108 protein-coding genes and 7 pseudogenes (2 of these 115 running past the window's edge) are annotated in these 110,429 nt (G+C 64.9%); 40 read left to right on the forward strand and 75 right to left on the reverse strand.

Translation table 11 applies throughout. The features are described 5' to 3' along the window. The 6 genes from ACWV14_RS37670 to ACWV14_RS37695 form a co-directional block, all read right to left on the reverse strand. Window positions 1-55 carry the start of a 5' nucleotidase, NT5C type gene (locus ACWV14_RS37670; protein WP_454912914.1) on the reverse strand. 449 nt of this gene lie to the left of the window's left edge, so the window shows 55 of its 504 coding nt (coding positions 1-55); its start codon is at window positions 53-55; its stop codon lies off the left edge, out of view. 33 nt (window positions 56-88) lie between these two features. Continuing rightward, window positions 89-661, reverse strand: a complete 573-nt coding sequence (locus tag ACWV14_RS37675; RefSeq protein WP_454912915.1) for a hypothetical protein — start codon at window positions 659-661, stop codon at window positions 89-91. A 6-nt stretch (window positions 662-667) separates the two neighbouring features. Beyond that, entirely contained in the window at window positions 668-973 is a 306-nt protein-coding gene (locus tag ACWV14_RS37680; protein WP_454912916.1) for a helix-turn-helix domain-containing protein, read from the reverse strand. Between the two features lie 19 nt (window positions 974-992). After that, entirely contained in the window at window positions 993-1,580 is a 588-nt protein-coding gene (locus tag ACWV14_RS37685; protein WP_455342556.1) for a hypothetical protein, read from the reverse strand. A 41-nt stretch (window positions 1,581-1,621) separates the two neighbouring features. After that, window positions 1,622-2,005 (reverse strand): hypothetical protein, encoded by a 384-nt coding sequence (locus tag ACWV14_RS37690; protein WP_454912918.1) that lies wholly within the window; start codon window positions 2,003-2,005, stop codon window positions 1,622-1,624. A gap of 717 nt (window positions 2,006-2,722) precedes the next feature. Next, window positions 2,723-3,763, reverse strand: coding sequence for an ATP-grasp domain-containing protein (locus ACWV14_RS37695; RefSeq protein WP_455342751.1), 1,041 nt, complete (start codon window positions 3,761-3,763; stop codon window positions 2,723-2,725). 433 nt (window positions 3,764-4,196) lie between these two features. Here ACWV14_RS37695 and tmk point away from each other — a divergent pair, with 433 nt between their 5' ends. From tmk to ACWV14_RS37725, 6 genes and pseudogenes are all read left to right on the forward strand, one after another. Continuing rightward, window positions 4,197-4,913: a dTMP kinase gene (gene tmk, locus ACWV14_RS37700; RefSeq protein ID WP_454912951.1), complete on the forward strand. Its 717-nt coding sequence runs from the start codon at window positions 4,197-4,199 to the stop codon at window positions 4,911-4,913. Beyond that, the gene (locus ACWV14_RS37705; RefSeq protein WP_454912924.1) at window positions 4,910-5,332 is read left to right on the forward strand and encodes a hypothetical protein; all 423 of its coding nucleotides are present in this window, start codon (window positions 4,910-4,912) and stop codon (window positions 5,330-5,332) included. Before tmk ends, ACWV14_RS37705 begins: the two co-directional genes overlap by 4 nt. Window positions 5,333-5,335: 3 nt before the next feature. Then, window positions 5,336-5,893, forward strand: coding sequence for a hypothetical protein (locus ACWV14_RS37710; RefSeq protein ID WP_454912925.1), 558 nt, complete (start codon window positions 5,336-5,338; stop codon window positions 5,891-5,893). A gap of 665 nt (window positions 5,894-6,558) precedes the next feature. Further along, window positions 6,559-6,849: a DUF4158 domain-containing protein gene (locus ACWV14_RS37715; protein WP_232357567.1), complete on the forward strand. Its 291-nt coding sequence runs from the start codon at window positions 6,559-6,561 to the stop codon at window positions 6,847-6,849. After that, a pseudogene (locus ACWV14_RS37720) lies at window positions 6,843-7,400 on the forward strand (Tn3 family transposase); the annotation flags it as partial. The gene ACWV14_RS37715 and the pseudogene ACWV14_RS37720, both read left to right, overlap by 7 nt. A 143-nt stretch (window positions 7,401-7,543) precedes the next feature. Then, window positions 7,544-7,639: pseudogene (locus ACWV14_RS37725) on the forward strand (DUF4148 domain-containing protein); the annotation flags it as partial. A 329-nt stretch (window positions 7,640-7,968) separates the two neighbouring features. Here the strand turns inward: ACWV14_RS37725 and ACWV14_RS37730 are convergent. Next, a complete protein-coding gene (locus ACWV14_RS37730) occupies window positions 7,969-8,871 on the reverse strand; it encodes a LysR family transcriptional regulator (protein ID WP_004637169.1) in 903 nt (300 codons plus the stop codon). A gap of 99 nt (window positions 8,872-8,970) precedes the next feature. Between ACWV14_RS37730 and ACWV14_RS37735 the strand changes: the two genes are divergently transcribed. From ACWV14_RS37735 to ACWV14_RS37745, 3 genes are read left to right on the forward strand one after another with little or no spacing between them, the layout of a single operon-like run. Beyond that, complete coding sequence (locus ACWV14_RS37735; protein ID WP_004637167.1) at window positions 8,971-10,545, forward strand: NADH-quinone oxidoreductase subunit L; 1,575 nt, start codon at window positions 8,971-8,973, stop codon at window positions 10,543-10,545. A 24-nt stretch (window positions 10,546-10,569) separates the two neighbouring features. Further along, the gene (locus ACWV14_RS37740; RefSeq protein ID WP_004637165.1) at window positions 10,570-13,122 is read left to right on the forward strand and encodes a YbcC family protein; all 2,553 of its coding nucleotides are present in this window, start codon (window positions 10,570-10,572) and stop codon (window positions 13,120-13,122) included. Continuing rightward, window positions 13,122-13,976: a DUF6671 family protein gene (locus tag ACWV14_RS37745; RefSeq protein ID WP_004637164.1), complete on the forward strand. Its 855-nt coding sequence runs from the start codon at window positions 13,122-13,124 to the stop codon at window positions 13,974-13,976. Before ACWV14_RS37740 ends, ACWV14_RS37745 begins: the two co-directional genes overlap by 1 nt. A 127-nt stretch (window positions 13,977-14,103) precedes the next feature. Here ACWV14_RS37745 and ACWV14_RS37750 read toward each other — a convergent pair. After that, a pseudogene (locus ACWV14_RS37750) lies at window positions 14,104-14,688 on the reverse strand (SIS domain-containing protein); the annotation flags it as partial. 212 nt (window positions 14,689-14,900) lie between these two features. On the opposite strand from ACWV14_RS37750, the gene ACWV14_RS37755 reads away from it, so the two are divergent. The 9 genes and pseudogenes from ACWV14_RS37755 (at window position 14,901) to ACWV14_RS37795 (ending at window position 23,648) form a co-directional block, all read left to right on the forward strand. Continuing rightward, on the forward strand, window positions 14,901-15,191 hold the full coding sequence (locus ACWV14_RS37755) for a DUF4158 domain-containing protein (RefSeq protein ID WP_232357567.1): 291 nt from the start codon (window positions 14,901-14,903) through the stop codon (window positions 15,189-15,191). Then, a pseudogene (locus ACWV14_RS37760) lies at window positions 15,185-15,742 on the forward strand (Tn3 family transposase); the annotation flags it as partial. The gene ACWV14_RS37755 and the pseudogene ACWV14_RS37760, both read left to right, overlap by 7 nt. Before the next feature lie 607 nt (window positions 15,743-16,349). Then, complete coding sequence (locus ACWV14_RS37765; protein ID WP_454909721.1) at window positions 16,350-17,417, forward strand: DNA-binding protein; 1,068 nt, start codon at window positions 16,350-16,352, stop codon at window positions 17,415-17,417. Between the two features lie 9 nt (window positions 17,418-17,426). Continuing rightward, complete coding sequence (locus ACWV14_RS37770) at window positions 17,427-18,215, forward strand: hypothetical protein (RefSeq protein ID WP_454909722.1); 789 nt, start codon at window positions 17,427-17,429, stop codon at window positions 18,213-18,215. Between the two features lie 9 nt (window positions 18,216-18,224). Then, window positions 18,225-19,082, forward strand: a complete 858-nt coding sequence (locus tag ACWV14_RS37775) for a Fic family protein (protein WP_454909723.1) — start codon at window positions 18,225-18,227, stop codon at window positions 19,080-19,082. Next, window positions 19,079-19,507, forward strand: coding sequence for a hypothetical protein (locus ACWV14_RS37780; RefSeq protein ID WP_454909724.1), 429 nt, complete (start codon window positions 19,079-19,081; stop codon window positions 19,505-19,507). Before ACWV14_RS37775 ends, ACWV14_RS37780 begins: the two co-directional genes overlap by 4 nt. 265 nt (window positions 19,508-19,772) lie before the next feature. Then, entirely contained in the window at window positions 19,773-22,721 is a 2,949-nt protein-coding gene (locus ACWV14_RS37785) for a Tn3 family transposase (protein ID WP_454908371.1), read from the forward strand. A 301-nt stretch (window positions 22,722-23,022) separates the two neighbouring features. Continuing rightward, window positions 23,023-23,346 (forward strand): hypothetical protein, encoded by a 324-nt coding sequence (locus ACWV14_RS37790; RefSeq protein WP_454908370.1) that lies wholly within the window; start codon window positions 23,023-23,025, stop codon window positions 23,344-23,346. 20 nt (window positions 23,347-23,366) lie between these two features. After that, window positions 23,367-23,648, forward strand: coding sequence for a hypothetical protein (locus ACWV14_RS37795; protein WP_454908369.1), 282 nt, complete (start codon window positions 23,367-23,369; stop codon window positions 23,646-23,648). On the opposite strand, the gene ACWV14_RS37800 is transcribed toward ACWV14_RS37795, so the two are convergent. The 6 genes from ACWV14_RS37800 to ACWV14_RS37825 all read right to left on the reverse strand — a co-directional run bounded on the left by ACWV14_RS37800 (window position 23,643) and on the right by ACWV14_RS37825 (window position 31,582). Next, on the reverse strand, window positions 23,643-25,352 hold the full coding sequence (locus ACWV14_RS37800; protein WP_454908368.1) for a phage integrase family protein: 1,710 nt from the start codon (window positions 25,350-25,352) through the stop codon (window positions 23,643-23,645). The two genes, ACWV14_RS37795 and ACWV14_RS37800, sit on opposite strands and share 6 nt — an antisense overlap. A gap of 185 nt (window positions 25,353-25,537) precedes the next feature. Next, window positions 25,538-25,792: a DUF2933 domain-containing protein gene (locus ACWV14_RS37805; protein ID WP_455342659.1), complete on the reverse strand. Its 255-nt coding sequence runs from the start codon at window positions 25,790-25,792 to the stop codon at window positions 25,538-25,540. Between the two features lie 117 nt (window positions 25,793-25,909). Beyond that, window positions 25,910-26,266, reverse strand: a complete 357-nt coding sequence (locus ACWV14_RS37810; protein WP_454908367.1) for a cell envelope biogenesis protein TolA — start codon at window positions 26,264-26,266, stop codon at window positions 25,910-25,912. Window positions 26,267-27,024: 758 nt separating this feature from the next. Further along, entirely contained in the window at window positions 27,025-29,283 is a 2,259-nt protein-coding gene (locus ACWV14_RS37815; protein ID WP_454908366.1) for a copper-transporting P-type ATPase, read from the reverse strand. Window positions 29,284-29,507: 224 nt separating this feature from the next. Further along, the gene (locus tag ACWV14_RS37820) at window positions 29,508-30,911 is read right to left on the reverse strand and encodes a heavy metal sensor histidine kinase (protein WP_454908365.1); all 1,404 of its coding nucleotides are present in this window, start codon (window positions 30,909-30,911) and stop codon (window positions 29,508-29,510) included. After that, entirely contained in the window at window positions 30,908-31,582 is a 675-nt protein-coding gene (locus ACWV14_RS37825) for a heavy metal response regulator transcription factor (RefSeq protein ID WP_454902683.1), read from the reverse strand. The genes ACWV14_RS37820 and ACWV14_RS37825 overlap by 4 nt, the downstream gene beginning before the upstream one ends. Window positions 31,583-31,777: 195 nt before the next feature. Between ACWV14_RS37825 and ACWV14_RS37830 the strand changes: the two genes are divergently transcribed. Further along, window positions 31,778-32,050 carry a hypothetical protein gene (locus ACWV14_RS37830; RefSeq protein WP_454902684.1) on the forward strand — a complete coding sequence of 91 codons (273 nt, stop codon included), beginning with the start codon at window positions 31,778-31,780 and terminating at the stop codon, window positions 32,048-32,050. 182 nt (window positions 32,051-32,232) lie between these two features. Here ACWV14_RS37830 and ACWV14_RS37835 read toward each other — a convergent pair whose 3' ends face one another. The 14 genes from ACWV14_RS37835 to merT form a co-directional block, all read right to left on the reverse strand. Next, on the reverse strand, window positions 32,233-32,601 hold the full coding sequence (locus tag ACWV14_RS37835; RefSeq protein WP_454902685.1) for a copper-binding protein: 369 nt from the start codon (window positions 32,599-32,601) through the stop codon (window positions 32,233-32,235). A 70-nt stretch (window positions 32,602-32,671) separates the two neighbouring features. Then, window positions 32,672-33,133, reverse strand: a complete 462-nt coding sequence (locus tag ACWV14_RS37840) for a copper-binding protein (protein ID WP_455240232.1) — start codon at window positions 33,131-33,133, stop codon at window positions 32,672-32,674. 26 nt (window positions 33,134-33,159) lie between these two features. Next, window positions 33,160-33,618 carry a DUF411 domain-containing protein gene (locus tag ACWV14_RS37845; protein ID WP_454902687.1) on the reverse strand — a complete coding sequence of 153 codons (459 nt, stop codon included), beginning with the start codon at window positions 33,616-33,618 and terminating at the stop codon, window positions 33,160-33,162. After that, entirely contained in the window at window positions 33,615-33,878 is a 264-nt protein-coding gene (locus ACWV14_RS37850; RefSeq protein WP_454902688.1) for a hypothetical protein, read from the reverse strand. Before ACWV14_RS37850 ends, ACWV14_RS37845 begins: the two co-directional genes overlap by 4 nt. Before the next feature lie 471 nt (window positions 33,879-34,349). Beyond that, window positions 34,350-37,520 carry an efflux RND transporter permease subunit gene (locus tag ACWV14_RS37855; RefSeq protein WP_454902689.1) on the reverse strand — a complete coding sequence of 1,057 codons (3,171 nt, stop codon included), beginning with the start codon at window positions 37,518-37,520 and terminating at the stop codon, window positions 34,350-34,352. After that, entirely contained in the window at window positions 37,517-39,115 is a 1,599-nt protein-coding gene (locus ACWV14_RS37860; RefSeq protein ID WP_454906003.1) for an efflux RND transporter periplasmic adaptor subunit, read from the reverse strand. Before ACWV14_RS37860 ends, ACWV14_RS37855 begins: the two co-directional genes overlap by 4 nt. A gap of 17 nt (window positions 39,116-39,132) precedes the next feature. Beyond that, window positions 39,133-40,446 (reverse strand): TolC family protein, encoded by a 1,314-nt coding sequence (locus ACWV14_RS37865; RefSeq protein ID WP_454902690.1) that lies wholly within the window; start codon window positions 40,444-40,446, stop codon window positions 39,133-39,135. 142 nt (window positions 40,447-40,588) lie between these two features. Beyond that, the gene (locus ACWV14_RS37870; RefSeq protein ID WP_454902691.1) at window positions 40,589-41,050 is read right to left on the reverse strand and encodes a hypothetical protein; all 462 of its coding nucleotides are present in this window, start codon (window positions 41,048-41,050) and stop codon (window positions 40,589-40,591) included. 233 nt (window positions 41,051-41,283) lie between these two features. After that, a complete protein-coding gene (locus tag ACWV14_RS37875) occupies window positions 41,284-41,733 on the reverse strand; it encodes a copper-binding protein (RefSeq protein ID WP_454902692.1) in 450 nt (149 codons plus the stop codon). A 173-nt stretch (window positions 41,734-41,906) separates the two neighbouring features. Continuing rightward, window positions 41,907-42,365: a hypothetical protein gene (locus ACWV14_RS37880; protein WP_454902693.1), complete on the reverse strand. Its 459-nt coding sequence runs from the start codon at window positions 42,363-42,365 to the stop codon at window positions 41,907-41,909. 250 nt (window positions 42,366-42,615) lie between these two features. Further along, the gene (gene merA, locus ACWV14_RS37885; protein ID WP_454902694.1) at window positions 42,616-44,298 is read right to left on the reverse strand and encodes a mercury(II) reductase; all 1,683 of its coding nucleotides are present in this window, start codon (window positions 44,296-44,298) and stop codon (window positions 42,616-42,618) included. A 36-nt stretch (window positions 44,299-44,334) separates the two neighbouring features. Then, the gene (gene merC / locus ACWV14_RS37890) at window positions 44,335-44,754 is read right to left on the reverse strand and encodes an organomercurial transporter MerC (RefSeq protein ID WP_454902695.1); all 420 of its coding nucleotides are present in this window, start codon (window positions 44,752-44,754) and stop codon (window positions 44,335-44,337) included. Window positions 44,755-44,763: 9 nt separating this feature from the next. Then, complete coding sequence (gene merP, locus ACWV14_RS37895; RefSeq protein ID WP_454902696.1) at window positions 44,764-45,042, reverse strand: mercury resistance system periplasmic binding protein MerP; 279 nt, start codon at window positions 45,040-45,042, stop codon at window positions 44,764-44,766. A gap of 12 nt (window positions 45,043-45,054) precedes the next feature. Then, entirely contained in the window at window positions 45,055-45,414 is a 360-nt protein-coding gene (gene merT, locus ACWV14_RS37900) for a mercuric ion transporter MerT (protein ID WP_454902697.1), read from the reverse strand. Between the two features lie 73 nt (window positions 45,415-45,487). On the opposite strand from merT, the gene merR reads away from it, so the two are divergent. The 3 genes from merR to ACWV14_RS37915 all read left to right on the forward strand — a co-directional run bounded on the left by merR (window position 45,488) and on the right by ACWV14_RS37915 (window position 47,854). Beyond that, window positions 45,488-45,901 (forward strand): Hg(II)-responsive transcriptional regulator, encoded by a 414-nt coding sequence (gene merR, locus ACWV14_RS37905; protein WP_454902698.1) that lies wholly within the window; start codon window positions 45,488-45,490, stop codon window positions 45,899-45,901. A 295-nt stretch (window positions 45,902-46,196) separates the two neighbouring features. Further along, the gene (locus ACWV14_RS37910; protein WP_454902699.1) at window positions 46,197-46,403 is read left to right on the forward strand and encodes an antitoxin VbhA family protein; all 207 of its coding nucleotides are present in this window, start codon (window positions 46,197-46,199) and stop codon (window positions 46,401-46,403) included. 1,049 nt (window positions 46,404-47,452) lie between these two features. Next, window positions 47,453-47,854, forward strand: a complete 402-nt coding sequence (locus tag ACWV14_RS37915) for a hypothetical protein (RefSeq protein ID WP_454909726.1) — start codon at window positions 47,453-47,455, stop codon at window positions 47,852-47,854. 128 nt (window positions 47,855-47,982) lie between these two features. On the opposite strand, the gene ACWV14_RS37920 is transcribed toward ACWV14_RS37915, so the two are convergent. The 3 genes from ACWV14_RS37920 to ACWV14_RS37930 are packed head-to-tail and all read right to left on the reverse strand — an operon-like array spanning window position 47,983 to window position 49,750. Then, window positions 47,983-48,621, reverse strand: a complete 639-nt coding sequence (locus ACWV14_RS37920) for a YkgJ family cysteine cluster protein (RefSeq protein ID WP_454909727.1) — start codon at window positions 48,619-48,621, stop codon at window positions 47,983-47,985. Continuing rightward, window positions 48,614-48,745: a hypothetical protein gene (locus ACWV14_RS37925; RefSeq protein WP_454909728.1), complete on the reverse strand. Its 132-nt coding sequence runs from the start codon at window positions 48,743-48,745 to the stop codon at window positions 48,614-48,616. The genes ACWV14_RS37920 and ACWV14_RS37925 overlap by 8 nt, the downstream gene beginning before the upstream one ends. A gap of 18 nt (window positions 48,746-48,763) precedes the next feature. Continuing rightward, a complete protein-coding gene (locus ACWV14_RS37930) occupies window positions 48,764-49,750 on the reverse strand; it encodes a GSU2403 family nucleotidyltransferase fold protein (protein WP_454909729.1) in 987 nt (328 codons plus the stop codon). Window positions 49,751-49,890: 140 nt separating this feature from the next. Here ACWV14_RS37930 and ACWV14_RS37935 point away from each other — a divergent pair, with 140 nt between their 5' ends. The 5 genes from ACWV14_RS37935 to ACWV14_RS37955 are packed head-to-tail and all read left to right on the forward strand — an operon-like array spanning window position 49,891 to window position 52,567. Then, the gene (locus ACWV14_RS37935) at window positions 49,891-50,883 is read left to right on the forward strand and encodes a nucleotidyl transferase AbiEii/AbiGii toxin family protein (protein WP_454909730.1); all 993 of its coding nucleotides are present in this window, start codon (window positions 49,891-49,893) and stop codon (window positions 50,881-50,883) included. Then, window positions 50,880-51,500 (forward strand): hypothetical protein, encoded by a 621-nt coding sequence (locus ACWV14_RS37940; RefSeq protein ID WP_454909731.1) that lies wholly within the window; start codon window positions 50,880-50,882, stop codon window positions 51,498-51,500. Before ACWV14_RS37935 ends, ACWV14_RS37940 begins: the two co-directional genes overlap by 4 nt. Before the next feature lie 51 nt (window positions 51,501-51,551). Continuing rightward, the gene (locus tag ACWV14_RS37945; RefSeq protein WP_454909732.1) at window positions 51,552-51,848 is read left to right on the forward strand and encodes a hypothetical protein; all 297 of its coding nucleotides are present in this window, start codon (window positions 51,552-51,554) and stop codon (window positions 51,846-51,848) included. A gap of 43 nt (window positions 51,849-51,891) precedes the next feature. Beyond that, on the forward strand, window positions 51,892-52,338 hold the full coding sequence (locus tag ACWV14_RS37950) for a helix-turn-helix domain-containing protein (protein ID WP_454909733.1): 447 nt from the start codon (window positions 51,892-51,894) through the stop codon (window positions 52,336-52,338). Between the two features lie 7 nt (window positions 52,339-52,345). After that, window positions 52,346-52,567 (forward strand): hypothetical protein, encoded by a 222-nt coding sequence (locus ACWV14_RS37955; protein ID WP_298705420.1) that lies wholly within the window; start codon window positions 52,346-52,348, stop codon window positions 52,565-52,567. A 420-nt stretch (window positions 52,568-52,987) separates the two neighbouring features. Here ACWV14_RS37955 and tnpC read toward each other — a convergent pair whose 3' ends face one another. The 5 genes and pseudogenes from tnpC to ACWV14_RS37980 all read right to left on the reverse strand — a co-directional run bounded on the left by tnpC (window position 52,988) and on the right by ACWV14_RS37980 (window position 58,639). Further along, a complete protein-coding gene (tnpC, locus tag ACWV14_RS37960; RefSeq protein ID WP_454902718.1) occupies window positions 52,988-53,338 on the reverse strand; it encodes a Tn3 family transposase post-transcriptional regulator TnpC in 351 nt (116 codons plus the stop codon). After that, a pseudogene (locus ACWV14_RS37965) lies at window positions 53,335-54,657 on the reverse strand (transposase); the annotation flags it as partial. The pseudogene ACWV14_RS37965 and the gene tnpC, both read right to left, overlap by 4 nt. Window positions 54,658-54,804: 147 nt before the next feature. After that, complete coding sequence (locus ACWV14_RS37970) at window positions 54,805-57,720, reverse strand: Tn3-like element IS1071 family transposase (RefSeq protein ID WP_003158660.1); 2,916 nt, start codon at window positions 57,718-57,720, stop codon at window positions 54,805-54,807. Window positions 57,721-57,838: 118 nt separating this feature from the next. Continuing rightward, entirely contained in the window at window positions 57,839-58,261 is a 423-nt protein-coding gene (locus ACWV14_RS37975; RefSeq protein ID WP_454909734.1) for a Tn7 transposase TnsA N-terminal domain-containing protein, read from the reverse strand. Between the two features lie 150 nt (window positions 58,262-58,411). Then, entirely contained in the window at window positions 58,412-58,639 is a 228-nt protein-coding gene (locus ACWV14_RS37980) for a hypothetical protein (protein WP_454909735.1), read from the reverse strand. Between the two features lie 80 nt (window positions 58,640-58,719). Here ACWV14_RS37980 and ACWV14_RS37985 point away from each other — a divergent pair, with 80 nt between their 5' ends. The 4 genes from ACWV14_RS37985 (at window position 58,720) to ACWV14_RS38000 (ending at window position 64,169) form a co-directional block, all read left to right on the forward strand. Next, entirely contained in the window at window positions 58,720-59,577 is an 858-nt protein-coding gene (locus ACWV14_RS37985) for a hypothetical protein (RefSeq protein WP_454909736.1), read from the forward strand. 516 nt (window positions 59,578-60,093) lie between these two features. After that, window positions 60,094-61,101, forward strand: coding sequence for an AAA family ATPase (locus tag ACWV14_RS37990; protein ID WP_454909737.1), 1,008 nt, complete (start codon window positions 60,094-60,096; stop codon window positions 61,099-61,101). Window positions 61,102-61,116: 15 nt separating this feature from the next. Next, complete coding sequence (locus ACWV14_RS37995) at window positions 61,117-63,627, forward strand: S8 family peptidase (protein ID WP_454909738.1); 2,511 nt, start codon at window positions 61,117-61,119, stop codon at window positions 63,625-63,627. A gap of 263 nt (window positions 63,628-63,890) precedes the next feature. Beyond that, a complete protein-coding gene (locus tag ACWV14_RS38000; RefSeq protein ID WP_454909739.1) occupies window positions 63,891-64,169 on the forward strand; it encodes a hypothetical protein in 279 nt (92 codons plus the stop codon). Between the two features lie 362 nt (window positions 64,170-64,531). On the opposite strand, the pseudogene ACWV14_RS38005 reads toward ACWV14_RS38000, so the two are convergent. Both ACWV14_RS38005 and ACWV14_RS38010 read right to left on the reverse strand, forming a co-directional pair. Beyond that, window positions 64,532-64,771 (reverse strand): annotated as a pseudogene (locus tag ACWV14_RS38005) (cytochrome c); the annotation flags it as partial. A gap of 76 nt (window positions 64,772-64,847) precedes the next feature. Further along, window positions 64,848-65,531, reverse strand: a complete 684-nt coding sequence (locus ACWV14_RS38010; RefSeq protein WP_454909740.1) for a c-type cytochrome — start codon at window positions 65,529-65,531, stop codon at window positions 64,848-64,850. Between the two features lie 512 nt (window positions 65,532-66,043). Between ACWV14_RS38010 and ACWV14_RS38015 the strand changes: the two genes are divergently transcribed. Then, window positions 66,044-66,679, forward strand: a complete 636-nt coding sequence (locus ACWV14_RS38015) for a hypothetical protein (protein WP_454909741.1) — start codon at window positions 66,044-66,046, stop codon at window positions 66,677-66,679. On the opposite strand, the gene ACWV14_RS38020 is transcribed toward ACWV14_RS38015, so the two are convergent. The 4 genes from ACWV14_RS38020 to moaA form a co-directional block, all read right to left on the reverse strand. Further along, entirely contained in the window at window positions 66,669-67,352 is a 684-nt protein-coding gene (locus ACWV14_RS38020) for a Crp/Fnr family transcriptional regulator (RefSeq protein WP_454909742.1), read from the reverse strand. The genes ACWV14_RS38015 and ACWV14_RS38020 overlap by 11 nt on opposite strands. 2 nt (window positions 67,353-67,354) lie before the next feature. Beyond that, window positions 67,355-68,578 (reverse strand): NnrS family protein, encoded by a 1,224-nt coding sequence (locus tag ACWV14_RS38025; RefSeq protein ID WP_454909743.1) that lies wholly within the window; start codon window positions 68,576-68,578, stop codon window positions 67,355-67,357. Then, window positions 68,575-69,777 carry an NAD(P)H-dependent flavin oxidoreductase gene (locus ACWV14_RS38030; RefSeq protein WP_454909744.1) on the reverse strand — a complete coding sequence of 401 codons (1,203 nt, stop codon included), beginning with the start codon at window positions 69,775-69,777 and terminating at the stop codon, window positions 68,575-68,577. The genes ACWV14_RS38025 and ACWV14_RS38030 overlap by 4 nt, the downstream gene beginning before the upstream one ends. A gap of 79 nt (window positions 69,778-69,856) precedes the next feature. Further along, the gene (gene moaA, locus ACWV14_RS38035; RefSeq protein WP_454909745.1) at window positions 69,857-70,912 is read right to left on the reverse strand and encodes a GTP 3',8-cyclase MoaA; all 1,056 of its coding nucleotides are present in this window, start codon (window positions 70,910-70,912) and stop codon (window positions 69,857-69,859) included. 144 nt (window positions 70,913-71,056) lie between these two features. Here moaA and ACWV14_RS38040 point away from each other — a divergent pair, with 144 nt between their 5' ends. Then, the gene (locus tag ACWV14_RS38040) at window positions 71,057-71,449 is read left to right on the forward strand and encodes a ribonucleotide reductase subunit alpha (protein ID WP_454909746.1); all 393 of its coding nucleotides are present in this window, start codon (window positions 71,057-71,059) and stop codon (window positions 71,447-71,449) included. Here ACWV14_RS38040 and ACWV14_RS38045 read toward each other — a convergent pair. The 30 genes from ACWV14_RS38045 to ACWV14_RS38190 all read right to left on the reverse strand — a co-directional run bounded on the left by ACWV14_RS38045 (window position 71,446) and on the right by ACWV14_RS38190 (window position 104,306). Further along, on the reverse strand, window positions 71,446-72,135 hold the full coding sequence (locus ACWV14_RS38045; protein WP_454909747.1) for an anaerobic ribonucleoside-triphosphate reductase activating protein: 690 nt from the start codon (window positions 72,133-72,135) through the stop codon (window positions 71,446-71,448). The two genes, ACWV14_RS38040 and ACWV14_RS38045, sit on opposite strands and share 4 nt — an antisense overlap. After that, complete coding sequence (nrdD, locus tag ACWV14_RS38050) at window positions 72,132-72,314, reverse strand: anaerobic ribonucleoside-triphosphate reductase (protein ID WP_454909748.1); 183 nt, start codon at window positions 72,312-72,314, stop codon at window positions 72,132-72,134. The genes ACWV14_RS38045 and nrdD overlap by 4 nt, the downstream gene beginning before the upstream one ends. A 9-nt stretch (window positions 72,315-72,323) precedes the next feature. Continuing rightward, the gene (locus ACWV14_RS38055; protein WP_454909749.1) at window positions 72,324-74,333 is read right to left on the reverse strand and encodes a ribonucleoside triphosphate reductase; all 2,010 of its coding nucleotides are present in this window, start codon (window positions 74,331-74,333) and stop codon (window positions 72,324-72,326) included. 91 nt (window positions 74,334-74,424) lie between these two features. Next, on the reverse strand, window positions 74,425-76,080 hold the full coding sequence (ipdC, locus tag ACWV14_RS38060; RefSeq protein WP_454909750.1) for an indolepyruvate/phenylpyruvate decarboxylase: 1,656 nt from the start codon (window positions 76,078-76,080) through the stop codon (window positions 74,425-74,427). 34 nt (window positions 76,081-76,114) lie between these two features. Next, a complete protein-coding gene (locus tag ACWV14_RS38065; RefSeq protein ID WP_454909751.1) occupies window positions 76,115-77,170 on the reverse strand; it encodes a DUF1513 domain-containing protein in 1,056 nt (351 codons plus the stop codon). After that, the gene (gene ubiT, locus ACWV14_RS38070) at window positions 77,170-77,598 is read right to left on the reverse strand and encodes a ubiquinone anaerobic biosynthesis accessory factor UbiT (protein ID WP_454909752.1); all 429 of its coding nucleotides are present in this window, start codon (window positions 77,596-77,598) and stop codon (window positions 77,170-77,172) included. Before ubiT ends, ACWV14_RS38065 begins: the two co-directional genes overlap by 1 nt. Beyond that, a complete protein-coding gene (locus ACWV14_RS38075) occupies window positions 77,595-78,491 on the reverse strand; it encodes a U32 family peptidase (RefSeq protein WP_454909753.1) in 897 nt (298 codons plus the stop codon). The genes ubiT and ACWV14_RS38075 overlap by 4 nt, the downstream gene beginning before the upstream one ends. Before the next feature lie 5 nt (window positions 78,492-78,496). Then, a complete protein-coding gene (ubiU, locus tag ACWV14_RS38080) occupies window positions 78,497-79,540 on the reverse strand; it encodes a ubiquinone anaerobic biosynthesis protein UbiU (protein WP_454909754.1) in 1,044 nt (347 codons plus the stop codon). Window positions 79,541-79,542: 2 nt separating this feature from the next. Beyond that, the gene (locus tag ACWV14_RS38085) at window positions 79,543-79,842 is read right to left on the reverse strand and encodes a DUF2249 domain-containing protein (protein WP_454909755.1); all 300 of its coding nucleotides are present in this window, start codon (window positions 79,840-79,842) and stop codon (window positions 79,543-79,545) included. 46 nt (window positions 79,843-79,888) lie between these two features. Continuing rightward, window positions 79,889-80,578, reverse strand: a complete 690-nt coding sequence (locus tag ACWV14_RS38090) for a carbonic anhydrase (protein WP_454909756.1) — start codon at window positions 80,576-80,578, stop codon at window positions 79,889-79,891. Window positions 80,579-80,846: 268 nt separating this feature from the next. Next, entirely contained in the window at window positions 80,847-81,599 is a 753-nt protein-coding gene (locus ACWV14_RS38095; RefSeq protein ID WP_454909757.1) for a peptidylprolyl isomerase, read from the reverse strand. A gap of 4 nt (window positions 81,600-81,603) precedes the next feature. After that, window positions 81,604-82,305 (reverse strand): respiratory nitrate reductase subunit gamma, encoded by a 702-nt coding sequence (narI, locus tag ACWV14_RS38100; RefSeq protein ID WP_454909758.1) that lies wholly within the window; start codon window positions 82,303-82,305, stop codon window positions 81,604-81,606. Continuing rightward, the gene (gene narJ / locus ACWV14_RS38105) at window positions 82,302-82,988 is read right to left on the reverse strand and encodes a nitrate reductase molybdenum cofactor assembly chaperone (protein WP_454909759.1); all 687 of its coding nucleotides are present in this window, start codon (window positions 82,986-82,988) and stop codon (window positions 82,302-82,304) included. Before narJ ends, narI begins: the two co-directional genes overlap by 4 nt. 11 nt (window positions 82,989-82,999) lie before the next feature. Next, window positions 83,000-84,523 carry a nitrate reductase subunit beta gene (gene narH / locus ACWV14_RS38110; protein WP_454909760.1) on the reverse strand — a complete coding sequence of 508 codons (1,524 nt, stop codon included), beginning with the start codon at window positions 84,521-84,523 and terminating at the stop codon, window positions 83,000-83,002. Window positions 84,524-84,540: 17 nt separating this feature from the next. After that, on the reverse strand, window positions 84,541-88,332 hold the full coding sequence (locus ACWV14_RS38115; RefSeq protein ID WP_454909761.1) for a nitrate reductase subunit alpha: 3,792 nt from the start codon (window positions 88,330-88,332) through the stop codon (window positions 84,541-84,543). Window positions 88,333-88,343: 11 nt separating this feature from the next. Next, complete coding sequence (locus tag ACWV14_RS38120) at window positions 88,344-89,681, reverse strand: MFS transporter (RefSeq protein WP_454909762.1); 1,338 nt, start codon at window positions 89,679-89,681, stop codon at window positions 88,344-88,346. A gap of 111 nt (window positions 89,682-89,792) precedes the next feature. After that, complete coding sequence (locus tag ACWV14_RS38125) at window positions 89,793-91,433, reverse strand: antiporter (protein ID WP_454909763.1); 1,641 nt, start codon at window positions 91,431-91,433, stop codon at window positions 89,793-89,795. Between the two features lie 18 nt (window positions 91,434-91,451). Continuing rightward, window positions 91,452-92,717 carry an MFS transporter gene (locus ACWV14_RS38130; RefSeq protein ID WP_454909764.1) on the reverse strand — a complete coding sequence of 422 codons (1,266 nt, stop codon included), beginning with the start codon at window positions 92,715-92,717 and terminating at the stop codon, window positions 91,452-91,454. Window positions 92,718-92,846: 129 nt separating this feature from the next. After that, window positions 92,847-93,515 (reverse strand): response regulator, encoded by a 669-nt coding sequence (locus ACWV14_RS38135; RefSeq protein ID WP_454909765.1) that lies wholly within the window; start codon window positions 93,513-93,515, stop codon window positions 92,847-92,849. Continuing rightward, the gene (locus tag ACWV14_RS38140) at window positions 93,512-95,377 is read right to left on the reverse strand and encodes a type IV pili methyl-accepting chemotaxis transducer N-terminal domain-containing protein (RefSeq protein ID WP_454909766.1); all 1,866 of its coding nucleotides are present in this window, start codon (window positions 95,375-95,377) and stop codon (window positions 93,512-93,514) included. The genes ACWV14_RS38135 and ACWV14_RS38140 overlap by 4 nt, the downstream gene beginning before the upstream one ends. A 318-nt stretch (window positions 95,378-95,695) precedes the next feature. After that, window positions 95,696-95,962, reverse strand: a complete 267-nt coding sequence (locus ACWV14_RS38145) for a DUF3079 domain-containing protein (RefSeq protein WP_454909767.1) — start codon at window positions 95,960-95,962, stop codon at window positions 95,696-95,698. 24 nt (window positions 95,963-95,986) lie between these two features. After that, window positions 95,987-96,634: a hypothetical protein gene (locus ACWV14_RS38150; RefSeq protein ID WP_454909768.1), complete on the reverse strand. Its 648-nt coding sequence runs from the start codon at window positions 96,632-96,634 to the stop codon at window positions 95,987-95,989. A gap of 13 nt (window positions 96,635-96,647) precedes the next feature. Beyond that, window positions 96,648-98,048 (reverse strand): oxygen-independent coproporphyrinogen III oxidase, encoded by a 1,401-nt coding sequence (gene hemN / locus ACWV14_RS38155; protein WP_454909863.1) that lies wholly within the window; start codon window positions 98,046-98,048, stop codon window positions 96,648-96,650. A gap of 31 nt (window positions 98,049-98,079) precedes the next feature. Continuing rightward, entirely contained in the window at window positions 98,080-98,478 is a 399-nt protein-coding gene (locus ACWV14_RS38160; RefSeq protein WP_454909769.1) for a SirB2 family protein, read from the reverse strand. Window positions 98,479-98,482: 4 nt separating this feature from the next. Next, the gene (locus tag ACWV14_RS38165; protein ID WP_454909770.1) at window positions 98,483-99,673 is read right to left on the reverse strand and encodes an NnrS family protein; all 1,191 of its coding nucleotides are present in this window, start codon (window positions 99,671-99,673) and stop codon (window positions 98,483-98,485) included. Continuing rightward, window positions 99,651-100,790 (reverse strand): hypothetical protein, encoded by a 1,140-nt coding sequence (locus ACWV14_RS38170; protein WP_454909771.1) that lies wholly within the window; start codon window positions 100,788-100,790, stop codon window positions 99,651-99,653. The genes ACWV14_RS38165 and ACWV14_RS38170 overlap by 23 nt, the downstream gene beginning before the upstream one ends. Window positions 100,791-100,802: 12 nt before the next feature. Further along, window positions 100,803-101,144, reverse strand: coding sequence for a metal-sulfur cluster assembly factor (locus tag ACWV14_RS38175; RefSeq protein WP_454909772.1), 342 nt, complete (start codon window positions 101,142-101,144; stop codon window positions 100,803-100,805). 8 nt (window positions 101,145-101,152) lie between these two features. Continuing rightward, complete coding sequence (locus tag ACWV14_RS38180) at window positions 101,153-101,614, reverse strand: RrF2 family transcriptional regulator (RefSeq protein ID WP_454909773.1); 462 nt, start codon at window positions 101,612-101,614, stop codon at window positions 101,153-101,155. 100 nt (window positions 101,615-101,714) lie between these two features. Continuing rightward, window positions 101,715-103,988 (reverse strand): nitric-oxide reductase large subunit, encoded by a 2,274-nt coding sequence (locus ACWV14_RS38185; RefSeq protein ID WP_454909774.1) that lies wholly within the window; start codon window positions 103,986-103,988, stop codon window positions 101,715-101,717. A 30-nt stretch (window positions 103,989-104,018) separates the two neighbouring features. Next, a complete protein-coding gene (locus ACWV14_RS38190) occupies window positions 104,019-104,306 on the reverse strand; it encodes a DUF2249 domain-containing protein (protein ID WP_454909775.1) in 288 nt (95 codons plus the stop codon). 301 nt (window positions 104,307-104,607) lie between these two features. On the opposite strand from ACWV14_RS38190, the gene ACWV14_RS38195 reads away from it, so the two are divergent. Together ACWV14_RS38195 and ACWV14_RS38200 are read left to right on the forward strand one after the other, a co-directional pair. Continuing rightward, a complete protein-coding gene (locus tag ACWV14_RS38195) occupies window positions 104,608-104,859 on the forward strand; it encodes a hypothetical protein (RefSeq protein WP_454909776.1) in 252 nt (83 codons plus the stop codon). 245 nt (window positions 104,860-105,104) lie between these two features. Next, window positions 105,105-105,515: a hypothetical protein gene (locus tag ACWV14_RS38200; protein WP_454909777.1), complete on the forward strand. Its 411-nt coding sequence runs from the start codon at window positions 105,105-105,107 to the stop codon at window positions 105,513-105,515. 26 nt (window positions 105,516-105,541) lie between these two features. Here ACWV14_RS38200 and ACWV14_RS38205 read toward each other — a convergent pair whose 3' ends face one another. After that, a complete protein-coding gene (locus ACWV14_RS38205; RefSeq protein ID WP_454909778.1) occupies window positions 105,542-105,829 on the reverse strand; it encodes a hypothetical protein in 288 nt (95 codons plus the stop codon). A gap of 42 nt (window positions 105,830-105,871) precedes the next feature. After that, window positions 105,872-106,609 carry an IS6 family transposase gene (locus ACWV14_RS38210; RefSeq protein WP_225782444.1) on the reverse strand — a complete coding sequence of 246 codons (738 nt, stop codon included), beginning with the start codon at window positions 106,607-106,609 and terminating at the stop codon, window positions 105,872-105,874. Window positions 106,610-106,654: 45 nt separating this feature from the next. On the opposite strand from ACWV14_RS38210, the pseudogene ACWV14_RS38215 reads away from it, so the two are divergent. Beyond that, a pseudogene (locus tag ACWV14_RS38215) lies at window positions 106,655-106,747 on the forward strand (IS5/IS1182 family transposase); the annotation flags it as partial. 70 nt (window positions 106,748-106,817) lie between these two features. Here the strand turns inward: ACWV14_RS38215 and ACWV14_RS38220 are convergent. Beyond that, complete coding sequence (locus tag ACWV14_RS38220) at window positions 106,818-107,732, reverse strand: LysR family transcriptional regulator (protein WP_279992364.1); 915 nt, start codon at window positions 107,730-107,732, stop codon at window positions 106,818-106,820. Between the two features lie 118 nt (window positions 107,733-107,850). On the opposite strand from ACWV14_RS38220, the gene ACWV14_RS38225 reads away from it, so the two are divergent. The 4 genes from ACWV14_RS38225 to ACWV14_RS38240 all read left to right on the forward strand — a co-directional run. Continuing rightward, the gene (locus tag ACWV14_RS38225) at window positions 107,851-108,723 is read left to right on the forward strand and encodes an intradiol ring-cleavage dioxygenase (protein WP_454909779.1); all 873 of its coding nucleotides are present in this window, start codon (window positions 107,851-107,853) and stop codon (window positions 108,721-108,723) included. A 2-nt stretch (window positions 108,724-108,725) separates the two neighbouring features. After that, window positions 108,726-109,781, forward strand: a complete 1,056-nt coding sequence (locus ACWV14_RS38230) for a maleylacetate reductase (protein WP_279992360.1) — start codon at window positions 108,726-108,728, stop codon at window positions 109,779-109,781. A gap of 133 nt (window positions 109,782-109,914) precedes the next feature. Next, complete coding sequence (locus ACWV14_RS38235; RefSeq protein ID WP_454909780.1) at window positions 109,915-110,253, forward strand: YciI family protein; 339 nt, start codon at window positions 109,915-109,917, stop codon at window positions 110,251-110,253. Between the two features lie 148 nt (window positions 110,254-110,401). After that, a protein-coding gene (locus ACWV14_RS38240) for a Dabb family protein (RefSeq protein WP_341767570.1) crosses the window boundary here: on the forward strand, window positions 110,402-110,429 show its 5' end (the start). The gene runs 278 nt beyond the window's last position; 28 of the gene's 306 nt are visible here — the first part of the coding sequence; it begins with the start codon at window positions 110,402-110,404; the stop codon falls past the right edge of the window.

A 110,429-nucleotide genomic window follows, 5' to 3' on the forward strand; every position in this document is an offset into this window, starting at 1 on the left:
TGCCGTCAAGGTCGATGTAAGCGCGGGGGCCGGTGGGGTAGTAGCGGATGCCCATAGGGTCCTTCTCCGGTTTGGATGGATCGTCCAGTCAGGACGGTTGAAATGGGGGCGGGCTTGCGTGCTGGGCGAAGCGGTTGAAGGCTTGGAGTCGGGCGCAGGCATGGTCGCGCTGGGGACCATTCGGAATCATGCGCACCAGAGCCTCGAGCGCCGCGCGCGCAAGTGGATCGCTTGCACGAAGGATGGAGATCGGCTCGTTCATCGGAACGGCCTCTCCCGTTTGGCGCGCGACGATAGCCAGTCCGTCCGTCGTGTAGTCCGGCGATTGGGCCAGCGGCAGGCCGGGCAGGAATGGGCCGAGCGGAATTTCTGTCGATCCTGGCGGTACGCCCAGACCGATGGTCAGGCGTTCGACGGAGGCGCCGCTGAACAGCGTGCCATCCTGCAAGTAGGTGTCGTAGAGCCATGCCATTGGGCGCGCCGATTGCGTCCGCGCATCCGCCAGGGAGACGGCCTCGGCGGCGAGGGCCTGCGCCAACAGACCGGCGCCTCGACTCAGATGCTGGCGAGCGAGCCCCGTGAGAGGGCCTGCCCTATCAGGAGCCAGTGCAAGCAGTGCGAGAAGATCCGCGAGGGCGGCGCGCAGTTCGGACTTGATCATGTCGATTCACCTTGTGCGTTCTGAACGGTGTGGTCGGATCTCTGGGATGCTCTCGGAGGCGGCCACCAGGACGGACAGGCGAACGCCAAGCGCCTCGCAGACCGCAGTGGCCTTGGGAAAGGAGAGCTTTCGGCCGTTCTCCAGGTCGGACAGCGAGGACACGGCGAACCGGGTGCGCCGCGACATCTCGTCCAGGGTGATGCGTTGCGCCATGCGCCGGCGCTTGACTGCCTCGCCAAAGGCCAGGCTGCTGAAGGCCTTGATCTGACGAGCCCGGTTGATCGGGGCTGGCGTGAGTGTGACTCTGGCCACTGTCGGCTTTCGTGGGCACTCAGATCTGCGCGCGCAGCGCGCGGGCCAGATCCTGCCAGGTCGCGCCAACGAGCTCGTGCACGTTCACCGCGTAGGCGCGCCATTGCCTTGTCAGGCGCGACTTGATCGCCACGCAGGGACCTTGGCCGTCCATGAGTGACATGCCGGCCCATTCCAGAACGATGCGCGGCACCAGCATGCTCTCGCCCAGGTAGCTGGCGCCGTGTGCGGCCATCTCGGGCATGCCGGGGCTGGCGTCACGATGCAGCTCGCATAGAACGCCCAACGCGGAGTACCTGCCGGCAGCGTCCTTGAGGCGACGCGCCCCGCGCTTGAAGCGGTCCGATTCCAGGGCGTCGGCCCACTTGAGGGCGATGGCCAGGTGCATCTGCGTGCCCTTGTCGGGCACGCCCGAATTGCGCACGCTCGCGCAGGTCAGCGAGCGCATGGCGGGCAAGAGCTCGGTGGCGGGATGGCGATGCAGACCCGGGCGCTCGTTGCGCGACTCCGGGGTGAGCGGGTCCGGCCCGTCCAGGCTTCGCACGGTGCGGCGCGAGGCGTCGTGGGAAGCACTCGCCGGTGAGCAGGCGGCTGGGGAAGCGGCCATACCAAGGAGGTGGCGCATGAGCAGGGTGGTGTCGCAGTCTTTCACAGGCGCTCTCTCATGGGTTGGCGGCGATCCAGGCCGAACATCCCGGCGCAGATGACCAGGATCGGTGTCCCGATCCACGTGCACGCGGCGACGAAGGACCAGGCCCTCTCGGGGGCGGTGAACAGGCTGAGCAGCAAGAAAGCCAGCCAGGGGCTGAAGGCGAGCAGGGAGATGAACCGGAGCGCGCCCCAGCGATCGGGCGTGAAGGCGATGGCCGAAGGGGAGCCAGGCGGGCCCTCGAAGGGCACGCTAGTCGACAGGAGGTCGGGCAGCTCGACGGCGGGGCCGGCGGCGGCGGATTGCCGCGCGTCGCGTGTTCCGGAACGACCTTTCGCGACACCTCCGGCGAGGTTTTTGAGAACTCCTGCGGGCGAAGACATGAGTTTGGATCCCTGGTTCATTGCGCAGCGTACATAGAAAAAACGGCGCATCGCTTCTGCGATTCTCAATGCACCGTGCAAATACTATTTCAGGAACGAATGAACGGGCAACCATCATTTGCTTCAAAATGTTTGCCAATCTGCGCCACTACGGTTAATCCAGAGCTAGCACCGGCACCCCCTCACCCTCCAGGCCAATGCCCTGCGTGGAGTTCCGTTCCACCGGTGCCATGTCCCTCGTGAACTTGTCCTGCCCGTCCTCCTTCCCCGTGCGAGGTCGTTCCCGACGCGCCCTGTACAACAGGAGCAGTGCCGGGCGTGATGAGACCAGAGAGGAAAGCGAGGTCCCCATTGGAGTGGGCGGTAAGAGGTTTCGACTGGAACAGGTGCCAGGGGAGCGCTCCACTTGAATAGGTTTGACTGGAACGGTGTCCCATCTTGAGATAGCGATGCGAGGTGGTAGGCGGGCAGGGCGCGATGGCGCGGGGGACGGGTCACATGGAGTGCGCAGTTCCGGAGGGGACCATGTCTTGCACGAACAGGTTTTTTTGGGGGGCGTTTCCGGTGAGACTGGGCCTCACGCGGGGCAGGGCCGGGATGAGGGGCGTGGGGCGGGATTTACCCTATGATTAACTGTAGTGACCCCTCTTTTCCCCAGGCTGGTGTGCAATGGTTGGGATTCGATCGCGAAAATTGCCGGCCACGGAGCATGGCCAGCTACGAGGATTCGGAGGGGGTGAGGGCGGTGCGGCGGTTGGAGCGCGAGCGAGCGCCGTGACGCCCTGCGGAGTTCGCGCGGCCGGGCTCGTCTTCCTCGTCCTCGGGCTCCACGGCAATGCGCTCACCCTTGCGCCGGCGCGACTGGCGCACCACCGCGTGCCAGCGCTCCAGCAGGAACTCGACATAGCCGCGCGCGCTCCAGGCCATGCCGCCAGGGGTCCGGGCGTGCCCGTTAAGGCCGATTGCCCAGCCGTCGTTCACCTCCACACAAGCCGTGCGCCCGTTCTCCAGCACGCCCATGTCCAGGGCAAACGGGTGCGGGTCGCCATGGGCCACCAGGTGCGCCACCAGGGCGTCGATCGCGCAGCGGACCACCTCGCCCGTGGGCAGGGGAGCGTCGTCGGCGCCGTCCGCGTCGTAGCGGGCCTGCGCCAGGATTCGGCCGCGGGCGTCCACGTAGTAGCGCCACTCGCACTGGAAGCGAACCGGCTCGGCCAGCCACAGGGGCGTGTCCGCAGGCAGCTTGCGCAGCGCAGCCATCTGCTCGGCCACGTGCTCGTCGACCACAGGATTGGCCTGCGCCGGCGCAGCGGCCACCACCGGGTCGTACACGAAGCCGGTGAAGAGTTTCGTGGCCACCGGTTTGATGAAAGCCGGTACCCGCAACTCGGCCAACGCCCCGACCGTGGTTCGGCGCACGTGGCGCTGCAGGTAGTCCTGCAGCCCCTCGTAACCCATCGGTTCGGGCTCGCGCACGCCCAGCGCGGACATGGCCGCACGCACGAACTCCACGCTGCCCACGGGAAGGATCAGGGCCTTCAACAAGCCTAGCGCGCCGCGTGCCTGGTGGTCCGTCTGGAGCGCGCGCAGCGTCATGCGGCGGGTCTCGCAGTCCATCACTGCAGCAGCTACGAGCGCGGCACGCACCTCGACGGACGATTCCGCCTGCAGGAGCAGCACCAGTGGCGCCACGCCGCCGCCCCCCGGCACGGGTGCCGGGCTGTCTGACGATTGAGTTTCAACCTTGCTCGAAGCCATGTTGCCGCCTTACTATTTGCGTCGCGCCATGCTATTGGCGCGAACGAATAGACAGAATGATAGAACGACAAATGACGCACATGCCGAAATGTTCCGGAAACCGCACGGAAACAGCCGCCGCCGCGCCACACCGCGCCTTGAACCGGCCTGTGCCGGCCGGGGCTCGCCGGTGAACCCCGGCCCCCGAGCAGTCCCTGCGCCGAGGCTTCATGAGGCTTCAAGTACTGCGTGCCCAGGCATGCTGGCGCGCTGGGAGTCTTACCGCGCCGAGATCCAGGAGATGGAACAGCGCATGAAGACGCTGGCCTTCAGCTTCCTGAAGCTGGGAGATTACGAAAGCGCCTCGCGCTGCACGATCAAGGCCGAAGGCATGCGCTTCGTGCAAGGCCGCATGCCCACGCCCGAAGCCAGCTTCGCGCCCGAGAAGCCCACCATGGCGGCGGCCCCAGCCGGCTCCGAACCTGGCCTCTTCATCACCTTCGAGGGCATCGACGGCGCCGGCAAGTCCAGCCACATCGAGGCTCTGGCCATGGCCTTCGAGGAGCGCGGCCGCCGCGTGGTTCGCACACGGGAGCCGGGCGGCACGGCCTTGGCCGAAACCCTGCGCACCATCGTCCTGAGCGAGCCCATGGACCCGCTCACCGAGGCCTTGCTGATGTTCGCGGCGCGGCGCGAACACCTGGCCTGCGTGATCGCGCCGGCGCTGGCCGCCGGCCAGGTCGTGATCTGCGACCGCTTCACCGACTCGACCTTCGCCTACCAGGGCGGCGGGCGCGGCTTCAGCCTGAAGACGCTGAGCGCACTCGAGCGCATCGTGCAGGACGCCGGCATGTGCGCCCTGGCGGGGCGCAGCTCGCTCCCGACGGGCGGCCTGCTGCAGCCGGACCTGACGCTCCTATTCACGCTCGATCCGGCGACAGCCGCCGCCCGATTGGCCGGTGCGCGCGTGCCCGATAAGTTCGAGCGCCAGCCGCTGGACTTCTTCCGGGCCGTAGCAGACGGCTACAGCGCTCGCTGCGCACAGGACCCGCAGCGCTTCGCCCCGATCGACGCGGACCGCCCGCGCGAGGCGGTCTGGTCCAGCGTGGACGAAGCCGTACGCCGGCGGGGGCTGCTGGGCCCAGACCCGGCGAGGAGCGGTTCCCCATGACCACCACCAAGGACCTTTCCATGATGACTGCCCCCTCTCCGGCCGCAGACGGCGCATCGCCCGTTTCGGCGGCCAGCTCGCCAATGCCTTCATCGGTCACCCAGACCGACACCAGCCGCTTCGGCATGCAGATCGTGACCTTCTCGGGCGGATCCACGTTCGCCGCGCTGTATGCGGCCGAGGCCTGGTGCGCGGCGCGCGGGATTTCGGTGGGGCGCAGCGACGGGCGCAATCCCAGCGGCCTCCTGTATGGCGAGTACGACATCCAGAAGTGGCACAACCTGAACGCCAGGGAGCGCGCTGTCCTGGATGGCACGCTCACCGGTGACGGGCGCAACGGCCCCGTGACGGTGTCGATCAAGCCTCGGCCTGCGGACCGCACCCCAGCCTCGGCAGCCTTCCTCGAGAGGGCGGTGTGACTGATGAATGCGAGGCTGACAGAAAAAGACCTGCAGGAGCTCGAAGCGCGCTACCGAGCCACGGATGTGCCCGCCTGCCGCGTATGCGGCGCGCCGTTGGTCTGCGTGGCCAGCGGCGGCGGCAGCCCCACGCGGTACGCCTGCTCGACGCAAGAGTCGGTCAAGCGTCCCGTCGACTGGGAGCACTACGAGCGCAGCCGGTGGGAGGATCGGCACCAGGGTGGCGACTCGCGCGTCATGGACCTGGTCGCGAGCTACCGCCGGCTGGCCGCGGACCTCGCTGAGGCCATCACAGTGCTCGCGGCCCTTCCCTCGCGGCCGAAAATCAAGCCTGCCGACCCCCGAGCCCCCGCACGTGCACCGAAAGCAACCCACAAGAGCGTGGCGATGAGCCTGTTGCCGGAGCGGACCGAGTGCGTACGGCAGCTCAATGCCGGCAACTGGGCTTGGTGCGTGCTATTGCCGAGCGGCCAGTGCATCGGCAAGGATGCCAGCCCGCAAATCGCCTGGCGCCAGGCCCGTGCATGGGCCGAGCAGCACCGACGCGAGAAGGCGCCCTGAACAGCATGCGCATGCCCAATCCGCCAGGTGGCTCTGAATTCGCAGCAAACTTCTTGCGCGAAGGAGTGCCAGACAATACGTTGCCACCGTCAGAATCAAGAAGAGGTTTCCATGCGTGAAATTCGTACAGGTAGTGCGCTCCTATCTCTCGCAGTGCTTTTGCCCTGGGCCGCCCCCGTCGAAGCCCAGATCTTTCCAGCAGACGGCTTCGTCGTTGTGGGTGACGGTGCCGGCCCCGACTTTGCGACGATAGACGAGAGGCTCCTGGTATGCCGTGGGCAAGTTGACGTCGACGCCGGGGTTCCCAAGTGCAGGCCTTCGACGAAGCTTCCGGCAGGCGCTTCGCACGACTTCATCCCGCCTGAAAAGTACCTGGTGGAAACTGTCGGAAAGAGAGCCGGCTCTGGCCGTACTGTCGAATACTTGGGCATGTCGGGCCAGGTGGTACCAACACGGGGTCCCCTCGTTTTCAGTGCAATAACTGGCGGTACGCAAACCCAGCACTGGCGCGGGGGTGGTGTTGGTAGATCGTTGATTCTGTTGGCTTTCCTGTTCACTTCTCAAACGGGTATCGTGGCCTCCCACTAATGGGGTTCACGATGCAGGACTGGCAAACGACGTTTTTGGGGATGCGTGAGCTGCCCCGCGATATCAGTGACTTCGAGATGAAGGCGTTTTTCACCTTCGATGGTGCAGAGCGCGAGGCAATCAATGCGCGCCGGGGTGACGCCCACAAGCTCGGTCTGGCGCTGCATATCGGGTTTTTGCGCATGAGTGGCCGCCTGCTGTATGCCTTTCGGGTGGTTCCCGTCGCCCTGTGGCGCCACTTGAGCGAGGAACTTGGCATTGCCACCCCTGATGTGGCTTCGCTGCGCACGCTGTACGGGCGGGAGAAGACACTGTTCGATCACCAGCAAGTAGCGTGCACGGCCCTTGGTTTTCGGTGGATGCCCTGATCGAAAAGCATTGGGACAGCCCGGTGCACCTGGCAGCCTCGGTCATGAGCGGACATGCCAGTGCGGTGGCAGCTCTTGCGCGGTTCGGTTCTGCCGCCCAGGGCGATCCAATCTATGAGGCTGGCGTGCAATTGGGGCGGTTGCTGCGTACGGCGTTTTTGGCTGACTACTTTGTCAAGGACGCTTTCAGGAACGAGTTGCGCCGGGTGCTCAATCGGGGCGAGGCTGTTAACGCCCTCAAGCGCGCCATTTATACCGGCCGGATCAGCCCGGCGCAGGCCAAACGTGTCGATGAAATGCAGGCTGTGGCCGATGCGTTGAGCCTGATGGCCAACATCGTGATGGCGTGGAATACCTCACAGATGCAGGCGGTCCTGGATCGCTGGTCGAACCGCCGCCAGGTCATTCCACCGGAACTGATCGGAAAAATTGCTCCCACCAGGCTGGAAAGCATCAACCTGCGAGGCGTGTTCCGCTTTCCTGTTGACCGTTATGCCGACCAAATCCTGCCCTCGCGGCAGGGAGCACCGATAACTGGCACCAACGGATGAAACCGATCACGGTTTGACGCCACGAATCGCAGATTTGAAAGTGAACAGGAAAGTCAATGAAATCAACGATCTACCAACACCACCTCCGCGCCAGTGCTAGCTTTTCGTACCGTCACTTATTGCACTGAAAACGAGGGGACCCCCAATCCACCGCCGACCGCGCTGCCGTGCGTGCCCAGGCCGCAGAAGCTGTTCGCACAGGCCAGATCTCCCACGGCGAAATCGGCAACGCCATGTAATGCAAGCCGATGCGGGCGTTTCGGACGCCACCGCTTGGCGCATCCACTGCGGCTGAGCGAAGGCGTCATCGGTGCACCGCATCACATTGCATCGCCCATGAACGAGCCCCCATTGCGGGGCTTTTTTCATGGGGCAAACTTTTGACGAATCCCAGCTAGGGCAACGCCGAATAAGTCCCCGCAGTGGCGCACGCCCTGATTTGGGATGGGATGCAAGGCGCAAACCACAGCGATAGCCGTAGCTATCGCGAGGATTTGCAACGCGGCAGACCGCCCAAAGCAGGGGTGCGCGGTGCGCGAGGGACTTGTTCAGCGTTGCCCTAGGTCTGTCAGGACGGCCCCATGCGGCCCGACGAACGTTCCAGCAGGGTTTCCAGCACCTCGATACGGTGCCGATGCCGGGTGGTGATGGCGTAGAAATGCTCCTGCAGCCCGGCGGAGTAGCCCACCTTGACGAGGATGCCCGTGCGCAACTCGTCCTGAACCACCACCTCGGGCAGCACGGTCAGCCAGCCGCTGTCACGGGCGATCAGGCGCAGCATGGCCATGTCATCCACCTCGGCGCGCAATCGGGGCGTCACCCCGGCCGATGCACACAGGGCTTCAAACTGCGCACGCAGTGCATGGCGGGGGCCAGGCAGCGCCACCTCCATACCCTCCAGGTCTTCAGGTATGCGCAACGAGCGCGATTGCCACACGCTGGCAGGGCCGACCAGCGAGATGGACTGGCTGCCGAGAAATTGGCAGTGCAAGGGGCGCTCGGAGTCGGAAGGCACTGACTCATTGGCCAGCACCACGTCCAGCTGGTGCTGCACCAGGCGCGAAATCAGCCCCTCCAGCAGCCCTGACTCCAGCGTCAAAACCACGGACGGGTCGGCCAGCAAGGGGCGGATCCAGTTTTCCTGGTAGTTGCGGGACAACGTTGCCACACTGCCCACGCGCAGCCGGGTCACCCCCGACGCGCTGCCCTGCAGGCGCCCCAGCATTTCCTGACCCAGTCCGAAGATGTTCTCGGCATATGCCAGTACCAGTTGCCCGGTGTCGGTCAGCAGCAGGCGGCGGCCCTCTCGCAAAAACAGCTCTTCGCCCAGGCGCTCTTCCAGCTGCCGGATCTGGGTGGACACCGCAGACTGGGACGTGTGCAGCTCTTGCGCTGCCTGGGTAAGGTGCCCCAGCTTGGCCACACGCCAAAAGTAGAACAGGTGGTTGAAGTTGAGTTGATCGAGTCTCATTGTTCTATTTTTAGTATTTTTTTGTTCTTTTCAATGTATTTTACAGAACAATAACCCCGCAGCATCATCGCCCCCAGTCTTGTTTCTGGAGGTTGAGTGATGCCATTTGTTCACGTTTTGTCCCACGCCAGCGCATGGGCACCGGGCATGCTCATGCTGGCCGCCATGGCGCTGGCACTGTGCCACAAGGGCTCGGTTGCCACGTTGTGGCGCTGGATGCTGATCCTGTCTGGTGCCGCCTTGGCAGGTTCTGTATTGGCGGCGATTGCGGCCATGGCTGGCATCGGCCGGCTGGACCACGCTGGCTGGCTCAAGGCATCGCCGATGGGCTTGTGCATGGGGGTTCTGGTGCAACTGCTGGGCACCGTCATCGCAGCGTTTTCTGCGAGGTACCTGGAGGGAGAGCCCGGCCAGCCGCGCTACATGGCAGCACTGGCGGGTGTGCTGGCTGCTGTGCACGTGCTGCTGCTGGCAGACCACTGGATCGTCCTGGCCATCGCCTGGGCTCTGGTGGGCATTGCGCTGCAACACCTGCTGTGCTTCTACCCCGACCGGGCTTTTGCCAGCCTGGCCGCCCACAAAAAACAGATGGCCGACAGGGTGGCCGACGTATTGCTGGTCGGTGCGGCGGCACTGGCCTGGCTGGAAGTCGGCAGCGGTTCTTTGTCGGCGTTGTGGGCGTACATCGCACGCGACGGCATGTCCCCGTTGCTGCACGCCAGCGCGGTGTTGCTGACCCTGGCCGTGATTTTGCGGACGGCCTTGTTGCCCGTGCATGGCTGGCTGATCCAGGTCATGGAGGCGCCCACGCCGGTGTCTGCACTGCTGCACGCAGGCGTGGTCAACCTGGGCGGGTTCGTGCTGATACGGTTCGCCCCCTTGCTGGAAAACGCCGCCGCTGCCCGCGTCGTGCTGGTCGTTTTTGGCCTCGGTACAGCCGTGCTCGCTGGCATGGTCATGCTGACGCGCATCAGCATCAAGGTCAGGCTGGCCTGGTCCACGGTGGCGCAGATGGGGTTCATGCTGCTCGAATGCGGGTTGGGCCTGTACACGCTGGCTGCGCTGCACCTCGTGGGGCACTCGCTGTACAAGGCCCATGTGTTTCTGTCGGCATCCAACGCGGTTCGGCAAGCGCGGCTGCAGGCCATGCACAGCGCAACCCCGCCCACAGCCATCAGCCTGGCGCTGGCACCCGTCGCCGCCACGGCCACCGTGCTGCTGGTGCTGAACGTGGCGGCGGAGGTGCCCTGGCCCGCCTGGTGGTCCGCCGTGCTGGGACTGGCCTGGGCACCGCTGCTCTGGTCGCCTCAGGGCCAGGCCAGCGCCAAGACTGCGGCCTGGCACAGCCTGGCCGGGCTGGTGATGGTGGCGGGCCTCACCGCAGCGGCAGTTGCCATCCACCATGTGCCACTGGGCTTGCGCGATGCTCCGGCGCACGTGCTGGGGTGGCTGGCACTGATCGGACTTTTAGGCCTTTACCTCTTTCTGGCACTGCTGCAGAGGCAGCCCCACATGCTGCGGACCTGGCGCAGGTGGAGCTATGCAGGGTTCTACATCGACGAGGCGTACACCCGGCTGGCCCTGTACATCTGGCCCACCGCCTGGACACCCCCTGCCCCGCGTGACGCGGTCCCCCATGTAGCAGGCCCCACGTTGCACAGAGCCGCCCCCTGAACCGCACTGCACCCGGAGAACCCCATGATGGAATCACTGACCGACTGCCCCACCGAGGAGCTCGCGGCGCCAGCGCCCACGCACGCTGCGCAGCACCCGGCCTCGCACAACGACATCGACACCGCCTGCGCACAAGCGTGCCAAGCCATTGCACCGGCCTGGCCCCTGGACCGTGCCATTGCAGTCAACCCGCACTGGGCGCGCATCGGCATGCCGGTGCGCCGGGTGGCAGCGCGCATGGCAGCGCTGGGCGGCATTCAGGTCTTTCCCGGGCGCGACCGGCAACTGCAAGCGTGGACGGAAGGACGCATCAGCGCCCAGGACCTTGATCAGGCGATCCGCCAGATGCCTCAGGCGCAAGCCTGCGGGTTGACTGCCGAAGACTGCGTACAGGCCTTACACAACACCCAGCCCGTAGAGCAATTGCCCCTGCTGATCGATGTGCTGGACAACGACCCCCACCGCCAAACCCGCTTGTCCTGGCGCCAGGCAATCACCCACCAGGTGAGCCAGACCTGCGCCGCCTATTTCGACCAGACACAGGCGGACTGGCAGCCCCAGCGGTCCGAGGGCCTGTATGCGTTCTGGCGCGAGACTCTGCAGCACGACCACTCCATCGGCCTGCTGATGGGCTTGCCACACCTCGCCGAGGCCTTGGAGGCTCTGCCCGCCACCCGGGAAGACGCCGAACGCTGGGTACTGCACAGGCTGCGCCTTCCCAAGGCGGTGTGGCCAGACTATCTGGAGTCGGTGCTGCTGACGGTGAATGGCTGGGCTTCGTGGTGCGCCTATCTAGGCTGGCAGGCCCACCTGAACCAGACCTCCGACCCGCACCTGCGGGAGTTGCTGGCGATCCGGCTGGCATGGGGTGCGGTTCTACTGCATTGCAAGGACGATGCCGCAGGCACCCATGCCTTCCAGGCGCTGCAACAGGCCTGGGGCCAGGCCCCCGCCTTGTTGCAACGGGCAGAGCAGGCTCTGCTGGTCGACGAAGTGTGGCAAGTAGCTCTGGAAGTCGGCTACCAGCGCCAACTGGCTCAGCGGCTGCTCGGTGCCGGCAGTGCCCCGCCCAACCAGCACGAGATCGAGGTGCAAGCCGCTTTTTGTATTGATGTGCGCAGCGAGCCACTGCGGAGGTCCCTGGAGGCCATTTGGCCCGCCGTACAGACCATCGGGTTCGCGGGATTTTTTGGCCTGCCCCTCGCCTACACACCGCTGGGCACCAGCGCTCGCACGCCCCACCTGCCGGGCCTGTTGGCACCCGCAGTAGAAGCCACTGACTGCATCGTGCCATCCACTGCGGGCGCGTTGAAGACCGATGCGACGCTACAAGAAGCAGCGATCCACGCACGCTCCAGGCGCTTTGCGCTGGCCGACCAATGGCTGTCCGCCAGCCGCTGGCCGGGTGCGGCGTTCTCGTTCGTTGAAGCGGCGGGCGTGGGCTATGCGGGCAAGCTGGGCCAATGGCTGCGGCCCTCCCGGCAAGCCAGGGCCAACGATGCACTGGAAGGCCTGCCTGCGCGCTATCGCCCCCTGTGCCGGCCCCAGCTCACGGGGCTGGACATCGGCGCCAAGGTGTCGCTGGCAGCGCGGGTGCTGCGCTCCATGGGGCTGGACGGTTATCTGGCGCCCCTGGTACTGCTGGTAGGGCATGGCAGCCAGTCGGCCAACAACGCCCATGCGGCAGCGCTGGACTGCGGCGCATGCTGCGGCCAGACCGGCGAAGTCAGTGCCCGCAGCCTGGCACAACTGCTGAACGAACCTGCCGTGCGTACGGGCCTGGCGGAACAAGGCATCGCCATTCCGGAGTCCACAACCTTCGTGGCGGCCCTGCACAACACCACAACCGATGAGATCGAGGGCTTTGACCTGGACCTGCTGCCCCCAGCCGCTCGCCAACGGTGGGACAGCCTGCAGCCGGTGCTACACCATGCCAGTGACCAGGTCCGCAGAGAACGAGCACCGCACCTGCACATCGACCCACGGACACCGCACGACGATTTGCTGAAGCAATTGCGAAGGCGCGCCAACGATGGCGCCCAGACGCGCCCGGAATGGGGCCTGGCGGGCAACGCAGCCTTCGTCATCGCACCCCGGCACAGGACGCTGGGCGCTGCGCTACAAGGACGCAGCTTTCTGCACGACTATGACGCCCAAAGAGACCCCGACGGCAGCCTGCTGGAAGCGCTCATGACCGCGCCCATGCTGGTCACCCACTGGATCAACTGGCAGTACCACGCATCCACCTGCGCCCCCACACGCCTGGGGAGTGGCAACAAGGTGCTGCACAACGTGGTGGGCGGACACATCGGCGTCTTTGAAGGCAACGGCGGTGATCTGCGCATCGGCCTGTCGCAGCAGTCGGTGCACGACGGCAAGCGCTGGTTGCACGAACCACTGAGGCTGACCGTGGTGATTGATGCGCCCCGCCCATCCATCGACGCAGTGATCCATCAACATGCCGTCGTCAAGCAACTGGTGGACCACGGGTGGCTGCACCTCTGGCGGTGGGAAGGCACCGACCTGATGCGCTATGACCAGGGTCTCTGGGAGCCGCTGCACACGGAGAACTGGTGATGCACCCCAGTGCACGCCCCTATGCAGACCGCCGCATCGCCTTGCTGACCCAGCATGGCAAGGAGCGGGTCATCGCGCCCGCGCTGGAGCCGGGTCTGGGTTGCACGATTGAACATGTCAGCGGGTTCGATACCGACCTGCTGGGCACCTTCACCCGCGAAACGGCACGTGCGGGCTCGCAACTGGATGCAGCACGGCGCAAAGCCCGCAAGGGCATGGAGCTCTCCGGCCTCGATGCCGGCCTGGCCAGCGAGGGCAGCTTTGGTCCCGATCCGTTCACAGGAATGGTGCCCTGGAACGTGGAGCTGATCGCCTGGCTGGACGACCGCATGGGCATCGAAGTCGTCGGCATGGCACAAGGGCCTGCGCGCAGCGGGCACCTGCTGAGCGATAACTGGAGTGCCGTGGAGGCATTTGCGCAGCGCGAGGGCTTCCCGCAGCAACAGCTGGTGATGCGCCCGGAGAGCCAGGACGACACCCGCATGCACAAAGGCATCGCGGACTGGGACCGGCTGCGGCACTGCTTCGACGCCTGCCAAGCCCAGGCCCGCAACCGCCAGGTCTTTGTGGAGACGGACCTGAGGGCCTTTGCCAACCCCACCCGCATGCGCCTCATCGAGCAAGCTGCGCAGGACTTGCTGCAGCGACTGCAGTCGAACTGCCCAGCCTGCAACGCCCCGGGTTACTGGGTCACCGAACGCATACCGGGGCTTACCTGCTCTGCCTGCGGACGGCCTACCGCATCCTGCCGCGCTGAGGTGTGGTCGTGCCCACGCTGCGAATACCAGTCCAGAATGAGCAAAGCCACGCGGGCATTGGCAGATCCTCGCCACTGCGCGTATTGCAATCCCTGACTTGCAATCACAGCGGTCCCGCGTTCAGCACAGTGGTTTGAACACTGACCGGCGAGGCGTCACAAAGCAAACAACAACTGGCCAATCGATCAGTCAGTTGTTGGTAAAAAACGGGGTGTTCGACAGCTCACTCCACAGTAACGCTCTTGGCCAAGTTGCGGGGCTTGTCCACATCCGTCCCCCGCGCACAGGCCGTGTGGTACGCAAGCAGCTGCAGCGGCACGACATGCAGCAGTGGGCTCAATGCGCCGTAGTGCTCGGGCATGCGAATCACGTGGATGCCCTCACTGCTTTCGATGCGGGTGTCGCCATCGGCCAGCACGTACAGCACACCCGCACGGGCGCGGACTTCCTGCATGTTGCTCTTGAGCTTCTCCAGGAGGGCGTCGTTGGGCGCCACCGTCACCACCGGCATGGCGCTGGTCACCAGGGCCAGGGGGCCGTGCTTGAGTTCACCGGCCGGGTAGGCTTCAGCGTGGATGTAGCTGATTTCCTTGAGCTTGAGCGCGCCCTCCAGCGCGATGGGGTAATGCAGCCCTCGGCCCAGAAAGAGCGCGTTTTCCATGCGCGCAAAGTCTTCAGCCCAGCTGATGAGCTGGGGTTCGAGCGCCAGCACGGCCTGCAGGGCCACGGGCAGGTGGCGCATGGCCTTGAGGTGTGCAGCCTCCTGCTCTTCACTCAGGCGGCCCTTGCTTTGCGCCAGGGCCAGCGTCGGGGTCCCCTCGTTTTCAGTGCAATAACTGGCGGTACGCAAACCCAGCACTGGCGCGGGGGTGGTGTTGGTAGATCGTTGATTCTGTTGGCTTTCCTGTTCACTTCTCAAACGGGTATCGTGGCCTCCCACTAATGGGGTTCACGATGCAGGACTGGCAAACGACGTTTTTGGGGATGCGTGAGCTGCCCCGCGATATCAGTGACTTCGAGATGAAGGCGTTTTTCACCTTCGATGGTGCAGAGCGCGAGGCAATCAATGCGCGCCGGGGTGACGCCCACAAGCTCGGTCTGGCGCTGCATATCGGGTTTTTGCGCATGAGTGGCCGCCTGCTGTATGCCTTTCGGGTGGTTCCCGTCGCCCTGTGGCGCCACTTGAGCGAGGAACTTGGCATTGCCACCCCTGATGTGGCTTCGCTGCGCACGCTGTACGGGCGGGAGAAGACACTGTTCGATCACCAGCAAGTAGCGTGCACGGCCCTTGGTTTTCGGTGGATGCCCTGATCGAAAAGCATTGGGACAGCCCGGTGCATCTGGCGGCTTCGGTCATGAGTGGTCACGCCAGTGCGGTGGCAGCACTGGCGCGGTTTGGCTCTGCTGCCCAGGGTGACCCCATCTATGACGCTGGCGTGCAATTGGGACGTTTGCTGCGAACCGCGTTCCTTGCCGACTACTTTGTTAAGGACGCTTTCAGGAATGAATTGCGCCGGGTGCTCAACCGGGGGGAGGCGGTCAACGCCCTCAAGCGCGCCATTTACACCGGCCGGATCAGCCCGGCACAGGCCAAACGTGTGGACGAAATGCAGGCTGTGGCCGACGCGTTGAGTCTGCTGGCCAACATCGTCATGGCGTGGAACACGTCACAAATGCAGGCTGTTCTGGATCGCTGGTCGAACCGCCGCCAGGCCATTCCGCCGGAACTGATCGGAAAAATTGCTCCCACCAGGCTGGAAAGCATCAACCTGCGAGGCGTGTTCCGCTTTCCTGTTGACCGTTATGCCGACCAAATCCTGCCCTCGCGGCAGGGAGCACCGATAACTGGCACCAACGGATGAAACCGATCACGGTTTGACGCCACGAATCGCAGATTTGAAAGTGAACAGGAAAGTCAATGAAATCAACGATCTACCAACACCACCTCCGCGCCAGTGCTAGCTTTTCGTACCGTCACTTATTGCACTGAAAACGAGGGGACCCCCAGTAGCGCATCGCGGCCCGGTAGGACGCCAGCGTATTTTCAGACTGGCCCTGGCGCACCAACTCCCGGGCCGACTCCTCGGCCAGTTGGGACAGGTGCTGCGGATCTAGCAACTCCAGCGACGGCACGCGCACCGGCAACAACGGCGCCAGGGCATTCTCCAGTGGGGCGGGGGGTGGTAAGATAGGTTCCATTTGGATTAAATATTACGATACACGATATCGTGTCTTACAATACTAAATAGATAAGCGGTCATAAACTTGCTTATCGAACCTTATTTTTAACTGATTGGAAACACAGTGTCCAGAGAAGAATCGGCGCGTCCGAGCGTTCAAAGCGGCCCTAAAACCGATCCTCATGACGCGGCCGCAGCCGTTGAGGTGGCCAGCCCGCCGGCATTGCCAGATCCCGGCCGCGCGAGCCCGTTCCCGCGCGTGTCTCCGGCACGCCCGGGCCGCCCGGGTGTGCAACTGGAGTCCGTACTGCGTGCCTGCGACGAAATGATCCTCAAAGGCCTGCGGCCGACGATCGAACGAGTTCGCCAGGAGCTCGGTGGCGGCTCTCCCAACACAGTGGCGCCAATGCTGGAGGAATGGTTCAGGCGGCTGCCTATGCGCCTGGCGGGCACGTCTAGCCTGGAGGTGCGCGTCGCCCCCCCTGAAGGCGGTACGGCGGCTCCGGCGGCCTTGGAGTTCCCTTTCGAGGTCTCCCAGGCCGCCAAGCACTTGTGGGACGCGGCCATGAAGAACGCCGAACAGACCCAGGCACGCGAAACCCAGGCCGTGCGCCGGCAGCTGGAATTGCAGGCCCAGGCGCTGTCCACGGGCGAAGGCGAGCTGCAGCGGCGCGAAGTCGCCTTCGAGGAGGCACGCAAGAGCCTCGACGCCGCCCTCGCCTCTTCGCAGGCCGCGCGCGAGGCGCTGGAGCGCCAGCTGGCGGACCAGGCCGCCGATGCCGCGGCCTATCGCAAGAGCGCCGACCAGGAAATCGCCCGACTCGGGCGCCAGCTCATCGATGCTCACAGCGCCAAGGATGCGCTGCGCGCCGAGCACGCTGCGGCACTGGCCCGGCGCGACCTGGCCGCCCAGGAAGCCGAGGACCGACACGTCGCCGGCGAGCGCCGGCTGCTGCAGGAGGTCGACCGCGCCCGCGAGGAAGCCAAACAGGCGGCGCTCGCCAACGTCAAGGAGCGGACGGCGCGCACGCAGCTCGAGCATCAACTCGCCGAGGTGCGTGACAAGCTCAACGAGGAACTGCGTACTGTGCGCGCCGCGGCCGCACAGGTCAAAGTCGATGCGGACCTGCGCATCGCCGAAAAAGTCGGCATCCTTACGCAGTTGCGCGCGGAGCTCGAAGGGACGCGAAGTCGACTTCAGGAAGCGCAGGCCCTTCATGCGCGGGAAATGGTCGCGCACGAAGCCACCCGAGAGCTGCTGAAGCAGGCCATGGCCGCGCCTTCCGATCGCGCCGAGGCGCTACCAGCTCCTCCACCCGGCCGCACCCGCGGCCCGCGCAAGCGCGACACAGACTGAGGGGCGCGCATGCAATCGAAGCCCCGAAAACTCGCCGCCAACTACGGAATCACGCGCGAGGCAACCGCCTACGCGGTGACGCTGACGCGCAAGACGAAGCGCACCAGGAAGGCATTCGGCTTCGACGAGCACGGCGGCATCAGAGCTGCGCTCAGAGCCGCCCGTGCCTGGCGAGACAATTTCATCGCTGCCAATCCAATGCAGTATCGGCGGGACATATCCCAGCGGCCTCGTCGCGATAGCAAAGGGGTGCCGGGTGTCTTCTGCCAACGGGACAGCACAGGCAAGCCAAAGCTGTGGAGAGCGCACACGCAGATCTATCCAGGCAAGATCCTCCAGAAATCTTTCAGCGTCGGGCGCTATGGGCGCCATGCGCGCAAGATGGCGATCGCCGAGCGTGCAAGGCAACTCGAACAGGTGGAACTGCGGATCCTGACTGGGATCCTAAGGGGCGACGCCGCCGAAAAACTGCATCGGCACAGAGGTTCGCCAGAACCTATTCGGCTGGAGATCGACTCCGATCTGCCCAGCCCGGCGCTGGTGCCTCCGGAGGTGGCGCACAAGCGCAACAAAACCGGGTGCAGCGGTGTGACTTGCGTCGTCTCGAAAACGGATGGACAGCCTTTGGCGTGGGTCGCTCGAACCCGAGCGAAGGGGAGCTATTTGCGAACCGTCTTTCGAATCGATCAGCACGGGGAGGTAGAGGCAAAACGTCTCGCAATCGCTGAGCGCGAACGACAGCTGCAGTTCGCCTTGTCCGTTGCGAAGACATCCCGCACGAAACTGCAGTCCCGATAAACTGACTCCATGACCATCAGCTACGTTCCCTCGCGTCTTGAAAACGTCGAAGTCTTTCGTGAAAACGAGCTGGCGGAGCTTCGTCTGTGCGCCCAGCGCAACCCGCTCTCGATGCTCCTGAGCAATCCGCGCTGGAAGGAAGAGTCGGCGATCGACTTCGCATACACCTCCGCGCAGATCGAGGGCAACACCTACTCGCGCGCCGAGACCATCACGCTGCTCAAGATGGGCAGGACCGCTGGTGGCAAGAGCTTCGTGGAGGCGCAGATGCTCGTGAACCTGCGCGACGCTTACGCGATGATCCTGGCCAACGCGCATGAGATCGTCGACGCCGGCCTTGACGGCCTGCGCCGGGTGCACGCCACACTCATGCGCGGGATACTGCCCGACGATCAGCTCGGCGCGACGCGCAGCACCACGCGCGTGCGAATCGCTGGCTCTGAGTACGTGCCGCCCGATGGCGTGCGCTACCTTGAGAAGCAGGCCGGCGCGCTCTTCACGTCACTCGGCCGCGCCGGCGAACCATTCGACGCCTCGGTGTACGCCGCCTGCAATCTCTCCTACCTCCAATTGTTCGAGGACGGCAACAAGCGCAGCTCGCGAGTGTTCCAGAACGCGATCCTCATCGCTTCCGGCCTGCCGCCGATCCAGTTTCCCATCTCGATGATCGAGGCCTACATCGACGCGCAGTTGGTTTACTACGAGACTGGCGACTACCTCATGCATCGCGGCTTCGTGCTCGAGGCGTACCGTAACGCGTACCCTGCGTCGACTCTTGAGGAGACCCTCAAGGCGACACGCGCCGACCGCCCCGCTTCGATCGAGTCGCAGTCGCCATCGAGCGACGACGCAGCGCCAAAGCCATGACTGCCGACAACGCCGCCGGCCTGGCCGCCTCGGAACGTCTTCTGCTAGAGACGCTGGACTACCTGGTGCGCTTGCCCGTCAACCCGCTGACGGCACAGCTGGCTCTCAAAATCCGCGCGCACCTCGCGGATCCGGCACAGGCGAGTGAATTCAAGAACGCCGCTCTGGCCACCAAGGCGGCCGAACGGAATCGCGACCTTCGCAGCGGAGTGGCGTGGTACACACCCGCGGGGTTGCCTGCGCTCGAGGTCGTGGTTCACACGGGATGTTCTGCCGCAACGGTTTCGTCCCCGGCTGCTCGAACCTATGGCGGCGCATCCGCGGGGAAGCAGTTCTCGAAGAAGCTGATCGACGCGTTGATCATCGGCCAGGAAGTAGAGCTTGGGCCACATGCGTCGAGGTTGACGCTACCCGTCGGCCGGTGACGCAAGCGAGTTAGTGGACTGACCCAACAACTAATCCCCTGCCCCGTCCTCGGACCGATGCCTCCGGCAGTCCTGGATCAACCTTGCGCGTCCGGCGCGGAACTCTCCATACTGGGGTGATCTCGGTTCCGGTGCAAATCGCAGCGGTTTGAATAAAGGGTAAACCCTTGTATTCGCAAGAGTAACTCAGCCCGGGTTTCACGGACCTCCGTCTCTGCCATGATTGGCGCCGCCTGCGCCATTCGGCGTCGACGAGAGGAACACGGTGTCGAGTTTCCACTTGAGGTTCGTGGGTGCGGTCGAGTTGCCCAAGTCGCTTTCGGAGATGGATGTTGATGAATCCTTTCGCCTGAGTGAGAAGGACATCGCCGACGTTCGAGAGAAGTTCAAGAGCGCGCGACTGGGTGCAGCACTGCAACTGGTGTTCATTCGGGCCACGGGTCGCTCTCTCGACAAGGTCACGGGCATTCCCCGAGCGCTGCTGAAATCCCTTTGCATATCGCTGGCGTTGAACGACACGGCGATCGCAACGCTCAAGACGCTGTACAAGCGGTCGGCCACGCGATTCGCTCATCAAAAATGGGCCCGAGAAGCCAGTGGCCTCTCCCCGGCCGACGACTCGACTCTCAAACAACTTGCCGACGCGCTGACTGAACTCGCGGCGACGGCCTCATCTGTCGACGAACTCGTCAAGGAGGCTGAGCACTGGCTCTTCGACCGCAGACACCTCCTGCCAGGGGATCGTGCGATTCGGGACATCGCCCGCCAGGCCTTTGCGGCCACTGAAGCCGCCGCGCTCGCCTCGGTGCGCAGCGAGATCTCTGCACCGATGTTGAGGCGGGCCATTACCCGGGTGTTTTCGAAGCGCCGTGGCCGAACGGGTGGCACCATTCTCGAATGGCTGAGGGTGCCGCCGGGTAAACATGGTCCCAGCGGCCTGAGTGAGGTCACTGAGAAGGTCTCCTACCTCAAATCCCTCGGCGTTCACGACTGGGCGCTGTCCGGCATCTCGAACGCGCGCCTGAGGGCTTACAGCCATAGCGTCGTCAGCCGGCCCCCGTTCGACACCGAGCGGCTGAGCGAGGACAGGAAGGCGGTGGAGATTGCTTGTTTCCTGCGCGTGACCCTGCTCGAGCTGACGGACGCCACCGTGTACATGGCCGGTCGCCGCGTCTGCGATTTTGTGCGCCATGCCTCCAGCCGGGTCCAGTCCACGCAGGCACGTGGCGCCATCGAACTGCGCCAGGAGCGCGAAAAGATTCGCAACTTGCTGTATGCCGAGGACCAGACGGCCCAGCAGAAGATCGAAGCCTTGAAAGCGTTGATCCCGCCCGAGTGCGGTTCTCCCCTCACGAGCCGCGCAGCGCTTGTCAGGCAGGCACTCACGCAGGACAACCAGAAGATCACAGCCCTGCTGAATTCGTTGGCACACTTCGAGGTCAAGGGCGATGAATCGCAGCGTCCCCTCAAGCAGATCCAGGCGCTGCGCGACCTCCAGGCGCGTGGCATCAGAGAGTTGCCTAAGGATTTCGATGTCACGATCACGGACCCGGTGTGGCATGAGTTGCTGAATGCTCCCGATCGCAAGAAGGCTCTTGCCGCGCTTCGCGCGTCCACCCTCACGTCGGTGCGCAAGGGTCTGCGCGGTGGTCGTCTGTGGATCGATCACAGCTGGAGCCACCGCAACAGGCAGGATCAGTTGATCTCGCCGCAGGACTGGAAGAAGAAGCGGCAGAGCTTGATCAGTGCCCTGAGCCTCACAGCCGACCCGAAGCAATTTCTGGATCGCCTTCATGGCACCCTGAAGGAATGCCTCCAGGCGCTGTCCACCGCGTGCGCCGCCGGAAAGGTCGAGATCGACGCCCAAGGGCATGTGCGACTGCCTGCCATCCAGCCGATGGACGTCGACGCCCAAGCCAGCCGGAGCCGGGATGCCATCTTTGCGATCATCGGCGATGCCCAGTTCGGCGACATGATCGTTGAACTCGATGCGCATGTCGGTTTCAGTGAACTGCTTTTGGGCAGTCGTGCGAAAACGCCCCGCGAACTCAGTGCCTTGTACGGTGCGCTCCTGGCGCACGGCACTGAGAACGATGCGAGAGGTGTCGCCGCGATGGTTCCCGGCCTGGAGGTTTCTCACATCTCGGCCGCCATGCGGTCCCTGGAAGGGCATGGCCGCCTTCGGCGTGCGAATGAGCGTCTCGTCGCATTCCAGCGCCAGCACCCTATCGCAAGCCTTTGGGGCAAGGGCGACAAGGCGTCGGCCGACATGATGTCGCTGGACGCGTCCAGGCACTTGTACAACGCGCGGCTGGACCCGCGCCGGCGCACGCCCGCGGTTGGGGTCTATTCGCACGTCATGGGATCGTACGGCCTGTTCTATGACCAGCCGATCGTCCTGAACGAGCGCCAGGCACCGGTCGCGGTTCACGGGGTGGAGTCCCACAACAACACATTGGGTGCCGACGGTCTCCGGTTGTCTCTGCTCGCGGTGGACACGCACGGCTACACGAACGTCGCGATGGCCGTCGCGAAGCTGCTGGGCTTCGACCTGTGCGTTCGCCTGCAGAATCTCGCCGAGCGCAAGCTCTATCTGCCGCGCTCGTTCGAGCGACCCGAGAATCTGGAGCAGCTTGCCATTGGCGACGTCTCCGAGCGGGCGATCACCAAAGGCTGGGATGATCTTTTGAGGTTGATCGCCTCGATCCGCGGCGGCCATCTCTCGGCCAAGGAAGCGCTGGAAAAACTCGGCAGCGCCGCCAAGGGTGATCCTTTGCACCGGGCCGCAGATGAGCTGGGAAAGCTGTTGCGCACGATTTTTCTGTGCGACTACTTCACCAACACCGAATTCCGCCGCGAGATCCACACGCTGCTGAACCGGGGTGAGTCGGTGCACCAACTTCAGCGTGCCATCTACCATGGCCGGATTCTTCCCGAGCGCGGTCGCCGGCGCGACGAGATGCGGGCCATCTCGGGTTCTCACGCCTTGCTGACGAACGTGGTCGTCGCATGGAACACCATGAGGATGCAAGGTGTTGTCGATCGCTGGCGCAAGGAACAGCACCCCATCGAAGATGCCTGGCTGCGCCGCATGGGGCCGGTGCACTTCGGGCACATCAACTTTCGCGGAACCATCGCGTTCAGGATCGAGCAGTTCGAGGACGCCTTGCTGCACAAGACCGCCCCAAAGCGGCGTGCTGCCGGGGCCATGTGATGCACCGCAGCGCTGCGGTTTGCACATGAATCAGAAAGTGCCTCGACACCAGGCCTTTCACAAGTGCTTGATTCATATGGGAATTCAATGCCAAACCGCTGTGATTTGCACGCGACTCAGAAAACGCCCAGCGTAGCTCGGGGTGATCGTCCTTTCCGTGCAGATTGGTGTGCTTGGTTCGATGTTCCTGATGCCCGAGCGATCCGAGGGCGGCGGAATTGAGGTTGGGGACTGGACTGCCGTGGCTCAGCAAGACACAAAGCATCTAAGCTATTGATTTAAAAAGAAATCTGAACGGCACATGAAATTCTCTGACATCGTTGTCGGCGGCAAATACAGCAATGCAACGTCGAAAAGCGCCGGAGTCCGAATCGTTGACTCGATCTTCGAGCGGGTCAACGGCGAACGCGCATTAGCCTGGACGAGCGCCGTTCCTCGGCGTTTGCGCGCCGGCCACGACCGCGGCGTCTCGACCGTGGCTACCTTTGCGCGCTGGGCGCAGGCAAGTCAGGCGATGACGACCGAGGAAACAACGGCCTACGAGCAGCGGGCTACCCAGTGGGCCCAGATCCAGCAGCAATACGGCACCGCGGTTCGAGCGCTGATCACCCGGCAGGATCAATAAGCAACAGATGCAAATTGGACTTGCCGGCCATCGCTGTCGCATTGGATGATCTCGGCCCTGTTTCGACTCACCAAGGAGAATTCCTCTTCACCATTCAAAAGCCGTTACCACCGCCCGCCGGATACGCCAGTTGGCTCGACTACGCGGTCGAATCCTTCAGCACCCGCCAAGCCTGGCTCGAAAGCCTCTGGCAAACCTGGGCCGACGACACCGCCGTCGAACTGGACCGCGACGACATCCGCGAGTCCGCGCGCTTGGAACTGCGCGCCCTGCGCAAGGCAGCCGCCGCGGCCGGCTCATGAGTTCGGGCCGCGTGCTGCGAACGCGGTATCCATCTGCCGCGCCCGCTTAACCTCGTCGCCGTGCAGGTAGATCGAGGTCGTCGTGATAGAGGCGTGGCGCAGGTTGTCGCGCACCGTCGTGAGTTCCGCGCCGCGCGCCAGCGCATGCGTGGCATGGGTGTGGCGCATCCAGTGGGGACTGGCACGGCGCAGTTTGTCCGCAAGCGCCGGGCTGTCCGCCTCGACGGCCTCGGCCACCTTCAGAAAGAAGCGCCGCATGATGCTCCACAGCCGCGTGGCCGTGATGCCGGCAACACTCTCCAACTCCAGGCTGCCGAGCAGCGGCGTCTTCGGATTCCATCGGGCCGGCGTGATCGGCAGTTGACGCTGCATCAGGTACCGGTCCAGCGCAGACCGGGCCAGCGGCGGCAGCGCCACCTTGCCGGCCTTGCCGCCTTTGCCCACCAGGCGCAGCCAGTGATCGCCATGAATGTCCGCCTCGATCTGGCCGAGCGTTGCGCCGACCAACTCACCAATGCGCAGCCCGGTCGCGTAGGCAAAATCCAGCACGAACCGCAGCCGCTGCGCCGCCGGTGCTTCCCAGCCATGCACCCATTCCAGGCCCTCGGCCACCGCCTGCAGGATCGCCCATTCCCCTTCGCCAAAGACCCGCGTCACCGCCAGCGGCTCTGACCTCGAGGCACCCCGGACTTTGATGCCGGCGAAGGGATTGGCCAGCGCATAGCGCTGCTGGATCAGCCAGCGGAACAAGGCTCCGGCCACCGACAGCGCGTAGGCCACGGAGCGGGCTGACAGGGCACCGGTGAATGGCCGCCACTCGGGCGAGGAACGCGGCGCGGCCGGTCCGACCCAACGCCCGCGTGGTGCGGGGTGACGCAGAAACGCCCGGTACGCCACGGCATCTTCTGTCGTCAGCGACGACAGCGCCTTGCCGCGCTCCAGGATGGCCCAGAGGATCAACCGCTCGGCCTCCTTGCGGTAGGCCCGCTGGGTGGCCGCCGACTCGTGCAGCGACAGCCAAGCCTGCACCGCCTCGTAGTCGTTGCGCGCGCCCAGGATGCAGGTCTCCAGCGGCGCCCGGAAGGCACCGCGCGAGCCGTCGACCTCGTGGGGCACGTACAGCCGCTCCCAGGGCACCACGTCCTGCGGCATGCCGACCGGCACCAGCGCACGGGCGGCGGCGGTCAGAGACGGATGCGCCGCAAAAAAAGCTTCCACCTGCCTGGCGCCGGTGGCGCCCAAGCCGGGAATGTCCGCCCACCAGCGCCGCCGGCGCGGCACGCGCACCGTCAGATCGGCCAGCGTGCGCAGGCCGTGGGCCTGGATGGGCTTGGCGATGCGCGCGGGCAGCCAGCGCTCGACGGCGTCCGTCACCAGCGGCCGCGGCACGGCGAGCCCGCGCAACAGGTCGATCGCCGCCATGACGGCACAGACCCGCTTCGGCCGCTCGGAGGACGGGTGCAGGATCAGTTGCGCCAGATCGTCGCGGCGGCACCGGCGGGCGCGGTCCGCCAACTGGCGCCGGATGTCGCCCAGGACGGCGCGGGATGACCTGCCTGCGCCAGTGCTGTGCGGCAGGAACTGAGCGACAGCCTCGGTGGTGCCCATGCCGGCGTACCAGGCGCGCAGGGCCGCGAGCGCCGCGGCACCGGGGAAGTCCTGCGACGCCTCTTCCAGGATCCGGGTGCTCAGGGTACTTTTCATCTTCGGAGTTTAGCCAGATGAGATGGCTATTGCGATAAGAAGAGTTATCACAATAGTTCATCCGTAGAACAGCAATCTGTCACGAGGGTGCTGATCCCACCTTACTCCGGCAAGGGCTTCGCTTGGCTCCGGCGTTGGCGCAGCCGCGCAGCCGAACGTGCGTGAATGCGTGGTCGAGATTCGCGTTAGGTCTTGTCTGGCTTGGTCTCGCCCACCACGGAATTCACTTTGCCCTCTTCAACCTTGGCGCTCTCATCTTTCGTGGCGCCGTTCATGCCCTTCATCATGAAAATCATCGCGATCGGGCAGGCGAGGAACAGCAAGAAGGGTGCACTGGCCAGAATGAACGCGTGGGATGAGGGCAATGCGAAGTACACAGCGGTCAGGGCAATTCCTAGCCCGATACCAATCTTGATGATCGTTTTCAAATTGCAGTTCATAATCAAATTCCTTGAAATAGGGGCGCGGCAGGATGGGACACTTGACGTTCGACGGGTCGTTCACGTCGACCGGACTGGCAAGGCGCCGGTCCGGTACGACGATGAAGGAACTTGTCGTCACCGCGATTCTTTGGGGGTGCCGCCTTGCGTCGAATCCCGGTGGGGACGCGCCTCACGCGCCGCTTTCCGGCTCTCGCCAACCATCTCGGACTTGCTCGTCCCCATCACGCCCGAGCCTTGTCCAACGGCGGTGCCGCCATCCTTGATCTGTTTGACGCCTGTCGGCTTCGCATTCTTCCTGGCCTCGGCCAAGATTTGCGATTTGGTGTTGGTCGGCGGAGCCGCTTCCTGCGTCTGGCTCTGCGCGTAGGCGCCGGACAGCAGCAGTGTTGTGGTCCCAATCGCGAGCAGAATCTTCTTCATCTCAGGCTCCTTGAAAGTTAAGAGAAATGACGCCTCGGTGATCGGCTTCAAGGTCGACCGTCTCGCTTGCGTCACGGTTCAAACTTTAGAAGCTGGGGTACAACAACCGCCTGACCGCCGCATGACGATTTCGTCACCTGCAGGCAGCCGCGAACAGTGCAACACGGAGCGCGTGCACCGCGGCATGCGCGGCAGTTGGTCGGCAAGGCTAAGCGGCCTCGTCGTCGTGACTGGTCCCCCGTCCAGTGGGGCACAACCCGATAAAAAGCCGCTGCGAAGACTATGCAGATCTTGGATGTGGTCGCGTGTCGACGGCGCCCGCTTTGTGCGGGGTGTGCGGTGTCACTTCAAGATCCCCTTGGGGACCGGCCTCGGTGTCTGAGCCATGTTGATTTGGAACAACGCCGCGACGCTTCTGGACGAGGGGCCTGCGGGTTGCAACCGCCATGGCAATCGGCGTCACGTCTCACGCATTGAAAGACTGCCGACCGCGGCCGATGTACAAGTAACCTTGCTCAACTGCAGCCTCACTTTCCAAGTCGGATTTTGCCAACTGCTCCAGAGCGCACATCAGGAACTCGGCGACCTCCCATCGCCGCTCGGCCACCGCCTGCTTATATAGCCGTAGCACCTCCTGCCCCAGGCCCTGGGAAACGTCAGATCTGTGCGCCATCGCAATGCCTCCAAACGACCCTGTTGTCGATACCTTCAGCCAACACCTTACCGCTGTGGCAAGGTCAAGAGGGGGACCGGTTGACCTTCGCCGTGGGGCGAATGTTTATTCTCCGGCGATCCTTTACGACCAACAACTAATCGACCAGTTTGCTCGCGCGTAGACGCAGCGAATTGGCAATCACACTCACCGACGACAGCGCCATCGCGGCGGCCGCCACCACCGGCGACAGGAGGATGCCGAAGAACGGGTACAGCATGCCAGCTGCTATCGGAATCCCAACGACGTTGTAGAAGAAGGCGAAAAAGAGGTTGGTTCGGATGTTCTTCATCGTGGCCTGCGAAAGGCGACGCGCACGCGCAATCCCCATGAGATCACCCTGCAGCAGCGTCACCCCTGAACTCTCCATGGCAACGTCGGTGCCGGTTCCCATGGCAATGCCAACGTCTGCTGCAGCCAGCGCCGGGGCGTCATTGACGCCATCGCCTGCCATGGCCACCACCCGGCCCTCGGCCTTCAGCCGTTGCACCACTGATGTCTTGTCTTGCGGCAGAACGTCTGCAATGACTTCGTCTATGCCGAGCTGGCGACCTACAACCTCCGCGGTGGTCTTGCCGTCGCCGGTGAGCATGACCACGCGGATGTTCTCGCGGCGCAGCACGGCGATGGCTTCCGGTGTGCTGGGCTTGATGGGGTCGGCAATGCCGACGAAACCAGCCAGGCGGGCGTCGATGCTCACGAAGATGACCGTCGCAGCTTGCGCCCGCACAGCGTCTGCCGCTGCAGCCATGCCACTGACGTCGACATCGTTCTCAGCCAGAAATTTCGCGCTTCCGCAGATCACCCGCGCGCCCTCGACCATGCCGATCACGCCCTTGCCGACGGGTGAGTCAAAGTCCAGAACGGGCGACAGGGGCAACTGGCGCTCCAGTGCGTCGGCGACGATGGCGGCGGCCAGTGGATGTTCGCTCGCCCGCTCGACGCTGGCGAGCTTCTGAAGCACCGTGGCGACGTCAAAGCCAGGCGCCGATTCGACGCGCACCACCTTCGGCCGCCCCTGCGTCAACGTGCCTGTCTTGTCCACCACGAGCGTATCGACCTTCTCCATGCGCTCCAGCGCCTGTGCATCTCGGATGAGCACGCCGTGCTGCGCGCCCTTCCCAACGCCCACCATGATGGACATCGGTGTGGCCAGGCCAAGAGCGCAGGGACAGGCGATGATGAGGACGGCGACGGAAGAGACAAGTGCGTACGCGACGGCCGGGCTGGGTCCCCAGACAAGCCAGGCGCCGAAGGCCAGAAGCGCGACGGCAATCACAACCGGCACGAACCAGCCCGCCACCCGGTCGGCCATCCGCTGAATCGGGGCGCGGCTGCGTTGAGCGGACGCAACCATCTGGACGATCTGGGCAAGTAGGGTATCAGCGCCCACCTTTTCGGCTTGCATGACGAAGCCACCCGTCTGGTTGAGAGTGCCGGCAGTGACCTTGGAACCGGGCGTCTTGACGACCGGAATCGGTTCACCGGTGACCATCGACTCGTCGACCGTCGCCTTGCCTTCCACGATCTCGCCGTCTACCGGTATTTTTTCCCCCGGGCGCACCCGTAGCCGCTCGCCCACGAGCACAGCGTCGAGTTCCACCGTCTCGTCGGACCCGTCGCTTCTCACGCGCACGGCCGTCTTCGGTGCGAGGTCGAGCAAGGCGCGTATCGCACCGGACGTCCTTTCGCGCGCCCGCAATTCCAGCACCTGCCCCAAAAGCACCAGGACGGTGATGACCGCAGCCGCCTCGAAGTAGATCGGAACCGCCCCGTCCCCCGTGCGCAGGTCCAACGGGAACAACCGTGGTGCCATCGCGCCGATCATGCTGTACACCCAGGCAACACCAACGCCCAGCGCAATGAGGCTGAACATGTTGAGGTTGCGGTTCGTCACAGAGGCCCACCCCCGAACGAAGAACGGCCAGCCGGCCCACAGCACCACCGGTGTGCCGAACAACAGTTGAAGCCAGTTCGATGTTTGCTGACTCATCAAGCTCTGCAGATTGGCGAGGTGGCCGCCCATCTCGAGCGCGACCACAGGCACGGTGAGCGCCAACCCACCCCAGAACCGACGGTTCATGTCCCTCAGTTCCGGGTTCTCCCCTGTTTCCACCGTAGCGACAACCGGCTCCAGAGCCATCCCGCAAATCGGACAGTTTCCGGGCCCCATCTGCCGCACCTGCGGGTGCATGGGACAGGTGTATTCGACACCTGCAACTGCGGCCCGCTTGCTCAAAGCGTCGCGCTGACCGGCATGCTCACCCGCGGCAAGCTGAGTATTCGCACCAACGGGATGCCGATGAGAACGTTTGTCGGCCTCCGTTGCGCCTGGACTGTGAGGGTGCAGTTGCATGATGGGCTCCTATTCCAGAACAGTCTCCACCTTCCCACCGTGTAAAGGTCAAGGGATTTCGCGGGTTGGAATGAGACGGCACCGACCTCATGATGAGGCGGTACGTGTGCGCATGGGCCGGCGAGACGCTCAATCTCGATCACCGCAGGCGGTGCCGGTGTCCTGTTTAGCGCGCTGATGGGGTGCCGGCTGAACAATGCGACGTCCAGAGGCCGGAGAATCGGTCAGCGGCCCTTGTCCGCACGCGGAAAGTAAAGCGCGAAGCGCGTCTCGCCGCTTGCGCTGCTGGTGGCCGCGACCCGCCCGCCATGAAGTCCCATGATCGCTTTGACGATCGCCAATCCGAGGCCGGTGCCGCCCAAATCGCGCGCGCGCGAACTGTCGACGCGGTAAAAGCGGTCAAAGAGCCGTTCCAAGTGCTGGGGCGCGATCGGTTCACCCTGATTGACCACCTCCAACTTGGCACTCAGTTCATCGGCATACGACACGGCCACCGTCACCGGCATTCCCTGTGCTCCATGACGCACGGCATTGGACAGCAGGTTGGTGATCGCCCTTTGCACCAGGCCGCCGTCTGCTGCCACGCGCGCGCTGCCTTCCACCGAGATCTTGATGCCGCGCTCGTCGGCCAGCAACTGCAAGAATTCAGCGACGGTGCGCGCCTGGTCCGCCAGATCGAGTTCGCGCCGCTCTACGGCCATTTGCGCATGATCGGCTTGCGCCAAGAACAGAATGTCGGACACCAGACGGCTCAGTCGCTCCAGTTCGTCGACGTTGTTTTCGAGCAGGTCCGTCAGTTGCTCGACTGTGCGCGGCTGCGACAGCACGACCTGCGTGCGGCCCAGCAGCGTCGCCAGAGGCGTACGCAGTTCATGAGCCAAATCCTCCGAAAACTCCGACAACCGGCGCACCCCGTCGTCCAGGCGCTCCAGCATGGCATTGAAAGCGTGGCAAAGGCCTTGCAGTTCGGTGGGCAGGCCCTTCGAGTCGATCCGGGCCGAGAGGTTGCGAGCCGTGATGCCGGTGGCGGCTTTCTGGAAACGCCGCAACGGCCGCAGACCAAACATGACAATAGCCAGTGCGCTGACGATCACGAGCGCCAAGCCGAATGGTGCCCCGGTCAGTGCGGTGACCAGCAGACTGCGCAGCAGCCGCTGGTCTTCGCTGCGGTCGACGGTGGCGACAATCTCGTAGGCCTCGCCGTTTTTGAGTTGCACGGCCCCGGCCTGTGAAAGCATCGGCGCGTTGCTGGTCTGCGCACGCCACTGCAGGAATGCGTCTGTTCCCCAGGTGTCGTCCTTCAATCGGCTTAAGGATTCAATGGCTTCGCGGCTGAACGCGACGGTGGGATTCGTGGACCCCCGTCGCGCGATCGCCAGATGCAACTCGGCGTGTCCGGTGATGAGGTCCACGAGCTCGAAGGCACTGGCGCGAATAGCCACTTCGTCCGGCAATTCACCGATCAGTTGTCGAGCGTAGTCGACCTTGTCACGCAGGACGGACCGCCGTTGTGCCCCCAGTTCCTGCTGCATCGTGTGATAGGAAAACCACAGGACGCCGGCACCCTGCAAAAGGCCCAACAGGCCGACCAACAGCGCCAGCCGCACCGACAGGCTTTTCGGCCTCATGGCCGGTGCTCGAACACGTAGCCCACCCCCCGCACGGTGTGGATCAGCTTCGTCTCGAAGGGGTCGTCGATCTTGACGCGCAAGCGGCGCACGGCCACGTCCACGACGTTGGTATCGGAATCAAAATTGATGTCCCAGACCAGCGAAGCAATCTGCGTCCTGGACAGCACTTCGCCGCTCCTGCGCATGAACAAGACCAGCAACGCGAACTCCTTGGCTGACAAATCGATGCGCTGGCCGGTTCGGATGGCGCGATGCTTGACGGAATCCACCTCGAGGTCCGCGACGCGCAGCACGTCGTCGGACGCTGCTTTGGCACCGCGCTTGAGGAGCGCGCGGATTCGAGCAAGCAGCTCGGGAAACTGGAAAGGCTTGACCAGGTAGTCGTCGGCGCCGAGGTCGAAACCCTTGACCTTGTCGTCGACCTTGGAGCGCGCCGTGAGCATCAGCACCGGCGTCTGCTTCGAAGTTCGAAGGGCGGACAACACCGCAAAGCCGTCGATGCCGGGCAGCATCACGTCCAAGACCACCAGGTCATGATCTCCGTTCATGGCTGCGTGCAGGCCGTCGCTGCCATTGGTCGCGACTTCCGCCGTGAAGCCGCTCTCGGTCAGACCTTGCTTCAAGTAGGCAGCGGCGCTCGCTTCGTCTTCGATCAACAGGATTTTCATTTCTTTGAACGGTTTGCGGGCATCCCAGTGGATCCTGTCCGCATTGCAAAAACGTAATCAAAGCATCAGCCTCTGGTGCCTCGTCCGCTTTCAAACTCTCCCTCATCACGACGCCCCTGCGACCTCGTTCGGAACGCGTGAGGCCGTCAGCCGTCGCTGACGTTTTCAAATGACCAATGATGAGGGTTTACGACCATGTCCAACAAACTTTTTGCGTCCATTCTGGCCGCGACACTGTCGCTCGCTTCCGCAGCCTCCTTCGCAGCACCCGCCGAGAACCAAGCGCGTGATCAGGCCACGCCGGCCAAGGTCCAGACCGAGGACGGCAAAACACGCTACTGGAGCCACCCGCGGCTCGGCTTGGTCAAGGTCGATGCGGCCGGCCGGATGCTGACGGCACGCTCTGCCGCAGATGACGCTGCGCGACCAAGGGCGCCCTCCGGGCATCCGTCGACCCGCACCCCTTGAGCCGCTCGTTCGACGCCCCGGCTCGCTCCCCGGGGCCGCTTGGCATGCGTCACAGCCGCCGCGATCGCATCCGCAACTGCCGCAGCCAGCTTGGCAACCAGACATGGCGCCTGTCCGTTCGATGTGCGGCGCGCCCCAGTCCGGGAGGACGACCGGAACGCGTCGCGGCTCGATCGTCGTGCTTACTTCACCGAAGTGACGACGTATTTGCCGCCCTCCTGCACGAACTCGAGCTGGACCTTCTTGCCGACGACCAGCTTGTCCATCAGCATCTTGTCCTTGACCACGAAGCCCATGGTCATCGCCGGCCAGTTCAACGACGTGATCGGTTCGTGAGCGACCGTGACGACCTGGCCCTTGGGGTCGACGTTCTTCACTTCGCCCATGGCCATGTGGGTGGATTGGGCCGAGGCCCCCGATTTCTTGGGCATGTTCATGTCTTTCATGTTGGACATGTCCATGCCTTTCATGTCGTCCATCTTCTGCTGTGCCAAAGCGGCTGCGGGCAGCAGGGCTGCGGCGACGAGAGAGGCGAATACTACTTTTTTCATAAGAACTCCTGGCTAACGATTGATTGGGAGCCACCGTTCGGCGGCGTGCTGAGCAAAGCGGGCGTGGTGCTCACTGGGGCTTCATCATCATGTCGTGGCACTTGGCCATCGCCTCCTTGTCCATTCTGCTCATGTTCATGCGGGAAGTGTCCTGGCCTTGCATGCCGTGGTGAGGCCTCGATGCGCCCGCAGAGGGGGCGGCGGCGGCCGAGACGCGGATGGGCTGCACCTCGCTGATGGCCAGTCCGTCGCTCGATTGAGTGAGGGTGAAGGCGATCGGCTGACCGACGCTCAATCCGTCGGTAGACAAGCCCTTGTCCAGACGAAACTGCATCGTCATGCCCGGCATGTTCATGCGGGCAATGGCTTGGTGCTCGATCGTCAGGACGTGCTGCGCGGCGTCGATGTGCCTGATCGTGCCAACGGCGAGCGCGCTCGAAGCTGCGACGCTTCCGCCGGAGGGCATCGGCATGGCGGTCTGTGCCAGCGCGGGCAGTGTGAGCGCAGCGCAAAGCGCGGCGGCAAGCGCCATACGTGGGATGTTCATTGTGTTTCCTTTCATTGGTAGGACTGGTAGATCGTGGTGCTCGCGTCTTGATGAACGAGCAGCACATTGAACGGATCTCGCCGCCCGCGGTACGCCGGGCCATCCATTCCCGGCGAGCCGCGCGGCATGCCGGCAACGGCGAGCCCGATCGCGTCGGGACGCTCCCGCAGCAGCCGCTGAATCTCCCGGAGCGGAACATGCCCTTCCAGCACATAACCAGCGGCGCTGGCGGTGTGGCACGCGCGGTACTTCAGCGGCATGCCCAGGCGCGCTCGCGCCTCGGTGTTGCCGACGTCGTGGACCGTGACGCTGAAGCCGCCGCGCTCCAGGTGCTTGACCCAAGCCTCGCAGCACAGGCAGCCACGGCCTTTCCAGACATCGACAACCGGCGCAGCCGCCCTGGCCCACATCGGTTGGACGGCCAGGGCGATCGCGGTCGTCGCGCTGAAGCGGCGGCGAAGCGGGTTCATTGGGCCACCCCCTTGGCGGCCGCTGCCTTGCAGGCCTTCATTTCGGCCTCAAAGCGCTGCTTGCGAAGCTTGTTCTCGTACGGCGTCGTCTGCGGGCGTGGCCCATGATCGAGCGGTAACACCAAGCGCTCCGCGGCGCACTGCTGCGCGGGACTGAGCTCCGCGGCCTTGGTGTCCTCTTGCCAGCCAGGACCGGCACATGCGGTCAAGACAGCGCCCAGCGCCACGATGCCGGCCGGAAACACGAGCAGCTTCTTCATGATGGGGGCCCCTGCATTCCCGCGGCGACGCAAAGATGAAATCGTCTCCATGATTGACTCCTTTGATTGATCAACTGATATGGAACTGTTATTCGGGACAACGTCGTTGATCAATCAAGCCACCGGCAAAACGCGATGCGCACGGGCATTCGCGGCGGCCAGCCTCCGGCATCCTTGGGCAAAGTGGTGTCGGCAACCGAGGTTGCGTGGTGCTGCTGCGGCACGGCTCCCCGTGGCTCGCTCTCTGCGCCGACGCCGGCCCCCGGCTCGGGAGCCGCATAGCACTGCGCACAAGGCATGTCGTCCAATGCCTTCGGCATCGGGCGCAGTGCCTCCTCCAATACCGGTGCCGACGCCACCATTGGCCGCTCGCCGACAACGCGTCCCGTGGATGCCCGGCTCGCGCCACAGAACAGCACGAGAAGCAGACAGGCGACGGCGCCGACGCAAGCGAGCCGATGACGACGGGACTCACTCGGCGACATGGCCTCGTCTCCAGAATCCGGGCCTTGCGGCACGCCGCTCGCGCTTCTTGCGGATCAAGAAGTAGACAGCCGGGATCACGAACATGGAAAGCAAGGGCGCTGTGACCATGCCTCCCACCATCGGCGCAGCGATGCGCTGCATCACCTCCGAGCCCGTGCCGGAGCCCCACATGATCGGCACCAGGCCCGCCAGAATCACTGCAACGGTCATTGCCTTCGGGCGCACGCGCAGGACTGCGCCTTCGCGGATCGCATCCAGCAGGTCATCGTTGCTCGTCGCGCCGCTCGCGATACGCTCATCCCAAGCGTGCTTGAGGTACAGCAGCATGATCACGCCAAACTCGGCGGCAACGCCTGACAAGGCAATGAACCCGACCGCCCCGGCAACCGAGAGGTTGTAGTTGAGCAGGTACAGCAGCCAGATCCCGCCGACCAACGCAAAAGGCAGGGTGGCCATGATCAGAAGTGCCTCGTCGAAGCGCTTGAAAGTCAGGTACAGAAGCACCAGGATGATCAGCAGCGTGAACGGCACAACGATCTTCAGCTTGGCGGTGGCGCGCTCGAGGAATTCGAACTGCCCGGACCATGAAACGGAGTAGCCCGGTGGCACCTTGACCTGCTCGCTGACAGCGCGCTGCATGTCGTGCACTGCGGAACGCAGGTCGCGGCCGCGGATGTCCACATAGATCCAGCCGGACAGGCGCGAGTTTTCGCTCTTGAGCATCGGGGGTCCATCGACCACCTCGACCTTTGCGATGTCGGACAACACGATGCGGGCGCCGCGGTCGGTCACGATCGGCAACTGCCGCACCCGCTCGACCGAGTCCCGGAACTCACGTGGGTAGCGCACGTTGATCGGGAAGCGAGACAGGCCCTCGACCGTCTCGCCGACGTTCTCTCCCCCGATCACGGAAGCGATGATGGACTGCACATCGGCGACGTTCATGCCAAAGCGCGCTGCGGCGTCACGGTCGATCTTGACGTCGACATACCGCCCACCCGACAAACGCTCTGCCAACGCCGAGGAGACCCCGGGTACGGTTTTGACGACGCGTTCGATCTGTGCGGTCACCCGATCGATCTCCGCCAGGTCGGTGCCGGCCACCTTGACGCCAACAGGACTCTTGATGCCCGTGGCCAGCATGTCGATGCGGTTGCGGATCGGTGGCACCCAGATGTTGGACAAGCCCGGCACCTTGACGATGCGGTCGAGTTCTTCGACCAGCTTGTCCTGGGTCATGCCGGCGCGCCATTGATCCTTCGGCTTGAACTGGATGGTGGTCTCGAACATCTCCAGCGGCGCGGGATCGGTGGCCGACTCGGCGCGGCCGGCCTTTCCGAACACGGTCGCCACTTCCGGAACCGTCTTGATCAGGCGGTCGGTCTGCTGCAGCAACTGGGACGCTTTGCCCGCCGAGAGTCCCGGCAAGGCCGAGGGCATGTACAACAGATCGCCTTCGTCCAGCGGCGGCATGAACTCGCCACCGATATGCTGCAACGGCCACAGGCTGGCCACCAGGAGCACAGCGGCCGCGCCGATCGTCAGCTTGGGTGCGCGCAGCACCGCGTTCAAGAGCGGCCGGTAGATGGCGATCAAGAATCGATTCAGCGGGTTCTTGTTTTCATCGGGAATCTTGCCCCGGATCAGGTAGCCCATGAGGACCGGAATCAGTGTGGCAGACAGCCCTGCGGCCGCCGCCATCGCATAGGTCTTGGTGAACGCCAGCGGCGAGAACAAGCGACCTTCCTGCGCCTCCAGCGTGAACACCGGGATGAATGACAGCGTGATGATCAGCAGCGAGAAGAACAGCGCCGGACCCACTTCGGCGGCCGATTCGCCGATCACCTGCCAGTGCGTTTCGCCCTTGAGTTCTTCATCGGGATGGGTGTGACGCCATTTTTCGATGTGCTTGTGCGCGTTCTCGATCATCACCACCGCGGCGTCGACCATGGCGCCGATCGCGATCGCAATGCCACCCAAGGACATGATGTTGGCGTTGACGCCCTGGTACCGCATCACAATGAAGGCAGCCAGGATGCCAAGAGGCAGCGAAACGATGGCGACGAAGGCCGAGCGCAGGTGAAACAGAAAGATGAAGCACACCACCGCGACGACAATGAACTCCTCGATCAGCTTGTGCGTGAGGTTCTCCACTGCGCGCTCGATCAGGTTCGAGCGATCGTAGGTCGGCACGATCTCCACGCCCTTGGGCAGACTCGCCTGCAGGCTCTTGAGCTTTTCCTTCACGGCGTCGATCGTCTCCAGGGCATTCTTGCCGGAGCGCATCACGATGACGCCGCCCGCAACTTCGCCTTCGCCGTCGAGTTCACCGATGCCGCGCCGCATCTCGGGACCCGTTTGGATCCGGGCCACGTCGCCCAGCCGCACGGAGACGCCCGCCTCGGTGGTCATCAGAGGGATCTTGCGGAAGTCGTCGAGGGTTTTCAGGTAGCCGGAGGCACGGACCATGTACTCGGCCTCGCCCAGTTCGAGTACCGAGCCGCCGCTTTCCTGGTTGGCCTTTTGGATGGCTTCGACCACCTTGCTGTGCGTCAAGTTGTAGCCGCGCAACCGGTCCGGATCAAGAACGACCTGGTACTGCTTGACCATGCCACCGATCGAGGCGACCTCGGCCACGTTGGCGACGGTCTTGAGCTCGTATTTCAGGAACCAGTCCTGCAGCGCGCGCAATTGCGAGAGGTCATGGTTGCCGCTGCGATCCAACAGCGAATACGAGTAGACCCAGCCCACTCCGGTGGCATCGGGCCCGAGGGAGGCCTTTGCGCTCGCCGGCAAGCGCGATTGCACCTGGTTCAGGTACTCCAACACGCGGGAGCGGGCCCAGTAGAGGTCGGTGCCGTCCTCGAACAGCACATAGACAAACGAGTCACCGAAGAATGAGAACCCTCGGACCGTCTTTGCGCCCGGAACCGACAGCATCGTCGTCGTGAGGGGATAGGTGATCTGGTTCTCGACGATCTGTGGCGCCTGCCCCGGATAAGTGGTGCGGATGATGACCTGCACGTCGGAGAGGTCCGGCAGCGCATCGAGCGGTGTGCGCATCAAGGAGTAGACGCCCCAGGCGCTGACCATCACGGTAGCCAGCAGCACCAGGAAGCGGTTGACGATCGACCAGCGAATCAGCTTGGCGATCATTGCTTCTTCTCCGAAGATCCCATCGGCATCGCATCCTTGGCAGCGGGCGCGGGCATTGCTGCGCCGGCGGGGTCGATCCGCGTCAGCACTGGCAGGCCTTCCTTGTTCATATGGAACGCGAAGTTCACGGTCTGACCCGGCTTCAGGCCTTGCGGCAGACCGGCGGCCGGCATGCCGAAGTCCATCGTCATGGCCCCCCACTGCATCGAAGGGATCGGCTCGTGCGACAGGGAAACCGTGTCCTTGCCGATGGCCTCGACCTTGGCTTTGCCGGTGTGCTCTGCCGCCGCGGCCATACCACCGCCGGCGGTGGCACCTGCAGCCTTGCCGCCATCCTCCATGCGCGTGGTCGTGCCTCTGAGGCTGGCCTCGGAGTCGATCAGGAACTGGCCGGAGGTCACGACCTTTTGACCGGCTTGAAGGCCGCGCTTGATCTCGGTCTGGCCGTTGGATTCGTTGCCGATCTCGACGTCCACCGGCCTGAACTTGCCGTCGCCTTCGGCCACCATGACCACCATGCGCCGGCCGGTCTGGATGATCGCCTCGGTCGGAACCATCAGCCCTTGCTCGATGTCCGCGTTCAGCGCGACGCTCACGAACATGCCCGGTGAGAGCTGACCTTGCGGGTTGGCCAGTTCGATGCGGGCCTTGATCGTGCGCGTGGCTTGATTGACTTCCGGCAAGATGGCCTGGACCTTGCCCTTGAACACTTTTCCCGGAACTGCAGGGGAACGCGCCTGCACGATCGATCCGGCGCGAAGCAGGGCCGACTGGCCTTCCGGTACATCGGCATTGGCCCATACGGTCGACAGGCCGTTGATCCGGAAGAGCGTTGCGCCTGGCATGACCGTCATACCTTCGCGCGCGGTCAGCTCGACAAGCACCCCACTGGTCGGGGCTACGAGCGTGATGCGTGGTTGAACCCGGCCAGCGCGTTCGACCAGGCGGATTTGGTCGTCAGTCATGCCAACCTGGCGCATGCGCTGGCGCGCCCCGTCGACGAGCACCGCCAGATCGGTCCCCTGCATGCGGCGCACCGAGAGGAATTCTTCCTGTGCAGCAATCCAGTCCGGCACGTACAGCTCGGCGAGCGGCTGACCCTTGACCACAGGGTCCAGCGTGGCGCGAACAAACAACTTCTCGACAAAGCCCGTGGACCGTGCTTGCACGAAGGCTTGGTCTCGCTCGTTGAACGCGATGCTGCCGGCGGCTTCCACGCGCGGCGTCATTTCGCCGCGCGCTACCTCGGCGGTTCGGATGCCCAGGTTTTGTTGCACGCGTGGACTGACGGCGACGGTCCCCTCGTCGCCGGACTCGCCGGCGTAGACGGGCACCAGCTGCATGTCCATGAAGGGCGATTTGCCCGGCTTGTCGAATTTCTGGCCCGGCACCATGGGGTCGTGCCAGTACAGCACCTTCCGCCCGGTGGCCGGGTCCACCTTGTCGCCTGGGGCGCCTGGGGCGCCTGAGGCGGCAGCCACCGTCGCTGCCGAGCCGTCGCTGCCGTGGCGTTTGCCGAGCGCGTAAATCCCATAGCCGCCGAGGATGAGCACACTGGCGGCGACCAGTCCGAGCACGAGGGGTTTGAGTTTCATAAGGGTTTCTCCGGTGTTCAGGACTTCGAGGACGCGTGGCCTTCGGGGATCAGGTAGTTCAGCTGCGCCCACAGGCGCCCAGCATCCATCTCGAGCCGGATGCGCTCCATACGGATGTCGATCTCATTGCGGCGCGCCTCCAGGACCCCATAGAGAGGGGCCGCGCCGCCTCGGTAGGCGGCGATCGCCGCCCGCGTGCGCTCTGCAGCAAGGGGAATGAGCGAGTTGTCGTACCGAGCCAGCCGGTCGCGATCGCTTTGCCACTCCTGCAGCATCGCCATCGCCTCGGACACATGGCTGCGCGTCGCCTCTTCGCGTTCAGCCCGCATGCGCTCGACCATGGCCAGCTTGGATGCCAGTTCACGGTCTTGCCGGTTCTTCTGGTCCCACTGCAAAGGCACCGACAGGTTCACGGACAGCATGTTGGAATAAGCGGCACCGCGCTGGCTGTACATGACCTCCACCGACCAGTCTGATTTCTTGTTGGCGCGCGCAATCTCCGCCTCGGCCTTTGCCGTCTCCTCCTGCATGAGCATCAACTGGATCTGCGGGTGGTGCGCCAGGCGCGTCTCCAGATCCTGCTGGACAAGGGGAACCTGATCGATCTTCGGCAGTGAACCTAGCGACGAGGCGGCCGGCGCACCGACCCAGCGCGCGAGCGCGGTAGTGGCTGTGGCGATCTGGCGCTCGACCTGAACGATGCGGTCTTCGATCTGCGCCACCGCCGAGCGGGCCGCGAATACGTCGGCCTGATTGCCTTTGCCCCCGCGGTAAGCGGCGTCTGCCGCCTCGATCTGCAGCCTCGCTTCGTCGCGCTGCTGCAGCAGCACCTCGCGCATACGTTCCTGGAAATAGCGATCCAGCCAGGCGGCAGCGGTGCCGCCTCGCAGTTTTGTCAGCGCCAGCGACCGGCCGGCCTCGGCCACTTCAGCTTCCTTCTCGTAGCGTGCCGAACGTGCGCTCAATTTGTCGCTTCGCGTGAGTTCCTGCATCACGCTCACGGACCGCATCGTCATGAAATCGCGCGTCAGGCTGAAGCGGTCTTCACCGTTCACCGGCAGGTTGTTGATGCCCGCACGCAGCGTGGGATCGGGTCGCTGGCCCGCGGCGACCGCCATTTCGCGAGAGGCCGTCGCGAGGGCATCTTGAGCGACCAGCTGTTGCGAGCGGTCTTGCGCCAGGCGCAGGGCGTCCTGGAGCGCCAAAACACCGATGCCTGACGTCTGGGCGAACGCACCGGCGCTGAGGACGCTGCTCAACAGCGCGCAAACCGAGGAACGGCGAATGAGGGCCAGAGTCCGCGGGGCGAAGGCAACTGGATACGAGAACATGAAACATCTCCAAACGATAACGGTGCGTCCGATCTTGGACCATCGTCATCGGCATGCCAATCCGGCGCGCGTTACGGGGGGGCCAAGACGGCGCGTCAAGCTCAGGCCGACGGCCAAAGCACAGCACGCTATTCGGGAGACGTCAGGTTCGGAGGCAGCAGTGCTCTATCGCATGCGGCGGGGCCGCAGCCTGCAAGAGCAAGCCGGGCGCGTAGTAGGCGGCCTCGGCAGTGGGTGTCGCAGTGGACAGCGTCACGCGATACAGCGCGGTCAGAAGAGCCGGCGCAACGACTGGACTCGGGGTATGGTCGGCGCTCTGCTGACCCTGTTTGCAATGTTCAGCGCAGAGGTTCGGAGCCTGGGGATCGACCTGGCCGCAGTCCGCCGGCATCTTTTGCGCTGCGTCGCTCACCATGATCTGGCCGGCTTGTTCCGAACGATCGGAGTCGGCGGGAGCTGCTGCCTGCACTTGCGAGTGCATGCTGGTGCCTGTGGGCATGGTGTTGAACAGCTTCGGGCAAGCGTACGCGGCGACCGCCAGTTGAGCGAACAGCACAACGCCAATCATCGCGCGGATGACCGGACGTCGGAGCGAGCGCAACATTCCTATCACCGTATATCGGCGCAGTGGCCGCGCAGGTAAAAATGTCGACCCCCTGAGTCGCCTGCGCACGACGCAAGGTCAGCTGCGGGCGCTGCACCGTCCGCGCCAACGCCAGAGGCGTCAGCGACTTTACGGATGGCGGAGGCACAAGGTGGCACGATGGAACTCTTGGTTGAAACGTTGCTGTTCGATTGCCGCGTCATTATGCGTTATGCGTTATGCGGCCAGATTTGCTATTGCCGCACCATCTCCACGATGAACAGCGTGCCATGGTTTTTTTCCGCCTTGAACTGAACCTTGTCCCCCGTGTTCAGATTCTTGAGAAGCGAGCGCTCTGACACGCGGAAAAGCATCGTCATGCTTGGCATGCCGAGATTCTCAATGGGGCCATGTGCGATCAATACCTTGCCTTGATCCCAATCGATGCTCTTGACCTGACCCGACGAATAAGTTCCGCTACCTGGCGTTTTGACCTGCGGACTTGCAGTCGGCGGTGTTGCCATCCTGGCATCGACCGGAGCAGCGTCAATTTCTTGCACGCCGACTGCAAGGGCGATCATCAGTATTGAAGAGCAGACAGCATGTTTCATATGTTCTTTGCGGCGACGGCGAGGCTTGTTATCTGTCGACAGTGCACTGTGACGAGGGGGAACTCTAATTTCAAGAAAAGCCGATGCAGCCATGAACGATCTCTCAGAGGCTGACGTGCCGATCGCAGATTTTTCATTTTTCGTCAGCTCTTGCGTGCCGCCGTCAGAGCGCGTTCACAGGCGCGCGTGTCATGCAGTTTTAGTTGGCGGCGGCAACACGGTCTCCCTTCGCCGGTGGCGACCTCAGATCAAGTTCTCAGCCGGGCCTACCGGCCAGTCGTTGCGTTACGGCCGGTCCCGGCCGCAGCCGTCACGCCCTTGCGTGCGATGTCTTCCATCAGCCCGGCAAACTCGGGACTGGTGCGCCGGCGTGCGTATTCTGCCGCGGCTCGTTGGTAGACGGGCCGAGACAGATCGGCACCGGCCTCACCAAGTTGTGCGGCAGCCAAGCCAGATCGCATCCAGATCGTTGTGTCCGCCTGCACCGCCGCGCGGCTGTTGCTTGAGACACTGATGACTGCCCGCGGATTGCCTTGGGGATACCCTTGATCCGGTGCGCTCTGGAGCCAGCGCTGCGTATCGGCGACGACGGCTGCACGGCTCGTGGAGGCGGTCAGTGGCGCGGGCCGGGGGTCACCCTCCGCATAGTTTCCGGCGAAAGCGGGGCCTGCGATCGCAGTCAAAAAGATGGCCATTGCGAGAGGGGTCTTGAGAGAGCGCTTCATTTCGTGTCCTTTGGGTAAGATTTCGGTCGAGTTCCCCGTCCGAAATGAGTCCAACGTCGTCGCGGTTCATCTCTTCCGGTATGGTGAACTGTATGAATGTGGGACGAACGAAGCTCTGACCGAACGATGACAGTTCTGCAATCAAAGCAGGACCTATGGCGACGGATGGCGCGCTTGCGCGAGATGTCTGGAGCGCCGCGTGGACGCTCTTGTCAGTCATTGCCACCCCGCAGTCCAGCATGGAAGTTCCTCAGCCAGCGCAGCAAGAAAGCTGCGTCACATCCTTGGTGAAAGTCTGGGCCGCGAGCTTCAAGCCTTCCACCATCGTCAGATAGGGGAACAGTTGGTCGGCCAGGTCCTGGACTGTCATGTGGCCTCGGATTGCCAGCGCCGCCGCCTGGATGAGTTCGCCTGCTTCGGCCGCCACCGCCTGCACACCCAGGATTCGGCCCGTACCGACCTCGGCAACAAGCTTGATGAAGCCACGCGTATCGAAATTGACCAGGGCGCGCGGCACGTTGTCCAGCGTCAACGTGCGGCTTTCAGCCTCGATCCCCGCCTGTTTGGCTTCGGCCTCGGTGTAGCCGACAGTCGCCACCTGCGGATCGGTGAACACGACAGCCGGCATTGCAGTCAGGTCGAGTTCAGCCTTTCCGCCCGTCATGTTGACGGCCGCACGTGTGCCAGCCGCCGCCGCCACGTAGACGAACTGCGGTTGGTTGGTGCAGTCGCCCGCCGCATAGATGCCGGCGACGTTGGTTCGCATGCTGCGGTCGATGACGATGGCACCGCGCGCGCCGAGCTTCACACCTGCAGCTTCGAGGTCCAGCCCGTCAGTGTTCGGCGAGCGTCCGGTGGCCACCAGCAGCCGCTCCGCGCGCAGCACGCCGTGATTCGTCGTCAGGATGAACTCGCCGCCGGCGTACGCCACCTGGCTCGCCCCGGTCTGCTCCAGCACCACAATGCCTTCATCACGAAACGCCGTGGTGACCGCCGCGCCGATGGCCGGATCTTCTTGGGAGAAAAGCCTGCTGCGCGCCAGGATCGTGACCTGGCTGCCCAATCGGGCGAACGCCTGGGCAAGCTCCACCGCCACCACCGATGCACCGATCACCGCCAGGCGCTGGGGGATCGCCTGGCAGGCCAAGGCTTCGATCGACGTCCAGTACGGCGTCTCCTTCAGGCCCGGGATTGGCGGCACAGCGGCGCTTGCGCCGGTGGCCACCAGGCAGCGCTCGAAGGACACCTCCTGCTCGCCGCCTTTGCGCAGCGTCACCATCAGCGTACGGCTGTCCTTGAAGCGCGCGGCGCCGTGCACGACCGAGATGGCCGGCGTGCCGCTCAGGATGCTCTCGTACTTGCCGTGGCGCAGTTCGTCCACGCGAGCCTGTTGCTGGGCAAGCAGCCGGTCGCGCAACACGGTCGGCGCCGCTGCGGACAGGCCGGCGTCGAACGGACTTTCGCGACGCATGTGCGCGACGTGTGCGGCGCGGATCATGATCTTGGACGGCACGCAGCCGACATTGACGCAGGTGCCACCGATCGTGCCGCGTTCGATCAGCGTGACGCGGGCGCCGTTCTCCACCGCCTTGAGCGCCGCGGCCATAGCGGCGCCGCCGCTGCCAATGACAGCTACGTGGAGCGGCTGGTCGACAGCACCCGGCAGTGCGTCGCCACCGAGCCATTGACGCGCCTTGCCGAGGAGCCCGGTGGGTGCCGCCGCCGAAGCGTCGGCACGCAGGACTCGGTAGCCGGCCGCTGCCACAGCCGTCGTCAGCGCAGCCGGCGACGTGCCTTCGTCGAGCGTGAGCTTGGCCAGGCAGTCCGGATAGGACACCGACACCGAGCGCACGCCTGGCACCTTCTGCAGCGCGTTGCGCACGTGCTCGGCGCACGACGCGCAGGTCATGCCTTCAATTCGCAAACTGGTCATTCAACGGCCTGTTCGTTCGGGTTGATAAAAGGTGATTCACTGTCGCTTCGGCAGCGCGCTCGAGTCCGGAGCGCACTTGCGATGCGCCGGCGCGAGCAGATCCCAGACAGACACGCCGACCATGATGGCCAGGCCCGTGTAGAGCAGCCGCTCGGTCCACCCATAGCCGAAGAACGGATAGAGCGCCGCCAGCACGACCGCCGGGCCCACCATGCCCAGCAGGCTGCGATGCCATTGCCGGTGACTGAACCAGCCCAACCCGTTGGCGAGAAGTGCAACCACCGCGAACAGCGGCAGCAGCCGGGTGATGACGAGTTCCTCGTACTGGCTCAGGAAGCCCAGTCCGAGCGCCACCCCCAGGCTGCCCAGCGCCGGAAAGCACCCCGCGCAGCCCATCGCGGAGACGACGGTGCCCAGCGCCCCCGCCTTGTCCCCAATGCGCGTTATCAGCCCCATGGTGAAGACCTATTGCTTGGCGGTCGACGGGTAACCCGCGTCCGCCGTGGCCTTGATCAACGCTTGGATGCTGGTCTTGGCGTCATCGAAGGACACGACGGCCTGCTTCCTTTCGTAGCTCACATCGGCCTTGGTCACGCCATTGACCTTGCTCAGCACCTGCTTGACCGTGAACGGGCACGCCGCGCAGGTCATGCCCGGTACGGAGAGGGTGACGGTTTGCGGGGCGGCCCACGCGGGAGCAGTGAACGCAGCGAGCAGCGCGAGAACAGAAAGCAGTTTTTTCACGACGAGGTCCTTTCAGTAGAACAAAGGCAGCACATAGGGAAACGCGAGCGCCATGACGACCAACGTCGCCACGATCCAGAACAGGACCTGGTAGCCGAGCCGTACCTGGGGCACGTCACAAACTTCCCCGGGCTGACAGGCCTGCACCGGCCGAAAGATGCGGCGATAAGCGAAGAACAGCGCGACCAGCGCCGCTCCGATGAAGAGCGGCCGGTATGGCTCAAGCGCGGACAGGTTTCCGATCCATGCGCCGTTGACACCAAGCGTCACCAGAACCAGGGGACCGAGGCAGCAGGTCGAGGCGAGCAGTGCAGCAAGTCCTTCCGCAATCAGGACGCTGCGACCGCTTTTTTCTTCTGGCTCCTCTGGCATCGCCGCCATCCTTTCCGGTTGTTCTTGAACCGGAGTAACCTTACTTCCGTAGTTAAGTACGGAGTCAAGCGGTATGGAAAATCAGGTGAACAACACCCTGAGCATCGGCGTATTCGCCGAGTCGGCCGGGGTCAACGTAGAAACCATCAGGTTCTACCAACGCAAGGGCCTGCTGCTGCAGCCGGACAGGCCCTACGGTAGTATTCGGCGCTACGGGGAAGCCGATGTGGCGCGTGTTCGGTTCGTCAAGTCCGCACAGAGCCTGGGTTTCAGCCTCGACGAGGTATCCAGCTTGCTTGCATTGGATGACGGCACCCATTGCGACGAAGCGCGCCAGGTTGCGGAAGAGAAGCTCGCCAATGTGCGCGCCAAACTGGCCGATCTCCACCGCATCGAGTCCGTCCTGGCTACGCTGGTTGACGACTGTTGTGCGAGTCACGGCACGGTGTCATGTCCGTTGATTTCCGCGCTGCAGGAGCTGCCATAGCAATGCCCCTTGACCATGCTGAGGTCGTGCAGCCACCGAAGTGAATACAGGGGGCCTTCGTGTCCATTCCTTTTTGCGGGGGGCTCATCAAGCGTCGACGCAGCGGTTGTTTGGTTTCAGGAGGAAAATCGTGAGCATCACCGAGAAGCCCCGTCAGAAGGTGCCTCGCCCGATTCGCGGCGTTTCAACCGGACCACGGATCGAGGAGCACGCGCTGGAGAGCTTAAACGGTTCGACCAGGGCTGCATGGTGGAGAGTTGATGGCTTGGTGTCCCGTTGAGGTTGAGGGGTTGCGATGATCACGCAAGAGGAGCACCGCGATGCACTGGCCCAGGCTCTTGCAAACGCGCGGATTGCAGGCCACGAACCAGCACCTCGATTTCTGGCGGACGTCGCGGCGGTGGTTGAGGGCGCGATGACGCATGGCCAAGCCATTCGCGGCTGCGCGGACAGAGCTCACGGCCGCAATGAATCCGATCTGCGCGGTTTTTCCAAGACATAGACGGCCGATCGCGCCAGCTATCAAAAGGAAAAAGGGGCCAATTCCGCATGCTTATGTGTATCTGCGTAAGCAAGTCATTCTTAGTGACTTAAGCGCTTATGAGCTAAAACTGGCCGTATCCCGGCTTGCTCTCCATGGGGGCGTGTTCGGACGGCGGGTTCCCCACGGTCATGCGGATTGATCGAGGGCATGCACGAGTTGGCTGGCAAACGATCAGGCAGCAATGACGGTACAAACTCGCCTCGACCTTGTTGTTGAGGGCGGGAAGTCACGCGTCGTCCCGACGAGACTCGCTAGCGGATTAAGGGGTTTACCCCAATCTCAAACCGCTGCGATTGGCACGGAACCCGAGATCACCCCATACTGGTCGACACCGCTCAGAGCCGGGCGCATCTCGATGCCGTGAGCGCCCCCGATATTGCTTTCGCCTGGCCTCGAATGCGAAGCGTCGCCACTGGCCTCAACCAGAAAGGATTTCCGCGCTGATCCGCACCGCAATTCGAGCCACCGCAAAGACGTTGAAGTCGCGCTAAAGGAAGTCAGGTCAGACGTCAAGAAGCGTTGGACACTTTTGCAACCGTATGAATAATGATCGCCCGCGAGCAACTCTACGGCTGCGGGACGTAGCCTTAGCCCAACTTGCTGGCAAACAGTCAGCCGACAGTTGCCTGCCCAAATTAAAGTGCGGAGGTTGAATGCCTTGGAAATCTAGATCGATACTTAGCGTAGGGGCATGCCTTATTGCTCATACTGCATTTGCTGACACGTCCGTTGCTTGTGAAGCGGCTGGAGATAGAGTGCATGCGGCGTGCCTATCTGGTGACGCGAAAGGTCGCCTTGAAGCGGCAAACTGCGCGTTACGAGGCGCGGCCGAAAAGAACTCATGCAATGCCAGGGAGCGTAAAAATGAACAGCGAAAAGCTCAAGAAGAGAGGGAGAATGAAGATAAAAAAATTGGACCAATAAAAGCTCCAGATCCATATGCAGGCGGTGGAAAAAGAACATCCCAAGGGAGTGATGGAGTTAAGTAGGCGGAAAAGGAGATGCAGATGAAGAAGGCTATTATTCTTTTGATTGTTTCTTTTCTTTGTGGGACTGCTTCGGCGCAAACCAGGACCGAGCTCATTAGGTCAATCAAAGAGAGATTGTCAATGTGCAGTGGCGTTTCAAATATAGAAACGGCGGGAAGTAATTTTCGAGCCTATATAAACACGCCAATGCAGGGGGTTTATGAATTTGATTTGGATGCTCTGAGAAAGCCATTCTCATCGGATGGGGTGGTCGACATCAATTGTGCATCTAGCGCTTGTGTTTCCACCAAGGGGGCTGTATCTGGGCAATGGCGTGAATTGGCTAAGTCGGCTCGAGTTCCAATCATGTGCATGACATACGGAGCAGAGGTGAATGGATTTCTTGCCGTCTATGTTTCGCAGTTTGGCTCTGGGCAATAACCTGCATCAACCGTCAGGATAGAGTCCGATGTTGTGCCGGCCGACGCGACGCGTGGTCGCTCGCGCGCTGATGAATTCATTCCCCTCGTCGGCCAGGGCCGCCAGTTCCTGCGGCGTTGGCGTAGGGCTCACCCATTTCCCTTCGTTGGGAAAAAGTCCCGGATGTCCGCGAACTCGCTACCCGCTTGGGCGGCGAGGGCGAGCGCTCTGAACATGCGCGCATCGGCATAGGGGACTGAGGCTGGGGGTCCATCCTCGGCGTGGCGGCACAGCAGATCATCGTCGTCGAGGTTGATGAGCGTGCGGCAAGCCACGGGACGATGCTCGTAGACCGAGCATCGATCGTCACGGAGAAATGGGCACGGCGAACCGGTCCCTGTCGCCTGCAGCCGTGCCTGGGCAGCCGCGACATCCTCTTCTGAGCCGAGCGTGACCAACTGCACGGGGCGCTCCGGCCGCTGCGGCGCGCGGCCCGCAGCACGGCCGAGCAAGTCTGCCTCGATGCCCGAGATCGTCACTGGAACATGGCAGCAGTGCGCGCAGCCACCACGGCATGCACTGACCTCCTCAATCGGCCGGGCCCAGGCGGAGGCGGCACGCTGCAACCAGACGACCCGTTGAGTCGCCGTGCGCGCGCGCACTGAGGCGGAAAGGAGAGGCTTGGCCGTGCCGTCTGGGTCAACGCGGAGAAGCTTGCGCTCGGCGAGTCCCGCGGCCACGGGAACGCGCAAGAGTTGTCGCGCAGCTAGCCCGGATACTTCACGCATCGGGTTTCTTCTGGGGGCATTTCCCGTTCGGGAAGCTCGTCTGCTTGCCGCGCGCGCCCTTGCCCGCGGCCATCGTGACGAGGTCGACCGGTCCCTGGTTGTCTTGCTGCGAAGTCAGTTGCATGCATTGTTTTCCGTCAGTTCAGCCGACGGGCGGCTGCGGGGTCGGCCCCTCCAGATTCTCCATGTTCTGGAGTTGCGGCATGTGCGAATGAACCAGCTCCTCGACCAGATCAGCCTGGAGCAGATCCTTTGTCCGCTTAAGGGGGGCGCGCGCCGGGTTCGTACCCAGCGTCCTTTTGATCTTCACGAAGTCCAGCGGGTGCATGGTGTGCATCAGTGCCATCGCGCCTGTTGTCGCGACGACCATTTGACTGAATCGAGGGGACCCATGGATTCGATCACCTGTGGACGCCTGCACTGCCCAAACATCGTCCTCGTCACCGCTCAAACGCAGGGGGTGCGGGTCGCCATCCTTTGCCATCCGGCGAATCACATCGACCTCGAAGCCTGCGGCATTTCGCACTGTCTCTTTCCTGTGCTCGAGCCGCTCGAAGGTCTTGTCGACCTTTTTGAGCAACCCCACAAAGGAGGCGTCCGCCTCCTTCATCCGAGAGAAGAAGGCCAGGTGCTTGCGGGTGTCGAAGAGCAAATCGATGTCCCGCGTGGCCATGGCCGCCGGCGCAAAGCGCACGCCGCATGCGCTCTCGTAAGCGTACAGGGCATGGGTACCCACGACAGTGAAGTGCTCAGCAAGACCGGCTGTATCGAGTGCGTTCAGGACGTCGATGACGACCGGCGGTACCCGGCCGACGCGAAGCGCGCGATTGAGCCTGCGCTGCTCCTCCGCGGCCTGCTCGATCGTCGCTAGCCGCTGTGCGCTTTGCGCCTTGCGCTGCGTAAAGTTCGCGTGGATCTTTAGCGTCTCCTCGCTCTCAGGCCCAAGCGACTTGTGGGCGCCCTTCGGGCTGGTTCGGATCAGGTATCGGCCACCGGAAATCTCGCGCCAGATCATCCCGCCGCGCGTTTGCGCCGCCTCTTTTCGAACACGCAGCAATTCATCGAACACGCTCTCAGCGTCGATGTACTGGCGCTTCTGGCTCTCACTGCTCTCGATCGTCCCAGGCATTTTCACTGCAAACTACAAAAATTGAATGTTACAGTGAAAGTCCTTCAAAAACAATGAGTTGCTTCTCGCCTCCAGACTCGGTTTATGCATTTTCCCAATTTTGAGTCTACATATTTGTAGATTGTATTGCATAATATGTCATGGCCGCAAAACGCACCTTCACCCCCACCGAGTGGCTGCACCTTACCGAGCTTGTCCAGGCGGCGGCACTTTCAGGCCTGACCGCCTCCCGCCGCTGGGAGGCCGGCGAGCTTGTTTTTCAGGGGGGAACCAGCCTTCACCTGATCTACGGCAGCCCCCGGTTCTCCGAGGATCTCGACTTCATCGCCCGGTCGGATGCCGGCCTCGCCTCGGCCCTCGGCGGCTCCCTGGCGCACGTGCGCGCGAGCTTGGCGCGCCAGTTCCCCCTGGTCGAGGTCAAGGTGAAGGCCCGAGACCCTGAAGGGGCCGTCGATCCGCGCAATCCCCGTGTCTTCACCCTGACCCTTTCGGAGCCGAACTGGCACCAGGCCCTGCGAGTGAAAGTCGAGTTTTACGTGGTTGGCGAGCAGGCTGTCAACGCCTACGCCTCCAACGTGCAGCCCGTGGCAAAGCCGGTCGCGCCCGAGGGAGCTCCTCAGTTTCGCGTGGACATCGCCCCCACGTTTATCGAGGCGGCCGAGCTCGTGGAGATCCTCGTCGACAAGGTCCACGCCCTGGGCGACCGCAACCGCATCAAGGAGCGAGACATCTTCGACCTCTGGTGGATCTGCCAGGAGACTGGGATGACGCCGGCGGCGGCCGCGGCGCAGTTCGTTGCCCGCAGCGCCGCGCACTTCGCGATGTACCCGAATGGGCTGCCTCCCCTTGGCCTGGCGCAGAGCTACCTGGAGCGCGCAGCGACGATGCGCACGATGCTCGACGGGGGCCTCGCGCCCATGATCGACGCGATCGCGCGGTGGCTCCCCCAAGAGCTTGACCAGCCCAACAGGTTTGCGAGCGAGAGTTCGGTACGCGCGATGGTCGAGCATGCCGTCGCGTGCGCTGAAGCCGCGGCACGAGAAATGGATATCCTGGCGCAGCGCCTCGCACAAGGCGAGCTGGATGCACAGCAGGACGAGGATGACACCCCGTCGGCGGACTGCCCTCGATGACTGCCGCCATTGATCGGCTGCGGTTGCTGCCAGACGTCTTCAATGCGACGGCCGCGCTCCTCGTCACAGGAATTCCCAAAGAGCAGTTCAACCAATACATGTGGCGCTGGCAAAAGGCAGGGCTGGTGCGCACCATCGGCGCACGCTCCGACGTCTGGATCAACCTGCTGAGCGTGCGGGATCCGTCGCACGAGATCTGGATGAAGGCCGTTCGGATGGCATTGCCCGACGCTATCGTGGCCGGGCACGGCGTACTGCAGCGCCACGGTCTGTCCACCCAAATGGCCAACCGGATCGACATGATCCGTCCGGTTGAATCTGCAAAGATCGAGATCGATGGCGTCGTGCTGCACGAGCGCCCGAAGATGTGGATCAAGACCCTGCGGCGGATGGGCGCGGTGGACGAGGAAGGCGCGCTGCCTGAGCTCGATCCCGGCGCTGCGCTTGTCGACGTGCTGCGCTTCGACGCGGCGTCGGTTCACGAGGATGACATCGACTGGGATGCGCTCTCGCTCCTGCCTGATTCGCTCGAGCTGTTCGATGCGCTGGCCGACTACGCCCGGCTCGAAGTGCCGTCAGGGCGAATTCGAGAGAACTTGGATCAACCTCGCTTTTGAGATGCGCGCGAACGTCGCGTACATCAACCGACCGGGCGCTAAACTGGTCCGATGATCATCGAACGCATCAGCATAGGCGGTGTTGCAGGCGATACCTGGCAAGTCAAAGTGGCGTCTGCGCAAGAAGTCCAAATCCTTGTCGCGTTCGCCGACAAGTGGTTTGGCAAGGTCAACGTCAAAGACACCAACGGCAACTACGAACTGTTCACCGTGTCCGCCAAGACGAGCGCAGCGGCAGAATTTTTCGAGCAAGAGTTCCGAGAGTTCATTGTGAAGGATGAGTCCCCTTCATTCGATGAGCCTCCCCTTCAGGACGATTCAACCGGACCTCCGCTCGACTGGACTTAAGCTCACCTGCAGGCCCGGGAGCGCCATGCGCCAGAATGGCGTCATGCCCAACATCGCAACGATTCTCAAAGCTGAGATTTCAAGGGTCGCCCGCAAGGAAGTGCGCGCGGAACTCGAATCCCTAAAAAAAACGTCCGCACAGCAGCGCAGCGCCATCGCTGAACTGCGGCGCCAGGTAGCCGCATTGCAGCAGCAGCTGCGCGCGCTGAGCAAAGGCGCCCAGCGCGCCTCGAAGGCGGCATCCACGGCATCGAGCGACGCTTCCGAAGCACCGGTAGCCCGTCGCTTCAGCGCGACGCGCCTGGCCGCGCACCGCGCGAAGCTGGGACTATCAGCGGCCAGCTACGGACAACTAGTCGGCCTCTCGGGACAGACCATTTACAACTGGGAGCAGGGACACTCCAGGCCTGGACGCGCTCAACTGGAGGCGCTTGCCGCGGTGCGAGAGCTCAGCGCGAGCAAGATCGCCCAGCAGTTGGCCGCGAAGTAACCGCATCGTGAGCGACAACCGCAATCTCTTCGCTCCAGCGACCTCCCTCCTGCGCATGCCGTCCTGGCTGGGGCCCGCCGTCCACGAGGAACGTGAGCTTCCTTTTGAGCCTGATGCCTACACGATCACTGCTGGCGAGCGCTGGACCGTCTCGGTGTCGTTGACCGGCGAGACCGTCTACAACGGCATTGGGCCAGTCACCGTCGCCGCAGTCCCTACCAGAGCGTGACGAACCGCACTTCCGTGCCCGGCGCGTAGTGCGGTGCGCCGCTCGGCGGCGCGCTGACGCGTCTACGTGGTTCCCAGTTCCCAGCCAGCGGGGCTCACCCAACCTAGACGGTTGCGCGCCACGCCTCCCATACTGGCTGGCCATGGAAGCTCATACGTCCCAACTGCACGTCTCGGCCACCCCGCCTGAGCAGCCCGCAACATCCCAGACGATGCCGGCGCCCCGCGTCTTCAGTGCCGGCGCCGGGCGGCCGCGCCACGCAGCAGCGGTGCCAAGCGTAATCGTCGACACGCTGCGCAGCCCCATCACTACCCGAGCTGGCGATATCTCGCCGACTGGAGGGCAAGCCAGGATAAGGCCAGTTTTGGCTCATAAGCCCTCAGGTTGTTTGGACCAAACCTTTTATGCGATTTTCGCCGCTCAATCGCGAGACTGAAGGCTCTCCAACGGTTCGATCAGTTTCACCCACCCTTGCAGCGTAGAGATCGTTTGCAGAATCTCTGCAGTTGCATCGAAGGCCAGCTCCGGCAGACTTTCCTGGCTCGTGGAGACCGACAGCCCTGCGCCATTGATCACAGCGTGGGCCATGCCGTGCAGCCGCAGCAGGATGTCTCGAAGGCCATCCTGCCCTCGCGCACGCCCAACAATCTTGTCCAGTTCCTCGACCGCACTCAGCAGTGCTGTCGTGTCGTAGCTAGTCTGCGCACGCGTCAGCGCAGCCCGGTCCAGCCGGCCGTAGGCCGTGACGATGGTGAGGTCCAGATCGCTCATGCGCCAGCTCCTTTCTGGTTGGCGCGCTGCGCCTCCGCGGCCGCAGCTCGCGCGCGCTTGGCCGCCTCCCGAAACTGCGACTCCTTGACCCAAGGCTCCGGCGGCCGTTTCAGGTCGAGGTGGTAGTTGCCGAAACGCTTGATGCCCGAAGTCATGTACGGACTCAGGTATTCGACGTCAGCGGCGGAAACCGGCTCCCCGTCGGCGTACATCTCCTGCAGCACCCGCATCATGTCGACCGTGTTCTGCAAGATCACCGACGACGCTACCAGGTCGATGAAGCGAACCCGCTTCTGCTGCTCGTTGGGGTCGTTCTCGTTGATCACGTCACCGCCGAAGTCCAGCCATTTTGTGAATGCGTGGTACGACTCGATCTTGTTCGTCGTGGCGCTCACCTCCTGGCGCATCTCCTTGCTGGAAATCCAGCGCAACAAATAGACGGTGCGCAGCACGCGGCCGAGTTCGCGCGCCGCGGCAAAGAGCCGGTTATGCCGTCCTTCCTGGCTGAGCTTGCGTAGCAGCATCGGCGAGGCGATCCGTCCGGCCTGGATCGAGATGGACACCTGCATGAGATCTCGCCAGTGGTCCCGGATCAGCTTCCAGTCCACCACGTCAGTGAACAAGCGATCGACATGACGGTAGCGTGTGCCCTTCTCGGGTCGGTAGAAGCGCAGGTCCTTCCAGTTCCGGATGCGGGGCATTAGTTGGATGCCCGCCAGGTGTGTGAAGGCGAAAACAGTTTCCGATTGCCCATGGGTGTCCGAATACACCGTATCGGCCTGCACGCTCAGACCGGCCTTCATCAGGCCCTCAATGACATAGACCGCTTCGAGTACCCCTGGTGGTATGAAATGGCGAAACACCGCGATGTAGTTGTCGGCCACATGCCGATAAGCCACCGCACCCATGCGCCGGTACCGGAAATGCATGCCCACCAGCAGGTTCTGGTCGTAGAAATCGTGCTGTGTGCCGTCGGCCGCCACCTTCTTGCCCTCACCCCACAGCTTGGGCAATTCGAGCCGCAAGTACAACTCGGTCAGATCGCGGCAGGCGTTGTCCAACTGGTCCAGGCTCATGTGCCGCTGGTTGGCATAGGACAGCTGATGCGGCGTCACACCGTTTGACAGGTGGCGCGCGGCCTGGTTGGGTCCGAGGTTGCAGCCCATCGCGAACACGGTCAGCAAGTAGCGCTCGCGTGCGTTGCGCAGTTTGGGATCGTCGCCTGACTGGGGACCGAAATTGCGAGTGAATCCGGTCCAGTGCTCGATGTTGGCCAGAACATCCAGCAGGTTGCGCGGCACCGTGCGATTCTCGATGGCTGCATGGGTCTCCTCGTTTTCAGTGCAATAAGTGACGGTACGAAAAGCTAGCACTGGCGCGGAGGTGGTGTTGGTAGATCGTTGATTTCATTGACTTTCCTGTTCACTTTCAAATCTGCGATTCGTGGCGTCAAACCGTGGTCGGTTTCATCCATTGGTGCCAGTTATCGATGCATTTGGCCGCGAAGGCAGGATTTGGTCAGCATAGCGGTCAACCGGGAAGCGAAACACACCCCGCAAGTTGATGCTCTCCAGCCTGGTGGGCGCAATCTTCCCGATCAGTTCCGGTGGAATGACCTGGCGGCGGTTCGACCAGCGATCCAGGACCGCCTGCATCTGTGAGGTATTCCACGCCATCACGATGTTGGCCATCAGGCTCAACGCATCGGCCACAGCCTGCATTTCATCGACACGTTTGGCCTGCGCCGGGCTGATCCGGCCGGTATAAATGGCGCGCTTGAGGGCGTTAACAGCCTCGCCCCGATTGAGCACCCGGCGCAACTCGTTCCTGAAAGCGTCCTTGACAAAGTAGTCAGCCAAAAACGCCGTACGCAGCAACCGCCCCAATTGCACGCCAGCCTCATAGATTGGATCGCCCTGGGCGGCAGAACCGAACCGCGCAAGAGCTGCCACCGCACTGGCATGTCCGCTCATGACCGAGGCTGCCAGGTGCACCAGACTATCCCAATGCTTTTCGATCAAAGCGACGTCGACATTGGCTTCGCACACCGCAGCGATTTCTGCGGGCACTTTGGTGCCGCGTGGCACAAAGAGGTGGCGCTGTTTGAGTTCCTTCAACCGCGGGCAAAGATCAAAACCAAGCAAACGGGCATGTGACATGGCAAAGTCGGTGTAGCCATGGGTATCCACAGCAAGCTGGCTGGTCTCCAGCTTTTCTTGGCGGATGACACCTTCAATGGCCACGCCCGCCTGGCGCTCATTGAGCACAAAGGGCTGCGCATGGAAGATGCCCCACCGGTCTTTTACATGGGAGTAGATTCCAATGGAAGGTGTGTTGCGCCGAGGATCAAGCCGGGCTTGCCACACCCGTTTGGTGGTCTCCATGGTCATCATGTCAGAAGATGCCAAATCGGACCGCCCCCAGGTGGCGGCAATCGGGTGTCGCTGCATGAATTCCAGCACAGCCTGGCAGGCCTGGCTCAGACGCCGTTCGTCCCGCGCCCAGCGCATGGCCTGGCGAATGCTGGTGGCAGACAATTGCGGAATCATGCGCGCGCATTCGACCGCAGTCAGACTGGTGCCGTGGGCCATGATGCCGGCATAGACCATCAGCAGCTCGTCGGTAGAGCGCGGCTCACGTCCGAGCATGATCCAGCTAAAGCGCACCTGGGCGTCAACGGCCAGAATCACTTCCGGCAATTGAACCTCACCGATGCGGTGATCCAAAGCCGCGCGCAGCTTGGTCACTTCTGGGTCTTCGTCCTCTGCGGGCAATGGCGACAAATGGAGTTCATCATCCACGCGCAGTACGCCACTGCGGGCTGCAGCGGCCACCGCATCGACACCGGCAGTTACTCTGGCCAGCAAAGGCTTCAAGAAAGTGGCAGCCTTGCTGGGTAACGATAGACGGGCATAGTGTTTCTTGGACTCTGCCTGCCAACGCTCGTCCGTGAAGAACAAGCGCGCACGACCCCGAAAGCTCAGGCTGTGCTCAATCCAGACCGAGCCATTGCGCACCGCGCGGCGCAGGGCAAACAGGGTGGCCACCTCCAACGCCTGAAACGCCCGTTCCCGGTCTGGGCTGGAGATCGAAACCTGCCAGATCATTCCCAGACTTGGTGCCACCACTTCAACTGGCAGCTTTCTGGATCCTTTGAGATATAAAGCTTGCAGCTTGGCAAGGTACTCGATGGCAGGATGCTCGCCGGTGGCCTGCCAGGGCAGCTTTGCAATGGCGACGAGCAACGACCGCACGGGGCGAATTCCATCAATCAATCCCTCGCGGACCAGGGAGGCCCTGCTCGGTGGTTTGCGTTTCTGGGTTTCGGTGATCAAGGCTTCAAGACGGGCACGCAACTCAGCATCTGGCACCGCACCTTGCGCGCTCAAGGCAACAAGTTCGCCGAGCAGCGTTTTGTACATTGCGGCCCAATTGACGGTAGCGGGGACATCGGCGGCAGCCTGACGCCACAGATCGGCGATCCGGCGCTGCACCATAAGGATCAACTGGTCTGTGGTGGTGAACAGGCAATACCGAAGAAAGCATGCGACCTCCACGGTGCGCGCTGGCTCTTTGATCTTGGCTCCGGCTGAGGGCGGCCTGGAGACAAGTCGGCGCGCGTAGCGGCGCAAGATGAGATCGGGGATGTCTGCCAGGTGCTTATGAACGTCCAGCGTGTAAAGCAGGTCGATGCGCTCCAGTACCTCGCTGATTTGGCGGGTTGAGTGTTTCGCCGGTGCAGCCCATAGCCAACTCTGCTGGGTTTGTCCATCTGGGCGCAGCTCTGAAACTGAGGCTCGCCAGCGATCAAGTGTTGCTGGATCAACGCTGGCGGCGATGGCGGTGCCTGTTTCAACTTCAAGCTGGGCAAGTGCCGCCGCAATCAGTGTCCGAATTGCCCGCTCGTGCACGATCACCAGCTTGTTCTTGTACAGCCATTGACGCGCCCGCACGAGTAGCTGATCGCGGTCGGCGCAGCGCGCCACTTCGTCGCGCAGTTCACGTACCAGTGAGCGGCGCTGGTGCTCGCTCATCCACTGGAATCCAAGGACCGTGCAGGCTACTTGTTGGTGATCGAATAGCGTGCGCCCGCGTTCATACATGGCTCTCAGCGAGGCGACTTCTGGTGCTGCAATGCCAAGCTCGTTGCCAAGGTGGCGCCACAAGGCTACTGGAATTACCCGAAAGGCACCGAGCAAACGCCCACTCATGCGCAGGAAACCAATATGGAGCGCCAGACCAAGCTTGTGGGAATCACCTCGGCGTGCATTGATTGCGTCGCGCTCGGCACCATCGAAGGTGAAAAATGCCTTCATCTCGAAGTCGCTGATATCGCGGGGGAGCCCACGCATCCCCAAAAACGTTGTGTGCCAACCCTGCATCGTGAACCTCAAAAGTGGGAGGCCACCATACCCGTTTACAAAGCGAACAGGAAAGTCAATGAAATCAACGGTCTACCCAGACCACCCCCGCGCCAGTGCTAGCTTTGCGTACCGTCACTTATTGCACTGAAAACGAGGAGACCCCGATCAAGCGGGCGTCACGGTGCAGGCGCCCGTCTCTCAGCTGCTTCTCGGAGATGACGAAGAAAGGCGCGCCACGCTGCGAGAAGTGCGCGGCGGCAAGCGCAAACCGATGGCGGTAGCTCCCGATGCGGGATTCGAGCTTCACTTCCCAGAACGACTGGCCGCCGTCCTGGGTTTCCACACAGTAGTCCGGCGTATAGCGCTTACCGCCGGGTAGCTCGATGGTCTCGGGTTGGGAAGCAACGGACTTCGTCGCCGGGCACAGTGCGGCGATGTGGACGAAGTTGCTCTCTGTGGTGGCCTCGGCCTGAACTGGCGCTGGCAGCGTGCGCAAGTTCAAGAGATGAACGGTCCGAGGCGTGGTCGGCTTGATCAGCCGCCTCGCGGGTGTAGACATGGGTTTCCTTGCGGTCGAAGGCCCCCGACGCCTTGGCGTAGGGGCGAGCTTGACCAGCGCTGACCGCAGGGAGATACTCGGGTCGCCAAACCGCTTTGGGTATCCCCCGGCGGAACGCCGGTCATTCGAAAGGGTGATCGGCGTTTTCTTTTACATGGCCGTCTCCTTGCCGAGCGATTCGTCGCCGGCGTCATCGGGATAGAGGGCCTTGCGCTGGCAGCTATCCACGCAGTGGGCGACCTCTTCAGTGGCGAAGAGGTGCTGTTTTCGGCCGGGCATGTCCATCGGCGAGAGGGCGAGCCGCTTGCGCCGCAGCGCGGCTCGCAATGCCGGCACCGTCGGGAACTTGAGCACGCGCGCGACCTCCTCGGACGTCATGAGGGGTCCGAACTCGGCCGCGAGGAGTTTGAGGGTGTACTGCACAGTAACGCAACGTGTGGGACGGCGCGAGTGTTCCATTGCGCCCGCTCGCCGTCGAGAATCGTTTTTCAAGGAAAAACAGGATTAATTTGAATAGGGCTGGTGTGGCCGCCAGCCAAGCACAGGTGATGGGACGAACAAGTGCGACCTTGGCACAGCGGACTAGCGTCAAGGCATGGGCTGAGACGACTGTTTGCCTCGGCGGTGGAGCCAACAAGAAGTACCTGAACTTCTTCGCCAAGGCAGGCTCCCACGCCATGCCGACGACCTTCCACTCGTGCCTCGCGAAAGGGGTGCCAGCCCCACGGCTGCGGTATCCCAATGGGCAGGAGGGGCCAGCCCGGAAGATCGAGCACGTCGTGCCTGGCACGCTCAAGTGGCTTATCCACCCGCTTTGGTCAACGTTTGACACGCCCTGCGAGTCAGTCTTCGACCTCCACCGACTGATGGCGGCGCTTGCGCAGCCAGTGGTCGATTGCTTGTTCGATCCGGCTTCCCCACTTCTGCGTCGCCGTGGCCGGGCACTCAGGCCCTTTTGCGAACGCCTGTTCGAGATTGGCACGCTCGACGCTCTTGCAGCGTTGGTGTACTGCGGCTACGAAGCGGTAATGGCAAACGACTTGGCGGCCGCACGCGCAGTGGAGCGAACCCTACGTCAGCGGCTTCCGGATTGGCCGTGCCTGCAGCACCTCAAGGAGACAACAAGGCGATCCATCGCCGTGCTGTGCCGCGAAGCCATCGACGCATCGAGCGTTCAGCCGTCACGCAGGGAGGACGCGCCGTGGGCTGTGGCCACCGAGATCATCGCCAGTCGGTTCGTAGGTCCGTCCAAGCATGAATTGGCAGGCAGCGCCCAAGACATTGGGCTCGTCGAGCGAGTGTTAAAGGCGCCTTAGCCGGACTCTCCCGATGTGGCGCTTCGTCTTCTTGACTCGCAGCTGAGCCCTGGAGGTGCTGTCCTCCGCTGAAGGTCAGAACTCAGCGCGACCAAGCTGCCCGCCAATTCCCGCGTTTCCCGGTTTATGCGGAAATTCCGCACGGAGCGGGAATTTGCGGATCAAGACTAGGGCAAACCCTGAATTCGTGCGTATTTCAGTCCACCTCGTCAGTCAGCCCATCGAGCTGTTCAGCGCTGTTCGGCAACGTCGTCATGCTGAACGACGTCATAGTCATTTCGGCATCGTTGCCGCGCGCAGCGCGGCCCCCACGCCGGCAGGATCTTCGCGCGCGGAGCTGACGGCGCAGCTCGCGGTTGACCGCTCAGCCGGTGGGAATTGGCCACGTCGGCAGTTCTGACTCGATACGGTCCCCTTCGGGGAGCAACCGTGAGGTACCCAACCCGCCGGCGGTTGTGATCAGGCAAACCCTAGGCTTCAGTTGTGCAAGTGCACCTGCGTAACAATGGGGAGATCATGGCCAACGGCGATCAACTCAAAGCCTTGTTCCGCTCCTATGCGGAGGGAGATGATCGCCATTTCTACTCGGTGGCCATGCAGATGGCCGCGCACGAGGCCAAGCAGGGGCATGGAAAGCTGGCTGAGGAGTTGCGGGACCTGCTGGACGCCGCCAAGTCGCGTCGAAACGCTGGCGCCGCAGGTGCTGCTGACGGCGCCATCCCGCTGGCCCGCCCCAAAGGTGAACTGGCCTCGCTGCTCAGTGTCTCCTACCCTTCCAGCCGGCTGTCGGACATGGTCCTGGCTCAGCCACTGCTCGCAGGGTTGCAACGCGTCTTGAAGGAGCAGCGGCATCTGAGCAAGCTGCGCAGCCACGGCCTGCACCCGCGCCGCAAGTTGCTGCTCGTCGGGCCTTCGGGCACCGGCAAAACGATGACTGCGGCCGCGCTGGCGGGTGAGCTGGGAATACCGCTGTTCGTCGTTCGACTGGATGCCTTGATCACGAAGTTCATGGGGGAGTCGGCCGCCAAGCTGCGCCAGGTGTTCGACGCGGTTGCCTCCACGCGAGGCGTTTACTTCTTCGATGAGTTCGATGCCATCGGCAGTCAGCGTGGCATGGCGAACGACGTCGGCGAGATCCGGCGCATCCTCAACAGCTTTCTGCTGATGATCGAACAGGATGAGTCCAGCAGCGTCATCGTCGCCGCCACCAACCACGTGGACATCCTCGATGACGCGCTGTTCAGACGCTTTGACGATCTGGTCGAATACCAACTGCCGTCCGCCGACGAGATCCGGGCGCTGCTGCGCATGCGGCTGGGAAGCTACCTGAAGTCCGCCAAGTCCATTTCGGCGTTGACCACCGAAGCTGTCGGCCTGAGCCATGCAGAGATCACACGCGCCGTTGGCGATGCGGTCAAGGAAGCAGTCATGCACGACCAGGTCAGCGTGCCAGCCGATGACGTGAAGATCCTGCTGCTGCAGCGCCAGGCCGTGCGACGCCGCACGCCCGTGGCTAAGGCCTGAGGGCGCGTCCGCTGAATGGCTACCGGCGAGCAGCAGCACCGTCCCCACCTGTTCCCTCAAGACACCCGCAGTGTCGAGGGTTATACGGCCAAGAGCAGTGGCGGTGGCGACAAGGTCGTGGTGCAGCCGAAGGACCGGCAGCAGCATGCCGGCGCGTTGCGGGCACAACTCGCGCAAGTCGATGTCGCCCAACAGCAGCGCGTGGTCGAGCAGCAGGCAGCCGGCGTGCAGAGCGCGATCGGCATCCAGGTCGAGTTTGAGAGTGAGCAGGGGGTGGCCATGGCCGCCGCGAGCCTGGCTCGCGATCATCGCGGCATCGAGCTGATGAATGTTCGGCAGCAGGGCACACAGATTCTGGCCACCGTGTTCGTTCCACACGGCAAGCTCGACCATTTCGAGAAGCTGATTACCGAATACGTCGATCACAAGACCGACAAGAACGGCAACCCGCGGGACCACCAGACGCTGGTGGACGCCATCAGCGCACTGCGGGTGGCAACGTTCGATTCGCTCTGGACCGATGAGGCGGCCGCCTTGCCAGCCGACCATGCCCAGGCAATCTGGTGGGAGGCTTGGCTGCCCCTCGGCGCTCATGCGGAGCGCACGCTTGCCGACTTCCGCACAGTGGCCGACATGGCAGGACTGCGGGTCAGCGATCGCGTGCTGCACTTCCCTGAGCGCATGGTCGCCCAGGTGCACGGCACCAAGAACCAGCTCCTCCAGTCATCGCTCGTGCTGAACATGATCGCGGAGCTGCGACGTGCCAAGACCACGGCTGAGTTTTTCGCTAATCTGGCACTGGATGAGCAGGCCGCCTGGCAAGGCGATCTGCAGCAAAGGCTGCAGCCTGAGCCCGGCCGCAACGCGTATGTGACGTTGCTGGACACCGGCGTGAATCACGGCCATCCGCTGCTCGCGCCGTTTGTGGCCGACGAGGATCGCCACGCTGTCGAGCCGGACTGGGGGCCGGATGACGACAACGGCCATGGCAGCGAACTTGCCGGCCTGGCGCTGATGGGCGACCTCACGGCAGCGCTGGCCGAGGATGCGCCGCTGCTGGTTCCGCACCGCTTGGAGTCGGTGAAGGTGCTGCGCTTTCCCGGAGACAACGAGGGCGAGTCATTTGGCGCCATCACGGCGGAAGCGGTGGCTCGGGTGGAGATCACCGACGCCGAGCGCCGGCGCGTATTTGCGATGGCCGTGTCGTCGACTGACGGCCGCGATCGAGGCAGGCCCTCGTCCTGGTCCGCCCAGGTGGATAGGCTGGCTTGCGACTACGAAGGTCAGGGTGCGACGCGGCGGCTCTTCGTGCTTTGCGCGGGCAATACAAACGACAACGACGCATGGGCCGCCTATCCACACAGCCTGAGCACCAGTTCCGTCCATGACCCGGGCCAGGCGTGGAATGCGCTGACGGTCGGCGCGTATTCCGACTTGACGACGATCTCAGCGCATGCACCGGCGTATAGGGCCATCGCCGGCGCCGGCGGGTTGAGTCCCTACACCACTACGTCGGCGACCTGGCAGGCCGGTTGGCCCTTCAAGCCAGACATCGTCATGGAGGGCGGCAACGTCGCGATCGAGCCGTCCGGATTCACCAGTTCCATGGACAGCCTGTCCTTGCTGACGACCGGCCACCAGCCGCATGAGCGGCTTTTCACGCTCAGCTGGGCCACCAGCGCGGCGACTGCGCTGGCCGCGGGCATGTGCGCGCGGATCGCGGCGGCCTACCCGGGCTTCTGGCCAGAAACGATCCGTGGCCTGATGGTGCACTCGGCACGGTGGACCCAGCCGATGCTCGACGCATACACGCCGGGCGGCGTGCGCAACCAGAACACTATGCGCCAGTTGCTGCGCCATTGCGGCTACGGCGTGCCGAACCTCGAGCGGGTGCTGTACAGCGCGCGCAACTCGCTGACGATGATCGTGCAGGACGAGATCCAGCCGTATTACAAGGACGACGGCTCGGTGAAGACGCGGGAGATGCACCTCCACGATCTGCCTTGGCCCATCGACGTGCTTCAAGACCTCGGGGATCTGCCGGTCACGCTGCGCGTCACGCTGTCGTACTTCATCGAACCGAATCCCGGCGAGCGGGGTGGCATCGACAAGTACGCCTACCAATCGCACGCGCTGCGCTTTGCAGTGCGGCGGCCGCTAGAGACCGAGGCCGCCTTCCGCGGCCGCATCAACGCCCAAGCGGCTGCCGAGGAGCAGGGCCTTCCGGGCGGGGGTGGCGCGGATCCCGGCTGGACCATTGGAGAGCGGCTGCGCACCCGAGGCTCGCTGCTGTCAGACAGTTGGACAGGGACGGCCGCGCAGCTGGCCAACCGCGGGCAACTGGCGATCTTTCCGGCCATGGGGTGGTGGCGGAACCGGCCGTCCCACAATCGCTTTGACCGAGCAGCCAGGTACAGCCTGCTTATCTCCATTGAGGCACCCACGGCCGAGCAGGATCTGTATGCGCTCGTTGCGCAGCAGATTGCCGTTGCAGCCGAGGCACCTGTGGAAGTCCGGATTCCCTGACCAGTCATCGAGATCGGCTCAGCCACCCGAAATCATCAAGTACCGGTGTGGAGTGAGTAGCAGTCAAACGAGTCGCCGCCAAACAAATGTCCGCCGATACCTGCTGCGCGCGGGTGAGAGTATCCGTCGCACGCACCTGGGGCGCGGTGCCCACGCGTCGACGAAAGCCGCCAGGTAGTAGGAACGTCACAGATCCGCGCGAGCGATGATCAGCCCACGCCTGGCACGTCCCGCGCTAGAGTTGTGCCCATGAAGGCCCCCGAATGAAGCGAGTTCGAATCGCTCCCGGCAAGTTCGTCATGGTTTCCGCTGAGATGGCGGAGAAGGCGGCGCGCGTGTTCGCGACGGGCCTGACGCGCGACAAGGTCCGCGAACTCAAGGCCACTGAGCCGCGGCTTGCCACCGGCTTGATCATCGGCTCGCCCAAGCCGCTGGCTTTGGCCCGGTCGAAGACCGCTGTCGCGAAGGCTGTCGGAAGGGTCTCCTTGACTCCGCCGGCTTCAAGCAGCGCGGGACCGGCTGACGCGCCGGAAGAGACCTGAAGCCGCCAAGGGCGAAACCCGTCCGTCCGCCAAGCGCCCTTCCAACCGGGTCGGGCTAAGCAACCATCGGCTTCGTCCGCAGGTCGCGGAAACCGGATGATGATCAGGATGTACCTAAGGAAGTTCGGATTACCAGGGGTCCTTCCGAGAGCAACGACGTGATCTTGGCAGCGCTCATGTTGAACATCGTGCGCGTCAGTCTGGGCGCGATCATGGATGTGGGCGACTGGCCTTGCTCCCAGATGCCCCAGGCCTCGTAGTGCGGCATTTGACTTCCGGCTAGTTCAGCTGCCCAGGGTAGGTCCGGTACTGGTTGCGGCCTTGAGCCTTCGCCACGTACAGCGCCTTGTCCGCCATGGCTAGAACTCGTCGGGCGTCCAGGCGCCGATGCCCGTCTCGTCGTCAGGTGTGATGTTCGGGACGTACATCGCGCCGAAGGGTGTCGGCATCGCGCGGCCGCCGGCGAACTCGCGGCCGCCCGGCATGGTGTGGCAGGCCACGCAGTCGCCGGCGCGGGCCAGGTATTCGCCGCGGGCGATGACCTGCGTGGTCTTGTTGACCTCGGCGGGATGCGCTGACTTGGGCAGTTCCCCGGGAAGCATCAGGTAGAGGGCGCCCGCCGCTGCGATCGCCAGGGCGATCAGGATGCCGAAGACCTTCGCGAGGCGTCCCATGGCCTCAGCGCTGGCTGCCGCACGCGAAGGGCATGCGGTTGAGATTGGCCGGCTCGGGAGCCGCATCCTTCGGGGAGTCCTGGCGGGCAAGCCAGGCGGACACGGCAAAGACATCGTCCTCGCTCAAGCGCCCGGCGATGCGCCTCATGCAGTCGGGGTCCGCGGCGTGCCGCTCCCCCACCCGCCACCGCGTCAACTGCGCCGCGATATAGGTCGGGCGCAGGCCGATCAGCCCCGGAATGCCGGGAATCATCCCGGTGAGTCGGGCCCCGTGGCAGGCCGCACATGCGGGGACGCCCCGGCCAGGGTCTCCGACGGTGACGAGCTGCTGCCCCCGCTGGAGTTGAGCGTCGGCCGCCGGAGCCAGGTCTCGAGCGGCCAACGGCGGGCTCTGCCTTGAAAAATGTTCCGCAATTTCGCACAGGTAGTCGTCGGGAAGGTAGGCCACCAGGTAGTTCATCGGCGGGTAGCGCCGCGTGCCGTCCCGAAACGCAACCAACTGGTTGTACAGATACCCGGCCGGCTTGCCGGCAATGCGCGGGAAGTAGCCGTTGTTCGTTCCCTGACCACTTTGCCCGTGGCAGGTGACGCAGCCCTGGACGCGAGCGTCGATGGAGTCCAGTTGCTTGAATGCGGGTACCGCCGCATCCTGGGCCTGGGCCAGCTTTGCACCCCCCGACACCAGCATGACCGCCAGGACTGGCGCTACAAGAGGCCTTGGAGGAGGGTGCCGCGGCATCGTCAACACGCGTCAGTCACATCAATTCGAGCGTCGGGGCAATCGGAGTTCCCGACGCCACGGCATCAGCGAGCCCCTGCCGGCCCACCGCGACGCCCTCACCGCAGCGAGATTGACGCCGCTCAAACTCGGCTTTGCGGTAACTTGAAGCAGATTAAGGCCAGCCCTGATCAGGGAGCCGAGCATGGGCCACCATGCACATTCCCGCGTCCCCGCCCAGTTGCTGCGCCGGCTTACGTCAAACGCTGCTCCAAGGCTGGCAGCAGGACTTTCCGCTCCACACGTCACCTTTTCGCCTGATGGCAGCGCGCAGCGGCGCGAAGCCACGAGAGCTCCTTGACCTATGCCGGCAATTGAGCCGCAGCGGTGCCCTGCTGCCAATTCGCGTGCGGTGGGGAGCCGCGCTACGGCGGGAGCGCTGGAGACTCGCTTTCAACGCCCAGCCTGGATTCCGGTTAGCTTTGGCTTCCCTGCCAGGCTGCTTTCGCATCGAGAGCGTCGATACCAGCGCGAACCTCCCGACGATTTGGGCTGAAGTCGAAGCCCTTAACGAAACGGCGTTGCACCGTCAGCTCGCGCGCTTGGCACTGAGACCGGTGGCCCGCATCCGCTTGCCATCATCAGCGAACACGGTGTGCTGCGACGACCCCTTACTCGCTGCTCGCGTCGAACAGGGTCTGCAGATCTGTTCTCGGCCGTTTGCTGAATGCGCCAAGCAACTAGGCTGCAGCGAGCATCATGTCATATCCAGCCTGAGTTCATGGCGGCGCGGCGGGCAGGTCGAAGGTCTCATGCTGAAACCGCCTCCTACGTCGACCCCGCAATACGGAGTGCTTGCGCTATGGCGGCGCACCGCACCGACGGCTGACCTGCTGGCTCGGCTGCGCGAGCTGCCTGGCGTGGACAACGTTCTCGAAGGACCGGGGTCTCCGGAATGGCCGTGGCAGCTGAGCGTCGTAGTGCGCACCGCTTGCCAGCCCGGCGCCGAACAATGGCGCAAGCGGCTGGCGACTGCCGGGCTTGCAGCGGCGCCGGACGTTAGCCTGCCGCTGCGCATCGAGCAGCCGCGCGATCAGGCCCTGCTTTTCAACACCTAGGGTGAGGATAGGCGGCGAGGCGCTTGACGTCGCCGATTTGGATACGCCGCCCTTCGACCGCGATCAGCCTGCCCCCCTCCAGCTCGTGCAACACGCGCGAGAAGTACTCGGGCGTCAGCGACAGCCGCGAGGCCAGCGTCGCCTTGCTGACCGGCAGCACCACGGTGCTGGCGCCATCGTCGCCAGCATCGCGCAGCAGATAGCCGATGACGCGCTGCACGCCGGACTGCAAGGCATAGGCCTGCACATCGCCGACCAGGCCATGCAGGCGCCGGCTCAGGCCGGCCAGCATGCGCAGGGCCAGGCGCTGGTCGGCCGCCATCGCCGCCAACATCGCGTCGCGCGGTAGCACCAGCAGACGGGTATCTCCCAGGGCCTGCGCGTTCACCGGGCTCGGCCGGCCGAGGAACATCAGCGCCTCGCCAAAGCTCTGGCCGGTCGCCACCAGCTCGATGACCTTTTCGTTGCCATTAGGCGCCAGTACGAAGAGCTTGACTGGCTCGCCGAGGTTGACAAAGAAGGCCTCGCAGCTGTCGCCGGCCCGTAGCGCGAAAGCGCCGCGCTCCAGTGGCCGCCAGCGAGCCTCGGCGGCCAGGTGCTGCAACGAGGCTGCATCGATCTCGCTGAAGATGGGCAAGCGCCGCAGCCAGCGCTCGATGGGAACGGTGTCCATGCTCAGCCCGGCTGTCCATCGACACGCGGCCGCCCCAACCACGCGCCTTGGCGCCAGCCCCAAGTCGCGACCACGGCGGCCCAGATGGCTGCGGCCGGCAGCAACCCGACGGCCAGGCCCAGCGCTGCGGCGACGCGCAGCAGCACCGCAAGCTGCAGCAGGCGGTAGGCAGCCCAACCCAGGTTGTCGACGGCCAGCGACCGGCCGCTATGGCCCGCGGCAACGCGCGTGACCATGGCCATCAGCGTGCAGCCTAGCCAGCCCAGCGTCAGCGCATGCAGCGGTGCGGTGCCGAGGCCCGCAAGCCCGAAGGCCAGCCGGGCCTGGGAGGCGGCCTGCAGGCCCAGCGCCAGCCCCAGCCAGACAAAGCCGCCATGCAGCATGGCCAGTAGCCGGCGCGATTCGCCCTTGAGGCTCTGGGCAAGTCCCCAGCGCAGCGCCAGCGCGAGGAGCGCCAGCGACGCGAGGGCCAACGGTGGCGCCAGCAGGCTCGGCGCGAGCCAGCCCATCTCGGCCACGCCGCTCAGAGCTAGGCCGCCCAGCATGGGAAGCAGCAGCGCATTCGGCCGCCAAGCCTCCAACTGCGGCAGGGCCGCGGCGCTGAAGAAGGGAATCATGCGGTGCGACACGACGGCATAGACTGGTCCGACAAAGCCCCACAGGCCGAACTGGATGGCCGCGCGCAGCAGCACCGCGTCGCCCTGCACGAGGGCCAGGCAGGCCAGCAGCATGGCCACGACGCCGACGAAACAGGCCGCCAGCACCCAGCGCGCATGCAGGCGATCCAGCACACGACTAACCCGCAACATGGCGGCAAAGCGCAAGCTCAGGCGCAGCCAGCCGCAGGCGGAAGTCGCAACGCCGAAGGCCGCCAGCCACGCGCTGGCGTGTATGCCGACGAAGGCGATCAGCCAGCCGACGGCAAGCTGCAGCAGCGCTGTCAGCAGTGTGCGAGCGTCCACGCCGGGCTGGCCCAGCCAGCGGGGCCCGGCGGTGAACAGAAAGCCTGTCATGAAGGCCGGCATGAAGCCCAGCGTGAACAGCAGGCCATGGGCCAGCGTCGGCGGCACGGCCCAGCCTGGCGCGAAGCCCAGGCGGGCGGCCAGCAGCACCGCCAGCCACCAGAGCGCGAACAGGCCAATCGCCGCGGCACCGATGGCAAAGCCCAGACGATGCGGCGCGCTCAGCAGCCGCTTGAGCTGCCAGGGCGCAGCACTTGCGTTCATGCCGGCGTGCCCAGCGGGACGCCCGGCGTCAGCAACCGTTCCATCAGCTGGCTCACGCTGGCGATCTGCGGGCCGAAGGGCAGCCCGCCACGACCGCGGAAGAACAGGCCCTTGGCCATGTCGCCGCGCAGGGCCGCGGCCAGGCGCTGGTCGATGCAGAACTGGCCCCAGCCCTTGAGGCCGTCGCGCAGGCCGCACTGGGCCAGGCAGTCGAAGGCCATGGTGCAGCGCTGCTTGAGCTGGGCCACGGCCTGCAGCCTCTCCTCGGCCTTGAGGTATCTCTTCAGCCATGGCGTCAGCACGGCACGGGCCGGCAGGCCGGCCACGCTGGTGAACTCGACGAGGTCCTCGTCACGCGCCTCGGCCAGCACTTGCTTGAAATGGGGATGGGCGTCGCACTCCTCGGTGGCCACGAAGGCGGTGCCGAGCTGGGCCGCGTCGGCGCCCAGGGACTGCAGGCGCTGGATGTCCTCGCAGCGGCGCACGCCGCCGGCGGCGATCAGCGGCACCCGGCCCTCGACGCCGGCATCGCGCAGATGCTGGCGCACGGCCGGCAGCACGGTCTCGAAGTCGAAGCGTGCATCGCCCAAGTCGGCGACGCGGGCCGCGCCCAGGTGGCCGGCAGCATGGGCCGGGTGCTCGATGACGATGGCGTTGGGAATGCGCTGGCGGCGCTCCCATTTGCGCCACAGCAGCGCCACGCCACGGGCGTCGCTGAGGATAGGGATGAGGGCGGTGTCGGGATGGTCCTGGGCCAGCTCGGGCAGGTCCAGCGGCAGGCCGGCGCCGACGACCAGGGCGTCCGCCCCCTCCTCCAGGGCCGTGCGCACCGAGGCCGCATAGTCGCTGACGGCGCGCATCACGTTGACGGCCACCAGGCCACGGCCGCCGGCGATGCCGCGGGCGCGGTGGATCTCGCGCGCCAGCGCCTCCTGGTTGGCCTGCTGGATGACGGCCTTCTTTTCGTCGCCGTCATGCAGGCCTTCGCTGCGCGCCATCAGGTCGGCATGGTGGCGGCGCAGGTCCACCGAGGCGATGGTGCCCCAGGCGCCCAAGGCCGCCACGCTGCCGGCCAGGCGGTGGGCCGAGATGCCCACCCCCATGCCGCCCTGCACGATGGGCAGCAGCTGGCGCCCGGCCAGTTGCAAGGGGCGCAGGCCGGCGGCCGCCATGCGTTCGAGGAGCGAAGGAGGGGTCATGGCTGGGGCGGTTGAGGGAAAAGTCGATGCTGGCGTCAAGATTGAAACGCCGCTGTGATGCAGTTCAAGCTGGGGTGATTCAGCCGCCGAGCACATGCATGTCGGGGCGGACGATGCGGATGACGCTGAGCCGCTCGCGCTGTTCGGAATAGGCGTCGCTGCGCCGGGCCCAGATGGCGGCCAGGCGTTCGCGCAGCTGCGCCTCGCCGGCGTGGGGGTTGCGCAGCAGCGGCCGCAGATCGTGGCCCTCGGACGCGAACAGACAGGTGTAGAGCCGGCCCTCGGCCGTCAGCCGGGCGCGCGTGCAGTCGCCGCAGAAGGCCTGGCTGACGCTGCTGATGAAGCCGATCTCGCCGGCACCGTCGGCATAGCGCCAGCGCTCGGCCGTCTCGCCGCCGCGGGTGGGCCGCAGCGGCTGCAGCGGCCAGCGCGCGGCGATGCGCTCGCGCAGCTCGGCGCTGGGCAGCACCTCGTCGAGCTTCCAGCCGTTGTGGCGGCCGGCGTCCATGAATTCGATGAAGCGCAGCACCATGCCGCTGTTGCGGAAATGTTCGGCCAGCGGCAGGGCCTCGCGGTCGTTGACGCCACGGCGCACCACCATATTGACCTTGATGGACGTAAAGCCGGCGCTCCGGGCTGACTCCAGCCCGCGCAGCACCTCGGCGACCGGAAAGCCGACCTCGTTCATGCGCCGGAAGACGGCGTCGTCCAGCGCGTCGAGGCTGACGGTCAGGCGGTTCAGGCCGGCGTCGCGCAGGGCCTGGGCCTGGGCGGCCAGCAGGCTGCCGTTGGTCGTCAGTGCCAGGTCGGGCGCCGTGCCGTCCAGCGTGCGCAGGGCCGAGAGCTGGCCTATGAGGCGCGGCAGATCGCGACGCAGCAACGGCTCGCCGCCGGTCAGGCGCAGGGTGCGCACGCCCAGGGCCAGGGCCTGGCGCGCCACCTGGGCGATCTCCTCGAAGTTCAGCAGCCGCGCCTGCGGCAGGAAGCGGTGGCCCGGGCCGAACTTGCTGCGCGGCATGCAATAGCCGCAGCGGAAATTGCAGCGGTCGGTCAGCGAGATGCGCAGGTCGCGCCAGGGGCGCTTGCGAAGGTCGCGCACCGCGCCGTCGGCGCTCGTCCATGGCATGTGGTCCATGTGACCGATTCTTGGGCGCCGCGTCGCTGCGGCCCATCCGGCCGTGGCAGGACAGCGACCGGCGCGGCCTCCTCCTTTCGGACGACCCCGCCCTCCTCCGTCGGAGGCGCCGCGCCGCCTCGCGGCGGCTCAGACTGGACCTCGATGAACATCGAACACTTTGACGACCTGCTGGCCATGGCCCGCAGGCAACGCGAACCCCAGCATCTGCTGATGGTCTTCACCACCGCCGAATGCGACGCCGACGCGACGCCCGAGCAGCGCGCCGCTCATGCCGCCGGCAAGGGCGGCGTGCTGCGCCCGCTGATGTGCGTGGACAAGGACCCGGCCGACCTGGCCAACTTCGAGGCCCTGGCCGCCGAGGCGCGTCAGGCCGGCCCCACCTGGCAGCTGATGTTCACCGCCGCCCTGGTCGGGCGCACGACGGCCAGCGAGGTCAAGCGCATGCTGGAGCTGCTGGTCAAGCGCGTGGAGAGCGGCGAGTTCGGCGGCCTGCTGCCCTTCAACCCGGCCGGCGAGGCCGTGCTGATCGGTTAGGTCCGCAGCAGCAGGCCGGGCCGGATGGCCCGGGCCTCAGCCAGCAAGGCGGGCGAGGGCCAGGCCACCGGCGCGCGCAAACTGCCCGATGCATCGGGCAGGCGCGCGAGCTGCAGCACATGGCGTGGCACACCAGCCAGCTCGCGCACCAGGCGCAGCAGGTCGGCGTCGCTGAACCAAGCCGGATGCACGGTGCTGCGGCATTCGAAATCCACGCCGCTGGCCCGCAGCAGGGCCAGGGAGTCGCGCACCGCGCGCGTGCTGGCGCGGCGGCCGGTGATGCGGTCGTGCAGGCTCGCGTCGCCGAGCGCGGCCTTGATGTCCAGCCCCACCCAGTCCAGGCGCGGCAGCAGACCGCCCAGGCAGCGCGGCGCCAGGCCGGCCGTGTGCAGGCCGAGGGCATAGCCCATGGCTCGCAACTCGTCGAGAACGGCCGGCAGGGCCGGGTCCAGCGTCGGTTCGCCGCCGCTGAAGACGACGCCATCGAGCCGGCCCAGGCGGCGCGCCAGCCAGTCGCGCAGCTCAGGCCAGCGCGGGCCTTCCCCCCTGCCCCGCGGCTGCAGGCCGGGGTTGTGGCAATAGCCGCAGCGCCAGGGGCAGCCCTGCAGAAAGACCACGGCCGCCAGGCGGCCGGGGAAGTCGACGCTGCTGAAGGGCTGCAGGCCGGCGACGGCCAGTTGGCTCATCGCGACTGCACTCGGCCTTCCTCGAAGTGAACACGCTCGGCGAACTCGCCCTGCTTGCCGATGTTGAAGGAGGCGACGGGGCGGTGATAGCCCATCACGCGGGTCCAGACCTCGCAGCGCTGGCGTTCCTCTTCGCGCAGCGTGATGGCCTCGTCCTGGCGTTCGATGACAGCGTTCATGGGATCTCCTCAGGCGGGTTCGGTTTCGGATTGACGACGCTTGGCGGCCAGTCGCTCGGCGTCGCATCGGGGGCAGAACTCGTGGTGGCCGCTCAGATAGCCGTGGGTCGGGCAGATCGAGAAGGTCGGCGTCACGGTCACATAGGGCAGGCGGTGGTGGGACAGCGCCCGCTTGACCAGCTCGCGGCAGGCCATGGCCGAGCTGATGCGCTCGCTCATGTAGAGGTGCAGCACCGTGCCGCCGGTGTATTTGCGCTGCAGCTCCTCCTGGCGCTCCAGGGCCTCGAAGGGGTCGTCGGTGAAGCCGACGGGCAGCTGCGAGCTGTTGGTGTAGTAGGGATTCGCGTCGCTGCCGGCTTGCAGGATGGCGGGCCAGCGGCGCCGGTCCTCCTTGGCGAAGCGGTAGGTCGTGCCCTCGGCCGGCGTGGCCTCGAGGTTGTAGAGATGGCCGGTCTGCTCCTGGAACTCCACCATGCGCGCCCGCACATGGTCCAGCAGGCGCAGGGCCAGGGCATGGCCTTCCTCGCTCGTGATGTCGTGCCGGCCGCGGGTGAAATTGCGCACCATCTCGTTGATGCCGTTCACGCCCAGCGTCGAGAAGTGGTTGCGCAGGGTGCGCAGATAGCGCCGCGTGTAGGGGAACAGCCCCTGGTCGATGAGGCGCTGGATCAGCTTGCGCTTGATCTCTAGGCTGTCGCGGCCCAGCTCCAGCAGGCGGTCCAGGCGGGTCAGCAGGCCGGCCTCGTCGCCCGCGAACAGATAGCCCAGCCGCGCGCAGTTCACCGTGACGACGCCGACTGAGCCGGTCTGCTCGGCCGAGCCGAACAGGCCGTTGCCGCGCTTGAGCAGCTCGCGCAGGTCCAGTTGCAGCCGGCAGCACATGGAGCGCACCATCTGCGGCTCGAGGTCGGAGTTCAGGAAGTTCTGGAAATATGGCAGGCCGTAGCGCGCCGTCATCTCGAACAGGGCTTCGGTGTTGGGGTGGGCCCAGTCGAAGTCTTTCGTGATGTTGTAGGTCGGAATGGGAAAGGTGAAGACGCGGCCCTTGGCGTCTCCGGCCGTCATCACGGCTATGTAGGCGCGGTTGATGAGGTCCATCTCGGCTTGCAGCTCGCCATAGGTGAAGGGCTGCTCCTCGCCGGCGATGACGGGCACCTGCTCGGCGAGGTCGGCCGGGCAGGTCCAGTCAAAGGTCAGGTTGGTGAAGGGCGTCTGCGTGCCCCAGCGCGAGGGCACGTTGAGGTTGTAGATCAGCTCCTGCAGGCACTGGCGCACCTGCTCGTAGGAAAGCGCGTCCTTGCGCACATAGGGCGCCAGATAGGTGTCGAAGCTGGAGAAGGCCTGTGCGCCGGCCCATTCGTTCTGCAGGGTGCCGAGGAAGTTGACGATTTGCCCGACGGCGCTCGAGAGATGCTTCGGCGGCCCGGCCTCGACCTTGCCGGGCACGCCGTTCAGCCCCTCGTGCAGCAGGGTGCGCAGGCTCCAGCCGGCGCAGTAGCCGCTGAGCATGTCGAGGTCGTGGATGTGGAGGTCGGCCTCGCGGTGGGCGCGGCCGACCTCGGGCGGGTAGACATGGTCCAGCCAGTAGTTGGCGACGACCTTGCCCGAGACGTTGAGGATGAGCCCGCCCAGGCTCCACCCCTGGTTGGCATTGGCCTGGATGCGCCAGTCGCGCTGCTGCAGGTATTCGTTCATCGTGGCCTGCACATCGACCAGCGTCTGGCGGGCATCGCGCAGGCGGCGGTGCTGCTCGCGGTAGACGATGTAGGCGCGCAACGTGCGGCGCCAGCCGGCACCGAACAGCGTGGACTCGACGGCGTCCTGGATCAGCTCGATGCCCGGCAGGGTGTGCGCCATCAGCTCGGGCATCACGCCGTTCTCGGTCAGCCGGCGCGCCTCGTCGTCGCCGAACTCGCCGCTGGCGCGTCCGGCGGCGGCCAGGGCCTGCATGATCTTGTCCGCGTCGAAGGCCTGCAGGCGGCCGTCGCGCTTCATCACCTGCTGGGGATAGAGATTCATTCCACTACCTATGGTGTTTGCAACGCAGAGAGGCGCTACATCTAGTGAAGGGCAGTGTGACCAGCAGGCTCGGCGACGTCCTTGAACCAGGTCAAGAAGCTACGACGGCCTCGGGCATGGACAGGCGCCGCACCGCCTGCACAAAGCGCTGCAGCGTTGGCGAGCGTGCGCCGGGGGCGAGGCGGACGTCGATGAGCTGGAAGCAGCCGCGCGTTGCCAGGGCCTGGCGCAAGGCGGCGCCCAGCTCGGCGCGCGTCTGCACCGTGTAGCCGTCGCCGCCCATGCCGGCGGCCATGGCGGCGAAGTCCCAGGCGCCGAGGTCGTGGAAGCCGCCCTCGGGCATGAAGCTGCGCAGCATCTCCCAGCCGCCGTTGTTGAAGACGATGACGATGGGGTCGAGGCCCAGGCGGGCGGCGTGGCCGATCTCCCAGCCGGTCATCTGGAAGGCGCCGTCGCCGACGAGGATGAGGGGGCGCTGGCCGCTGGCGCGCTGCAGGCCGAGGCCGGCCGGCACCCCATAGCCCATGGTGGCGTAGTAGCCCGGCGCCAGCAGGGCCGTGGGCAGCACCGCCATGGCGGTGAACAGGCAGTCGCCGACGTCGCAGGCGATGGGCATGGGGCCGTGGCGGGCGAAGGCGTCGTTGATGGCGCGGGCGATGTCGGCCGGCTCGACCGGCGCCTCGTCCTCGACCAGGCCTTGCGGATAGCTCGGCGGCGCGGGCGGCGCCGCGACGGCGCTGCGCGGCAGCGGACAGCGCTCGAGCAGCGCATCGACCAGGGCCGCCAGTGGCAGCTCCGGGTAGACGTGGTGGCCGACACGCACCTCGTCGTCATAGGCCACCAGGGCATGGCGGAAGTCGATGCGCCGGGCCGACACGGCGAAGTTGGTGTCCGACACGATGACGCCCAGCAGCAGCAGCGCGTCCGAGGCCTCCACGCGCCGGCTCAGCTCGGGGTCGCCGGCCAGGCCGAGATAGGTGCCCGACAGCGGCAGGTCGGCATCGGCCAGCAGGCCGCGGCCCATGAAGCTCGTCAACACCGGCAGGCCCAGGCGCCGCGCCAGCTCGGCGACACGCGCCTCGAGGCCGTAGCGCCTGACCTCGACGCCGACGACCAGCAGCGGGTCGCGCGCCGCACGCAGCCGCGCCAGCAGCTCGTCGGCGCAGGCGGCCACGCGCTCGGCATCCCAGCGCCGCGGCGCGGGCGCCGGCACCTCGGCGCAGGGCCGCCCCGGCAGGTCGCGCGGGATCTCGAGGTAGACCGGCCGCGAGCGGGCCAGGGCGTTGTCCAGGACGCGGGCGATGGCCTGGGGCGCGCGCTCGAGGTCGTCCAGCCGCGCGCGGTCGACGGTGATCTCCTCGTAGAGCCGCCACTGCGAGTCGAGCTGCTTGACCTGGTGGTGCAGCAGCAGGCCGCTGACGGCCTCGTGGGCCGCCGGTGCGCCCGACAGCACCACCAGGGGCACGCGCTCGGCATAGGCACCGGCCACCGCGTTGACGAGGTTGAGGGCACCGGCGCCATAGGTGACGGCAGCCACGCCGAGGCCGCCGCGCACGCGCGCCGTCGCGTCGGCCGCGAAGCCGACGCCGGGCTCGTGGGCCAGGGTCAGGATGGGCAGGCGGCCGTCGCGTTCGATCTCGCGGAACAGCGGCAGCGCGAAGTCACCGGGGATGCCGAAGATCTCGCGCGCACCGCGCGCCAGCAGCGCATCGACGAGGCGCTGGGCCAGGGTGGAAGGGGAAGGCATGGGAACTCCTTGCGGCGCTCGTGGCGCCGCTTCTTCAAACCAGCACCGCGTGGTTGTCGGGTGCCAGGGGTTGGGGCCAGGCCAGCATCTGTGCGCCGTTGGCCTGCCAGCGCGCGACGCCGCGGCCGGCCACCAGCAGCACGGCGCGCTCACCGCCATGCCAGCCGTCGTGCAGCGCGCAGGGATCGGTGAGCTCGGCGATGCGGGTCAGGTCGGCCGGCACGCCCGGTTGCCACAGCAGCCCCTGGCCGGCCTTCTGCGCGCTGAGCACGAAGCCGCCGCCGGGCGCGGCACAGATGTCGCCGGCATAGCCCTGGCCCGGCCCGCCGGCCACGGGCAGCTGCAGCTGGTCGCCCTCGAAGACGGCCAGCAGCGGCGCGGCCGCGCGGCGTTCCTTGGCCGCGTGCGCGGCCTGCAGTGCGATGCCGAGGCGCTGGCCGTCGTGGGACCAGGCGAGATGGCGCAGGCTGATGTCCGGGTCGTCCAGGCGCCAGCGTGCCAGTTCACCGCCGGTAGTCGGGTCCAGCTTCAGCAGCGCCGAGGCAATGGCGCCTTCGCGCTTGCGTCCATCCGGCCAGCGCCGCAGGCCGCCGAGGGCGAGCAGCAGGCGGCCGTCGGGCTCCGCCACCAGCTGATGGGCGTCGCGGCCAGCCAGCGGCAGGCGGGCGATCAGTGCCAGCGTGCGCGGTTCGCGCAGGGCCAGGTGGGAGCTCTCGTCGCGCGGGTCGGTCTCGGTGGCGAACAGGCCGGCCGGGTGCAGCAGCAGATGGCCGTTGAAGCGCCAGGCACCGTCCTGGCGAGCCCAGGTGGCGGCGCCGGCGGCGTCGACATGCAGCAGCCAGTCGCCCGCCCGCGCTGCGACGGCGTAGAAGCCGCCCCGGCCGTCGGCGATCAGGCCATGGGCGCGGCTGGGCAGGGTCCAGGCGGCCAGCATGTCGATCCGGCGGGCGCCCCAGTCCAGGCCGAGCAGGCCGGCCTGCTCGCGCCCGTCGGCCAGGCGCCAGGCCAGGGCCAGGCGCTGCACCGGGGCGTCGGCTGCACTCAGCAGTGGGGTGGCCGCGGCAGCGGCCAGCAGGAGGCGTCGTTTCATCATCGGGCAGGCGCGACGGTCCACAGCGGACCGATCGCGTCCAGGGTGTTTTTCAGGATGAGGCCGTACTCGGTGTCGCCCTCCATGACGAGGGCGCCGTCGAAGAACAGGCGGTCGGCGTCGTCCTCGCCGCGCAGAAGCCGCCACAGCGCGTCGGCGCGGGCACGCAGGCGCAGATGGGGCGCCGCGCCCTCGCCGGCGGCGTGAAAGCCGCGCGGGCCGAGCTGCAGGCGCACGCGGGCGCCGAGTTCCTGCAGCTCGATCTCGACGGTGCGACCCTGCAGGGCTTCGCGCTGGGAGGCGTCCAGGCGCGGCAGCAGCAGGCGGTCAAGCAGCAGGGCCAGGGCCGTGGAAGGTGGCCGGCTGGGCAGGCGGGCGACGCGCTCGCGCCATTGCGGCGGCAGGCTGGGCAGGGTCAGGCTCGTCATGCCACCTCCGCGAGACCGGGCTGGCGGCGCGCGAAGCCGTCTACCAGGCGGCCCGGCAGCGGCAGCCCGCGCAGCTCGTCCAGCGCCTCCTCGGCGGGGGCGCCGCGCGCGAACACGGCGTCGAACAGTTCGACAACGCGGCCGAAGTGCTGGCCGCAGGGCGACAGCCGCAGCAGGCCGACGCCGGCCTCGCGCAGCGCCTGGCCCTGGCCCAGCAGGCATTGCAGGGCCGCGCTCTGGGTCTGGATGCCGTTGAGGGCCAGGAAGTCCTCGCCTTCCCCCGTCTTCAGCAGCAGGCCGTCGGCATCGTCGCGGCAGCGGAACTGGCAGTCGTCCTTCTGCAGCCGGTGATGGCGGGCCGTGAAGCAGCGCGCCGAGAAGGCCAGCGGCAGGCGGCCGAAGCCCCAGACCTCGGTCTCAAGGGCCGACGGCATGGGGTTGATGAGCGCTACCGCGTCCAGCGACAGCTCGACCGGCGCCACCCAGCGGTCGGCGCCTAGGGCCGCGTGCTCACCGAGGGCGGCAGCGTTGTAGATGTTCAGGTGGGGGCCGAGCGTGAAGGGACGGCGCCGGGCGCGCGACAACACCTGCAGCGCGGCGGCGTCGCCGGCCTCGACGGGAAACTCGTCCTGCTCGCAGACGCGGCGCAGCGTGCGCAGCTCGGCCTCGCTCATGACCAGGGCCATGGTGGCCAGGCGCACATCCTTGCCGGCGGTGCGCAGCTCGCGGGCGAGGGCCAGCCAGTCGTCGAACTTGATCTCGTTGCGCCGTGAGCAGACCAGCTCGCCCAGCACGACGCTGCGCACCGGCGCGTCGGCCAGGTCGGCATAGAAGTTCAGCACGGCCTCGCGCGGCCACCAGTACAGCAGGGGGCCGATGGACAACTCCGGCATCGTCTTCATCTCCAGGGGCGGTCGTAGGCGCCCAATGTGTGCTGCTGGCCCTCGGCCCAGCGGGCCAGCTGGCCGTCCCAGGCCGGCTGCACGCTGTAGCGGCCGCGGCCCTCCTGGGCGGCCCAGGCGGCGTCGATGGCGGCGCGCCAGACCTTGGTGACCTCGGCCACATAGGCGGGGCTGCGCTGGCGGCCTTCGATCTTGATGGCCTCCACGCCGGTGGCGATCAGCTGCGGCAGCAGGGCCAGGGTGTTGAGGCTGGTGGGCTCTTCCAGCGCGTAGTCGTTGGCCAGCTCGCCCACCTCGAAGCGGCCCTTGCACAGCGTCGGGTAGCCGCGCGGTTCGCCGGGGCGGTAATGGTCGATCAGCACGCCGCCGAGACGCGCGCGCACGCCGTCGGCGGCCTCGTCCCAGCGCACCGCACCGGGCGGCGAACAGACGCCGGCCGTGTTGGGCGACTGGCCCGTCGCGTAGCTGGACAGGGCACAGCGCCCCTCCACCATCACGCACAGGCTGCCGAAGCCGAAGACCTCGACCGGCACGGTGCAGTGCTTGAGCAGCTGCTGCACTTGCTGCAGCGTCAGCACGCGCGGCAGCACGGCGCGGGCGATGCCGTAGCGCTGCCGATAGAACTCGATGGCCTCCCAATTGGTGGCCGAGGCCTGCACCGACAGATGCAGGCGCAGCTGCGGATGGCGGCGGCTGGCATCGGCCAGCACGGCGCTGTCGGCCACGATGAGGGCATCGGCACCCAGCTCGGCGGCATGGTCGACGGCGCGCTGCCAGGGCCGGGTGTCGCGGGCGTCGGCAAAGGTGTTGAGCGCCATCAGCACCTGGCGGCCCTGGCGATGGGCCATCGTGACGCCTTCGTGCACCTGGGCGGCGTCGAAGTTCAGGCCGGCGAAGTTGCGTGCATTGGTCGCGTCCTTCAGGCCGAGGTAGACGGCGTCGGCACCAGCCTCGAGGGCAAGTTGCAGCGCACGCAGCGAGCCGGCCGGGCAGACCAGCTCAGGCTTGCGCGGCGCTGGCGTGAGGGCAGCGGCCGTCATGCTCAGGAGCAGCCACCACCGCCACCACATCCGCAGCCGCCGCCCTGGGGAGCGGGCGCCGTCGCCCCGCCGGGAGCAGCGCGGGTGATGCGGATGCGCCAGTAGCCGGGATTGGCCTGCACCACCTGCCAGTTGAAGGACTGCGGGCGGTAGGCGTGGAACTGCATCAGCAGTCCACGCGGTTCGTGGTCGTTGACCAAGTCGAAGGCCTCGCCCTCGGCGAGGGTGTCGAAGCACTGGAAGGCGAGCTGGTGGCGCTGCGGCGGGGCGAGCGGGCGGAGGTCGTGAAGGGCGTTGTTCATGGACCGGCAGCCTAGGGCCGGCGACGCCTGCGCGCCTTGATCCAGTTCAAGCCAGCGGAACGCCGCTGGCGTCCAGGCCGCTGTCAGCATCACCGAAGCGGTAGGGTCCGGTGCCTGCGTTGTCGGCGCGCGAGGCGGGCACGAAGGCGCCGACGCCGACGTCGAAGACATGCACTTCGCCGTCCTCGATGACGTAATGCCAGCCGTGCAGGGTCAGCGCGTGCGACTCCACCTGCTCGCGCACCATGGGGTAGTCCATCAGCCGCTCCAGCTGCAGCACGATGGCGCGCTGCTCGGTGCGGCGCATCACCTCGGGACCAGGCTCGGCGACGGGCAGGGCCGCCTCGCGGCCGAGGTCCAGCCAGCGCGCCAGGTTCTGGGCGGCGGGCGGTACCTCGCCGTACAGCGTGCGGATGGCGCCGCAATGGCTGTGGCCGCAGACGATGATGCGGCGCACCTGCAGGTTGAGCACGGCGAACTCGATGGCGGCGGCCGTGCCGTGGAAGCCCTGGCTCTGGTCATGGGGCGGCACAAAGGCACCAACGTTGCGCACCAGGAAGAGCTCGCCGGGCCCGGCCCCGGTCAGCAGATAGGGCACGAGGCGCGAATCGGAGCAGCCGATGAACAGCGTCAGCGGATGTTGGCCGTCGTCGACCAGATGCCGGAACAGCGAGCGCTGCTGCGGGAAGGCATCGGTCTGGAAGCGGCGCAGGCGTTCGAGCAGCTCGTCGGGCATCAGGGCCTCCTGACGCCATGAGAAGCCACGCGAACGAGTCTGGCCGACCGCCAGGCTAGGCGCGGCGCGACGCCCAGGCTAGCGCCTGGGCGAGCGGTGCAACAACGCATGGCGGTCGGCCAGGCCCGTTCCCTCCGGGTTGCCACCAGATAAGGGCGCCCACTTCGTTGCGAAGCCTCGCCGGGGGATCTACCCCGGCTTCGTTTCGCGCCTCGTTGGCGCCCTTTCTGGATGGCAACGCGTTGGCTTCTCATGGCGTCAGGAGGCCCTACTGCACCAAGGGCGAGCTGGCCTTTTGCAGATCGACACCCTCCAGGCGCGCATCGGCAGCCAGCGTCTGCAAGTACTGCCGCACCGCGCTGATCTGGTGCGCCTGGCGCATCTGCTGCGCCACTGCGGCCTGCACCTGCTCGAAGGCCGGCAGGCGGCCGGGTTCGCGGGCGTCGATGGCGACGATGTGCAGGCCGAAGCGGCTGTGCACCAGCTGCGGCAGCACGCCGATCTCGCTGCGGCCGAAGAGTTCGCGGGCGAACTCGGGAGCGCAGTCGTTGGCGGTGAGCCACCCCAATTGGCCGCCCTCGGCACCGCTCGGGCAGTTGGACAGGTTCTTGGCCGCGGTGGTGAACGCCGCCGGCTCGCTGGCGCGCAGCTCGATCAGATGGCCCTCGGCCTTCTGGCGCAGCAGGCCGACGTCGACACCCGGCGTGACGGCGAACAGGATGTGCCGCACCTGGATGCGCTCGCCCTGCGCGAAGTGCTTGCTGTTGGCCTCGTAATGCCGGCGGCAGGCGGCCTCGTCGGGCTCGGGCCCGGCGAGTTCCTGGGCGATCAGCGCCTCGATGGCGGCCGAGGCTGCCTCGCTGATCGCGCCCTGTTCGGGCGCGGGGTCGTCGGCATCCAGCAGGCCGAGCTGAATCGCTCGCTGGCGCAGCAGCTCGGTGCAGGCGCGCTGGCGCAGTTGCTCTTCGTCCAGTGCCTCGTCAGGCGCGGCGATCTCGATGTCGTTGACGGCGTAGCTCATCGCATCAGCCCTTCTTCGGCAAATTCAGGCGGCGCGAGCGCACCACTTGATACGGCCGGAACACATAGAAGATCGAAGCCAGCCCGCTCCACACATGCACCAGGCGGCTGAAGGGGAACAGCAGGAAGATCGTCATGCCCAGCACCATGTGCACCTTGTAGGGCCAGGCCAGACCGACCAGGCCGCTGGCGTCCGGGTTCAGCACGACGATGCGCTGCGCCCAGTCCGACAGGATCAGCATCACCGAGCCGTCGCTGTGCGACAGCGAGAAGGGCAAGGTGATCAGGCCGAGGGACAGCTGAATCCACAGGATCCACAGGATCGCCAGGTCGGTGCGGTGGCTGGTCAGGCGGATGCGCGGGTCGGTCATGCGGCGCCAGATCAGCATGGTCAGGCCGATGAAGCAGGCGGTGCCGGCCACGCCGCCGGCGACGATGGCCAGCATCTGCTTGTTGGCCGGGCTGATGAAGGACTCGTAGACCGCGTGCGGGGTCAGCATGCCCACCGTGTGGCCGACGAACAGGAAGAGGATGCCGCCATGGAACAGATTGCTCGCCCACTTCATGCCGCGCGAGCGCAGCATCTGCGAGCTGTCGCTTTTCCAGGTGTACTGGTCGCGGTCGAAGCGGGCCAGGCTGCCCATGAAGAAGACCGCCAGGCAGATGTAGGGGTAGACGACGAAGAGGAAGTTGTGCAGGGCGTTCATGCCTGTGCTCCTGAGGAGTGGGCGGTCTTGCGCACGATGTGGATGGGCTGCGGCTGGTCCGGCTTGGATTGGCCGGCGGTCGAACAGCCGCCGAAGGCTTCGGGCTCGGCCCAGGCCTCGTCGAGCTCGGGCTCGGGCGGGATCTCCACCGATTCGGCGCGCTCGCCGGCCAACTCCAGCACGGCGGCCAGCACGCTGGCGTAGGGCGATTGGCGGCGCAGCAGCGCGCTGAAGATGGCGCGAGCGATGTGGGCGATCTCGGCCAGGAAGGCCGTGGCCTCGCGCGGCGGCTGGGTGCTGGCGAACTCCAGCACCACGGCTAGGTGATCGGGCAGCTCGCCAGGGGCGAGGTAGAGCCCGGCCTTCTCGTAGGTTTGCTGCAGATCGATCATGGCCGGGCCGCGCTCGCGCGAGTCGCCATGCACATGCTCGAACAGATGCAGGGCGGTGCCGCGGCCGCGGTCGAAGAGTTCGACGTAATCCGACTCGACCGTGAACGGGTCGTCGCGTTGCAGACGGCCCAGCAGAGCGCAGAGCTCTTCCAGGCGCGCCGCCCGCAGCGCGCCCTCGCTGCGCAGCGCCTGCTGCAGCTCGGGGATGGCGGCCCGGAAGCTCGCGTCCGGGTAGCGCAGCAGCGCGGCCAGCACGCGTAGGCTGTAAGGGCAGGGATCGGGTTTGAACATGAGGTGTCCCTTCACAGCGTCGCCTTGATGGGGATGGTGCGCTTCTTCTCCGAGCCGAACAGGCTGGTCTCGGTCACGCCCTCGGAGCAGCCGTTGCCGAAGCTGAAGCCGCAGCCGCCGCGCACATTGAAGGCGTTCTCCGCGTACTCGCGGTGCGTGGTCGGGATCACGAAGCGGTCCTCGTAATTGGCGATCGCCATCACGCGGTACATGTCCTGCACCTGGGCCTCGGTGATGCCGGCCTGCTTGAGCACGGCATGGTTCTTCACGCCGTCCACATGCACGCCGCGCTGGAAGGCGCGCATGGCCAGCATGCGCTCCAGCGCACCGATCACCGGCGCGGTGTCGCCGGCGGTCAGCAGATTGGCCAGGTACTTGACCGGGATGCGCAGCTGATTCACGTCGGGCAGCTCGCCCACCGAACCGATCTGGCCGGCATTCGCCGCGGCGCTGATCGGCGACAGCGGCGGCACGTACCAGACCATGGGCAGGGTGCGGTACTCCGGGTGCAGGGGCAGGGCCACCTTCCAGTCCACGGCCATCTGGTAGACGGGGCTGTTCTTCGCCGCCTCTAGCCAGTTGTCGGGAATGCCGTCATTGCGGGCCTGCTCGATCACCTTGGGGTCGAAGGGGTCGAGGAACAGGTCAAGCTGGGCCTGGTAGAGGTCCTTGTCGTTCGGCGTGGCCGCGGCCTCGGCGATGCGGTCGGCGTCATAGAGCAGCACACCCAGGTAGCGGATGCGACCGACGCAGGTCTCGGAGCAGACCGTGGGCTGACCGGCCTCGATACGCGGGTAGCAGAAGATGCACTTCTCCGCCTTGCCGCTTTTCCAGTTGTAGTAAATCTTCTTGTAGGGGCAGCCCGACACGCACATGCGCCAGCCGCGGCACTTGTCCTGGTCGATCAGCACGATGCCGTCTTCCTCGCGCTTGTAGATCGAGCCCGAGGGACAGCTGGCGACGCAGGCCGGGTTCAGGCAGTGCTCGCACAGCCTGGGCAGGTACATCATGAAGGTGTTCTCGAACTGGCCGTAGATCTCCTTCTGCACGTCGTCGAAGTTCTTGTCCTTCGAGCGCTTGCTGAATTCGCCGCCGAGGATTTCCTCCCAGTTCGGACCCCACTCGATCTTCTCCATGCGCTGCCCGGTGATCAGGCTGCGCGGCCGCGCGGTGGGCGCGTGCTTCATCTCCGGCGCCGACTGCAGATGGTCGTAGTCGAAGGTGAAGGGCTCGTAGTAGTCGTCGATCTCCGGCAGGTTGGGGTTGGCGAAGATCTTCATGAGCAAGGACCACTTGCCGCCCTGGCGGGGCTGCAGCGTGCCGTCGGGCTTGCGGATCCAGCCGCCGTTCCAACGATCCTGGTTCTCCCACTCCTTGGGATAGCCGATGCCCGGCTTGGTCTCTACGTTGTTGAACCAGGCGTACTCGACGCCGGGGCGGCTGGTCCAGACGTTCTTGCAGGTCACCGAGCAGGTGTGGCAACCGATGCACTTGTCCAGGTTCAGCACCATGCCGATCTGTGCGCGAATCTTCATTGCGTGCTCCTCGCTTCTCAGGGGTTCTCGCCTTGCGCCTGGTAGGCGGCGGCGAGGTGGTCGTCACGCGGCGTATCGAGCCAATCGACCTTGTTCATCTTGCGGATCACCACGAACTCGTCGCGGTTCGTGCCGATCGTTCCGTAGTAGTTAAAGCCGTAGCTGTACTGCGCGTAGCCGCCGATCATGTGGGTCGGCTTGGTGACGATGCGGGTCACCGAGTTGTGGATGCCACCGCGCACGCCGGTGATCTCGGACCCCGGCGTGTTGATGATCTTTTCCTGCGCGTGGTACATCAGGGTCATGCCCGGATTCACGCGCTGGCTCACCACCGCCCGCGCCGCGATTGCGCCGTTCAGATTGAACAGCTCGACCCAGTCGTTGTCCTCGATGCCGGCCTTCTTCGCGTCGTCCTCGCTGAGCCAGATGACCGGCCCGCCGCGGTTCAGCGTCAGCATCAATAGGTTGTCGCTGTAGGTGCTGTGGATGCCCCACTTCTGGTGAGGCGTGATGAAGTTCAGCGCTATCTCCGGATGGCCGTTGGGCTTGATGCCGGCGATGCCGGCCGTGGTCTTCAGGTCCACCGGCGGGCGGTAGCTGCTGAAGCCCTCGCCGAAGGCGCGCATCCAGGCATGGTCCTGGTAGAACTGCTGGCGACCGGTCAGCGTGCGCCATGGGATCAGTTCATGGACGTTGGTGTAGCCGGCGTTGTAGGAGACCTTCTCGCTCTCCAGCCCGCTCCAGGTCGGCGAGCTGATGATCTTGCGCGGCTGCGCCTGCACGTCGCGGTAGCGGATCTTCTCGTCCTCGCGGTGCAGGGCCAGATGCACATGTTCGCGGCCGGTGGCCTTGCCCTGGGCCTCCCAGGCCTTGACGGCGACATGGCCGTTAGTCTCGGGCGCCAGCTGCAGGATGACCTCGCAGGCATCGATGTCGCTGACGATGCGGGCACGGCCGGCGGCGTCCACGCCGTTGAGTTCGGCCAGCTGGGCGACCTCGGTCCTGGTGTCCCAGCCAATGCCCTTGCCGCCGTTGCCCAGCTTGTCCAGCAAGGGGCCCAGCGACGTGAAGCGCTCGTAGGTCGCCGGGTAGTCGCGCTCGACGACGGCGATGGTCGGCGCCGTCTTGCCGGGGATGAGCTCGCACTCGCCCTTTTTCCAGTCCTTGACGTCGAAGGGCTGGGCCAGCTCGGACGGCGTGTCATGCATCAGCGGCGACATGACGACTTCCTGCTCCACGCCGAGATGGCCGACGCAGACCTCGCTGAAGGCCTTGGCGAAGCCCTTGTAGATCTCCCAGTCGCTCCTGGCCTGCCAGACCGGGTCCACCGCCGCCGACAGCGGGTGGATGAAGGGATGCATGTCGCTGGTGTTGAGGTCGTTCTTCTCGTACCAGCTGGCCGTGGGCAGCACGATGTCCGAGTAGAGGCAGGTCGTGCTCATGCGGAAGTCCAGCGTGACCACCAGGTCCAGCTTGCCCTGCGGGGCGTCGGCGTGCCAGCGCACCTCGCGCGGCTTGGCATCGTCGGCGCCGAGGTCCTTGCCCTGCACGCCGTTCTCGGTGCCGAGCAGGTGCTTGCAGAAGTACTCATGGCCCTTGCCGCTGGAGCCCAGCAGGTTGGAGCGCCAGACGAACATATTGCGCGGCCAGTTCTGCGGCGCGTCGGGGTCCTCGCAGCTCATCTGCAGCGAGCCGTCGCGCAAAGCCCGCACCACATAGTCCTTGGGCGCGAGACCCGCGGCCGCGGCGTCGCGGACGACCTGCAGCGGGTTGGTCTGGAGCTGGGGCGCGCTCGGCAGCCATCCCATGCGCTCGGCGCGCACATTGCAGTCGATCAGGCTGCCGTTGAACTCGGCGCGCTCGGCGTCGGTCGCCAGCGGCGACAGCACCTCGTCCACACCCAGCTTCTCGTAGCGCCACTGGTCGCTGTGGGCATAGAAGAAGCTGGTGCTGTTCATCTGGCGCGGCGGGCGCACCCAGTCGGTGGCGAAGGCCAGCGGCACCCAGCCGGTCTGCGGGCGCAGCTTCTCCTGGCCGACGTAATGCGCCCAGCCGCCACCGCTCTGGCCGATGCAGCCGCACATCATCAGCAGGTTGATGACACCGCGATAGTTCATGTCGCAGTGGTACCAGTGGTTCATGGCGGCGCCGATGATGATCATCGACTTGCCCTGGGTCTTGTGCGCGTTCTCGGCGAACTCGCGCGCCACGCGGATGACCTGGGCGCGCGGCACGCCGGTGATGGCCTCCTGCCAGGCCGGGGTGTAGGGGGCGTTGTCGTCGTAGCTGGCCGCACCCGAGCCGAAGCCGCGGTGGATGCCGTACTGCGCGGCCTGCAGGTCGAAGACGGTGGCGACCAGGGCCTCGCCGTCCTGGGTCTTCAGCCGGGTCGCCGGCACGCGGGCGCGGTGGCTGACGCCGTCCTGCTGCGGGTTGGGCGTGAAGTGCTCGCTGGCGCTGCCGGCGAAATAGGGGAAGGCGACGTCGACGATCTCGTGGGTCTGCTCGCCGTCCTCGGCGAGGGAGAGCTTGAGGCGCACGTCGCCGCCGCCCTCGGCCTCCTTGGCCTCCAGGTTCCACTTGCCGGTGTCGTCGCGCCCTTCGGCGCCCCAGCGGAAGCCGATGGAACCGTTGGGCAGCACCAGGCGGCCGCTGTCGTCATAGGCCAGTGTCTTCCATTCAGGGTTGTTGGCCTGACCCATCTGGCCGGCCAGGTCGCTGGCGCGCAAATAGCGGCCGGGCAAGCGGGTCTTGCGACCGTCGGGCAGGGTGCGCTCCTCCAGCATCACCAGCAGCGGCAGGTCGGTGTAGCGCCGCGCATAGTCGTCGAAGTAAGGCGAGCGCTGCTTGAAGTAGAACTCGTTGAGCGCGACATGGCCCATGGCCATGGCCAGCGCCGCGTCGGTGCCCTGCTTGGGATGCAGCCACAGGTCGGCCAGCTTGGCGACCTCGGAATAGTCGGGCGTCACCGCCACCGTCTTCGCGCCCTTGTAGCGCACCTCGGTGAAGAAGTGGGCGTCCGGCGTGCGCGTCTGCGGCACGTTGCTGCCCCAGGCGATGATGTAGTGGCTGTTGTACCAATCGGCCGACTCGGGCACGTCGGTCTGCTCGCCCCAGATCTGCGGGCTGGCCGGCGGCAGGTCGCAGTACCAGTCGTAGAAGCTCATGCAGACGCCGCCGATCAGGCTCAGGTAGCGGCTGCCCGCCGCGTAGCTGACCATGCTCATTGCCGGGATGGGCGAGAAGCCGATGATGCGGTCCGGACCGTGCTGCTTGATGGTGTAGACATTGGCCGCCGCGATCAGCTGGTTGACCTCGTCCCAGGTCGAGCGCACAAAGCCGCCCATGCCGCGCACCTGCTGGTAGTCACGCCGCGCGGCCTCGTCGGCCTGGATCAGCGCCCAGGCGTCGACCGGCGTCTTGGCCACCTTCAGCGCCTCGCGCCAGCGCTTGAGCAGACGGCCGCGCACCATGGGGTACTTCACGCGGTTGGCGCTGTAAAGGTACCAGCTGTAGGAGGCGCCGCGGGCGCAGCCGCGCGGCTCGTGGTTGGGCAAGTCGGCGCGGGTGCGCGGGTAGTCGGTCTGCTGGGTCTCCCAGGTCACGATGCCGCCCTTGACGTAGATCTTCCACGAGCAGGAGCCGGTGCAGTTCACGCCGTGGGTGCTGCGCACGATCTTGTCGTGGGCCCAACGGTTGCGGTAGGCGTCCTCCCAGGTGCGGTCCTCGCCGGTGCTGACACCGTGGCCGCCGGCAAAGACCTCCTTGGGCAGCTGGAAGGCGGTCAGTCGATCCAGGAAATGAGACATCTGTTTCTCCGTTAGCAAGACAGGGGGGCGCGCGGCCGGCCGTAGAACCACCAGCAGATGGCCATGCAGCTCAGATAGAACGCCAGGAAGCAATAGAGGGCGGCCTGGGGGCCGCCGGCCAGCGCGATGGCGCTGCCGAAGCTCTTGGGGACGAAGAAGCCGCCATAGGCCCCGATGGCCGAGCACAGGCCGAGGGCCGCGGCGCCCTGGGCATGGGCTTCGCGGGCCGAGCCACCCGCCTGCTCGGCTTCGCGGAGGAAGCCGAGCGGCACCATCCGGAAGGTGCTGCCATTGGCCACGCCGGCCGCGATGAAGATCAGCACAAGGCTGGCGATGAACAGCGGTCCGCCCCCCTCGCCCATCAGGCTGGCCAGCAGGCCCACGACGCCCAGGGCCAGGGCGCCGAAGCAGCCGAGGCTGATGCGGGCGCCGCCGAGGTCGTCGGCCAGCCAGCCACCCAGTGGCCGGGCGAGTGCACCGAGCAGCGGGCCCAGCCAGACCAGCTGCTGCGCGGCCTGCTGGTCGGGGTATTGGCTGCGCAGCAGCAGCGGGCCGGCCGCCGCGAAGCCGATGAAGCTGCCGAAGCTGCCCAGATACAGCCAGCTCATCAGCCAGCTGTGGCGGTGCGTGAAGAGCTGGGCCTGCTCGGCCATGCTGACGCCACCCGAAGGCAGGTCATCCATGCCGAACCAGGCGGCCAGGCTGGCCAGGGCGATCAGCGGCAGCCAGACGAGACCGGCATTGGCCAGCCACAGGCCGTCGCCCTGCACGGGCAGCCCGAAGAGGTCGAGGGCAATTACGGCTGGCACGGCCCACTGCACGAGGCCGATGCCGAGGTGGCCGAAACCGGCGCCCAGACCCAGGGCCACACCCTGATCCCGCGCCGGAAAGCAGGCGCTGATGTGGGCCATGCAGCTGGCGAAATTGGCGCCGCCCAGCCCACACAGCAGCGCGAGCACGACCATCCATTCATAGGGCGTGCCGGGGTCCTGCACGGCCAGCGCGATGCCGGTCGTGGGCAACAGCAGGCTGGCGGTGGACAGGGCTGTCCAGCGCCGCCCGCCGACCCAGGGCACAGCAAAGCCGTAGAAGATGCGCAGCGTGGCGCCGCACAGCGCCGGCAGCGCGCTGAGCCAGAACAGCTGGTTGGTGCTGTAGCGGAAACCTGCCGCCGGCAGGTGCACGACGAGGACCGACCACAACATCCACACCGCGAATGACAGAGCCAGCGGCGGGATGGCGAAGCCAAGATTGCGCAGCGCCACGGCACGGCCACGGTCTGCCCAGAGGTCAGGGTCTTCCGGATTCCAGGGCAGCGGCAGGGACAGGGGCTTGCTCACGGTTGTCATGCTCCGCCACGGCGCATGCCGCGGCCATCCATCGCCGGGCGAGGCCGCCCGGCGCGGAAGGACGAGGCGGGTCGGCAGGAACATCGTTCTTTCGGACGATGGGTGGCCGGTTCAGGGATTGCGGATCTCCGCGCCGCGGCGCAGATAAAAGACCCAGTTCAGCACCAGGCACGCCGCATAGAAGGCCGCGAACCCGTAGAACGCGAGCTGCGGCGTGCCGGCCTTGATCTGCTCGCCGATCAGCACCGGCGCGATGAAGGCGCCGTAGGCGGCGACAGCCGAGGTCCAGCCCAGCACCGGGCCGGCTTGTGTGCGGTCGAAGATGACGCCAACCGAGCGGAAGGTGGAGCCGTTGCCCACGCCGCTGGCGGCGAACAGCAGCACCATCAGCCCCATGAAGGCCGGGAAGTACTGTTCGGGCGTGGCCGAGCCGTAGGCCTGCTGCATCACATAGCCGACGGCCACCGAGGCGAAGACCATGACGGCCGAGATGACCTGGGTGACGATGGAGCCGCCGACCTTGTCGGAGATCCAGCCGCCGACGGGGCGCACCGCGGCACCCACGAAGGGGCCGATCCAGGCGTAGGTCAGCGCGGACGGGGCGTTCGGGTTCTTCAGCGTGTGTTGCAGCACGCCCGCGGCATCCGGCACGTGCTGGAAGCCGAAAATGACCGTGATGGCCAGCGGCAGGGCCATCGAGAAACCGATGAAGCTGCCGAAGGTCACCACGTAGAGCGCCGTCAGGCTCCAGGTGTGCTTGTTCTTGAAGATGGCGAACTGCTTGGCCACGTTCTCCTTCATCGCACCGAAGGCCGCCAGGCGCATGACGAGCAGCGCAGCCATGATGTCCAGCGGGATGGCCACCCACATATTCAGCAGACCCAAGCCGGTAGGCGCCGGCAGGTAGAGGTAGAGCATGCCGATGGACGGCACGAAGGCCAGCGAGTACAGGTAGCTGATCTTCAGGAAGGCCACCAGCGGCGAGCCGGACTGCGGCGTGACCGTCTTCAGGTTGTTCATGCCGAACCAGCACAGCGCCGACAGCGGCACGAGCGACAGCACCCAGGCAAATCCGGCGTTCTGGATCCAGGTCGGCGTGCCGGCGGGGATCTTGCCGAAGATCCAGCCACTGGCCTTCACGAGCGTCATGGAATCGCCCGTCATGCCGAAGAAGCTCATCGTCATGACGAGTGGGATGACGACCTGCATCGTCGTGACACCGAAGTTGCCCAGTCCCGCGTTCAGTCCGAGCGCCGTGCCCTGGAGGCGCTTGGGGAAAAAGGTGCTGATGTTGGACATCGACGAGGCGAAGTTGCCGCCGCCCACGCCTGACCACAGCGCCATCAGCTGGAAGACCCACAGCGGCCACTCGGGGTGCTGCAGCGCGATGCCGGTGCCGATGGCAGGGGCCAGCAGCATGGAGGTCGTCAGGAAGATGGTGTTGCGCCCCCCGGCCATGCGGATCAGAAAGGAGGCCGGGATGCGCATGGTGGCGCCTGAGATGCCGGCGATGGCCGTCAGCGTGAATAGCTGGGCCTGGCTGAACGGGAAGCCAAGGTTCAGCATCTGCACGGCGATGATGCCCCACATGCCCCAGACGGCGAAGCCGCACAGCAGAGCCGGGATGGAGATCCACAGGTTGCGGTAGGCGATGCGCTTGCCGGTGCTGCTCCAGAAGCTCTCGTCCTCGGGACGCCAGTCGTGGATGTCCGGGCCGCTCGCCGGGACGGCGGCATTCGGGTTCTTGCTCATGATGCAGTCCTTTGCCGGTCAGCCGGCGAGGTGAAATTCGGGCGCGTTGCGGCCCATGACTTCGGTCTTGCGCACCTCGGTCCAGTACATCCAGATCAGCGAGACCCAGACGACGCCGTACATCAACATGAAGGCGCTGGAGCGGATGCCGGTGAGGTCCAGAAGTGCACCGAAGAGGATGGGCAGGATGAAGCCACCCAGGCCGCCGGCCAAGCCGACGATGCCGCTAATGGCGCCGATGTTCCCGGGGTAGTCGTCACTGATGTACTTGAAGACCGAGGCCTTGCCGAAAGCGAAGGCCACGCCGAGAACGGCCAGCAGCCCGGTAAAGGCATAGACGTTCAGGCCGATGTGGAAGGTCTTGGGGCCACTGAGCGTGACGACCGTGAAGTCGGTCTGCGGGTAACTGAGCAGGAAGAGGCAGATCCAGCTCACCCACATCACCCACCAGGTCACCTTGTGGGCACCGTACTTGTCAGACAGCAGGCCGCCAATGGCGCGCAGCACGCCGCCGGGCAGGCTGAAGCAGGCTGCCAGCAGCGCCGCGACGCGGATGTCGAGGCTGAACTCGCCGACGTAGTACTGAACCATCCACAGCGCCAGTGCGACGTAGCCGCCGAAGACAATGCTGTAGTACTGGCAGTACTTCAGCACGCGCGGGTCGTTCAGCGCCTTGAGCTGGTCACGGAAGCTGACGTTGCTGGCCACGAGGTGGGCCGGGTCGCTGTGGCTGAACAGCCAGAACAGCACGACGGTACCGGCCATGATGGCCGCGTAGACCTGGGGCACCATGGCCCAGCCGAAGCTGACGAGCAGCACGGGCGCGACGAACTTGTTGACCGCCGAGCCCGAGTTGCCGGCGCCGTAGACCCCCATGGCCATGCCCTGGCGGCTCTTGGGGAACCAACGCGCGACGTAGGGCGTGCCGACCGAGAAGGAGCCGCCCGCCAGGCCGACGAAGAGGCCGATGACGAGGAAGTGCCAGTACTGCGTGGCAGAGGCCATCAGCCAGATGGCTGGCACGGTGACGAGCATCAGCAAAGCCATCACGATGCGCCCGCCGTAGCGGTCGGTCCAGATGCCCAGGGGCACGCGCACTAGCGAGCCGGTCAGCACCGGCATGGCCGTGAGCAGGCCGAACTCGGTGGCGTTGAGGCCGAGCTGCTTCTTGATCGGGATGCCGATGACGCCGAACATCATCCACACCATGAAACAGACGGTGAACGCCAGGGTGCTGACGATCAGGACTGACCAGGCCTTGCGGTCGATGGGGGCGGCGGACATGCGCTTGCTCCTCCTCAGTGACGATGCAGCCACTGTCCCGCGCTACGCGCGGCACGCACATTCACCGGAGGATCAGCCGGGCACCACCCGCTGGAAGGACGACGACCGTGGCGGCCTCGTCCGGAAGAACTAGGCGGCTCTTTGCTGCGTCACGAGCACGGCCGCCTGCACGCGCGAGTCCAGATCCAGTTTGCGCAGCAGATGCTGCACATGGATCTTGACGGTCGTCTCGGCAATGCCGAGCTCTCGCGCGATCTGCTTGTTGGAGTCGCCGCGAGCGATCAGGTCGACGATCTCGCGCTCGCGCGGCGACAGCGTGGCCAGCGGGTCGGGCGGCGGCGAAGCGGCAAGGGAAGCCGCCTCGGCCTCGTGGCGGAAGGCCGTGGCCAGCTTGCCGGCCATCTCGGAGCTGAAGCTGGACACGCCGCGCACCGCGCGCTCGATGGCCTGGGTCAGTTCCTGGTTGTCGGCCGTCTTCAGCAGATAGCCGCAGGCGCCTGCACGCAGGGCGGCGCCCAGGTCGGCCTCCGACTCGCTCATGGTCAGCATCAGCACCTGGCAGCCTGGCGCCGCTGCCTTCAGCGCCGGCAGGGCCTGCACGCCGGTGACGCCGGGCAGATGGTTGTCCAGCAGGATGACCTGGGGCCGTAGCTCGGCTGCGAGCCGCTCCGCCGTACCGGCGTCGCCAGCCTCGCCGACGACCTGCAACTGCGTCTGAGTGCCCAAGAGCGCGATCAAGCCGCGGCGGAACAACGTGTGGTCGTCGACGACGAGGACACGAATGGGTTGGTCGTTCATGGAGTCACAGCCTCGGATTCGGCCAGCGAGATGCGCACCAGGGTGCCACTGCCGGGTTGGGATTTCAGGGACACGGCGGCGCCGACCTTGGCGGCACGCTCGCGCATGATGCGCAGGCCCACATGGCTGTCATCCGGCGCATCGGCCACCGGGTCGAAGCCGCGGCCGTCGTCGCACACATCGATTTGCAGACTCGGTTGGTGCACCAGCTTGACCTGCACCTGGCTGGCCCGGGCATGCTTGCGCACGTTGGCCAAGGCCTCCTGAACGACATGCAACAACTGAACCTGCACGTCGGCCGGCAGCGGCGCGCCGTGGCCGTCCACCTGCAGCTCGGCCGGCACACCGCTTTGCAGGCGGAATTTCTGCAGCGTCTGCTGAAGGGCCGGCAGGAGGTCGTCGCCGTCGGTGCGGGTGCGGAAATGCATCAGCAGCGCGCGCACATCGGCCGTGCTTTCCTTCAGGCCCAGCTCCAGCTCGTCGAGCAGGCGCGCAGCCACCGGCGCCTGGCCGTTCTGGTGGGCATCCTTCAGCAACTGCAGCTGGATCTTCATGAAGGCCAGGCTCTGGGCGATGGAATCGTGCAGTTCGCGGGCCAGCATGCCGCGCTCCTCGGCGACCGCGGCCTCGCGCTGCAGGGCCTCGTTGCGCAGGCCTTCCATGGCGCTGGAGAGGTGGCTGGCGAGGCTGTCCAGCAGTTCGCGGTCCGCCTCGGCGAGTTGCGGGGTCTCGCGGTAGAGAAGATCGATCTCGCCCATGGCGCGGCCTTGCACCGTCAGTTCCACGTTGACCAGCGCAACGAAACTGGCCTTGGCGCAATGCGAGCTGGGCTTGGCGCCCGGCGTGATCGGGATGACGCGGGCGCGCACCGCCGGACTGCCGCAATGACAGGCGCCAGGCACCAGACAGCGCTCCGCCTCGACCATGGCGGGCGGCAGGCCTTGAGAGGCCAGCAGCACCAGGCGCTGCTCACTAGGGTCCAACCAGCGCACGGCGATGGCGTCGGCACTGGCCAGCTGGCGCACGCGGTCGGCGAAGCCGGCGGCCAGCTCGCGCTGGGACTGCGCGCCGGCGGCGAAGGCTGACGCTTCATACAAGGCCGCCAGGCGCCGCTGCTCGTCGCGCAGGTCGGCCGTCTTGGCCCGTACCTCGTCCTCCATGCCGCGATAGACGGCCTGCAACCTCTCCGCCATTCGATTGAAGCCGCGCGCCAGCTCGCCGAACTCGTCCTGGGCGTTGCCAGGGATGCGGATACCCAGCGTGCCCTGTTCCAGCGCTTTCAGGCCGCGGCGCAGCCGATCCACCGGGGCGAACACGACGAGATGCGAGGCATAGAGGAACACCACCGAGGCCGCGATCGCAAGGCCCACCAGGGTCAGTTGAACAGCAGACAAGAGCGAGCTCCATGCCGCCATGCGCGCCTCGACGGCATCGACGAGCAGGTTGACACGGTTCACCAGAGCCTCGGCCTGAGCGCCGGTTGGCGCAGGCACGCCGTCGGTGGCCGCAGAAGTCAGCCGGCGCCAGTCCTCATTGACGGCCCGGTAGGCGACCTGTGTCTTTTCGTCGCGCGGCAAGAACAGCGGCCTTGCGGGGTCGCCGATCTGCAGTTGCCTCAGCGCCGACTCGTAGGCGCGCGCCTGAAATTGCAACTGCGCCCGGTCGCCGGTCGCCGCCAGATGGGCCATGCGCCAGGTCTGCATGCGCAGCCGCCCGGCTTCGTTGACCGCTGCGGCGCCGCCCTCCAACTGCCAACCTATCCACAGCGTCACACCGATGGCGGTAAGAGCGATGGTCAGAAGCATAGCTCCAAGGATGCCGATCTTGGTGGCGAGGGGGGCGCGGCTCCAGGAGATGAACATGCCGGGATTCTGGGCAGCGCCCTGTGCAGCCGACTTGATGCAGGTCAAGTTTGAAGCTCGGCATGGTTTGCCATGCGTCAAGACATTGCAAGCGTGCCGCTGGCACGTTGTGCCGCAGTGAAGAAGCTCGCGATCAAGCCTGCCAATCCTGTGCGCATCTGCTCGGGCAAGTTGCCGGGCGCCATGAGACGTGAAAATCCTGGACCATGCGCCGGCCGAAGCCAGAGCCTCTGTCGTGCAGGGGTGCGGCACTCAAGGCGAACCAAACTGCTCTTCCTGGCTGCCGGAGAGCTGCGCAAGGTCGCGACGGTACAGGCGTCAAGCGTGCTGCTCACCATCGCACTGCTCGCTAACCGCGGCGATCGTCGGCTCCTGGGAGGGCGCCGACGGTGTTGACACTGGTTGCGCCTCTTCCTTCCTTGCATCGAGTCCCCAGGACATCCAGTCGTCGCCGAAGAGCACCGAGGGATGTGGGGTCGCCACACTGCCGTTGCCGCACTGCAAGGCGTCTGCCGGGCAATACTTGTCGCAACCCCAGCAGATGCGCTCAGGATTGGCGGGCTTGATCGGGAATTTCTTGACCACGTTGATTGACTCCTGCCGGGAGGTTCATACGACCTGCAGCACGCCGTCCGAGCGCTTCTTCCATTCGACCGGGCAGACCATGAAGACCGTGCGGTCGTGTCCATACTCGAGCAGCATTTCGCGCACACGCGCACGCCAGATCGCCCCAAGTCGCTCCTCGTCCCCGACGCTTGCCCTGCCTGAGGCGACCCGTGCCATCAGGCCTTCGACGGAAGGTCCTTCGGGCATCGCCGCAAGATTGGCACCAACGTCGACCGCCACCTGCTTGTCGAGCCGCGTGAACCGCAACTGCATCAGCAGGTCCGGTTTGCTGCGGATCAAGCCCGCCCGGCTGAACCGGCCACCCAGTCCCTTGAAGCCGGAACCTCCGGCCGCGCCCGTCAACATCTGGATGACGGTGGCCATGACTCCGTTGCTGCCTGAGCGGGCGTCGTCGCGGAACTCGACCTTGACGCTGCCACGCTGTGGTAGTTCGCCGGGATAGAGATGTTCGAGCGCCAGCAGCGTCAACCAGTAGGCACAAGCCACCGTGGGGCAGGCATGGCCCGTGATCCGGACCGCATCGACAAAGCCGTACTCCAGGATGCCGTCCTGCGCGCAACCGAAGACGCGCGCGAGGGGGTCCTGCACGCGAAGACGGGGAATCTGGTCAAAGTAGTCGGGGAACTTCATGGCGGTACTTCATTCAGACGATCTTGGAAAACCGCCGCCTGTCCTTGGCGGCCTGGAGGTGCCGGTCGAACACCATCGCCACGGCGCGGATGAGGAACCATCCTGCTGGCGTGACCTGTACGGCTCGATCCGAAAGCTCGAGCAACCCTGAATCGGCCATGCCGCTGAGCACGGTGACTTCGTTGTGGAAATACCGAGTGAACTCGATGCCGTGCGCACGCTCGACCGCGTCGAAGTCCAGACGCCCCTGGCACATCAAGGCCATGATGACGTCGCGCCGGATTTCGTCATCCCTGTCCAGCGCGTAGCCGCGCACGACGGGCAATCGCCCTTGGTCGATGCTCTCGTAGTACTCGGGCAGCGTCTTGGCGTTTTGGTAGTAGTCCGAACCAATACGCCCGATGGACGACACGCCCAGCGCGATCAGGTCGCAGTCCGGTTGCGTGCTGTAGCCCTGGAAGTTCCTGTGCAGCCGACCCTCGCGCTTGGCGACCGCCAGCGAGTCCCGTGGCAGGGCGAAGTGATCCATGCCGATGTACTCATACCCTCGCGCCAGGAAGCCTGTGATCGCATCGCCGAGCATGGCAACCCGCTGGGACGGCTCGGGCAGGTCCGCGTCATTGATGCGGCGCTGCGGCTTGAACCGCTCCGGCAGGTGGGCGTAGGCGTAGAGCGCGATCCGGTCCGGACGCAATTCACCGATTTGCTGAATGGTCCTTGCGAAACTCTCGGGCGTCTGCATCGGTAGTCCGTAGATGAGGTCGGCGTTGACGGAGATATAGCCCAGCTCTCTGGCGCTGACCATCAAACCGCGCACCATCTCGAACGACTGCTCCCGGTGGACGGCCTTTTGCACGTCCGGATCGAAGTCCTGCACCCCGAAGCTCAGGCGGTTGAAGCCCAGGGTGCGGAAATGCGCGAGCCGCTGTGGCGTCACTGTGCGGGGATCCACTTCGATGGAGACCTCGGAGTCCGGCGTCAGCCGAAAGGCCGCGCCCAGGAAAGTCATCACCCGTGTCAGTTCCTCGTCCGACAGGAACGTCGGCGAGCCACCCCCGAAATGCAGCTGCGACACGGGGCGGCCCTTGCCGAGCGACTCCACGACCAGCGCCAGTTCCGCCTCGAGCATGTCGAGATACTGGGCTGCGCGCTGGTGGTGCTTGGTGATGATCTTGTTGCAGCCGCAGTAATAGCAAAGCTGCTCGCAGAACGGGATATGCACATAGAGCGACAAGGGCGTCGACGTCCCGCCCCCACGCAGTTGCGTGAGTACGCGCACCGCATCCGCTGCCCCAAATCCCTCCCCAAAGCGGTCTGCCGTCGGGTAGGAGGTATAGCGTGGTCCGGGGGTGTCGAACTTGCGCAGGAACTCTTCCGTGAGCAGGGCCCGAACGTCGGTCGAATCAGTGATCAGGGTGGACAAGTTGACTCCAGTCAATCGGACGTCATGGCAATGCCAAGAGGCTGAAGATCCCGAGCGGGTGCTTGGTGATGGCCACGGAGACCATCCAGCCGATGACGGAGAGTGCGCCGAGCCAGGCGGCGGCACGAACACCGCGTGAACGACCGGGGCGCAACGCAACGACACCGAGCGCGACATACACCACCAGACCGACCAGCTTGGCGAGCAGCCAAGGCGCGCGATCCGGCGTCAGCCTGAGAGTCCAGGCCAGCGTCAAGCCGGAGAGCAGCAGCAGCGAGTCGACCAGATGAGGAACCGTCTTGGCGAGGCGACCACGGACCCAGGAGGCATCCGCCAGGGACGCGGCCCCCCGGACGAAGAAGCCCGTGACCGACAGCGCGACGGCCGTCTGGTGGATCAGCTTGATGATGGCGTAGTCCATGGCGTCAACCCGGCCGGCCGTCGACGCGCGGCCGCGTCAGGACGGACCAGTAGCGAATGGCATAGAGCCCGAAGGCAGCCGACCACAAGGCCGCCGAACCCAGCACAGCGGCAACGGTCAGGGCCGGCATCACAAGCGGCACGCCGACGCGAACGAGCGCTGCAAGCAGCACCAGCAGGTAGCACGCCGTCTCATAGCGGTCCGCAATCAGCGGACGTCCGGTATGGCCCCGCGCCGTGCGGGTCATCATGCCGATGATGAGGCCGCCCGCGGCACCGACCGTCAGTGCATGCGTCGCCAGCGAAGGCACAACGAGTTCCAACTCGGCCAAGCCGCGCAGGAGCAGGTGGATGGGCACCCAGGCATAGGCCGCATGCAGCACCCAGACCAGCGGCACCCGCACGGTCTTCCATGGCCGCCAAAGCGCCAGGCGCCAGGCATGGGCCGCCGCGGCAAGCACTACAAGGATCGCCAGAGGTGCACCCGTCAGGCCCAGGACGTCGGCGACGAGCACAGCGATCACGCCACCCAAGGCGGCCTTCTCGACGACGGGCTGCTTGGTGGCATTCGTCCCCGGCACGCCGTTGTTCGTGAACATGGGAATCACGCGACCACCCATCACCGCCAAGATGAACAGCACCACGTCCAGCGCCGCTTGAAGGGCCGGCCATGCCGGCGAGGGCACGATACCGAGCTGCGAGAGGTGAACAAAGCCAGCCGCGCATGCCAGCAAGATCAGGAGCCCGACGAAGAAGTAGTTACGCTTGTTCCTTGCCTTGAAGAACGGGATCGCCAGTGCGGCGGCGGCGGCGAGCGGGAAGGCCACATTGGCCGCCGTCGCGGCCCACGCATAGGGCGTCAGGACCAGCACGCGAGCGGCGATCCATAGAGCCGCTAGAGCGGCCAGAGGCCCGCCGGTCGGCGTTGGTAGGTTGGTCCAGTTGCGGCCCGCCGTGAAGAGGAAGCCCACGATGATGGCGAGAGTGAAGCCGAATACCATCTCGTGGGCATGCCAGACGGGACCAGCCAGATAGGGGTGTGTCAGATACCCGCTGAATTGCAACGCCCACAACGGGATCGACAAGGCCGCGAAGATGCTGGCCAGCAGATAGAACGGCCGAAAGCCGAGCGCAAACAGCGCGAAGCCCTTCGGAGCCGGGCGAGGCGGCTCCTCAATGTTCAGCAGGGATGCCATGATGGTCGGATGTCCGAGGTTGGGCGTGGCGCTTGCGCCAGGCAATCGCCGAGCCCGCGACGGTGGCCGCGAAGGCGGCAATGGCGACTGCATTGCCGACGGCACCGGCGGTCAGCGCACGCCAGTCGAAGTGGCCGACGCCGAGCCGCAGGATCAGCGATCCGTGAAGCAGCGCCAGTGGAAGGTAGTAGAGCGCGCCGAACTGCACCTTGATCCGCGCGATCGCCGGCAGGATGACCGGCGCGTGGCCGAGCATCATGCTGAAGACGAAGCCCAGGGCCAGCGCATGCAACGCCGCGTCGCGATAGGGGAGACCCACCGACGTGGCGACCCAGGCGCCACCTGCGACAAACAGCCACGCATACCCCAGCAGCAGGCACAGCGCCATGTAGCGGCTCAGGCCTCGCGCCCGCACGGTGCGCCGCGCGATATCGAACTGGATCAGCCACAAGGCCAATGCAGACAACGACAGGCCATAGACCAGGCCACCCCATGCCACCGAGACCACGCTCAGTGCCGCGCCGAACAGCATCGCTGCCAGGACAACATACAGGGCGCCCGACGCCCCAGGACGGCGCCGCATCAACCGTGTCATCTCCAGTCGCTCGGCGGCAATGGTGAACACCAGGAAGCTGAACCACAGGGGAACGACGGCACTCGAGCCTGGTGCGATCGCGTGAAGAAGGCTGCCCGTGGACCAGGCCAGCGCTGCGACCAACAGCAAACCCGTGTGCGAGGCGGGCTGGCGCCTGACAATGACGATGTTGACAGCGACAAACGCCAACGAAGCGGCAGCAACCAGCCACGCAGCCAAGTCGGTGGCACCGACCAGCCGGGCAAGACCGCCCGACGCGGAAACAATCGGCGCTGCAAAAGACAACGGCCGCTTGACCGCCACCGCGCGCTCGATGCCGATCACCGTTCCCATGAAGGCGCAGATCATCAGGAAAGCGTGCCCGCTTACCGCGGCCGTCAGCCAATGGCTGGCAGGCAAGGTCACGCCAGCGCGTACCAGCCCGCCGCTCAGGCCAGAGGCCAGGGCCAGCAGCACGCAAAGCATGAACGCCATGCGCATCACGACGGACCGGCTGGCGGAGTACGTGGCGAAGCTGTTCATTTCGCCGCCTGCTCACCAGCCCATGAAGGCCTTTGCGCGGTCACTCATGCGATCCGTCGTCCAGGGCGGCTCCCAGACGAGCTCGACCTCGACGGCCATGTCGGCGGGCGCTACCTTCTCCAGTTCAGCCCCGACATCGTCCAGGATGACGTCCACGACCGGGCAGGCGGCAGACGTCATGGTCAAGCGCACGTGCAGGCGCTCCGCCGTCACCGCCACGCCGTAGACCAGGCCGACATCCACGATGGTCATGGCCACTTCCGGGTCCACGACCCGGTGCAACGCGGCGAGGATGGGGGCGCGCAGGTCCTCAAGACCCGCGTAGGGATAGGGACTGACATCGAGCGGCTTCATGTCGGCTCTCAGGTCGCTGCGGCGCGCGCCACCGGACGGTGAAACTGGAAGATGGCCGCGAGTTCGGCCGGGTTGCGGGTGATGTCGGCCAGCGTGTAGCGGTCGAAGACGGCGTAGAACGCCCTCACCGCTTCGGCCAGCACACCCTTCAGGCGACAGCACTTGACGATGGCGCAGTCGCTGTCGTCGTCGCCGAAACACTCGGCAGGCATGGCCTGCCCTTCGGTGTCGCGGACCACATCGCCGACGCAGATGTCCTTGGGGAGCTTCGCCAGTTGCAGGCCGCCCCCCTTGCCGCGGCTGGTTTCGAGCCAGCCCGACTTGCCCAGGTGGTGGACCACCTTGGTCAGATGGTTCAGCTTGACATCAAAGGCGGTGCAGATCTCCGCGACCGTGGCGCGGCGCTCTGGCGCCGCGGCCAGGTAGATGAGCACCCTGAGGCTGTAATCGGTAAAGGAGGTGAGCTTCATTGCTTGCTCGTCCGGATGCGGTGTTGTCGGGTAGGCGGAGGGTCGGTCACGAGGACGTCCTGAACATGCGGAGGACCCGGTGGCCCTCCGCAGTTTTTGATCAGCGCTTGGTCGCGACGACGGCGCCGGCCGGCAGTTGCTGCCCCATCGGGCGACGCAGCAGGTAGACGGCGTAGATGGCGAGGAACAGGCTGCCCGCGGCGAACACGACATCGCCCGGCACGCGCAGCCACACCAGCGTCTCCATCAGCTTGGAGTGAATCACCTCGGGCGAGCGGGCGTACCAAAGGCCCTTGGTGATGCTCTCGTAGGCCTGGTAGATGCCGGCCGGCAGCAGCGACATGAAGACCATCATCGCCAGGCCGATGTTCAGGCTCCAGAAGGCGGGCTTCAGGAACTTGTCGGCGTGCAGCGCACGGTCATACAGGCCGCGCAGGCAGAACAGCATCAGGCCGATGCCCAGCATGCCGTAGACACCGAACAGGGCGGCGTGGCCGTGGGCGGCCGTCATGTTCAGGCCTTGCACGTAGTACAGCGAGGCCGGCGGGTTGATGGCGAAGCCCAGCAGGCCGGCACCGACGGTGTTCCAGAAGCCCACGGCGACGAAGGACAGGATGACCCACTTGTAGGCGCCCAGCCAGGCGACGTTCTTCGAGCGGCGCCAGGTCTGCAGGGCTTCCAGGCCGATCAGCGTCAGGGGCACGACTTCCAGGGCAGAGAACACCGAGCCGACGGCGATCACCGAAGTGGGCGTGCCGGTCCAGTAGAGGTGGTGCAGCGTGCCCAGGATGCCGCCGAACAGGAAGACGATGGTCTCCGCGACGATGGCACGGTTGGCGGAAGCCGCCCGCACAAGGCCGAGGTTGGTGAAGATCAGTGCGACCACAGCGGTGGCGAAGACTTCGAAGAAACCTTCGACCCACAGGTGCACCAGCCACCAGCGCCAGTACTCGATCATCGAGTAGTGGGTGTGCTGGCCCCAGGTCAGCGAGGTGGCGTAGAAGCCGCCGATGCAGGTGGCCGACAGGAAGACCATGGCGATGAGGCCGCGGGTTTCCGAAGGCTTCTTGAGCGCGGGCCACAGCGCGCGGCCGAGCAGGAAGACCCAGAACAGCAGGCCGACGAAGAGCAGGATCTGCCAGAAGCGGCCCATGCTCGTGAACTCCAGTCCCTGGTTGCCAAACCAGAAGCTGAAGTCGACGCCGCGGTGCTGCAGCGTGCCCAGCCAGCCGGTGATGGTCGAGCCGAGCACGACGATGATCAGCGCCCAGAACAGCGCGTCGACGCCGAGCTTCTGCAGCTTGGGTTCGCGCCCGGACAGCAGCGGCGCGACGTAGAGGCCCGTGGCAAGCCAGGCGGTGGCAATCCAAAACACGCCGATCTGCGTGTGCACGGTGCGGCTGATGGTGTAGGGCAGGATCTGCGCCAGCGGCAGGCCGAAGAAGGACTGGCCCTCGACGGCGTAATGGGCCGTGATGGCACCCATGCCGATCTGCAGCAGCATCAGGCCGATGACGGTGAAGAAGTACTTGCGCGTGGCTTTCATCGACGGCGTGGCCTTGGCGCCCAGCAGTGGGTCAGCCTTGGGCACTTGCGCGTCTTCTTCGCCGTGGTTGCCCTTGTGCAGCCAGAGCATGGCTGCGATGCCGGCGAGCAGCAGGATGACGCTGACCATCGACCACATGGCGGCCGACGCACTCATGGTGTTGCCAACCAGCGGCTCATGCGGCCAGTTGCTGGTGTAGGACAAGCCGGACTCACCGGGACGATCCGTCGTCGCCGCCCAGGCCGACCAGAAGAAGAACGCGGTCAGTGCCTGGCGATGTTCCTTCTCGGGCAGGGCACCCGCGGTCATCGCGTACTGGTCGCGCAGCTTTTCGAGCTTGGGGTCGGTCCCGAAGAGGCCGTCGTAGTGCGCGGCGACTTCGCGGATCGCCTTGGCGCGCGCGGCCGTCACTTTCACGACGCCATTGCTGTCGTCGTAGGTGTTGCGGCGCATTTCATCGCGCACGCCCTGCGTGATGGCGGCCCGCTCCGCGTCTGTCAGGGCATGTCCGCCCTGAGTCTGCTCCGCAGTCCGCAATTGGCCCAGCGTGACCGCCTCCCGGTGCAGCCAATCAGCCGACCAGTCCGGTGCCACGTAGGCGCCGTGGCCCCACACCGTGCCCAACTGCTGGCCGCCGGCGGACATCCAGGCCTGCTGCCCAAGTTGGATCTGCTCGGCCGTGTAGAGCACCTCGCCCTCGGTCGTCACGACCTGCTTGGGGATTGGAGGCGCTGAAAGGTAGATCTGCCAGCCCAGGTAGCCCAAGGCTCCGAACGACAGGACGAAGATGAGGCCCAGCCATCGCCAGAGCCTGCTCGTGGTCTTCAAGGTGTTTCTCGCAAGTTGTTGGTGGGATGTTCAGACGCCGCCGCAGGAGCCGCAGCACTGGCCGTTGCCGTGCCCGGTGGCCAGGCGTTGGATACGCACGCGCCACACGTCCGGCCCGCTTTCCAGGTATTCCCAGCTGAACTTGCCGGGAAGCTCGGCCTGGAACTGGTAATGGAGCGGCTTGGGATCGTGATCGTTGACCAGCTCCATCGCTTCGCTCGCCCCGAGACCTTTGAAGGTCGAGAAGATCAGGGGGTGACGGTCACGCGGCGCAATCTCGCGAACGTCGACGATGGGGGAGGTGGTTGCTGCGGACATGCTTGGCTCCTTACGTCATAAGATGCATTTGTGATGCATCAATTGTAGGAAGGGGCCCCGGAGTTCGTTTGATCTCCGTCAAATCAAGAGGTCATCGATGTGCATTGATGACGGCGTCAGCATCTGATGCCCCATGATCCGGCTCAGCGCAACCGACGCTCGACCACCCGACGCCTGATCCCGGCGGACACCGATACGCCGTCCTATTGCCACTTGCCGGAACCGCACGAGAGAATTTGTCGACGGCGCAACGAGGCGCGCACCAAATCTTCGGTCCACCCTAGGCATTGCTGGAGCGTGCATGGCTACAACGGATGACCCGCAAGCCGAACTACGTGACGAAGTCGGGCGAGCGCTCGGCTTCGTGCTCGGGACCATGATGCAGCTGGCTGGCGATGGCAAGCCGGCGACACCAGCCGAGCTTTGCGTAGTCCTTGATCAGTACCGTCTGAAGTTCCGGGCCTTCTCGCCGGGAGTAGAAGAGATCGTCAAAGGGGTCCTGCACGGCCTGTCGTTTGCGCTGCATGAAACGATGAGCTCGGCCAGGTTGTAGGTAACGTCGATCTCAACCGGCGCTTGGCCGACCGACGCACACCTCAGGAAGCTGCGATCAATGATGCCTAGCGAGTTGATCTCCGGCGCAGGAAGTCCTTCCATCGGCGCCTTCCCACATCAGATGAGTTAAAGCCGTGGGACCGGAGTTCGGGAACCAGGACTCCGAGTGGCCCATGGCTGGAGATGCGCGCTCGAGAGATCGACGGGCTACAGTCAATGCGGTCCATCCCATGCCCGTCCCGAATGAACCGACGCCCGCATCCCTACGTCACGGCCGAGAAGACCACGATGCTGTGGTCGAACGGGGCTGGTGAACTCGCGGCCCGACTGTCAGCGGGTGACATGGTGTCGATGGACGAGGCCGCTGGCGTCGCCGGGGTGCCGACGCCCACGATTGAATCCTGGGCTGGGAAAGGCCGGGTCATCGCGATACGCGACGCCGCCGGCGCCTATCGATTGCCCAGGTGGCAGTTCGACCCCGTCCTGTGGCCGTGCATCTCCAAGCTCAACCAGGGCCTGGGCGCACGCGATGGGTGGGTCTTGCTTTCATTCCTTGAAACCCCGCTGGGCGCCTTGAACGGCCGTACGCCACGTCAAGCGATCGAACAAGGCGAAGCCGAGCGGGTCCTTGCTCTGGCAAGAGAACACCTCTAGCCCATCCTCGCTGGGCCGTGCCAGCGCTACGAGACGCTGAACAGGCTCCCAAGCGCGTCGGCATTCTCTAGATACAGCTGAAACTGTGGCGGCCGGTCCCTCTTGAGATCCGTGGCCAGCCGCAGGTCCTGAACGACATACCCCGCCAAGGCCTTCCTTACGCGAACCGTGCTGCCTGGCTTTCCGGCGAAATACTCCCGGCGCAGCAGCAATTGCCGGGCCTCGTCGAACGCGGGATGCGCCACGATCTTGAGCGAAACCAGCTTGTTCCAGCCGGTGTCGTGACGCCGGGTCTTCGGAGACGGCCTTGTCAACTTAACGCCGTATTGGCGAAGTGAGAGCTGGTGAAATGGTGCTCAGACTGCGGTAGACGGATTTTGGGTAACGCCAGTGACGAGATGCCAGATAGCGAAGCGTCTGGCGAGTTGATTACGATAGCGCACAGCGCCGAGTTGGTGGCGCTTGATGGCGAAATGCTGTCGGATCGGTCCGAAGCTGGACAGGAATGTTTGCGTTCGTCCTGGCGAGCGAAAGCCTTTCATGCGCCGTTCGCGTTCGCGTGTTGGCTGATGACTATTCTCGGCCCGGTTGTTGACCCGGGCTGCAGCTTTGACGAACACATGCTTGACGTCAGCCAGTTCGGGAATCTCGACTTTCGCCGCCGGATAGCTGCGTAGCTGGTCGGTGACGATCTTACGCGGGCCATTTGGATATTGGGCCAGCAGACGCTGGAAGAAGCGCTTGGCTGCCGCCTTGTCGCGGCGTTTCTGCAGCAGGATATCGAGCTCAGCACCATGCTGGTCGATGGCGCGCCACAGCAGATAAGGCTCACCGCCGACATTGACGAAGACCTCGTCGAGATGCCACGTTGCGCCGGGAGCAGGCCTGGCCTGCTTTACCCGATGGGTAAAGTGCGCGCCGAACTTGTCACACCACCGCCGGATCGTTTCGTAGCTGACGACCACGCCGCGCTCGAAGAGCAGCTCTTCGATATCCCTCAAGCTCAACTGAAATCGGAAATACCAGCGCACCGCGCGACTGATGACGGCGTCTGGAAAACGATGGCGGTGGTAAAGGGGCTTGGATGTCTGCATCGATCGACTTTACCAGCTTCAATCGTTACCGTGACAATGCCGTGCCGACGGCTCTGGAAGAACTGCGAGCGCAAGCTGCATACCAGTCTACAGTTCGTCGTCCTTGCCTTCATCGCCCTCTTGTTGAGAAGATACTGATCAGGCACTTAGCAACAGTGAAGACCTTTAGTGTTATTTATTGATCGGTCTGCTCGACAGAGCATTGGGTCTACCTGGTCCATTTCCGTTCATGGCCCTTTTCACGAAAATGCCGGATGAGGAAATCGATAAACGCACGCACTCTGGCCGGCAAATTCTTGCGCCTCTGATATGCGATGTTGATGGAGAGTTTAGGCAGGTCCCATTCTTCAAGTATTGGAATCAGTCGGCCGGCGACCACATCGTCATAGATTATGTAGTTGGGCTGAATGAGGATGCCGAGTCCCTCCAAGGCTGCTGTCCGCAAAATCTGCCCATCGTTGGCCTCGAGCAAGCTTCGGACCTTGATGATCTGCGTTTTGTTATCGCGTGTGAAATGCAACTCGTTCGGTTTATTAGCGTACGTGTAAAGCAGCAACTTATGGTGCGCTAGATCCTCAATCGTCTGCGGAGTGCCGTTCTTGACGAGATAGGATGGCGACGCCGCCAAGACGCGGCGCGTCTGCGCTAATTTGCGCACTGTTATGTCGGAATCGGATTCGTATTCCTTAGTGCGGATCGCCACATCGATGCCATTATCAATCAAGTCGAAGTAACGGTTGGCCGCGACTATTTGGACATCGATATTTGGGTACATGCGCGTGAATTCCGGCAGCAACGGGGTGATGTGCTTCATGCAAAAAGACAGTGAGGCTGTAATTCGCAACGTGCCCGATGGATCGAACGTTGTCGCATTGACCATTGCTTCGGCTTCCTTCATTTCGGCCAGTATGCTTTTACAACGCCGGTAAAAACTCTCTCCAATTTCGGTCAGCGCCAAGCGCCGGGTATTGCGTTCGATCAGGCGGGCAGCAAGACGTTTTTCCAGTGAGGCCAAGCAGCGACTAGCTGTCGCATTGGACATGTCCAGCTGCTCGGCGGCTTTTGACAGGCTGCCTAATTCCGCTGTTTGCACAAACAATTCAAATTCGGTCCAACGGTCCATCGCCCACTCCAGTTTTTCATTCAGTGAAAAAGAGATTTCCAGATTTTCTGTTCTTTTTTATTTTTTGCGGGCCTATACTATCCCCACAACAAAAAACAACATAGAGAAGGCGGAGACTATGCGCAATCTGAACGAAGACACGATCACCCAAGCTGTGCTCGCGCGCCATGCCGAGATGCCGAACGAGCGTTTCAGGCAAATTATGACCAGCCTTGTCCAGCATCTTCACTCTTTTGCGCGCGAGGTCAAATTGACCGAGGCCGAATGGTTCGCCGGAATCCAGTTCCTTACCGAGACCGGACACATGTGCTCCGACAAGCGCCAGGAGTTTATCCTCCTTTCCGATACACTCGGTCTCTCGATGCTGGTCACGGCACAGAACAATCGCAAGCCGGAAGGCTGCACAGAGTCGACCGTATTCGGGCCATTCCATGTGGAGGATTCGCCTGAATATGCACTTGGCGATGACATTGCCAATGGTGCAAAAGGTGAGCCTTGCTTCGTTCGGGGCACGGTTCGGGACATCAATGGCAAGGCGATCCCAAACGCCAGATTGGAGCTCTGGCAGGCTGATGCAGACGGCTTCTATGACGTCCAGTATGCGAATCAGGAAGCGCATCGCGCTCGGGCGACGTTGCATGCCGGGCCAGATGGAAAATTCCATTTCCGCACCATCGTCGCCGAAGCATATCCGATCCCACATGACGGCCCTGTAGGCCGCATGCTCGACACGTTGGGCCGCCATCCGTGGCGGCCTGCGCACCTGCATTTTTTGATCAAGGCGGCCGGCTATGAGACCTTGATCACCCATGTTTTCCGCAATGGCGACCAGTATCTCGATTCCGATGCGGTATTTGGCGTACGGTCCTCCCTGGTCGCAGACTGGGTACGGCATGAACCAGGGACTGCGCCGGATGACACCCGGATGGACGTGCCATTCTTTACTCTTGATTTTGACTTCGTCTTGAACCCGATTTCCAACGAAAAATGAGCATGCAGCCTTTTGTCTACAACAGTCAGGCTTCGCGCGTCGTTTTTGGCGTAGGAAGCCTAAGTTACCTGACCCGCGAAATTGAAGCGCTCGGTGCCCGGCGTGCGCTCGTACTGTCCACGCCAGAGCAGCGTCGCAGCGCCGAACAGGTTGCCGAATTGATCGGCGAACATTGTGCTGGCATTTTCGACCGTGCGGTTATGCATGTTCCAATCGAAACGGCCAGGGAGGCTCGCGACGTTGCACGGCAGCTGCACGCAGATTGCGCGATCGCTATTGGCGGCGGTTCGACCACCGGTCTTGGGAAGGCAATCGCGTTGGAATCGGCGCTGCCCATTCTGGCCATCCCCACCACCTATGCAGGCAGCGAAATGACGCCAATATATGGCATCACCGAGGCTGGCCTGAAAAAAACCGGGCGCGATATCCGCGTGTTGCCGAAAACCGTGATCTACGACCCGGAGCTGACGCTAGGATTGCCAACGCAACTGTCCGTGACTAGCGGCATAAATGCTATGGCGCACGCCGCCGAAGGACTGTATGCCCAGGATGCCAATCCGATCATGTCACTGTTTGCCGAGGAGGGCATTCGGGCGCTCGCGCAGGGCTTGCCGAAAATCGTCTCCAGCCCGGGAGATATTGCCGCGCGCAGCAAATGCCTGTATGGCGCGTGGCTGTGCGGCGCCGTGCTTGGGAATGTGGGCATGGCATTGCAACACAAGCTTTGCCACACCCTGGGTGGAACTTACAACCTGCCGCATGCGGAAACCCATACGGTCGTGCTGCCGCATGCCCTTGCGTACAACGCACCGGCCGTTCCCGAAGCAATTGATCGCATTGCCAGAGCATTGGGGGTAGGAGACGCTGCGCGCGGCATGTTCGACCTGGCTGCATCCCTGGGCGCGCCGACCGCATTGAAAGATATCGGCATGCCGGAGGGCCAACTGGATTGGTGCGCCGAGATCGCTACGCAAAACGCGTATGCGAACCCACGCCCCATCGAAAAAGCGGCCATACGCGCATTGCTCGAAGACGCGTATCACGGCAAGCGGCCGTGACCATGTCATTTTCATGCGCCTCACACGCTGGACGAGGCCATCCTCGCATTTCTGATTCTGTGCCGCACTGGCTATCAGGGAAAGAACTGTCCGAAAGATAGATACCAATATGCGACAGTGGAAGATGGCGCAAATGGCAAACGAACCAACTGTCAAGGAGGACCAATTGCTGTTTTGTTTCTTTAGTATCGACAAGCCCGATTCGCTGGCATTGCGCCAGCAGCTCCGGCCGCAGCACAAGACATATCTCGCCAATGTCGCCGAGCAGATCGCGTTCGCGGGACCGCTGCTTTCTGACGATGGCGTCACCATGCAGGGCAGCCTCCTGGTGATCGACTTTGCCGATCGCGTCGAAGCCCAGACGTGGTTGGACGACGAGCCTTTTGCCAAAGCCGGATTGTTCGAGTCGGTTTCTATTCGCCCATTTCAGAATCTGTGGCCGCAACGCGCGGGCTTCCCGCCAGTCGCCTGAGTTTTTCTGCAACCATATGAAAACATATTCGACTTGACAATGGCATGATGATTGAGATCTTTGGAAGTCTTGACGGAGACGGCGCCACGGCCGTGGTTGTAACTACCCATGCGCTCTATTCTGGATCTGACTACTTGATTGTGCTGCCGTGATAGTTCGCCATATCGTTATGTGGG

Source organism: Variovorax durovernensis (assembly GCF_977011995.1).

What these genes read in the sequence shown, in the direction of transcription:
- ACWV14_RS37805 (WP_455342659.1), bottom strand. Translation starts at nt 25,792, where the DNA reads ATGAACTGCAATTTGAAAACGATCATCAAGATTGGTATCGGGCTAGGA.
- ACWV14_RS37845 (WP_454902687.1), bottom strand. Translation starts at nt 33,618, where the DNA reads ATGAACCCGCTTCGCCGCCGCTTCAGCGCGACGACCGCGATCGCCCTG.
- ACWV14_RS38235 (WP_454909780.1), top strand. Translation starts at nt 109,915, where the DNA reads ATGGCAAACGAACCAACTGTCAAGGAGGACCAATTGCTGTTTTGTTTC.
- ACWV14_RS38135 (WP_454909765.1), bottom strand. Translation starts at nt 93,515, where the DNA reads ATGAACGACCAACCCATTCGTGTCCTCGTCGTCGACGACCACACGTTG.
- moaA (WP_454909745.1), bottom strand. Translation starts at nt 70,912, where the DNA reads ATGGACCACATGCCATGGACGAGCGCCGACGGCGCGGTGCGCGACCTT.
- merC (WP_454902695.1), bottom strand. Translation starts at nt 44,754, where the DNA reads ATGGGGCTGATAACGCGCATTGGGGACAAGGCGGGGGCGCTGGGCACC.
- ACWV14_RS37800 (WP_454908368.1), bottom strand. Translation starts at nt 25,352, where the DNA reads ATGAAAAGTACCCTGAGCACCCGGATCCTGGAAGAGGCGTCGCAGGAC.
- ACWV14_RS38140 (WP_454909766.1), bottom strand. Translation starts at nt 95,377, where the DNA reads ATGTTCATCTCCTGGAGCCGCGCCCCCCTCGCCACCAAGATCGGCATC.
- nrdD (WP_454909748.1), bottom strand. Translation starts at nt 72,314, where the DNA reads ATGAACGCTGTCATCGAACGCCAGGACGAGGCCATCACGCTGCGCGAA.
- ACWV14_RS37875 (WP_454902692.1), bottom strand. Translation starts at nt 41,733, where the DNA reads ATGGCTGCATCGGCTTTTCTTGAAATTAGAGTTCCCCCTCGTCACAGT.
- ACWV14_RS38130 (WP_454909764.1), bottom strand. Translation starts at nt 92,717, where the DNA reads ATGTCCGCCGCCCCCATCGACCGCAAGGCCTGGTCAGTCCTGATCGTC.
- ACWV14_RS37930 (WP_454909729.1), bottom strand. Translation starts at nt 49,750, where the DNA reads ATGCCTGGGACGATCGAGAGCAGTGAGAGCCAGAAGCGCCAGTACATC.
- ACWV14_RS37920 (WP_454909727.1), bottom strand. Translation starts at nt 48,621, where the DNA reads ATGCGTGAAGTATCCGGGCTAGCTGCGCGACAACTCTTGCGCGTTCCC.
- ACWV14_RS37745 (WP_004637164.1), top strand. Translation starts at nt 13,122, where the DNA reads ATGCACCCCAGTGCACGCCCCTATGCAGACCGCCGCATCGCCTTGCTG.
- ACWV14_RS37740 (WP_004637165.1), top strand. Translation starts at nt 10,570, where the DNA reads ATGATGGAATCACTGACCGACTGCCCCACCGAGGAGCTCGCGGCGCCA.
- ACWV14_RS38150 (WP_454909768.1), bottom strand. Translation starts at nt 96,634, where the DNA reads ATGAAGTTCCCCGACTACTTTGACCAGATTCCCCGTCTTCGCGTGCAG.
- ACWV14_RS38180 (WP_454909773.1), bottom strand. Translation starts at nt 101,614, where the DNA reads ATGAAGCTCACCTCCTTTACCGATTACAGCCTCAGGGTGCTCATCTAC.
- ACWV14_RS38220 (WP_279992364.1), bottom strand. Translation starts at nt 107,732, where the DNA reads ATGGACCGTTGGACCGAATTTGAATTGTTTGTGCAAACAGCGGAATTA.
- ACWV14_RS37995 (WP_454909738.1), top strand. Translation starts at nt 61,117, where the DNA reads ATGGCTACCGGCGAGCAGCAGCACCGTCCCCACCTGTTCCCTCAAGAC.
- ACWV14_RS38230 (WP_279992360.1), top strand. Translation starts at nt 108,726, where the DNA reads ATGCAGCCTTTTGTCTACAACAGTCAGGCTTCGCGCGTCGTTTTTGGC.
- tnpC (WP_454902718.1), bottom strand. Translation starts at nt 53,338, where the DNA reads ATGAGCGATCTGGACCTCACCATCGTCACGGCCTACGGCCGGCTGGAC.
- ACWV14_RS37710 (WP_454912925.1), top strand. Translation starts at nt 5,336, where the DNA reads ATGAATGCGAGGCTGACAGAAAAAGACCTGCAGGAGCTCGAAGCGCGC.
- ubiT (WP_454909752.1), bottom strand. Translation starts at nt 77,598, where the DNA reads ATGACGAGCCTGACCCTGCCCAGCCTGCCGCCGCAATGGCGCGAGCGC.
- ACWV14_RS37835 (WP_454902685.1), bottom strand. Translation starts at nt 32,601, where the DNA reads ATGAAAAAAGTAGTATTCGCCTCTCTCGTCGCCGCAGCCCTGCTGCCC.
- ACWV14_RS37990 (WP_454909737.1), top strand. Translation starts at nt 60,094, where the DNA reads ATGGCCAACGGCGATCAACTCAAAGCCTTGTTCCGCTCCTATGCGGAG.
- ACWV14_RS38175 (WP_454909772.1), bottom strand. Translation starts at nt 101,144, where the DNA reads ATGAAGCCGCTCGATGTCAGTCCCTATCCCTACGCGGGTCTTGAGGAC.
- ACWV14_RS38020 (WP_454909742.1), bottom strand. Translation starts at nt 67,352, where the DNA reads ATGGACACCGTTCCCATCGAGCGCTGGCTGCGGCGCTTGCCCATCTTC.
- narI (WP_454909758.1), bottom strand. Translation starts at nt 82,305, where the DNA reads ATGAACGCCCTGCACAACTTCCTCTTCGTCGTCTACCCCTACATCTGC.
- narJ (WP_454909759.1), bottom strand. Translation starts at nt 82,988, where the DNA reads ATGTTCAAACCCGATCCCTGCCCTTACAGCCTACGCGTGCTGGCCGCG.
- ACWV14_RS37935 (WP_454909730.1), top strand. Translation starts at nt 49,891, where the DNA reads ATGGCCGCAAAACGCACCTTCACCCCCACCGAGTGGCTGCACCTTACC.
- ACWV14_RS37940 (WP_454909731.1), top strand. Translation starts at nt 50,880, where the DNA reads ATGACTGCCGCCATTGATCGGCTGCGGTTGCTGCCAGACGTCTTCAAT.
- ACWV14_RS38000 (WP_454909739.1), top strand. Translation starts at nt 63,891, where the DNA reads ATGAAGCGAGTTCGAATCGCTCCCGGCAAGTTCGTCATGGTTTCCGCT.
- ACWV14_RS37820 (WP_454908365.1), bottom strand. Translation starts at nt 30,911, where the DNA reads ATGAGGCCGAAAAGCCTGTCGGTGCGGCTGGCGCTGTTGGTCGGCCTG.
- ACWV14_RS37925 (WP_454909728.1), bottom strand. Translation starts at nt 48,745, where the DNA reads ATGCAACTGACTTCGCAGCAAGACAACCAGGGACCGGTCGACCTCGTC.
- ACWV14_RS37775 (WP_454909723.1), top strand. Translation starts at nt 18,225, where the DNA reads ATGACCATCAGCTACGTTCCCTCGCGTCTTGAAAACGTCGAAGTCTTT.
- ACWV14_RS38040 (WP_454909746.1), top strand. Translation starts at nt 71,057, where the DNA reads ATGAACATCGAACACTTTGACGACCTGCTGGCCATGGCCCGCAGGCAA.
- ACWV14_RS37945 (WP_454909732.1), top strand. Translation starts at nt 51,552, where the DNA reads ATGATCATCGAACGCATCAGCATAGGCGGTGTTGCAGGCGATACCTGG.
- ACWV14_RS37870 (WP_454902691.1), bottom strand. Translation starts at nt 41,050, where the DNA reads ATGTTGCGCTCGCTCCGACGTCCGGTCATCCGCGCGATGATTGGCGTT.
- ipdC (WP_454909750.1), bottom strand. Translation starts at nt 76,080, where the DNA reads ATGCCTTCCCCTTCCACCCTGGCCCAGCGCCTCGTCGATGCGCTGCTG.
- ACWV14_RS37850 (WP_454902688.1), bottom strand. Translation starts at nt 33,878, where the DNA reads ATGAAGAAGCTGCTCGTGTTTCCGGCCGGCATCGTGGCGCTGGGCGCT.
- ACWV14_RS38120 (WP_454909762.1), bottom strand. Translation starts at nt 89,681, where the DNA reads ATGACAACCGTGAGCAAGCCCCTGTCCCTGCCGCTGCCCTGGAATCCG.
- ACWV14_RS37675 (WP_454912915.1), bottom strand. Translation starts at nt 661, where the DNA reads ATGATCAAGTCCGAACTGCGCGCCGCCCTCGCGGATCTTCTCGCACTG.
- ACWV14_RS37690 (WP_454912918.1), bottom strand. Translation starts at nt 2,005, where the DNA reads ATGTCTTCGCCCGCAGGAGTTCTCAAAAACCTCGCCGGAGGTGTCGCG.
- ACWV14_RS37880 (WP_454902693.1), bottom strand. Translation starts at nt 42,365, where the DNA reads ATGAAGCGCTCTCTCAAGACCCCTCTCGCAATGGCCATCTTTTTGACT.
- ACWV14_RS37830 (WP_454902684.1), top strand. Translation starts at nt 31,778, where the DNA reads ATGTCCAACAAACTTTTTGCGTCCATTCTGGCCGCGACACTGTCGCTC.
- ACWV14_RS37950 (WP_454909733.1), top strand. Translation starts at nt 51,892, where the DNA reads ATGCCCAACATCGCAACGATTCTCAAAGCTGAGATTTCAAGGGTCGCC.
- ACWV14_RS37815 (WP_454908366.1), bottom strand. Translation starts at nt 29,283, where the DNA reads ATGCAACTGCACCCTCACAGTCCAGGCGCAACGGAGGCCGACAAACGT.
- merT (WP_454902697.1), bottom strand. Translation starts at nt 45,414, where the DNA reads ATGCCAGAGGAGCCAGAAGAAAAAAGCGGTCGCAGCGTCCTGATTGCG.
- ACWV14_RS37695 (WP_455342751.1), bottom strand. Translation starts at nt 3,763, where the DNA reads ATGGCTTCGAGCAAGGTTGAAACTCAATCGTCAGACAGCCCGGCACCC.
- merR (WP_454902698.1), top strand. Translation starts at nt 45,488, where the DNA reads ATGGAAAATCAGGTGAACAACACCCTGAGCATCGGCGTATTCGCCGAG.
- merA (WP_454902694.1), bottom strand. Translation starts at nt 44,298, where the DNA reads ATGACCAGTTTGCGAATTGAAGGCATGACCTGCGCGTCGTGCGCCGAG.
- ACWV14_RS37790 (WP_454908370.1), top strand. Translation starts at nt 23,023, where the DNA reads ATGAAATTCTCTGACATCGTTGTCGGCGGCAAATACAGCAATGCAACG.
- ACWV14_RS37705 (WP_454912924.1), top strand. Translation starts at nt 4,910, where the DNA reads ATGACCACCACCAAGGACCTTTCCATGATGACTGCCCCCTCTCCGGCC.
- ACWV14_RS38210 (WP_225782444.1), bottom strand. Translation starts at nt 106,609, where the DNA reads ATGCAGACATCCAAGCCCCTTTACCACCGCCATCGTTTTCCAGACGCC.
- ACWV14_RS38065 (WP_454909751.1), bottom strand. Translation starts at nt 77,170, where the DNA reads ATGAAACGACGCCTCCTGCTGGCCGCTGCCGCGGCCACCCCACTGCTG.
- ACWV14_RS38170 (WP_454909771.1), bottom strand. Translation starts at nt 100,790, where the DNA reads ATGAACAGCTTCGCCACGTACTCCGCCAGCCGGTCCGTCGTGATGCGC.
- ACWV14_RS38225 (WP_454909779.1), top strand. Translation starts at nt 107,851, where the DNA reads ATGCGCAATCTGAACGAAGACACGATCACCCAAGCTGTGCTCGCGCGC.
- ACWV14_RS37770 (WP_454909722.1), top strand. Translation starts at nt 17,427, where the DNA reads ATGCAATCGAAGCCCCGAAAACTCGCCGCCAACTACGGAATCACGCGC.
- ACWV14_RS38025 (WP_454909743.1), bottom strand. Translation starts at nt 68,578, where the DNA reads ATGAACGCAAGTGCTGCGCCCTGGCAGCTCAAGCGGCTGCTGAGCGCG.
- ACWV14_RS38125 (WP_454909763.1), bottom strand. Translation starts at nt 91,433, where the DNA reads ATGAGCAAGAACCCGAATGCCGCCGTCCCGGCGAGCGGCCCGGACATC.
- ACWV14_RS37825 (WP_454902683.1), bottom strand. Translation starts at nt 31,582, where the DNA reads ATGAAAATCCTGTTGATCGAAGACGAAGCGAGCGCCGCTGCCTACTTG.
- ACWV14_RS38190 (WP_454909775.1), bottom strand. Translation starts at nt 104,306, where the DNA reads ATGTCCGCAGCAACCACCTCCCCCATCGTCGACGTTCGCGAGATTGCG.
- ACWV14_RS38090 (WP_454909756.1), bottom strand. Translation starts at nt 80,578, where the DNA reads ATGCCCGACGAGCTGCTCGAACGCCTGCGCCGCTTCCAGACCGATGCC.
- tmk (WP_454912951.1), top strand. Translation starts at nt 4,197, where the DNA reads ATGGCGGCGGCCCCAGCCGGCTCCGAACCTGGCCTCTTCATCACCTTC.
- ACWV14_RS37860 (WP_454906003.1), bottom strand. Translation starts at nt 39,115, where the DNA reads ATGAAACTCAAACCCCTCGTGCTCGGACTGGTCGCCGCCAGTGTGCTC.
- ACWV14_RS38160 (WP_454909769.1), bottom strand. Translation starts at nt 98,478, where the DNA reads ATGGACTACGCCATCATCAAGCTGATCCACCAGACGGCCGTCGCGCTG.
- ACWV14_RS38085 (WP_454909755.1), bottom strand. Translation starts at nt 79,842, where the DNA reads ATGAACAACGCCCTTCACGACCTCCGCCCGCTCGCCCCGCCGCAGCGC.
- ACWV14_RS38045 (WP_454909747.1), bottom strand. Translation starts at nt 72,135, where the DNA reads ATGAGCCAACTGGCCGTCGCCGGCCTGCAGCCCTTCAGCAGCGTCGAC.
- ACWV14_RS38200 (WP_454909777.1), top strand. Translation starts at nt 105,105, where the DNA reads ATGAACCGACGCCCGCATCCCTACGTCACGGCCGAGAAGACCACGATG.
- narH (WP_454909760.1), bottom strand. Translation starts at nt 84,523, where the DNA reads ATGAAGATTCGCGCACAGATCGGCATGGTGCTGAACCTGGACAAGTGC.
- ACWV14_RS37970 (WP_003158660.1), bottom strand. Translation starts at nt 57,720, where the DNA reads ATGCAGGGTTGGCACACAACGTTTTTGGGGATGCGTGGGCTCCCCCGC.
- ACWV14_RS37755 (WP_232357567.1), top strand. Translation starts at nt 14,901, where the DNA reads ATGAAGGCGTTTTTCACCTTCGATGGTGCAGAGCGCGAGGCAATCAAT.
- ACWV14_RS37865 (WP_454902690.1), bottom strand. Translation starts at nt 40,446, where the DNA reads ATGTTCTCGTATCCAGTTGCCTTCGCCCCGCGGACTCTGGCCCTCATT.
- ACWV14_RS37910 (WP_454902699.1), top strand. Translation starts at nt 46,197, where the DNA reads ATGATCACGCAAGAGGAGCACCGCGATGCACTGGCCCAGGCTCTTGCA.
- ACWV14_RS38055 (WP_454909749.1), bottom strand. Translation starts at nt 74,333, where the DNA reads ATGAATCTCTATCCCCAGCAGGTGATGAAGCGCGACGGCCGCCTGCAG.
- ACWV14_RS37855 (WP_454902689.1), bottom strand. Translation starts at nt 37,520, where the DNA reads ATGATCGCCAAGCTGATTCGCTGGTCGATCGTCAACCGCTTCCTGGTG.
- ACWV14_RS37735 (WP_004637167.1), top strand. Translation starts at nt 8,971, where the DNA reads ATGCCATTTGTTCACGTTTTGTCCCACGCCAGCGCATGGGCACCGGGC.
- ACWV14_RS38195 (WP_454909776.1), top strand. Translation starts at nt 104,608, where the DNA reads ATGGCTACAACGGATGACCCGCAAGCCGAACTACGTGACGAAGTCGGG.
- ACWV14_RS37915 (WP_454909726.1), top strand. Translation starts at nt 47,453, where the DNA reads ATGAAGAAGGCTATTATTCTTTTGATTGTTTCTTTTCTTTGTGGGACT.
- ACWV14_RS38075 (WP_454909753.1), bottom strand. Translation starts at nt 78,491, where the DNA reads ATGCCGGAGTTGTCCATCGGCCCCCTGCTGTACTGGTGGCCGCGCGAG.
- ubiU (WP_454909754.1), bottom strand. Translation starts at nt 79,540, where the DNA reads ATGACGGCCGCTGCCCTCACGCCAGCGCCGCGCAAGCCTGAGCTGGTC.
- ACWV14_RS37730 (WP_004637169.1), bottom strand. Translation starts at nt 8,871, where the DNA reads ATGAGACTCGATCAACTCAACTTCAACCACCTGTTCTACTTTTGGCGT.
- ACWV14_RS37980 (WP_454909735.1), bottom strand. Translation starts at nt 58,639, where the DNA reads ATGACGTCCGAGGAGGTCGCGCGCGTGCTCAAGTTCCCGACGGTGCCG.
- ACWV14_RS38165 (WP_454909770.1), bottom strand. Translation starts at nt 99,673, where the DNA reads ATGGCATCCCTGCTGAACATTGAGGAGCCGCCTCGCCCGGCTCCGAAG.
- ACWV14_RS38115 (WP_454909761.1), bottom strand. Translation starts at nt 88,332, where the DNA reads ATGTCTCATTTCCTGGATCGACTGACCGCCTTCCAGCTGCCCAAGGAG.
- ACWV14_RS38095 (WP_454909757.1), bottom strand. Translation starts at nt 81,599, where the DNA reads ATGAGCTACGCCGTCAACGACATCGAGATCGCCGCGCCTGACGAGGCA.
- ACWV14_RS37685 (WP_455342556.1), bottom strand. Translation starts at nt 1,580, where the DNA reads ATGGCCGCTTCCCCAGCCGCCTGCTCACCGGCGAGTGCTTCCCACGAC.
- ACWV14_RS37715 (WP_232357567.1), top strand. Translation starts at nt 6,559, where the DNA reads ATGAAGGCGTTTTTCACCTTCGATGGTGCAGAGCGCGAGGCAATCAAT.
- ACWV14_RS37840 (WP_455240232.1), bottom strand. Translation starts at nt 33,133, where the DNA reads ATGGCGCTTGCCGCCGCGCTTTGCGCTGCGCTCACACTGCCCGCGCTG.
- ACWV14_RS38030 (WP_454909744.1), bottom strand. Translation starts at nt 69,777, where the DNA reads ATGACCCCTCCTTCGCTCCTCGAACGCATGGCGGCCGCCGGCCTGCGC.
- ACWV14_RS37780 (WP_454909724.1), top strand. Translation starts at nt 19,079, where the DNA reads ATGACTGCCGACAACGCCGCCGGCCTGGCCGCCTCGGAACGTCTTCTG.
- ACWV14_RS37975 (WP_454909734.1), bottom strand. Translation starts at nt 58,261, where the DNA reads ATGTCTACACCCGCGAGGCGGCTGATCAAGCCGACCACGCCTCGGACC.
- ACWV14_RS38010 (WP_454909740.1), bottom strand. Translation starts at nt 65,531, where the DNA reads ATGCTGGTGTCGGGGGGTGCAAAGCTGGCCCAGGCCCAGGATGCGGCG.